This window comes from Arenibacter certesii DSM 19833 (genome assembly GCF_000429545.1).
Classification (GTDB): domain Bacteria; phylum Bacteroidota; class Bacteroidia; order Flavobacteriales; family Flavobacteriaceae; genus Arenibacter; species Arenibacter certesii.
Map to the genome: position 1 here is coordinate 115344 of NZ_AUCB01000005.1, position 101140 is coordinate 216483.

Sequence of the window (101140 nt, forward strand, 5' to 3'; positions counted from 1 at the left end):
AAAACTCCTTGACATCAATTTTGATATACTGGCTATCTGGACCTGTAAGGTTATCTACACTCCTAGAAACGATATCCCTTACTACTTCTCCACTAAGGCCATCTTTAACACCTGGTGTTGGCAATGCAATGGCTATAGCAGCATTAGAAGCAGTAGTCAATAATGCTTCATCGTCTAGGTATTCAGACACAAAGACCAAGGAAAGAAAGGTCTTAACGTTTTGTGCTGCTCTCAACACTTGTTGCTTTTCCGCAGTATTTTTGGCTTCAGGCATCAACTTTCTTATTAAAAGTAATTTTTGATCGGCCGGAACATTGGAACGCACTACTTTAGAAAGATAATTTGAAAAGGATTTCTTCCTAATTTCTCCATCCTGAGCATTCTTAGCAGATTCGAAAAGATATGGAATAGCATCATTGTTTTTCCAATTAGACAAGGCGTTTAACGCTATAATTCTTTCCTTCTCATTTCCTTTAGATAATTGATCAGAAACCAGTTTCAATGCTTTCTCACTACTCAATGAAGCCAATACCGGTAACAATTTGGATTTATCCGATGCTGTCTCATAGGCATCGTATAGTTCATTAGAAAACTTTCCGTTTCCGTTATTTACAATATGTAATAGTGCTCTTTGAGTGCTCTCAATATTATCGATATTTTCAGTTTTGTCCAACAGCCCCAATAATACAGATAGATTTTTTTCTGAAGCCACAGAAGATAGCGCATTGTATACGGCACTATTTACCTTTTCGCTCCCATTATCCAGCTGACCCAAAAGCGTATTAAACTGATCCTTGGCATCCCTGGCGGATAATACATTTACCAAAACCACTTTAGCATCTTCACTAACGTTTGCTAATTGATCTGCCAATAATTTATTATCCTCGGCACTTACCAACCTCAATAACGTTTCTTCAATTGCTTTAAACTCAGAAGAAGTAGTAGCGGTTTTTAAACTATTGAACAATAATGGCAAAGCTTTAGCTTTATCTTGATAGGACAATGCCTTAATTCCAGCTGTACGTACCTCACCATCTTTATCTTTAAGCGCTCTTAAAACAACGGATTGAAATACAGCTTCATCCTTGTTTTTCTCAAGCATTCTAATAATTAGTGGCTTCGTATCTACAGCGGCTCTTCTATACTGTTTTGCCCATTTAGCTACCTCTGCAGAAGAAAGGTCTCCACCAGCAGCATCCAATACAGCCCCTACATAAGCGTTGCTTTTATTTTTAGACTCCTTTATCAAGAGCTTAGTAACACCACTACCTTCATTTTTACCTAAAATATGTAGTCCTGCAGCTCTAAAATGCAATTGATCTTCCCCTTTACAATTTTTAAGCAAGGAATTGGCCACTAAATTACTTGACTTTTTATCGCCTTTTTTCTGTAAGCTGTTCCCATAATGGATAAAGGCCAATATACTTTTAGTATTATCTAGGTTGTAGTTGGACTTAGCAGCCCAGTTCTCCAACACCTGGTAAGAAGCGGGGCTGGCAATATTGGCCAAAGCCATTAGTGCACGTTCTTGCACTACTATCGAAGAAGAGGCTAATGAAGCATTTATAACTCCTTCTGCTGGTTCAAATTTTAAATCTCCCAAAGTGTAAATAAAATCTGCCAACTTATCTCCTTCAGCGGTCTTTGCAGCTTCTAAAATAGCATTAGCTGCGTTTGCAGTCCCTATAGAAGCTAAAGCTGCAAGGGCAGGCTTATACAAGTCATCATTTTGAAGGTAGGCACGTAAAGCCGATACAGATGCATCCGTACCCGAAAAGATGAGTCGGTCTATAAGAAAGGTTTTCACCTCATCGTCCGATGCTTTATCCAAAGCTTTTAATATGGCGTTTTCAACCACCCCATTTTGGATAGTAGGTTGTAATGATCCGCTATAGATTGCTAAACTATTTATGGCATATCTCGCTTTGGTGTCGTTCCCTGTACCTAAAGGAATCAACATATCTGTAAATTTCAATACACCTTCTTCCCCTAACTCAATTACCTCATGCATTAAGCGATCGGAATGCTCCAAATCCTCTGCTGGCAATTGTGCCAAAATATCAGCAACTTTAGTATCCAGGGTCCTGTTGTCCTGTGCAATTATAACTTGTGTGCTTACAAACAACAATAGCACACCTATAATCTTATATAAATTATTCATCGTATAAATTCTTAGTATTGATTAATATGCCCAAGAGGTTCTCATGGGTTGATCGATCAGCCTATTAGCTTCCTCGTCATTGATAAATTCCTGCTTAACAGGATCAAATTCCAAAGTTCGTCCCAAACGAAGTGCCACAAGCCCCATATTGACAACGGTACAAGACCTATGCCCGTTTTCCTCATTTAAAGCAAATTTCTTTCTGGTTTTTACCGATTCGGAAAAAACAGTAATCTGCTCCTCTGGATCGGGAATACTATTGATTAAGCCCTCAATATTAGGGATAGTAGATCTAAATCCGTTATATATCTTTCCATTTGGACCTTCGATATAAGCCGCATCCTTATCTTTATTTTCACCATCCAAAATAATCTGGCAACCATCTGCATAGGTGTAAACTACTTTTCTCCAGCTGCCAATAGCATCATAATGTTGCTCTGGGGCATCTACTTCAACTTTTACAGGGCTTGTATTATCTTTTCCAAGAAAGTATTGTACTGGATCTATATAGTGCTGACCCATATCTCCTAATCCTCCTCCATCATAATCCCAATACCCTCTAAAGGTACCATGTACCCTATGCGGATGGTAAGGCTTCTCTGGGGCTGGTCCTAACCACATATTATAATCTAGTTCTGACGGTACAGGTTGTGGCGTTAAATTTTCTTTTCCTACCCAGTAAAACTTCCAGTTAAAACCAGTTACACCACTGATCGTCACTTTTAAAGGCCATCCTAATGCCCCACTATCTACTACCTTCTTTAATTTTCTAACGGGAGTCCCCATTCCGTAAAAGTTATCTTTAAAACGGAACCAAGTGTTTAATCGGAACATTTTCCCATGCTGCTGCATTGCCTCTACCACTTTTTTTCCTTCACCAATGGTTCTGGTCATAGGTTTCTCACACCATACGTCCTTACCAGCTTCCGCGGCCATGATAGACATTAATCCGTGCCAATGTGGTGGTGTTGCGATATGGACAATATCTACGTCCGGTCTTTGTAACACCTCCCGGAAATCCCGATATCCCGTTACACCACTACCCACTTTTTTAAGGGTATTGGCCAAGTGATTCGCATCTGCATCACAAATTGCCAATAGTTTTGTACCCTCATAGGTTAAATGACCCTGTCCCATTCCACCAACACCAATAACTGCCTTGGTTAATTGGTCACTGGGAGCTATAAAACTAGGTCCTCCCATCACATGTCTTGGAATAATACTGATCCCTGCAGCTGCCACAATGGATTTTCTTACGAAATCCCTACGGCTTGTTGAATTTTTCTTCATCGATTCCTATACTATTTCTATTAATTATATGAATAAGTGCTATTTAATTGCTCAAAGAAACAGCACAATGCGTAAAAATAGGGGTAATAATTGGGGTAATATTCCTGAAAATTGTAAAATACTTGTTAAAATTATACTCTAGTTGAAGATAAATATTAAGAAGCACTTATTAATTCCTCAAATTTTATGGGGTACTTTTCTCCATAAAGTTTATTGTACAGCTTAGTAAACTTATCATAGATAGAATGCGCTGTACTTAAATTACCTTGCTTTATCAATATTTGTAATCTAAGTTGCAAGGCAGTTTCATTTAGATCATCATAAATGTGCATCACTGAAACAAGATCTTGAAGCAAAGAAATATGCTCTTCTAAATTTAGTAATAATGCAACTTCTTGGCACAAGTCCAGGATATCATTGCTTAATCTTTCCACAAATGGATCTAACCAATCATCTTCTATATTTGCCAAAAATCGCTCTTCTTTGAGTATTCCCAACAACTTTCGTAATCCTCCTTCCCTTTGCCCCACTCCAATATCCTCTTTCCCAAAAATGTTCAGGTAATGCAAAACTTCTTGATACTCCCAATAACAATCTTCGGCCACTTCTAAAAACCAGTTCTTTTCCCTGAAAACTAATTGAATTGTAGTAGAGTCCGCAAGAATAGCCCTTAGGTTTTGGATATTTGTTCCCCTCGTATTTTTTGCGCTACTTGGCGTCATCCCTGGCCATAGATATTCTGTAAGCTTTTTTGTGCTTATCCCTTTTTTACTCCCTACGCTGTGTAGCATCACTATAAGAAAAAGTTGTTTAAGTTTTGGGGAGAGCTTCTTAGCTATATCCGTCCCATCGGCAACAATAATTTTAAGCGGACCAAAACATAGTATTTTTTCCTGGCAGGCAGATATCTCCTGAACTACAGTTGTTTTTCTCACCTCCCCCACCTTTGTATACGCTGGGTGATTAAGAACTTTATTTTTACCCTTTCTTTTGTTCCAAAAATAGAGCGCTATCAAAGGCACTACCACCACCATTATTATTGAAATGATAAATTTGAATATTCCATAAGACTCTTCTGGAGAGGCATCTAAAAACTCATCTCGTATCTCATCTGGATTAAGCTCTCTATTCCATATCTTGATATAATCCATATAGCCTACGAAAAATTCCTGCCATAAGTTACTCCCTACAACCAAATTGTAATCAGACGTATCGTAATCCTCGATCAACTGAATTTTATCTGTTTGGACCCCATTTATAAAAAAGGAAAGGTCACTATTTAATTTAGAATGCACTAAGGCTACTTGAGTCCATTCATTTAAAGGCACAGGTGAAGTTCGGGATATATAATCCTTTATATCGGCCATGGTAAACGTAAGGAAACCATCATGTAATTTTAATACAAAATTCTCACCTTTTCCTAAGATGCTATTATTCTTTCCTAAGACTGTTGGCTTTATCCAAGCTGAAATAGTAAAACTGCTCTGTAAGGCCATTCTACTATCCAAACCTGCATCCATATAGGCTCCATTATTAAAATACCCTACCTTACCACGGCTCCTATCCTCAAATAAATCGACTTTATTGACAATTAGCTCCCTATTGTTTTTCCTGATGTTGTTTTTAATAGTAGGACTAAAGGAAAAATAATCTGTAAGTCCATATTCGGGATCTAAGGGAAAACCAACAAATTCCTTTAAATTTCCGCTATTATCGGAAGTAGTACGAATAATATCCGGAGAAAAATAAAATCCAGCCTTATGTGGAATAAATACAGGCAATTCTCCTTTTGAAAGGATTGGAAAACTAAAATTCCCATTTACTCTAAGATCACTATGGTTTTTAAACCCCACACCATCTAGCAATCGGCCTTTTGACGTAACCGTTCCAAAAACACGTTTTATCTGGTTAAGCCCCTGCACTATACTATCTATAAATATAAAATTCTCTGGATCTCCTTGAATTAAATTTGGCAATCTTCCCGTTGTCCTCCAAAATTTTACCAAAACACTATCACGCACAGCTTCCTTATCGTTAACTGTCACTAAATTCAGCTCCCCCTCCGCCGTAAAGTGCAATATATCTTTTGATGTTGTTTTGCTATCCCTTAAAATGGTATCTACCACATTAAAGGGCACGAGTTGGGCTTTATTTTCAGGAAAGATTACTCTGTTATGATTTGCACCACTTAGAATTAGCAAATCACTCTTTTTAGCCATCAACTCCTTTAATACAGGTAGATAATCCTCTTTAAATTCTAAGATATATACCGCTAAGGGAGATTCTCCCTGAGTTAAAAATGACAAATTGGAATCATCTATCCTATCGATATCTACCAATACATACGACTGCGATCTAATCTTCCATCTATCCTCCTCTGAAAGATTTGAAAAATCCTGGGAAACCCCCTCCCATATAAAGAAAAAGAATAACAGGGTATGCGCAAATAAAAGTACAGATTTTTTAGACAAAATATAGGTAGCACCCAGCATAAGGGCCATTAGATTATTCTCGCAATTTAATAAGAATAAATAGAAAACCCACAAAAGACCTATGCACAAAAGAAAGCCACTTTAATAGTAAAGCAACTTCAATAAAGCTAGAAAGAATTAAAACTCCACTGTCCTTACATTCTTTCAGGAACCTGAATTCCTAATAGCGAGAAGGAAGATTTAATGATTTCACCCACTTTCTTCGCCAATTGAATCCTGAATTTTCTTTTGATTTCATCCGTTTCTCCCAATATAGACACATTTTGATAGAAGGAATTAAATTCCTTCACTAGATCATAGGTATAATTAGCCAATAGAGCCGGACTAAAATTATCAGCGGCTAGCAGTATTGTTTCGGGAAACAACTGAATCTGCTTTAACAGTTCCTTTTCTTTTTCATGAAGTTCCAACAGGTCTGTAGTTTCTGAAATGTCATAATTAAGCTCCTCTCCTTTCCTAAGTATAGACTGGATCCTTGCATAAGTATATTGAATAAATGGACCTGTATTTCCTTGAAAATCCACAGATTCTTCTGGATTAAAGAGAATACGCTTCTTGGGATCCACTTTAAGAATATAATACTTAAGTGCGCCCATCCCTATTACTTTATAGAGTTCTTGCTTCTCCTCTTCCGAATAATCCTCCAACTTACCTAGTTCTTCAGAAATTTCGGCAGCGGTACGGGCCATATCATCCATGAGCTCATCTGCATCTACTACGGTCCCCTCTCTACTTTTCATCTTACCACTTGGCAAGTCTACCATCCCATAACTTAAATGGTATAGATTTTCCGCCCAATTGAATCCTAGCTTTTTAAGGATAAGAAACAGCACCTTAAAATGATAATCCTGTTCGTTACCCACGGTATATACCATTCCTGCAACGTCAGGATTATCCTTTACCCTTTGTATGGCTGTACCTATGTCTTGCGTCATATATACTGCGGTCCCATCGGATCTTAACACTATTTTTTCATCTAGACCTTCATCTGTCAGGTCAATCCACACACTCCCATCGTCCTTCTTATAAAAAACACCCCTTTTAAGGCCGTCTTCCACAAAATCCTTACCCAACAAATAGGTATTACTCTCATAATACAGTTGATCAAAATCTACCCCTAGATTCTTATAAGTAACATCAAACCCATCATAAACCCATGAATTCATCGTTTCCCAAAGCGCTACAACTTCAGGGTCGCCCGCCTCCCATTTGCGAAGCATTTCTTGCGCTTCTAAAATTATTGGCGCCTCCTTCTCAGCCGCATTCGTATCAACGCCTTCTGCTACAAGTGTCGCTATCTCTTCTTTATAAGCCTTGTCAAAAGCCACATAGTAATTCCCTACCAGCTTATCGCCTTTTAAGCCAGTGCTTTCAGGTGTCTCTCCATTTCCAAATCGCTTCCAAGCGAGCATACTTTTACAAATATGGATTCCCCTATCATTTATAATCTGAGTCTTATACACCTTTTTCCCTGCAGCTTTAACGATCTCCGCTACGGAATATCCCAATAAATTATTACGTACATGCCCCAAGTGCAAAGGCTTGTTGGTATTGGGTGAGGAATACTCCACCATAACAGCCTCATCCTGCTTTTGAGAAACGAGACCAAAATTTGGATCCATTAAAATTCCATTGAAAAACTGAAGGTAATAAGAATCACTAATAGTAATATTTAAAAAACCTTTAACTACATTAAAATCCTTCACCTCTTCTATCTCATCCTTTAAAAACTGACCTATTTGCTCGCCAATTTGTACAGGATTCCCTTTTACTACTCGTAACATTGGAAAGACTACTACGGTAATGTCTCCAGCAAAATCCTTTCTGGTAGGCTGAAACTCTACCGTAGGCAAATCTACTTCATATATTGCAGTTACCGCTTCCTTTACCTTCTGGGATAAAACTTCTTGAATGTTCATTAAAAATTGGTGTTTAAGGCTGCAAAATTAAGCATTTTTATTGTTACGACGAGATCTTTAGCCCTCACCACCATTGAAGTAAGAAGAATTCTTTAACTTTATATCAAATACCACTATTAAAATGCTTCTCAACGTATCATATAATAACAAAGAAATTTTCCGAAAAATAGAAAAGGAGGTAGGTAAACCATACTCATTTATAAAGCGATTTGCCCTAGATGGAATTGGGTCACCAAAATTGCATATTATAGATAGTAGCATCCATATTAAAAACCTTTTAATTTTAGATAATAACACGGATTCTTGCAATATAGAACTTCGTCCTAGGGGTATAATTATACGTTTTAGATCACTTTTGGAGACTTTTGGATTAATTATTCCTTATCACAAACTATCTCTTAACAAGACTGACTTAGGAATTTATACCATTTATAGGGACCAGTACTTCATCCAAATTAGAGCAGATACCAAGGCCAGTCAAAAATTTTTCGCTAAAATGTTAGGACATAGAGCAGACAACACTCCTATCAACATTGAAGATCTATAAGTGGATAGCAATAAACCCTCTTCCCTTGCTTAAGGTGGCAAAAGATGAAACGTGTTACCTGTCACTGATAGGGAGTGCAAAATATTATCAACCATTCAACTAAAGACCGACATAATTAAAGCGCTAGGCCCCATTTTTAAAAATCCATTACTTTCAATTTCCATTGGGATTTTATCCATCTTGACATTAGTGGTATTCATAGCTACCGAATATAGTTACAACGCCATAGAAACCATCTCAATATGGGTACGTAGTTATTTTGGGCAATTCTACCTTTACCTTGGGCTCGGTTGTGTTTTACTTTTGATAGGCATTGCCGTTTCGCCGTTGGGGAAAATTAAATTGGGAAAACCTTCAGAAGCACCAGAGCATAGCTTTTGGGCATGGTCAGCAATGCTATACAGTGCTGGGATGGGAGCAGGTATATTATTACGAGCGGTACAGGAACCAGTTTTTATGCAACAACATCCACCCTACCCCTCACAAGCCTCTCCAGATATCTTAGCCTTAGTATATACCTTTTACCAATGGGGCTTTACTGCTTGGGCTTTTTACGGACTTTTTGCCATGATAATTGGATACTTCCTCTTTGTGAAGAAACGAAAAGTCTTAGTGAGTGCAACAATAGCTGACGTAGTTTCGCATAGGCCCACCAAAACAGGCATAGATATCTTAACTGTAATCACTACCGTATTTGGCCTGGTTGCCGCAATAGGCTTGGGAACCACTCAAATTAATGGGGGAATAAATTTTATATTTTCCGCGCAAAATGGATTGCTAACTACTTTATTTTTAGCCACAATTATTTCCTCCCTCGCCTTTTACTCCGCCTGGAACGGGGTAAACAAGGGCATAAAGGTGATTTCAAAGATAAATATCCTTATCACCATTGCCTTGCTTACATTCACCTTTGTCAACAGCGATATGGGTGCTGTTCTCTTCAATTTTTACAAAGCAACGCTGCAATATATTAAAGACTTTATCCCGATGAGTCTAGCATTTGGTGATTATGATCCGGGCATTGCCTTTCTTACCGACTGGACCTATTATTATTGGGCATTCTGGATTGCTTGGGCACCATTCACCGGAATTTTTATTGCACGTATCTCCAAAGGACGCTCCTTAAGACAATTATTATTAGGAGTGTTGATCGTTCCTAGCTTAGGTACTTTTTTCTGGTTTTCCGTATTTGGAACTTCCGCCTTTCAGCTAATGGAGGTTTGGGGTAGTTACCAGGGAGAATTTAGTGGCGTATTCTCATCCCTATTTATTTTCTTCGCCAATTACCCTATGGCTACCATATTAAACCTGACCACTATTGTGCTTTTGATAGGATTTTTGGTCACCTCGGTAGATTCTGCAGTGTATGTATTAAGTATGTTTTCGGATAATGGCAAAAAGAACCCAAATAAATCACATCGATTGCTTTGGTCGGTTTTTATATTTCTCACTACTGTTGCACTACTTCTTTTGGGTAATGCAAAGCCTGAGATAAATGTATTGATTGCAGCTCAAAAGCTACTGATTATCACCTCACTACCTTTTGCTTTTTTTATGGTTATCATGACTGTAATTTTCCTAAAACAGCTCCTAAAACAAAAAAAACTTCCTTGATTAAGGCATAAGCATGACGCTTAATAAGGAAGATGATCTGTTTCTTAAAGATTAGATTATTCTTTTGGCAAAAACACTTCTGCCATCATACATCTTGCACTGCCTCCTCCACAGGTTTCAATGGTCTCCAAAGAACTGTGCACAATACCACAGTGCTTTTCTAGTGCAGCAATTTGGTCAGGCCTAAGACTCTTGTACGCAGCTGTACTCATCACTAGAAATCGCCTATTTCCCATACCTAGTACCTGAAGCATATTCCCAGCAAACTGGTGCATTTGGGCCTCTGAAATAACAATTAATTCTTTCCCGTCTTGTTTTAAATGAGAAACCACATTTTTCTTTTCCCTTTTATCATCTATAGCATCTAAGCAGATTACTGCAAATGTTTCAGCCAAGCACATCATAACATTGGTGTGATAAATTGGCTTTCTTTGCCCACTCACAGACTGGTAAGCAGTGAATATAACAGGAGTGTATTCAAAATCTTCGCAAAATTCTATTAAAAGGTCTTCATCGGCGCGTTGGGAAAGTGCACAATAGGCTTTTCGGTTTTCCCTATCCAATATTACGCTACCGGTAGCTTCAAGAAAATACCCTTCGTCCTCAGCAGAAGTATAATCAATGATATTACGGATAACAAATCCTTTCTCCTCCACTACATCCAACACATCTTCCCTGCGTTCCCTCCTTCTATTTTCGGCAAACAAAGGATAGAGCCCTACAGTCCCATCTTCATGAAAAGATATCCAGTTGTTGGGGAACACTGCATCAGGAGTATCTAGCTCCTTAGTATCCTTCATAACAATTACATTAACACCCTTTTCCCTAAGCACTAGAACAAAGGCATCAAATTCTGCCTGAGCTCTACTATTTATTTCCTTATTTTTTAAATCAATATCCTCCTGAAAGTAATTATTTACTGCAGTTTGTTCGTTCATCCGAAAGTTTTCGGGACGAATCATAAGAATGGTATTTGTGATCTGCATTATTTTTATTTTATAATATTTGAAATATTAATCCTCTACTAGATGAAATAGAACATAAGTCCAGATCAGCAAAGGGTTTAAAACCACTCTTGTATAAACTAATATAGGTTTGCCAAATTTATACTTTATTGCCCTAAAAAATCTACCATATGTTTTGCTTAAAGCAACTAAGACTTGCATCCCATATTCTAGGTTGCGCTTAATTATGGATCTTTCTAAAGGATTTTAAATACGAGAACATAAAGTTGTATTACTCTCTAACTAAAGGTAAGGTACTACACCTTAATAAACCTTCTTGTTTAGCTATCTCTGCATAGGGCACCTCCTCTACCACAAACCCTCGTTGCCGCAACCAGTTGTTCAATCGGGTAAAATTACGCTCGGATACCACCACAGTAGGCGAAATGGAGAAGACGTTACTCATCATACTATACATCTCCTCTTTAGTGATCTCAAAAACTTTATCTTTTCCAAAATAATCTATCAACCACTGGTATTCCTCCTCCATTAGGAATCCATTCTTATGCAAGATGGCCATATCCTTTCCTATAGGTTGAAAACAACAGTCTAAATGAAGTGCATTTTCCCTAGGATCGGTATTGGATTTCCGAAGCTCGAATGATTTTACAATTTTATTTGGAAATTTCTCTCTAATAAAATCGACAGCCGCACTATTTGTCCTAGCGGTAATGTAGTTTGAATATTCGGGTCCGGAATAGGTGCCTATAAAAATATATTCTTTCCAGGGCATAACATCACCACCTTCTATATGTACTTCTTTAGGAGGATAAATAATTTGATCTTCATCTATTTTTTCCAACACATATTTTATAGCGTGGAACTCTTCCTCCCTATCTGGAAGAATATTTGCTTTGATCAGCTTATCTTCAATGACGAATGCAATATCCCTGGTGAAAATTTGGTTACAATCTGTTATGACCCTTGGCCTAAACACTTGAACACCATACTTTTTTAAGACTGTGGCAAAGGCATCCATTTCCTGCACCATGTCCACCTCCTTAGGGTAGGTGCCGGCCAAAATGTGTTGCAATGACTTTGGATCGTATGCCTGCTCTGCTAAAGGAACGGGACCGCTACTTAACGCCGTCCCCAACACCACCGATTTTAAATTTGAAGTTTCGTCTTTAATATTCAACTTAAGCATAGCTGATTTTTTAAACAAATATAGAAAATACTTGTGCTTATAAAGTAAACAGCCCCAAGTATAAAGACTACTAGGGGCTGCTATAATAATATTATAATTTATTATCTTTTATCTACCGCAACAAATTCTCTTGAGGCATGTCCAATATATACCTGTCTTGGACGGCCAATTGGTTCATTCTTGAGCCTCATTTCCCTCCATTGAGCTATCCAACCCGGTAGACGACCCAACGCGAACATAACCGTGAACATCTCTGTTGGGATACCCAATGCTCTATATATGATGCCCGAATAAAAGTCAACATTTGGATATAATTTTCTATCTACGAAATATTTGTCACTCAAGGCTTCTTTCTCTAATCCTTTAGCTATATCCAAGATAGGATCTTCCACCCCTAGATCGCCCAGCACTTCATCTGCTGCTTTCTTAATTATTTTAGCCCTTGGATCAAAATTTTTATACACTCTATGCCCAAAGCCCATTAATCTAAAAGGATCATTCTTGTCCTTAGCTTTGCTCATATATTTTTTAGTATCTCCACCGTCAGCTTCAATAGCCTCCAACATTTCTAATACTGCCTGGTTGGCCCCGCCGTGCAAAGGACCCCATAATGCAGCGATCCCTGCCGATAACGATGCAAAAAGTCCAGCATGTGACGACCCCACCATACGAACGGTAGAAGTAGAGCAGTTTTGCTCGTGGTCTGCATGCAAGATCAATAATTTATCCAATGCATCTATGACCACTTTATTCTTCTCATATTTATGGTTTGGCCTTTTAAACATCATTTTATGAATGTTCTCTACATATCCTAGCGTATCGTCTCCATAATCTAACGGCAATCCTTTTTTCTTTCTTAAGGTCCATGATACCAGTACTGGGAATTTAGCCAATATTCTAACGATTGCCCAATACATCTCCTTTTCGGAGGTTACGTTTACGGAGCTAGGGTTAAAAGCAATCAATGCAGAAGTTAAACTTGTAAGCACTCCCATTGGGTGTGCCGACTTTGGAAAACCGTCTAGGATTTTCTTCATTTCCTCATCTACATGGGATTCTCCCTTAATATCGTTATGAAACTTATGTAATTCCTCTTGGTTAGGTAACTCACCAAAAATTAACAAATAGGCTACTTCTAAAAAATCTGCCTTTTCCGCCAATTCTTCGATTGAATATCCTCTGTACCTTAGAATACCTTTTTCTCCATCAAGAAACGTGATGGCACTTTCACAAGAGCCCGTATTCTTAAATCCAGGATCGATGGTTATCATTCCCGTTTCAGAGCGCATAGTTTTAATATCTATGGCTAATTCATTCTCAGTACCTTTAATTACCGGAAATTCGTAACTCTTTCCAGCATATTCCAATCTTGCGTTATTTGACATTTCTTAGCTTCCTATTTTTTTGATTAATGGTAAAATTACTAAAAACACCTAAGTTTAACAATGCAGGATTTCTTATTTTACAAATTATTATGAAATCTACCTTATCAACCTAAAGCTTTTATTTATCGATTAATGGAATACAAATATTTATAATAGTCATCTAGGGATTTTTCCCAAGTAAACCTCATTTTCTTAGCATTAGCGCCAATCTGATCCCATTTAGGTTTGTCATTGATATAAACATCCATAGCTTGATCCATTACCTCCAACATATTTTCTATTTTTTCATCATAGGTTTTACCATCAAAGGTAAATCCTGTTTTCATATGTTTAACCGTATCTTTTAGTCCACCTGTATTATGTACTAAACAAGGATTTCCATTTCGCATGGATAACATTTGACTAATTCCACATGGCTCAAATAAACTGGGCATAAAATATAGATCAGTTTCCAAATACATTGAGTCTATAAGGTCTTCGGATTGCCCATTGGTAAAGATAAAATTATCATGCTCGTAACTCAATCTTCGAAACAACTCCTCATAATCTGGAGCTCCCGTACCTAAAAGCATAAAAATTCCATCAACCTTTTTAAGTTTCTCTAAGATAGCAACAAAAGCCTCAGGTGATCGTTTAAAAAAATAAAACTTTTGCTCGGTCAATCTCGCCACGCTAGAGACAATAAATTTAGGTCTATTGGAAACATACTGCATTACTTTCTCACCGGTATGCGCTAAAAAGTCGGCTTTATATTTCTTATCCTCGTCCTGCAACCAACCAAAAAGAGCCTTTACAGTGTTCCGGTAAATAAATCCCTTTTCCGCTACTCTAATATTTTTATAGTTAGCTCCATTTAAGATACCAAATAGCCTCCCCTCGTTATTTGCTAGTTGTAGGTCGGACTCAAGGCCTTCTCCTCCTATAAATTCTGGCGGCGCACTAGGTTTAAGCACATCTTCCTTATAAGACGGTGATACTGTATGCACAGAATCTGCCAATCTAATCCCCACAGCCATGAGGTTTATGCAATCCTGATAACGATGGTCCCTCAACTTTTCCTCATCAATTGGGATATTTGGAAACCAGTTGGACAAAGATGAATAATTATCATAAAATGGTCTTATTCCCTGAATGGCCAAGTTATGTATTGTATACACAAATCGCATTTTTTTCAATACGGTATAGTCAGGATGATACGTTTTAATAAACAAAAGAAGACTGGAATGCCAGTCGTGCATATGTACAATATCTAGATTCCCAAAATAACCTAACTTTATAGCTTCTGCAACTGCGGTACAAAATATGGTATATTTTATGTTATCCGTAAAAAATGGTTCTTCAGGATCGTCATGATAGATATGCCCTATCTCCCCAGCTTTTATTTCGGGATGATGTATTACGTAATGATGTAGATTATCAAACTCTTTTTTAGGGTTAATTTTATAAAGCTCGGCGTCATAGACAATACCCCTTAAAGGGAAAGACATAGTACCGACCAGCGTTCCATTTTGGTGCAATCTGGAATAGGAAGGCACTACAATATGTGCAGAATCTCCCCGCTCAGAGATTTGCCTTGGCACATCCCGGACCACATCCCCCATTCCACCAGCCTTACATTGAGCGATCCCATCATTCTCAGCCGCTACAAATAGAAAATTGATCATAGGTTTGTTTTAAATGGTTAGTTAATTAGTGGATAATATAATTATTTATTTCTGATATATTGACAAACCCCAGCTATATTTAATAAAAAATGCCATTCAAAAATTGAATGGCATTTTTTATTAAAACCAATGTAAAAGAAAAGCTCTTAAACGTTGAACGCTTTTCTTTGCGGATAATAAGCGACAGTTCCCAATTCCTCTTCAATTCTTAGCAACTGATTATATTTCGCCATCCTATCTGATCTAGAAGCAGACCCTGTTTTTATTTGACCAGTATTTAATGCTACGGCAAGATCGGCTATAGTATTATCTTCGGTCTCCCCTGAACGGTGGGACATAACTGAAGTGTATCCCGCGTTCTTTGCCATATTAATCGCTGCAATGGTCTCGGTAAGCGTACCAATTTGATTTACCTTAATCAAGATAGAGTTTGCTATCCCCTCATTAATTCCTCTTGACAAACGCTCTACGTTAGTAACGAATAAATCATCACCTACCAACTGTACCTTATCGCCAATTTTGTCGGTTAAGGCTTTCCATCCATCCCAGTCATTCTCATCCATACCATCTTCAATAGAAAGTATAGGATATTTAGCACTTAAATCAGCCAAATATTGAGCTTGCTCCTCAGAAGTTCTTACCACTCCCTTATCTCCTTCAAATTTAGTATAGTCGTACTTCCCATCAACATAAAATTCTGCAGCGGCACAATCTAGGGCAATCATTATCTCATCCCCTAACTTATAACCAGCCTTTTCTACAGCTTTAGCTATAGTATCCAAGGCATCTTCAGTACCTCCTGGAAGATTAGGTGCAAAACCACCTTCATCCCCTACAGCTGTACTTAAACCTCTTTCGTGAAGAACAGACTTTAGGTTATGGAAAATTTCGGTCCCCATTTGCATGGCATGCGAAAAACTTCTCGCCTTAATTGGCATTACCATAAATTCTTGGAAGGCAATCGGGGCATCAGAATGCGAGCCACCATTAATTATATTCATCATAGGAACAGGTAAAGTGTTAGCACTTACCCCTCCCACATATCTAAATAGGGACATTCCCAATTCATTGGCTGCTGCTTTTGCTACCGCTAGAGAAACTCCGAGAATGGCATTCGCTCCTAATTTAGATTTATTTGGTGTACCGTCCAATTCAATCATAACTTGGTCTACCAAGTTTTGCTCAAATACAGACATACCAAGTATTTCTTCTGCAATCAATGTATTCACATTCTTTACTGCCTGTGATACACCTTTTCCCATAAAGGATTTACCTCCATCGCGCAATTCAACAGCCTCGTGCTCCCCAGTAGAAGCTCCAGAAGGAACTGCGGCTCTACCCATAACCCCATTTTCTGTGATTACATCTACCTCTACTGTAGGATTACCTCTAGAATCCAAAATTTGTCGTGCATGAACACTTAGAATGATACTCATATATTGTAATTTTTATTTTAGTTAATTTATTGTGCAAATATAGTAAAGGATGCCCGTTTTCCCCTTATAATTATCAGGATAATAGCGTTTTCCTGTTACAATCAAACTACATTGGTCTGGTTTGATGAGGATTCGATCATTTCAATAAATTGATCAAAAAGGTAATTAGCATCATTAGGTCCCGGACTGGCTTCTGGATGATACTGAACCGAAAACACATTCTTTCCTTTCATTCTCATTCCTGCCAAGGTATCATCATTTAAATGTAAATGGGTGATTTCTAGGTCAGGATTTGCTTCAGCCTCTTCTTTATTTACGGCAAAACCATGATTTTGGGATGTAATTTCTCCTTTCCCTGTGACCAAATTCATTACAGGGTGGTTAATTCCCCTATGTCCATTGTGCATTTTATAAGTAGAAACCTCATTGGCCAATGCCAATACTTGATGTCCAAGACAAATCCCGAACAAAGGTTTTCCTGAATCTATCATTTTCTTGGCAGCAGCAACAGCTTCCTGTAATGGAGCCGGATCTCCAGGCCCATTAGAAATAAAATAAGCATCGGGATTCCACTCGCTCATTTCCTCAAAGGTAGCATTATAAGGAAAGACTTTAATATAGGCATCCCTTTTCGCCAAGTTGCGAAGAATGTTCTTTTTGATTCCAATATCCAGTGCAGAAATCTTATACTTTGCAGATGCTTCACCATAGTAATACGGTTCTTTAGTAGAAACTTTTGAAGCAAGCTCCAAACCTTCCATACTAGGCACTGCAGCTAATTTCTTCTTTAATTCTTCTATGTTATGAATATCTGTAGATATAACAGCATTCATAGCTCCGTTGTCTCTTATATATCCTACCAAAGCTCTAGTATCTACATCAGATATGGCAAATAAATTACTCTTCTCCATAAATTCTAACAGACTAGCATCGGAATAGGGTCTGGAATAGGTATAACTAAAATTTTTACATACCAAACCTGATATTTGCACAGCGCTGGATTCTATTTCATCTTCTTGCGTACCATAATTTCCAATGTGGGCAGTACTTGTCACCATTATTTGACCAAAATAGGAAGGATCGGTAAATATTTCCTGATATCCGGTCATTCCGGTATTAAAGCAAGCTTCGCCAAAGACCGTACCTTCTTTGTCGCCTACAGACTTACCGTGAAAAATAGTTCCATCGGCCAATAACAATATTGCTTTTTTTCTTGTTTGATACTTCATTTTCTAGTGTTACCTTATTTTTAATTGACAAAATGATATAAACCAGGATGTCTCCATGGTGCAGCTATTTTGCTCGATGCGATAAAGTTACGAGGAAGCTAGCTTATTTGATATAAAAAAAGGATAAGCTTTTAGGCTTATCCTTTTTAAAAAATGATATTATGTAATAACAATGCTATTCTTTAGAATCATCGCCTTTAGATTCTGCCTTGCTATCAGTATCAGCTTTTGACTCAGTGTTTGCAGCTGGTGCAACCGGAGTTTCAGATTTCTTAGATCTTCTACCTCTCCTCGTAGTTTTCTGCTTCTTAGACTTGTCAGCATTGTAGAGTTCATTGAAATCTACTAATTCTATCATCGCCATATCAGCATTATCCCCTAGTCGGTTTCCCAATTTAATAATTCTAGTATATCCTCCTGGTCTATCGCCAATTTTCTCCGCTACATTACCAAATAATTCAGTAATTGCATTTTTATCGCGAAGATTTTTGAAAACGATACGACGGTTATGGGTTCCCTTCTCAAGAGTCTGGTTGTTCTCTGCCTTAGATTTAGTAATCAAAGGCTCTACAAACTGCTTTAGAGCTTTAGCTTTAGCTACAGTTGTATTTATTCTCTTGTGTTCTATTAAAGAACAGGCCATATTTGCCAACATCGCGCTTCTATGGGCTGTCTTTCTTCCTAAATGATTAACTTTTTTGCCGTGTCTCATTGTACTTTTCTATAAACTTTTTTCTAGATATGGTTATCCCAAATCTTTAAAAGCGCTATTAATCTTTATCCAATTTATATTTTGATAAGTCCATTCCGAAACTCAATCCTTTGTTCATCACCAATTCTTCCAATTCGGTCAAGGATTTTTTTCCAAAGTTTCTAAACTTCATTAAATCGTTCTTGTTATAGGCAACCAAGTCTCCTAAAGAATCCACTTCCGCTGCTTTTAAACAGTTTAGCGCCCTTACAGAAAGGTCTAAGTCTACCAATTTAGTCTTTAAAAGCTGACGCATGTGCAACGATTCCTCATCATAGGTCTCTGTTTGTGCAATCTCGTCTGCTTCCAAAGTAATACGTTCATCTGAAAACAACATAAAGTGGTGAATAAGAACTTTAGCCCCCTCGGTTAATGCGTCTTTCGGATGAATAGAGCCATCGGTCTGAATCTCGAAAACTAATTTTTCATAATCTGTTTTCTGTTCTACCCTAAAGTTCTCTATGCTATACTTAACGTTCTTTATAGGTGTAAAGATAGAATCTACAGCAATGGTACCTAACATAGCATTGGACTTTTTATTCTCCTCCGCTGGCACATAACCCCTACCTTTTTCGATAGTGATATGCATGTTAAGGTTCACTTTAGGCTCCATGTTACAGATAACTAAATCTGGGTTCAACACCTGATAGCCTGAGATGAATTTTTGAAAATCCCCTGCAGTTAGCTGTTCTTTTCCACTAACGGAAATAGATACCGTTTCACTGTCCACGTCATCGATCTGTCTTTTAAAACGAACTTGCTTAAGATTTAAAATGATTTCGGTAACGTCTTCCACAACACCTGAAATTACAGAAAACTCGTGTTCTACCTTATCAATTCTGACAGAAGTGATAGCAAAGCCTTCCAAGGAAGAAAGCAGAACCCTTCTTAATGCGTTCCCAATAGTAAGGCCATAACCTGGTTCCAACGGACGAAATTCAAATTTGCCTTCGAAATCGGAGGAATCAATCATTATAACTTTATCGGGCTTCTGAAAATTTAATAATGCCATAATTGGATCAGTGTTGTTTTATTTAGAGTATAACTCAACTATTAATTGTTCTTTTATGTTTTCCGGAATTTGCATTCTTTCTGGGATGGCAACAAAACTACCCTCCTTTTTTTCACTATTCCATGTGATCCACTCATATACGCTACTACTAGCGTCTAAAGAATCTACAATGGCCTTCAAGGATTTAGATTTCTCTCTTACACCTACTACATCTCCTGGCTTTAGCGTATAAGAAGGAATATTCACCAATTCTCCGTTAACAGTAATGTGTCTGTGAGAGACCAATTGTCTTGCCCCACTTCTAGTAGGAGCAATTCCCATTCTGTAAACAACATTATCTAAACGAGACTCACAAAGTTGAAGTAAAACCTCACCGGTTACCCCACCACTTCTATTGGCCTTTCCAAAAATGTTTCTAAATTGTTTTTCTAAAATACCGTAGGTGTATTTTGCTTTTTGCTTTTCCATTAACTGGATAGCATATTCAGACTTTTTACCACGACGTCTGTTATTTCCGTGTTGTCCTGGAGGATAATTTCTTTTCTCAAAAGATTTATCATCTCCGAAAATCGCTTCCCCGAATTTACGGGCGATCTTTGTTTTTGGTCCTGTATATCTTGCCATTTTCTTTTATTTTAGAAGTGTGATCATGAATTAAGGCTTATCCTTCGATAATCGTAACTACACCTCTTTGAAAACCCTTTTATTAGGATTATTAATTAATATAAATTATACTCTTCTTCTTTTTGGTGGTCTACAACCGTTGTGCGGCATTGGGGTAATATCGATAATTTCGGTAACCTCAATTCCAGAGTTGTGTAGGGAACGGATAGCAGATTCTCTACCATTTCCAGGCCCCTTTACATAAACCTTTACTTTTCTTAAACCAGCATCATGGGCAACTCTTGCACAATCTTCAGACGCTACTTGAGCTGCATAGGGAGTATTCTTTTTAGACCCTCTAAAACCCATTTTACCTGCTGAGGACCAAGAGATAACATCACCTTTTTTATTGGTTAAAGAAACAATAATATTATTAAAAGAAGCAGTTACATGGGCTTCGCCCACAGACTCTACCACTACCTTGCGCTTCTTTGTCGCTTTTGCACTTGCCTTTGCCATAATATCCTAATTATTATTTAGTTACCTTCTTTTTGTTAGCAACTGTTTTTCTCTTACCTTTTCTTGTCCTAGAGTTGTTCTTGGTTCTTTGACCTCTTAAAGGTAGACCAGATCTATGGCGTATACCTCTATAACAACCTATGTCCATTAAACGCTTAATGTTCATTTGGTTTTCGGAACGCAATTCTCCTTCTATAGTAATAGAAGATACTGCCTCTCGAATACGGCTAATCTCATCATCGTTCCACTCAGACACCTTAGTGTCTTCACTTACTTGAGCGGCGGCTAAAATTTCCTTTGCTCGACTATTTCCTATACCAAAGATATAGGTCAGGGCTATAACCCCTCTTTTTTGTTTTGGTATATCTACACCTGCGATTCTTGCCATAACTACCCTTGTCTTTGTTTAAATCTAGGATTCTTTTTATTGATTACGTACAATCTGCCTTTTCTGCGCACTATTTTGCACTCGGCACTTCTTTTCTTTACTGATGCTCTAACTTTCATCCTATTTACTTAATATCTATATGTAATTCTTGCTTTAGTTAAATCGTACGGACTCATTTCAAGTTTTACCTTATCTCCCGGAAGCAACTTAATGTAATGCATACGCATCTTTCCCGAAATATGTGCCGTTACCACATGACCGTTTTCCAACTCTACGCGGAACATAGCATTAGATAATGCCTCGATAATGCTTCCATCTTGCTCTATTGCTGATTGTTTAGCCATAAACTATGCTACCTTTCTATTTTTACCAGTTTTCATCAATCCATCATAATGCCTGTTCAGCAAATATGAATTCACCTGCTGCACGGTATCAATTGCTACCCCTACCATAATTAATAAGGAAGTACCTCCATAAAACAAGGCCCACCCCATTTGCACGCCCATTACTTTAGCGATCACTGCCGGAAGTACCGCCAATAAAGCCAAGAAAATAGAGCCTGGTAGTGTAATCAGAGACATTATCTTATCTAAATAATCCCCTGTTTCCTTTCCTGGTCTAATACCGGGAATAAAACCGCCGCTTCTTTTAAGATCATCGGCCATTTTATTGGTCGGTACAGTAATCGCTGTATAGAAATAAGTAAATACAATGATTAAAAACCCGAACAACAAATTATAGGCCAACCCAAATATATCTTCAAACTGAACTTCCATCCATTGCCCTACAGCGGTATTATTGAATGTTTTACCAAGCAAGCCTGGTGCGAACATAATTGCCTGCGCAAAGATAATAGGCATTACCCCAGAAGCGTTCAATTTTAACGGAATATATTGTCTAGATCCCATAATATTTTTTTCGTATCCACCAGATGCTGTACGTCTAGCATACTGTACTGGGATCTGGCGTGTAGCCATTACCAACAGAACACATAACAAGATAACAACAAACCAAATGATCACTTCGATCAGCATAAACATCAGACCACCAGTGTTATTGGTAGTTCTAGATACAAACTCTTGAACAAAACTCTGAGGCATAGTAGCTATAATACCTACCATGATCAGTAAGGATATCCCATTGCCGATTCCTTTATCGGTAATCTTTTCTCCTAACCACATTGCAAAAATGGTTCCAGATACCAAAATTATTACCGATGGGATAATAAAATCAAATCCTTTTCCAAATACAAACGCGCTGTCTGGAACACCTAGAGCTCCTAAACTGTACAAATAAGTGGGCGCCTGAACGATACAAATACCTATGGTTAACCATCTGGTAATTTGATTTATCGTCTTTCTACCGCTCTCCCCTTCTTTTTGCAACTTTTGAAGATAAGGAATAGCAATACCCATTAACTGCACCACAATAGAAGCAGAAATATATGGCATAATACCCAATGCAAAAACGGAGGCATTAGACAATGCTCCTCCGGTAAATGCATTTAAGATACCTAAAATACCGCTATCTGTACTGGAAGCCAAAGCACCCAATTGAGTAGAATCAATACCTGGAAGCACTACTTGTGCACCAAAACGATACACTAAAAGCAAGCCTAAGGTTACAATAATCCTACCCTTAAGCTCATCAATCTTCCAAATATTTGATAATGTATCGAAAAATTTCTTCATAGTATTCTTTGACTTATAAACTTATTGCTTCACCACCTGCAGCTTCTATCGCAGCTTTTGCAGTAGCAGTAAATTTATGTGCAGAAACTTTAAGAGACGCCTTTAGTTCTCCTCCACCTAATATTTTAACTAAATCGTTTTTTCCGACCAATCTATTTTCAATAAGAGTATCTATAGTGATTGCATCCTTTACAATACCTTTATCTACTAATTCTTGAATCTTATCTAAATTGATCCCTGCGTAGTCCTTACGGTTAATGTTAGTAAAACCAAATTTAGGAAGACGTCTTTGCAATGGCATCTGACCACCTTCAAAACCAAGTTTCTTAGAATAACCAGATCTGGATTTTGCTCCTTTATGTCCTTTAGTAGCAGTACCACCTTTACCAGAACCTTGTCCTCTACCTACAATTTTTCCGGCTCTTTGTTTCGCACCATCCGCAGGTTTTAAATTACTTAAATTCATAACACTAAAATTATTTAAGCTTCTACAATAGAAACTAAGTGTTTAACTTTATTTACCATACCTAGAATATTAGCGGTATCATCATGTTCTACCACATGTCCTATTCTTCGTAAGCCAAGAGCCTCTAAGGTTCTTTTTTGATTTTGAGCTCTATTGATAGCGCTCCTCACCTGTTTTACTTTAATCTTTGCCATGTTTATCAGTATTCAGCATTCAGTAATCAGTAATCAGTACCAGCAGTTTGTTTTGTTCTCACATCACAATTTAACTACTCAATACCTAGTACCTAATACTTAGTACTATAAATTTATCCTTTAAAAACTTTCTCCAAGGAAACACCTCTCTGAAGAGCTACCGTTTTGGCATCTCTCAATTGTAAAAGTGCATCAAAGGTAGCTTTCACCACGTTATGCGGGTTAGATGACCCTTGAGATTTAGACAAAACATCCTGAACCCCAACAGACTCCAATACAGCTCTTACAGCACCACCGGCAATAACCCCGGTACCTTCAGAAGCAGGCTGGATATAAACTCTTGCTCCACCGTATTTACCTTTTTGCTCATGTGGCAAAGTTCCTCTATTAAGAGGTATTCTAATAAGGTTCTTCTTGGCATCTTCAATTGCTTTTGCAATAGCAGTAGCGACTTCCTTGGATTTTCCAAGACCGTGACCTACAACACCATTCTCATCACCAACAATAACGATAGCGGAAAACCCGAACGCTCTACCACCTTTGGTAACTTTGGTAACACGTTGTATCCCTACCAATTTATCCTTTAATTCTAAACCTCCCGGCTTAACAGTCTCTACGTTTTTGTATTTCTGATACATAATATTCTTAGAATTTTAATCCTGCTTCCCTTGCGCCTTCGGCCAATGATTTCACTCGTCCGTGGTATAAGTTACCACCTCTGTCAAAAGCAACCGATTCTATACCGGCTTCCTTTGCCTTCTCGGCGATAGTTTTACCTACCAAGTTCGCAACTTCTGTTTTAGATCCTTTTGTTTTAGCCAACTCCTTATCCCTAGATGAAGCAGCAACTAAAGTAGTTCCAGCAACATCATCTATCAATTGAGCATATATTTCACTATTACTTCTAAAAACAGCTAGCCTTGGTTTTTGTGCAGTACCTGTGGATGTTTTTCTTATCCTCCTTCTGATACGTAGTTTTCTTTCAGTCTTCGATAATCCCATATTCCTAATTATTAGGCTGATTTACCAGCTTTTCTTCTTAATTCTTCTCCTACGAATTTAATCCCTTTTCCTTTGTAAGGCTCTGGCTTACGGAAGGACCTAATTTTAGCAGCCACCTGGCCAACTAATTGTTTATCATGGGAACTAAGCTTTACGATAGGATTCTTACCCTTATCCGAGACAGTCTCTATTTTCACCTCTGGGGCGATATCTAAAATGATATTATGCGAGAAACCTAAAGCAAGGTCCAATTTCTGACCTTGGTGACTTGCTCGATAACCTACACCGACCAATTCAAGCTCTTTTACCCAACCCTTGGAAACTCCTTGGGTCATATTATATATCAAAGATCTATAAAGACCATGTTTTGCCTTGTGTTCCTTGGAATCAGACGGTCTTGTAACGTAAATTTGACCATCCTCTACCTTTACAGCTGCTCCAGAAAATTCTTGGGAAAGTGTCCCCATCTTACCTTTTACGGTAATAACATCTTCCTTTACTTCTACGGTTACTCCCTCTGGAATTGCTATTGGATTATTACCTGTTCTAGACATTCTTCTAAATCTTTAGTGTATTAATAGACATAACATAAAACTTCCCCACCTGCATTCTCAAGCTTTGCTTGCTTACTCGTCATTACCCCATGAGAAGTTGAAACGATGGCAATACCAAGACCATTCAGAACCCTAGGCAACTCCTTGGAGTTAGCATATTTCCTAAGTCCAGGCTTACTCACACGCTTTAATTTTCTAATGACCGGTTCTTTTGTGAACTTATCATACTTTAAAGCGATCTTTATAACACCTTGTATAGAATCGTCTTCAAATTTGTAACTTAAAATATATCCTTGATCGAATAATATTTTAGTAATTTCTTTCTTTAAATTGGAAGCGGGTATTTCTACCACTCTGTGCCCAGCACTACTTGCGTTCCTAATTCTTGTTAAATAATCCGAAATTGGATCTGTGAACATAGTTATTGATTTACGGTAACGGTTTTTAACAATATTGTTAAACCTGCAACCTGTTTATATTTATATTACCAGCTAGCTTTTTTAACCCCTGGTATAAGACCATTGTTTGCAAGCTCTCTAAAAGTAACCCTAGATACACCAAAGGTTCTCATGTACCCTCTTGGTCTACCTGTAAGTTTACAACGATTGTGCAAACGCACCGGAGATGCATTCTTTGGCAACCTTTGCAATGCCTCGTAATCTCCAGCCTCTTTCAAAGCTTTTCTTTTCTCAGCATACTTAGCTACAGTCTTTTCTCTTTTGACCTCACGGGCCTTCATAGATTCTTTAGCCATACTAATTCTTTTTAAAAGGTAATCCTAATTCAGTTAACAATGATTTGGATTCTTTATCTGTCTCCGCAGAGGTTACAAAGGTAATATCCATTCCATTGATTTTATTAATTTTATCAATGTTTATTTCAGGAAATATGATTTGCTCCTCAATACCAAGGCTATAATTTCCTCTTCCATCAAAGCCAGTAGCTTTAATTCCTTGGAAATCCCTTACCCTTGGAAGGGCAGTTGTAACCAATCTATCCAAAAACTCGTACATTTTTTCTCCACGCAAAGTAACCTTTGCCCCAATGGGCATACCCTTACGCAATTTAAATGCCGCGACATCCTTTTTAGATATTGTTGTAATTGCTTTTTGGCCAGTGATCAAGGTAAGCTCATCTACTGCATAGTCAATAAGCTTCTTGTCCGCTACAGCGGCACCAACACCTCTACTCACAACAATTTTCTCTAATTTGGGAACTTGCATTACATTTTTGTAACCAAATTCCTCCTGAAGAGCTTTTACCACTCTTTCTTTATATTCCTGTTTTAATCTTGGAACGTAAGCCATAATTAAATTACTTCTTTAGATTTCTTAGAAAATCTCACTTTCTTACCATCTCTCACCTCAAATCCTACTCTTGTAGCCTCTCCCGACTTAGGGTCGATCAAGGATAGGTTGGAAATGTTTAAAGGAGCCTCTTTCTTTACGATACCTCCTTGTGGATTGTTCGCGCTTGGCTTCTCGTGCTTAGATACCATATTGGCACCTTCTACGATCGCCTTATTCTTCTCACGGTCTACCTTGACTACCTTGCCTTCAACCCCTTTGTGGTCTCCTGCCATAATCCTTACGGTATCCCCTGTTTTTATTTTCAATTTTCCCATTTTGCTATGTTTATTAAAGCACCTCTGGAGCCAATGATATAATTTTCATGAACTGCTTATCACGAAGTTCTCTGGCCACAGGACCAAATACTCGTGTTCCTCTCATTTCCCCAGTAGGGTTTAAAAGAACACATGCATTATCGTCAAAACGTATATAAGAGCCATCAGGTCGTCTGACCTCTTTCTTAGTTCTAACAACAACCGCCGTGGAAACTGCACCTTTTTTAATACCTCCGTTTGGAGTAGCTTCCTTCACGGTAACTACAATTTTATCACCAACAGAAGCATACCTTCTTTTTGTACCTCCAAGCACACGAATGGTCAAAACTTCTTTTGCCCCCGTATTGTCCGCTACTTTTAGTCTAGATTCTTGCTGTAACATAATTATTTAGCTCTTTCTATGATTTCAACTAATCTCCAACATTTGGTCTTACTCAATGGTCGTGTTTCCATTATTTTCACAGTATCGCCAATATTGCAATCGTTCTTTTCATCGTGCGCAACATATTTCTTTGTTCTCAACACGAACTTTCCGTACATAGGGTGCTTAACTCGCTTAACTTCTGAAACCACTACTGATTTCTCCATTTTGTTGCTAGTAACAACGCCTATTCTCTCTTTTCTTAAATTCCTTTTTTCCATAAAGCAGAACCAATTATTGTAATTCTCTTTTTGTTAATTCAGTTGCCAATCTTGCCACCGTTCTTCTCACACTTCTAATAAGCAAAGGATTCTCCAATGGTGTTACGGAATGAGCCATTTTAAGGTCCGAGTACTGCTTTTTAAATTCAGCTCTCTTTTCTTTCAGCTCCTCAACTGATAATTCTTTAATTTCTGATTGTTTCATGATTCCTTGCAATTATATTAAGCAGAATAGTCCCTAGCAATAATAAATTTTGTTCTAACCGGAAGTTTCTGAGCTGCAAGACGCAAAGCCTCTTTTGCAACTTCAATTGAAACACCAGCTACTTCGAACAATATTCTTCCTGGCAACACTCTAGCAACAAAATATTCTGGAGCACCTTTACCTTTACCCATACGTACTTCCAATGGCTTTCTAGTGATAGGCTTGTCTGGAAATATCTTGATCCACAACTGCCCTTCCCTTTTCATATATCTAGTGGCCGCAATACGAGCTGCCTCTATTTGTCGGGATGTGATGAAAGAGGTATCCATGGATTTGATCCCGAACATTCCGTTAGAAAGTTGATGTCCCCTTCCAGAGATCCCTTTCATACGCCCTTTCTGCATTTTGCGGAACTTAGTTCTTTTTGGCTGTAACATTTTTCTTTACTTCTTTAAAAAATTACTTTCTACGACGTTGTTTCTTCGGTCCTTCGTGCTTTCCACCTTTTCCACTGGTCTGACCTTTTGCCATTCCAACTAAAGGAGAAAGTTCTCTTTTCCCATAAACCTCACCTTTCATGATCCAGACTTTAATTCCCAATCTTCCGTAAGAAGTATGGGCCTCATGCAAAGCGTAGTCAATGTCTGCCCTAAAAGTAGACAAAGGTATTCTACCATCTTTGTAAGATTCTGATCTCGCCATTTCAGCTCCGTTCAAACGTCCAGAAATCTGAATTTTGATTCCTTCAGCATTCATTCTCATTGCCGCTGCGATCGCCATTTTAATAGCTCTTCTAAAAGAGATTCTACCTTCTATCTGACGAGCAACACTAGCAGCTACAAGATTTGCATCTAATTCCGGTCTTTTGATCTCAAAAATATTGATCTGGATCTCCTTGTCCGTAATCTTTTTAAGCTCCTCTTTCAATTTGTCAACCTCTTGCCCACCTTTACCGATAATAATACCAGGTCTTGCCGTAGTAATGGTAACGGTGATCAATTTAAGTGTACGCTCAATAATGATTCTAGACACACTCGCTTTCGCTAAACGTGCATGTATATATTTCCTAATCTTGTCGTCTTCGGCAAGCTTATCGCCATAATCGTTTCCACCGTACCAGTTAGATTCCCATCCCCTGATAATACCTAGGCGATTTCCGATTGGATTTGTTTTCTGTCCCATACTAAATGCTCTAGCTTTGTGTGTTATTATTAGATCCCAAAACCAAAGTAACATGGTTGGAACGTTTTCTTATTCTATGCGCTCTTCCCTGAGGCGCAGGACGTAGTCTTTTTAACATACTACCACTATCCACTCTGATCTCTTTTACAAAAAGCTCAGCTTCCTCTATACTTGCATCTTCGTTTTTGGCTTGCCAGTTTGCTATTGCGGACAATAACAACTTCTCCAACCTACGTGAAGCTTCTTTTGGGTTAAACTTCAAGATAGCAAGTGCTTTTTCAATCTGCACACCTCTAACCAAATCCGCAACCAAGCGCATTTTTCTAGGAGAGGTAGGGCAATTGTTAAGTTTTGCAAATGCTATTTGTTGCTTCTCCGTCTTTATCCTTTCGGCCATTTGTCTTTTTCGAACTCCCATAGCTTACTACTTTTTACCTTTATTTTTTGCTCCAGCATGACCTCTAAAAGATCTTGTAGGAGAAAATTCACCTAATTTGTGACCCACCATGTTCTCTGTTACAAAAACTGGAACAAATTGCTTTCCGTTGTGCACTGCTATTGTTTGCCCCACGAAATCTGGAGTAATCATAGATGCCCTAGACCATGTCTTAATGACTGCCTTTTTTCCGGATTCTACATTTTGCTGGACTTTCTTATCCAAACTATAGTGAACGTAAGGTCCTTTCTTTAATGAACGTGCCATTTCTTTCTGCTTTTTATTTCTTTCTACGTTCTAAAATATATTTGTTGGTACTCTTGGTCCTAGAACGGGTTCTATATCCTTTTGCAGGGATTCCGTTTCTAGACCTTGGATGCCCTCCAGAAGCTCTACCTTCACCACCACCCATTGGGTGATCAACAGGGTTCATTGCTACTGGTCTTGTCCTTGGTCTTCTACCCAACCATCTACTTCTACCGGCTTTACCGGACACCAACAATTGGTGATCATGGTTAGATACAGCACCTATAGTCGCCATACATTCAGATAAGATTAATCTTGTCTCCCCAGATGGTAACTTAATGGTTACGAATTTACCATCCTTAGCCATTAACTGAGCAAAAGTTCCAGCACTTCTTGCCATAACGGCTCCTTGACCTGGACGCAATTCGATAGCTGAAATGATAGTTCCCAAAGGAATAGCCTTCAAAGGAAGCGCATTTCCTATCTCTGGCGCAACGTTAGCTCCAGAAACAATTTCTTGCCCAACCTGCAAACCACTTGGTGCAATAATATATCTCTTTTCGCCATCTGCATAAGACAACAAGGCAATAAAGCCTGTTCTGTTAGGATCGTATTCAACTGACTCTACTTTAGCGACAACATCTTGTTTATCCCTTTTGAAATCAATTACACGATACCTTCTTTTATGACCTCCACCTTTTTGACGAATGGTCATCTTTCCTTGACTGTTTCTACCTCCCGACTTTTTGATCGGAGCAAGCAAGCTTTTCTCCGGCTTATCAGTAGTAATGGCGTCAAATCCATTAACTACTCTAAAACGCTGTCCTGGAGTGATTGGTTTTAATTTTCTAACTGACATTTTTTGTCTTTATAGATTACTGTAAAAATCAATAATATCCCCTTCTGCAAGATCTACAATTGCCTTCTTATAGGCATTGGTCTTCCCGTGTTGAACACCAGTCTTGGTGTAACGCGATTTGCGTGAGGGTCCATAATTCATTGTTCGAACTTTCTCAACTGTTACGCCATAAGTAGCCTCTACTGCTTCTTTGACCTGTATCTTGTTAACCCTAGGATCTACAAGAAAACCATAGCGATTGTTCACTTCGCTTTCAGCTGTCATTTTTTCCGTAATAATTGGCTTTATTAACACACTCATGGCCTACTTATTTGTTAAGTTAGTTTCGATTCCTTCCAAAGCACCTTCCAACAACACAACACTTCCTGCGTTTAATATTTTGTAAGTGCTTAGTTCTGAGCTAGTTATAACTTCAGAACCCTTTAAATTGCGTGAGGACAAATATACGTTATTATTCCTATCACCCAACACTATAAGCGACTTTTTCCCTTCCAAGCCCAAGGATTTCAACACATTAACGAATTCCTTAGTCTTTGGTGCTTCAAAATTAAAGTCCTCTACAACAACAATTGCGCTATCTTTAGCCTTAATACTGAAAGCAGATTTTCTCGCCAAACGCTTCAGGTTCTTGTTCAATTTCTGTTTGTAATCTTTAGGTCGTGGTCCAAAAATACGTCCACCCCCTCTAAAAACCGGAGACTTAATACTACCAGCACGAGCAGTACCAGTTCCTTTTTGTTTCTTTATCTTTCTCGTACTACCTGCAATCTCGGCACGCTCTTTAGATTTGTGCGTCCCTTGCCTTTGGTGTGCCAAATATTGTTTAACATCCAAATAAACAGCATGATTGTTCGGCTCTATTGCGAATACAGCATCGGAAAGTTCTACCTCCCTACCTGTTTCTTTTCCCTTAATATCTAAAACTGCTACTTTCATTACTTCTGAATAGTTACGTAAGCGTTCTTATGTCCAGGAACACAACCTTTTACTACTAAAAGGTTCTTTTCTGGGACAATTTTCAATACTCTCAGGTTCTGAACGGTTACTTGATCGTTACCCATTCTACCTGCCATCTTCATTCCCTTAAATACTTTAGAAGGATCAGATGCAGCACCAATGGATCCCGGAGCTCTTAACCTGTTATGCTGACCGTGCGTTTGCTGACCAACACCACCGAAGCCATGTCTTTTAACAACACCCTGAAAGCCTTTACCTTTAGATGTTCCTATAACATCCACAAATTCACCCTCTACAAATAGATCAACACCTAAAGTGTCCCCTAATTTAAATTCACCTTCCCAATCTCGGAATTCCATGACCTTTTTCTTAGGAGAAGCACCTGCTTTTTTAAAGTGACCTGTTGCCGCTTTGTTTGCACGTTTTTCTGCCTTGTCATCGAAACCAAGCTGAAGGGCACTGTACCCGTCGACCTCTTCGGTTCTGACTTGGGTAATTACGCATGGCCCAGCTTCGATTACCGTACATGGAATGTTCTTTCCATTTTCGTCGAAGATGCTGGTCATACCTATTTTTCTACCTATTAACCCAGACATATTTATAATTGATTATTAATTGATTACTACTCAAACTTTTTGACAAAAAAACAGGGTCAAAAATAAATCGACCCTGATTTTATTTTTTTCTCCATCTTTCCTTCGCGAAACGCTCGGGACATGTAATTTCACCACTCTGGTGAAAAAAAGTTTTGCAAAGCTACACTTTTATCTCGACTTCTACACCACTTGGAAGCTCTAATTTCATTAAAGCATCAATAGTTTTCGAAGAAGAGCTATAAATATCCAGTAAACGCTTATAAGAACTCAACTCAAATTGCTCTCTTGCTTTCTTATTAACGTGCGGTGAACGCAAAACTGTAAATATTTTTTTATGTGTTGGCAAAGGAATTGGACCAGTTACAACCGCTCCTGTAGTCTTTACCGTTTTTACGATCTTCTCGGCAGATTTATCTACCAAGTTGTGGTCGTACGATTTTAATTTGATTCTAATTTTCTGACTCATCTTAGTTAGATTTAAGCGGTTATACCCTTAGCTTTTTTAATCACTTCCTCTGCAATATTGGAAGGCGTTTCAGCATAGTGTGAAAACTCCATGGTAGAGGTTGCCCTACCAGAAGACAACGTTCTTAAAGAGGTTACATATCCAAACATCTCAGATAATGGCACCGTACCTTTAACAACTTTTGCACCGGCCCTATCATCCATATTGGTAATAGTTCCTCTCCTTCGGTTAAGGTCACCTACAATATCCCCCATGTTCTCTTCAGGTGTTAACACCTCAATTTTCATGATTGGCTCCATCAATACGGCACGCGCAGCTTTTGCAGCAGCTTTATACCCAATTTTGGCAGCTAATTCAAAGGATAACGAATCGGAATCCACAGCATGGAAAGAACCGTCACTTAACGTAACCTTCATACTATCCATTTCGAATCCAGCTAAAGGACCATTTTTCATAGCCTCTCTAAATCCTTTCTCTACAGATGGTATATATTCCTTAGGAATGTTACCTCCTTTAATATTGTTTTCAAACTCAAGACCATCTTTACCTTCTTCACCAGGTCCCATTGTAAATACAATATCAGCAAACTTACCACGACCACCAGATTGTTTCTTATAAACCTCTCTGTGATTTGCCGTAGCAGTAAGTGCTTCTTTGTACTCTACTTGAGGCTCTCCTTGGTTTACATCAACCTTAAACTCACGCCTAAGTCGATCCACAATAACATCCAAGTGAAGCTCACCCATTCCAGAAACAATTGTCTGTCCTGATGCCTCATCAGTCTTAACCTGGAAAGTTGGATCCTCTTCGGCCAACTTAGCCAATGCCATTCCTAATTTATCAACATCCGCCTTAGTTCTTGGTTCCACTGCGATACCGATAACGGGATCCGGGAAATCCATACTCTCTAAAACAATAGGATGCTTTTCAGCAGACATGGTATCACCAGTCTTAATATCTTTAAATCCAACCGCAGCACCAATATCACCAGCCTCGATAAAATCGATAGCATTTTGCTTATTGGAGTGCATTTGATAAATTCTTGATATACGTTCTTTTTTTCCAGAACGATTGTTCAAAATGTACGAACCAGCATCCAAACGACCAGAGTACACTCTGAAGAAAGCTAAACGACCAACAAACGGATCTGTCGCTATTTTAAACGCTAAAGCAGCAAATGGCTCCTTCACGTCTGGCTTACGCTTTTCTTCTACTCCAGTATCTGGATTAACACCAACTATACCTTCTTTGTCCATTGGCGAAGGCAAGTATCTACATACCGCATCCAACAAGAACTGAACACCTTTATTTTTAAATGAAGAACCACATACCATTGGGATAATGCTCATATCCATAACGGCAGCTCTCAAAGCAGTGTGCACCTCATCTTCTGAAATTGAATCCTCATCTTCGAAAAACTTCTCCATTAAGGTCTCGTCATATTCAGCAACCGCTTCAATAAGCTTTGCTCTATACTCCCTAACCTCATCTACCATATCAGCAGGAATTTCTACTACGTCGAATGTAGAACCAAAATTCTCATCATGCCATACAATAGCTCTATTCTTCACAAGATCAACGATACCTTTAAAATCGTTTTCGTCACCAATAGGCAAAACAATTGGCACCGCATTGGACCCCAACATCTCTTTAACCTGATTGTTAACGTTGATAAAGTTAGCCCCTTGACGGTCCATTTTATTCACAAAACCGATACGCGGTACTTTATAGTTATCGGCCAATCTCCAGTTAGTCTCAGATTGTGGCTCAACACCATCAACTGCGCTAAAAAGAAACACCAAGCCATCAAGAACCCTTAACGAACGGTTAACCTCAACAGTGAAATCTACGTGACCAGGAGTATCAATAATGTTAAAATGGTAGGACTGCGTATCCTCTAAAGGCTCACCATTTTCCATTGGAAAACGCCAATCACAAGTAGTTGCAGCAGAGGTTATCGTAATACCTCTTTCCTGCTCCTGCTCCATCCAGTCCATGGTTGCAGAACCCTCGTGAGTTTCTCCCAGTTTATGGTTAACTCCCGTATAAAAAAGAATTCTTTCGGTAGTTGTTGTTTTTCCAGCATCAATATGCGCTGCAATACCTATATTCCTTGTTAATTTTAAATCTCTTGCCATTTGCTCTTTTTAAAATCTGAAGTGGGAGAAAGCTTTATTTGCTTCGGCCATTTTATGAGTATCCATCCTCTTCTTAACCGCAGCACCCTCTTCCTTGGCAGCCGCTAAAATTTCGGAAGCCAACTTCAAAGACATTGCTTTTTCGTTTCTTTTTCTTGAATAACTAATAAGCCACTTCATAGCCGTTGAAATCTTACGATCCGGCCTAATTTGCATTGGGATCTGAAAGGTTGCCCCTCCAACTCTCCTACTCCTAACCTCTACGTGGGGCATTACATTAGATAATGCATCTTTCCACAACTCCAAGGCTGTTTTCTCCTCGTCGGTCTTTTTTTCCTCTACGATATCAATTGCGTCATAGAACACCTTAAAGGCTGTTGATTTTTTACCGTCCCACATCATCATGTTCACAAAACGTGTCACCAACTGGTCGTTAAACCTCGGATCCGGTAAAAGTGGCCTCTTTTTTGCCTGCTTTTTTCTCATTTCTTCTCATTTAATTGTTTGGATAGGAAATACCTATCTTACTTCTTAGGGCGTTTTGCACCGTACTTAGACCTACGTTGAGCTCTTCCAGCAACACCTGCTGTATCCAAAGCACCTCTAACGATGTGATATCTAACTCCTGGCAAATCTTTTACCCTTCCGCCCCTTACTAATACTATCGAGTGCTCTTGTAAATTGTGCCCTTCTCCAGGTATGTAAGCGTTTACTTCTTTTCCGTTAGTCAACCTAACCCTTGCAACTTTACGCATTGCGGAGTTTGGTTTTTTCGGAGTAGTAGTATAAACACGAGTACAAACACCTCTTCTCTGAGGGCACGAATCCAAAGCAACCGATTTACTCTTCTTAGTAATAGAGACTCTTCCTTTTCGTACTAATTGTGAAATTGTTGGCATACTGTATATGTATAATAAAACTTAACCCTCCTTTTTAAGGGCTGGCAAATGTAAGGATAATCCATAATAATTCAAATCATACGAGGATTTTTTTTCATTTTTTTTTGAATATCAAGCTTTTGCATATAAAATGACCCTTCAGAAGGGTCATAGCAGCTGATAAATATAAAATAACTTTAAGCCCTTTTCTCAGGTATACAATTGCATAATACAACAACTATACTTACCTTAAACTATCTTATAAACTCTAAAAATGTTACCCCATCGCCTAATTCAATCTTCACAACTTTACTTTATAAGGTATCTTCTAACATAAAAGATTTCTTATCCATATATAACGGTATAAGAAAATTTTTCCCCCTATAGCAGCACTTTTAATTTTGCAGATCCAAAAATAAAACCTCCCTAACCTTAAAATCATCAAAATCACCTATCAAGTCCATATAATTTAATAAACGCTTCAATTAGAACAACAAAACAGCAATAAACCTTGGACCATCTTGAAATCAAAACTACTGTACAGACCATAATCTCAATGACAGAGTTAGGTTTCACTTACCAAAACTGGATTTCATTGCACTTCCATCAAGACAACTGAATATTTATTGAATTTAATTTTTTTTATAAGTGTTTATTTTGGATTTTTACAATCAACTAATTCAAACAATAAAAAAAATGAAAACAAAACTAAAGGGAATTCTGACGCTATTTCTGGTGTTGGCGGTCCATTTTGCGTTTGCACAGGACAAAACGATTTCAGGAACAGTTACGGATCAAGATGGTTTTCCACTTCCTGGAGTAAACATCTTAGTGAAAGGAACCACTAATGGCACACAGACAGATTTTGATGGAAATTATACCATTGCGGGCCAAGTGGGCCAAAACTTAGTATTCACTTACATTGGACAAACAACTGTTACGAGACCAATTGGGTCTGGAAACAGGATTGATGTTGAAATGGCAGAGGATGCACAAGCATTGGAAGAGGTAGTTGTGACTGCGTTGGGGATATCTAGGGAGAAAAAATCCTTAGGATATTCTACGCAAGAAGTATCTGGAGATCAATTAGCGGAGACTAGAAACTCTAATGCTTTAAACTCTCTTAGCGGTAAAGTTGCTGGTGTTCAAGTTTCCAATTCTACTGGTTCCTTGGGAGGTTCCTCTAGGATCTTAATAAGGGGAGCTGGATCTATCACTCAGGAAAACAAGCCACTGATCGTGGTAGACGGAATTCCGTTGGACAACAGTAACTACAACACAACCGATACGCAAACAGGTGGTGGTGGTAGGGATTATGGCGACGCAGCAGCAGACATAAATCCAGACGATATTGCAAGTATGAACGTACTTAAAGGTGGGGCTGCGGCTGCACTATATGGGTCTAGGGCCAGTAATGGAGTAATCTTGATCACAACAAAATCTGGAAAAAAAGGTAGAGCTGAAGTAACTGTAAACTCAGGTGTTTCTTTCGAACGCGTAAATACTCTCCCAAAAATACAGAAGCTTTACGGTGGTGGTGCAGGAGACGCTGAAACTATTGAACAGTCCGGTTTTGGACAAGCTACGATTAACGGTACTACATATGATGTAGCAGATTATGGAACGGACGAATCTTGGGGTCCAAAATATGGTTCCGACAGACTTGTTTTGCATTGGGACGCATTTGACCCAGAGTTTTCATCAGACTATTTAAAGCCAAGACCATGGGTGTACCCAAACAATGACAAAGACGATTTCTTTAATACAGGTTTCTCTGTAAATAATGGAGTATCTTTTTCGCAAGGCACAGAAAAAGGAACCATTAGACTATCGCTTAATAACACTCAAACAAAAGGTATTGTACCTAACTCCAGTCTTGACAAAACTTCAGTTAGTTTTAATGGTACTTCTCAATTATCCGATAAGTTAAAAATAGATGCTTCTGTAAATTTCACTGTAACCGATGGATTCAATAGACCAGCTTCTGGTTATACTGGCGAAGGCGTTATTCAGCAAATGTATCAATTTGGACAAACTCAACTTGATTATGAAAGGCTAAAGAAATACAAATTAGCAGATGGAACACAGAGATCTTGGAACAGAGTTTCCGCATTGGATGGAAGTGTACGTTATTCCGATAACCCATACTGGACCTTATATGAAAATACGGCAGAAGACAAAAGAACAAGATGGTACGGAAGCCTTGGCGCCACTTACAACCTAACCGATGATCTTTATGTTGTAGGTAAAATATATGGAGATACGTATGATTTCAGAATCAACAGCCGCCGCGCTGTAGGCTCGCAAGATCAGCCGTTCTACACTGAAATAGATAGGGATTTTCAAGAATTGAACTATGAAGGACGTCTTCATTTCGACAAAAACCTTTTTGACAATAAACTAAGTGTAAATTCTTTTGTTGGGCTAAACAGAAGGGACAATGAATTCCACAGAATTACAGGAGAAACCTCAGGTGGACTTGTAGTTCCAGGTCTTTATAATTTAAGCAATTCCAAAGATCCGGCGCAAGTAACGGAATTTGATTCTAGAAAGCAGGTTAACAGCTTATACGGTTCCGTTTCCTTAGGATATGACAATTTTGCTTATCTGACAGTTACCGGTAGAAACGACTGGTCTTCTACTTTGCCTGCAAACAACAACTCTTATTTTTACCCATCGGTAAGTGGTAGCCTTGTGTTTTCACAATTAATTGATGCACCATGGATGTCTTTCGGAAAACTTAGAGGGGGTTACGCAGAAGTAGGTAGTGACACCGACCCCTATCAATTGGCAAACACGTACGGGGGAAGCATTCCCTTTTTAGGCGATGTTCCTTTTGATTTAGGCAACGTAAACAGAAACCCAAACTTATTACCAGAGCTTAAACAGACCTGGGAAGTAGGTCTTGAAATGGCGTTTTTTAGAAACCGACTTAGTTTCGATTTCACCTATTATAATGAAGAAACTAGTGACCTTATTACCCCTGTACAAATTGACCCTTCCTCTGGCTTCACCTCTAGGTTCACCAATGCTGGAAAATTACAAAATAAAGGTATAGAGGCATTAGTAAGCATAACTCCCATACAAACAGAAGACTATAGCTGGGACTTTAATTGGAACTTTGCCAAGAACGATAACAAGCTACTTGAAATTGTAGAAGGAGTAGAAACGTTGCAGATTGGAAGATTCCCATTTAACTCCGTAACCGTTAATGCAGTAGTAGGGCAACCTTATGGCATTATCCGAGGTACAAATTATGTGTTTGACGACCAAGGGAACAAAGTTGTAAACTCCAATGGTAGCTACGCAGAAACTCAGAACGTTGAAAATCTAGGATCTGTTCTGCCAGATTATAATATGGGCTTTAGAAACAGCCTTACATACAAAAACCTCAGTTTTGGGTTTTTGATCGATGTTCAGAAAGGCGGTAAATATAGATCATTGACTAATTTATGGGGCATGTATTCTGGTATATTGGAGGAAACTGCAGCTAATAATATTAGAGAAGAAGGAATTGTTCTTCCAGGAGTAACAGGAACCGTAACGTACAGCGAAGATGGTAGCAGCTATACTGTAACCAATACCGCACCAAATAACCAAGTAATCCCAGCACAACAGTATGGTTCGGATTTCTATTTTGGGAATGATGCACAGAACGTTTTTAATGCGGACTATGTTAAGCTAAGAGAAATCACAATGGGATACAAGCTTCCTAAAAAATGGCTTGGGGAAAAAGCCGATGTTACTATAACAGCATTTGGTAGAAACCTGTTCGTTTGGGGTCTGGACAATGATAACTTCGATCCGGAAGTTGCTACTTCAGGAAGTGGAAATATTCAGGGATCAGAAGGTGGATCTCTTCCTTCTACTCAGAGTTATGGTTTAAACGTACAATTAAAATTCTAAGAAAAAATGAAAAATAAATTAAAAATACTTATAGCGTTAACACTCTTCGCCAGCATATCCTCTTGTGATAAAGGTTTAGAAGAATTAAACGTTAACCCAAACGAACCAGAAATGGTGCCGACGAGCAATATATTTGCTTATTCAACAAAAAGGTTCACAGATTTTAGCAGAGATGCATTTAACTCAGGTAGACTTACTTTGCCCTGGTTACAATATTGGGGACAAACCGCTTATGCAGATGAGGACCGTTTCTTATATAGGGAAACAACAGCGCAAGGGATTTATGACAACACCTACCTTGTGGCCATCAATCTAAAGTCGATCATTGATCAAAACACCAATGAGGAAACTAAGAACAGCGCCGCAGCTTATGGCAATAATGACAATCAAATCGCAGCTTCTAGGATCATGCTATCCTACATGTTCTATGAGCTTACCAATTTCTTCGGAGATGTACCATACTACTCTTACGGCAGCGATAATGAAACCTTCCAGGCACTGGATGTAAATAACACGTCTACTCCGGTTTTTGCAGCCCAGGAAGATATTTACGATGACATCTTAAATGAGTTAAGGGAAGCGTCGGACATGATCAACACAAATGAACCCGTATTCACGAGTGGAGATAACATTTTTGGCGGAGATGCTGGTAAATGGAAAAAGTTTGCCAACTCATTAATTTTGAGAGTTGCCAATAATCTAAGGAATGTAAATCCTACTAAGGCAAATGACGCTATTGATGCTGCCCTACTAGCAGGAGTTATGACCTCTAATGATGATAATGCAGCACAGGCATATGATGCCGCAGACGATAATGCCTCCCCATTCTGGAGAGCATTTATTGCAAGAACCGATTTCGCCGTAGCTGCACCATTTGTAAAACTACTTAAAGGAGAATCAGGAAACTTTGGCCCAGACCCTAGACTTTTCCAAATGGCTGCACCAATTGATGCATCTATAGGGGATGTGAAATCGGATACGTATGAAAAAAGCAATAATTACGATGATTATTTAGGGATTCCTTACGCTTTTAGAAATACGAATTTTCTCGATAGAACAACCTATTCCTTTATGAGTAGTAATATTCTAAAACCAGATTTCAAAGAAGTTTTGATGGAATATGCAGAGGTACAATTTATTATCTCAGAACACAATGGATTTTCTCAAGAAAATTATGAAAATGGGGTGCGTGCCTCTATGGAAAAATGGGGTGTCCCTTCAGCAGAGATCACCGCCTTTGTAAATAATCTTCCACCAGCAAATCAAGCAAACGTTCTTAATCAAAAATATGTAGCGTTATATATGCAACCACACCAGGCGTATGCGGATTACCGAAGAACAGGTTTCCCAAACACCTTGGTAATGCCGGGAGAAGAAGTATTTCTTCCAGCAGAGCAAGTAGCAGGACTTCCTCCGGAGAGCAGGGTTCCTTCTTATACTTTTGAACCTGGACCAGTTGATCCATCAGTTACAGAAATCCCATTTAGATTAAGGTATCCACAAATATTACAAACCTTAAACGGCAATAATAGAAACGCAGCAGCTGCAAAATTATCCGAAGGTGATTTAATTACCAGCAAGCTTTTCTGGGACGTAAATTAGAAAATTAATCCTATACAATTTTAAAAAACCATTACACCTAAGTGTGATGGTTTTTTGTTTTACCTTTACCACCATGGAAAAATCAACCCAAATTTATGGCATTAGAGCCGTTATCGAAGCCATAAACGCCAACGAACCTATAGACAAGGTTTTTATTCAAAAAGGATTAAAAGGCGATCTCTCCCGTGAATTGGAGACACTGCTAAGAAAAAACGGCATCATCGCTTCCTATGTACCTATTGAAAAACTAAACAGGCTTACCAAGAACAATCATCAAGGTGTTGTAGCCAATATCTCCCCTATTCGCTTTCTTTCCATTGAGGAAATGGTAGCTAATGTAACAGAAAATGGCAAAGCACCTCTATTCCTTTTACTGGACCAACTTTCCGATGTACGTAATTTTGGAGCCATTATTCGTACCGCAGAATGCACTGGGGTAGACGGAATTATAATACAAAAAAGAGGCGCTGCACCTGTTACCGCTGATACTATTAAAACTTCGGCCGGAGCGGCCTTTCGGGTACCTATAGCCAAAGTAGACCATATTAAAGACGCCGTCTTCTTTTTACAGGCTTCAGGAATTCAGGTGGTTGCTGCAACAGAGAAAACAGACAATACTATATATGACGTTTCGTTTACCTCTCCCACTGCAATCATTATGGGCTCGGAGGATATGGGAATATCCCCTTCAATACTTAAAGCTTCAGACCATCTAGCCAAACTACCCATGTTAGGGAGCATAGGGTCTTTAAACGTATCGGTTGCTTGTGGGGTTTTCTTATATGAAGTGGTTAGGCAACGTCAGGATACACTTTCCAAATAACGATATTTAGATCATTCACAAAAATTATTGGTGATTAGTAGAGCAAATTAATTTTGGGCCTCTCCATCTTTGAGGTCCTCTTTTTCTATTTTCTTATAGTGATAAATTACACGTGGTTGATCTAAACCTTGATTTGGTTCCTCATTCCGAGATTCAATAAAATTACCATTCTCATCAAAATGCTTTAGGAAATCGTCATCCTCCTCATTATAATCCTCCCTTTCCCAATCATATTTCTTGGGTTTAGGCAATGAGGTCCGCAGTGTAAGGGCCAACAGTAATCCCGTTGAGAATCCGCCTAAATGGCCTTCCCAAGAAATCCCTTCTTTAACAGGAAAAATATACCATAACATACTTCCATAAATAAAGACAACAATAAGCGAAAGTGCTACCAGCCTATAATGTTTGGAAAGTACTCCTTTAAAAAAAATAAAAGTAGCCAAGACATATATCAATCCACTTATCCCTATATGGTAGCTAGGTCTCCCGATCAACCAGGTTATAAGTCCAGACAGTAGTACCCCAATTAGCAATACCTTGTACGCTATCCCTCTATAAAAATAGACAAGGGCGGCCGTAAGGATCGCAATAGGAATGGTATTATTGTACAAATGATCTACGGAGCCATGCAAGAAGGGACTCAATACAATACCCCTTAGCCCTGTGAAGCTCCTAGGGTAGATTCCGTAATGATTTAGATTGACTTGGAATTTTAATTCAATGAAGAAAACCGTCCAAATAGCCAGCACGGTAAAGAGCGGCACTACTATAACGGAATTTGAAAATTTAAAATATGTATTCTCTGTCATACCTGAAATATAATTATTAATTCAACATTCTCGCCAAGAATCCAATTTCGGAAAAATTGTCATCTATATAATTATCTTATTTTTGCCTTATGAACGAACCACTTGCAGAAAGGGTACGCCCCAAAACACTTGAAGACTATATTAGCCAACATCATTTGGTAGGTGAGAAAGGATCCTTAACCTATCAGATTAAGAAAGGAATTTTACCTTCTTTAATCTTATGGGGCCCTCCCGGTACAGGGAAGACCACCTTAGCCAATATAATTGCCGAAGAAAGTGGAAGGCCATTCTATACGCTTAGTGCCATTAGCAGTGGTGTAAAAGACATTAGGGAAGTTATAGATAAGGCCAAGCAAAGTGGCGGCTTGTTTACTACCAAAAACCCCATCCTCTTCATAGATGAGATCCATCGATTTAGCAAATCCCAGCAAGACTCTCTATTAGGGGCTGTTGAGAAAGGTTGGGTTACCCTTATTGGCGCTACTACGGAGAATCCCAGTTTTGAAGTAATACCCGCCCTCTTATCTCGTTGCCAAGTCTACATTCTAAATCCGTTTGGGAAAGCGGATTTGGAAGCCTTGCTCAAAAGGGCCATGAAATTGGATACTCATTTAAAAAAGAAAACCATAAACCTTAAAGAAACCGAAGCACTTATGCGGCTTTCTGGAGGGGATGGTAGAAAGTTGTTGAACATTTTTGAACTTATTATCAATTCTGAGGCAACAGATAACGTCACTATTACCGATGAGTTAGTTTTAAGCAAGGTTCAACAAAACACTGTTCTGTATGATAAAACCGGGGAACAGCATTACGATATAATATCTGCCTTTATAAAATCTATTAGAGGGAGCGATCCCAATGCCGCGGTTTATTGGCTGGCCAGAATGATTGAAGGCGGGGAAGATGTGAAATTTATTGCCAGAAGACTGATCATATCCGCCTCAGAAGATATAGGCAATGCCAACCCTACTGCTTTGGTGATTGCTAATACCACTTTTCAGGCAGTAACCACCATTGGTTATCCAGAAGCGAGGATAATTCTCAGTCAGTGTGTTATCTATCTCGCTACATCACCCAAGAGCAATGCCAGTTATATGGCTATTAATAAAGCCCAACAAACCGTAAAGCAAACTGGCGACCTTTCTGTACCCTTGCCATTGCGAAATGCACCAACGAAGCTTATGAAAGATCTGGGATATGGACAGGAGTATAAATACGCCCATGATTATGCCAATAATTTTATTGAGGAGGAGTTTATGCCCGATGAATTAAAAGGGACCAGTTTTTATAGTCCTGGCAATAACCAACGAGAAAAGGCCATAAAAGAGTTTTTAAAGAACCGGTGGAAAGACAAGTATACTATGTAGAGACTGCATCTCCTATTTCGTTGTATACATTTCATCACTTGTCACAGGAAACACAACCATATGGAAGAATAGTCCATTCTATATAATACATCCATTTAGCTACCATCCCAAGGTATAAAGCCAAGGGAGCATCTAGATATCTTCCATCACAGATAATGCCTAGAACTTAATATTCATCTTTTTGTTGACCAGTTCGTTGCCCTCATAGTATTCAAAAATCCAATTACCACCTTTTTTAAATAGTATTCCACTTTCATCTTGCCAATTAGGGTTGGCGAAATAAAAGTTACTAAAACTAGTCTGTTGCAAGGTCATAACTATTTTAGGGGTGCTATCTACTAATTGGTATCCATTGGGTATGGCTTGAGCATATAGGACATCACTTTCCACTATATCCTTAACCTGCTTCGCATTTGAAGCCAAAGGCATTTCTTCTTGAGTATACCCAGACGGCACAGGCATCTTATCCTTATACGATTGCTCATCCAACGTAGCCTTTTGCTGAACTACAGGTGCAGGATTATTACTTTTTGTATCCTGAGTAGCGTTTTGAGCAATTTTCTTCACATCATCCTTATAACTAACCACTATTGGACCTTTAGAACCAGCAGGCTCATAACGGTAGCCTTCACCTGACAGTGATCGAAGACTTTCTTTTATAGCACCAGAATAAGCCTCTTTATAATCCTTCTCCTTACTCTTACCTTCTTGGGTTTCGAAAATATCTTGGGACAGGCAATCCTTTAAAGTAAAGGTAAGCTTGGTGGTAAACATGGAAGAGTCGTCATTTAGGGCTAATAACAGCCCTAGACACCTATTATTTAATAAATCTTCTGGCAGCGCATTATCATATACCGCATTAAACCCATTTTCTACCAATATATATTTAATTAACGTACTAGTCTGATGCTGGTTCTGCTCCTTAAACGCATCAAACTTAACGGGAACGATAATGTATTTATATTTATTTAATTCTGCTTGCGACATTCCTAAAAAACAACTTAAAAGAATGAAGGATGCTAGTATTTTTTTCATGTGAGAACTTATCTTATTTCTTGCCCCAAGATATAATATTTAATCCGAACTGAAAAGAAGCATAGTGACTATCGGCTAGATTGTTATAAGCTAGTAAATTATCCGCCATTAGATATAAATTCACAGGACCGGCCTGCAAATTTAATCCCACTCCAATATTGGAATAAGAAAACTTATCTACCGTATAGGTTGTCTTTATAGCCATTGCATTCCCAAACCTATGCAGGTAAAAGGCGGTTAGTGCCGCTTGGGGTCCTTTGGGTCTATTAACAACATACAATTGTCCTCCCAAAGCATTATTATAACTATCATAACCTCTTCCCTCACGTACGTAATCCTTACAATCATAACCACGGCGAGAGGGAATCGGTTTCCCAAAATTATACCGAAGGGAACCGTATAACTTGGTAGGTCTAAAAGTTATATAGCTATCGTTATTGGTGCTATAAGGAACCATTTCATTTATATCGTCTACCAACACTTGCCAATAGTCTTTATCAGCATCGGATGGAGCTACTGGCAATATAGCTTCTATCCCTTCTATTGTGGCCGAGCCTTTTAGGGTATAGTTTTTTACATCTGTAGAGTTATATACAAACCCCAAATCCAAAATACTCCCTGTAATCACTGTTTTTTTATTAAGATGGTAGGTAAATCCAAAATCTGCTCCAAACCCTAAATCGCCACCAAAGAACATTCTACGGGCTACTATTCCGGGCAGCTGAGACCTATCATTTTCCCAAGCATCCACTATGTTATTAAGTCCGGAAGTTTTAACTTCCAGATCAGCGTCTAAAGTATTCGCTACTAAATTCCTTTCTCCTTCTGTTGTTATAAAATGACCTTTATTTTCTGTGGAAGTAAAATTAAGTACACTGGAATATATTTTAGCTCTAGCGCCAACCGTAAGTTTCTTATCTATCTTTCTGTTGATACCAAAATGAAAAACGTTTACCATTTCGGCCCTAGTGTTTAAATGATTTAAATTAAAACTTCTAGGTGATTGAATTGAATCGCCCTCAATAGCCAAGATTGCATAATCTTTAAAATAATATCCTATCCCATCGGTTTCGCTATAGATACCAAATGAATAAAAATCATTGAGGTTCCTACCTCTAAATCCTCCATTAAATAATGTAATTTGATTTGTGCTACTAAGGTGATCGTTTTCATCCAATTTGTAGATCATCCTATCCATTACCTTATCATTAAAATCCAGTCCATCAGCAGCAAAAAGATCATGAACGGTAATGGCATTTGAACCGGCTTGGACTGACACTCCCGAAATTATAGGTAGCCCAACGTACCATTCAAAATCCGTTAACATCCCAGGATTGACCATAAGGGCATCAGGAATATCAGTGAAATCGTATAGCAGTTGCTTATTCTGGGCCGAAAGTTGGGCACAGATTGAGAGATAAACCAATAAGAATACCAAAATTAATCTCATCGTATTCGCATCCTAAATTTACCACTGGACCTAAAGATGATCTTTGGGTCTGGAAGATTTGATATACTTGTATGGTCTCCCATATTTGTAATATTGAACCCAATACTGGACGTGTTCTTTATTATTTCCAAGCTTTTCCCTGAGCCACCACCATATTCAACATCTCTTTTAAGCGGTATTGTCGGAGCAGGATCCATGTGAAATTTTTCAACATCCAGAAGGCTCCCATTTTCATCCAAAAACCCTATGATAATCTCCAATTCTTTACTAGTTGTATTCTCCAACTCGTAAGAAATAACCCCCTCTAGCACCCGGTCTGCAAAAACATCTTCGCTAAAACCGTCAAAACTGAAATTCTGACTATAAAAAATGGAGTCGGTAGATTTGTTTAATAAATCTTCAGGAGATTCAACATATAAAATACTACTCTCAATGGTAGGTGTTACCCTTAAATCATCTAATTGATCAAAGTCGGGCCGCTCTACACAGGAAACAAAACCTAGTAGTATTATTAAGAAAAGTAACAATGTCTTATTTACCATATTGAGCAAATTAAAACAGGATGCAATAATTTAGTGCGACCTTACGTTAAAGATAACTCTATAAAAATAATTTTATTTCATCCAAATCATGAATGATGCAACAATAGTTGTGTTTGGGTTCATTATGCGCATTAAAATGCAACACATGGAGTCCTACGGCTTTAGCACCAAGGATGTCTGCCTCCAGACTATCCCCGATCATAATTGACTTTTGTGGCACCGCATTGGCCTTTTCCAATGCTAGTTGAAATATTAAAGGGTCTGGCTTCTTTGCCCCGGCCATTTCAGAATTTATTACCTGATCAAAATAGGTTGCAATATTCGCATTGCGCAACTTCCTATCCTGTACCTCCTGAAACCCATTGGTAATGATATGGAGTTTATACTTGGGCTTTAAATATTCTAAAATCCCTATTGTATTGGGAAATAAGTGATTATAAGAAGACAAATGAGCTATATACTGCTCAGATAGGGTATGTATAAGCTCATCCCCAACTCTAAATTTCAAAGAATCGAAGGTAGTCTTCAACCTTTGATACCTTAATTCACTCTGGTTGATTTTCCCTTCCCTATACCACTTCCAAAAATTAAGATTAATGGGAGTATATGCTTTTAAAAAATCATCCAAATCAATTCCCACTCCACATTCCGACAAGATTTTTTGAAAGGTTAAGGCAGAATTCCGTTCAAAATCCCAAAGTGTGTGATCTAAATCAAAAAACACATCGGTTACCGATCCTCTATACATAAACTTTTTTAATTATATTCCTATATAAATCTTTCCAATCCAATTTAGCTTCGCCTCCTAGCAGCTCATTGGAAAACACCGTAACAAAAGTGCCATTTACTCTTTTTACCTCTAAGGCAAGGGCTTCTACCTCACTTAGCGCCTCTTCTTTGGTTCTAAATCTTAACAAACTATAATCATGCACCGCAAAGGGATGTATTTTTATTGGTTGTTGCACCTCCAAAAGTATATCATAGAAATAAAATGGTGTACAACTACCCGCCCTAAATCCACTTTCGTGGGTATATCCCATGGTATAGTCATGGGTAAAGCCGGCCTCTACCAAATTCCTATACGTTTCAGGAATTTCCACCCTGTTAAATCGCATCCGAGAACTATTGATAGGCCTATGAATTACGTTGGAAAGATTTCTCTTTTCTTCCATCAATAAATTAATATCATTAAAAGAACTATACGAACAGCATAGGGAAACCACCTCATAATCGGCAACAGATTTTATAAGGTATTTAAATTTATTATTACTGGGAGACACATTCTTGTCATAGGTGGAATATCCGGCAAACTGAAAAAAGAACAATCCTTTAGCCTTATATTGATTATGCAGCTCTATTAGTTCAAAAAAGTTATCATACGGATCCTTTTTTACTTTCAACAATACCGAAATCCTATCTACTACACGTTTTAACTTTAATGATCCTAAGTCCAGAAGAAGACCTGAAATCCCTCTTACTAAGCCTCTATGCAAAAAACAATGTGATGTAGTAACATCAATTATTGGCATAAAACGATATTTTTTGGGCTTCCTTACCAAATCTGGAAACTTTTCCCTCAGCAGCTTCAATAACTTATTGGCCCATATATCCACTACAGGTATATGTAAAAAATCATTTTGAAATGCGATACTGTCCTTGGGAGGAAAACGACCATGTATGTCCTTAACGTGCGGTAAATACTCCTCGTACCTACTCAACAAATAGAAACTAGCTGCAAAGATATCAAAGGGTAGATTGCTGCGGTCTCCAGCAGTAAAAAAGCAAGGGGTTCCTTCCCAATCTGAAACATGAATCTGGAGATCGTTTATTCCCTGCTCGAATAATAGGTCATTACTTCTCACAAAAAATTCGTTTTGGAGAGGCTGTTTAGTATAGGTAATCTTGGGGCCAGAATGTTTTATAAAATCCTCTACTTTGGTAGTGTAAACCACTTCTATACCCAAAATAGCAGTAAATAAATGCTTCGTTATATATCTAAAACGAGATGTGATTTTATGGGTGTAAATAAGCAGCATAGTCAATATTTTTATCCTTCCGGATTTTTGGACCTATCTTTTAATTGAAGCCTGCAAAATACCTTGATAACATTCTAACACAGTATCTACAAAACTTTCTCTAACCGATAAATATAAAACCTATTGATCAGAGCAGGCCTTCATCGGCAAAACTAAAATAATCTTTTTGAGTTATGATGACATGGTCCAACACTTTTATATCCAAGGCCTAGGATGCCAACCTTAATTTTTGAGTAATATGTTTATCTGCCTCACTTGGTTTTAAAGTTCCAGAAGGGTGGTTATGCGCAAGGATAAGTCCTACAGCACCCAATTCCAAGGCTTTCTTTAATACCAAGCGAACATCTACCAAAGTACCGGTGATCCCCCCTTTACTCTGTTGACCGGCAAATAACACCTTATTGGAATTATTGAGGTACACGATCCAAAACTCTTCGTGGGGAAGCTCCCCCATTTTAGGCTGCAATAGATCAAACACACTGTTACTGGATGTAATTTTAGTGACTTTTAATCCGTCTCCTCCCCTACGTCTACGTCCAATTTCCAGGGCCGCAACAATTGTAACAGCCTTTGCCGCTCCAATACCCTTAAAATGCATCAGCTGTTTTACTGAAAGCTTACCCAACTCGCTAAGGTTATTGTCCACTGAAGCCAAAATACGCTTTGAGAGTTCTACCGCGCTTTCATTGCGACTTCCAGACCCAATTAAGATTGCAATCAATTCTGCATCCGAAAGCACCATTCTACCTTTATGCACCAATTTCTCTCGTGGTTTATCATCATCGGACCAATTTTTAATGGAGAAGGAGGTTAGATTTTCTTGCATAGGTTAAAGATAAGAAATATAGTCAATTGTAAATTTATCTTTTATAGATCCCATCATGGGGATCAATTCCCCATATGCAAGTTTTAGTGAAAATAGGATTCTATTTACTAAATTAAGTAGATATAAACAAAAGAAGCCATTCTGAAATTCAGAATGGCTTCTTTAATAAAATACTTTTACCTATTAAAGATCTAGTCCTTAGTAACCTGGATTTTGCGTTAAGGTTGGCTGCCCATCGGCACCTACGCTTAAATCTATCTGGGCCTGTGGGATAGGGTAGTATTCACTTTTCCCTGGAATAAACTTTCCTCCTCTAACATCAGTAGTTATAGCTCCCTGATAATCAAAATAAGCATTTAGGGTCTGCTCGGCTATGCCCCAACGTACCAAGTCAAAAAACCGGTGCCCTTCCATGGCAAGTTCCAATTTTCTTTCAAAGTAGATTCTGTCCAGTGCCATTTCTTTGGAACCAAAGTCGGCCATGGTATAGTCGGAAATAGTATAATTTGCAGCAGTGGAAGTTTCTTTAAAACCTGCCATCGGATCGTTATCGTCTATATACTCTTTTAAGAATCCATCTGGATTGGCTGCTCTTTGGCGCACTTTGTTTACGTAACCAAGAGCCACATCTAAACTACCTGCATGTGCTTCCGCTTCTGCTGCCATTAAAAGCACATCTGCAAAACGAATTACACGAACATTAAGTGCTGTACCAGGTGCCCAAGAACTTTGATCAGAATAGATATCCTGTGTTGCTTGCCAGTAGATATTCTTTTTAGGGGCATAGGGCCCACCATAGGTCTGTTCCCTTACCCAAGCTGCACCAGGGTGTTTGCCCCAATCATGATAAGGCACACCCCTTCTTCCTACTGTCCAATCTAATCTAGGATCTAATGTTCCAGTATAAGGCGTAAAAGGATCATCACTGGTAATCCCCATATCACTTTTTACAGCATTCTGGTTGTAGCTTGTAAGATCAGGAAGTCCTGTTACTGGATCCGTCTTATAAGAATTTACTAAGTCTTGTGAGGGTTGGTAAAATCCGCAGCATCTAAAGGGGCTGTTATATGGAAAGTTTAGCATCCCACCTTGATTGGAGTTGGCTATAGAACTGGTACCGTCATTGGCTACCATTTGGATATCAAATACTGTTTCAGAATTATTCTCCACGGCAGCATCAAAGTTATCACTAAACCTATCGATAAGTGCATATTTTACTCCCCCCGGATTCACCCCACTATTGATCACCTCGGTAAATATAGTTTTGGCTTCCATGAATTTCTTTTGGTACAAATACGATTTACCCAAATAAGCTGCGGCTGCCCACTTATTAGCTCTACCAAAATCGTCTTGTGTAGCTGGCAAATTATCAAACGCAAATTGAAAATCTGCCTCTATATTAGGCCAGATATCAACATTATTTGGTTGCTTTGGATCTTCGGTAGTTTCATCAATCCATGGCACCATATTGAACATCTTCTTCAGTTCAAAGTAATAGTGCCCCCTTAAGAAACGGGCTTGAGCTGCCAAATTCTTTCCATCTTCTTCAGAAATATCTGTCGCCAATGCTAAGAGTTTCAAGGTATTGTTAGTCCTTGAAATACCTTCATATGCCGCTCTCCATTTATTGTTATAGAATCCATTTGATGGATTGGAGATAAATTTCACAATTTGATCAATGGCGGGCTGATCCCCTCCAAAGCTTCCTTTACTGGCTTCACCACCCGCTACGGTTCCATAGATCCAGTTGTCTGGGGATGACTCCCATGCTCCTCCTCCAACACTCGCACCGTCCAGGGCCGCATAAGCCCCGATCAATAGTTTGTCTACGCCATCCTTATTCGCGATAACGTCTTCACTAAGTGCTCCCAAGGCAGGTTGCTCCAAATAATTATCGGTACAGCTACCTAACCATAGCGATGCAAGCACAGGAATAAATAGTCTATTTATTTGTTTTATGAATTTCATATACTTTAATTTATTGTTCATCATCATTAAAAAATAACATTTACCCCAAAAAGAAGTTGCCTTTGATTAGGATAGGCTCCTTCATCTATTCCAAAATTAACTGTTCCTCCAGATATTTCAGGATCCAAACCAGAATAAGAGGTAATGGTAAATGCATTCACCATTTGCGCGTACAACCTCAATTTAGAAATACTGTATTTATTCATAACATCAGAGGGGAAGGTATATCCTAATTGTATATGCTTTGCCCTGAGGTAAGAACCATCTTCCACAAAATAGGAGTTAGGAACATCCGCTAAACTGAAAGATCCCGTTGTTTCTTGAATTGGCGCCGTAGCATTCATATTTTGTGGGGTCCAAGAATCGTATAAAGCTGTGTGGCTTTTAGCTCCTGTAAATGAGCTGTAAAAATCTGTCCACCATTTTACGTTGTTCCAGATGTCATTTCCTTGGGTACCATATAAGAACATACTTAGATCCCAATTCTTATATATCAGTTCTAAATTTAATCCATAGGTAAAGTCAGGATTTGGATTTCCAATAAAAGTACGGTCATCGGCCGTTATTCTTCCATCACCATCTATATCCTCATAACGGAATCTACCCACCGCAACATCTGACTGATAAGTTGCGTTTGGATTACCAGTTACCGCAACTGCATCAGCATTGGCATTGGCAATCTCATCTGCCGAATTCCAGAATCCTGCAATCTTGTATCCGTAAAATTCACTTACAGAATGTCCGACTGCATTTCTAATAATAGTACTTCCATTAAATCGTCTTCCTTCCCTATCGAAATATGCATAACCATCGGCAATCTTTTTTATCTCGTTCTTATAAGTAGTTAGTGTAACAGTTGTGTTTAAACGTAGGTCGTCCGTTAAATTAAAGAACGTAGAAACATCCATATCCAAACCACTATTGGCCATTTCCGCAACGTTTACGAAAGGAACTGTAGCGTTCCCCACAGTAGCGGGTAAGTTAGGATTAAAAAGAAGGTCTTTTATCTCTTTATTATAGTAATCCACACTTAGCTGTACACTATTGTTGAATAAAGAAGCATCCAATCCAATATTGGAATTGGTATTCTTTTCCCATTTTGCGTCCGGATTCCCCAACCTAGTCTGCTGAAAACCTTCAGCTATACTTTGGTTGCCCCCGCTGATCCCGTAATAGGAAGACTGTTGATTACCCCCAAAGGTGGTAAACGAGTTTGCAGGATCTACGTTCAATTGGTTTCCCATAACTCCATAGCCACCACGAATTTTAAGATCGTTTAACCAATCTAGTTCTGGCATAAAGTTTTCATTACCAATATTCCAACCTGCACTCACTGCTGGGAACCATCCATATTGATTGTTTAGGAATCTAGATGATCCATCGCGACGTATGGTAGCGCTTAACAAATACTTGTCATCAAAATTATAGTCCAAGCGTCCGATAAGAGATGACAATGCATCTTGTCTTTTCCAACTGTAATTGGTCTGTGTGCCTGAACCTGTTTCCAAGGTTACATAATTCGGGTCAAATGAAAAATAGCTTTGCATGGTCCCTCCAACTTGACGCTCTCTATTCTGATAAGCCTCCGTACCGATTAACACGTTTACATTGTGTATATCATTAAAGGTATTGGTATACTGCAGCGTGTTGGTCCAAGTAAAATTGTATCGAGTATTTGCGCCTTCAGTGTATGAGTTTACCGAATTGTTTTCAGCGTTTTCATATTCTGGATAAGAAAAGGAATTAAAGCTATTAGAGAAATACTGTCCTCCATAACTAGTCCTAAGTGTAAAGTTTTCCAAGAAATCTAATTCCGCAAATATGTTACCGAATATACGGTTAGACACTCCTCTGTTATTTCTAATTCGGTCCAATTGGGCAACCGGGTTCCTTGCATTTCCTAAATCCGAACCAAACGAGCCTGCAAAATTCCCTTTAATATCCCGTACAGGAATAATAGGTTGTTGTCTAATAGCCATTCCAATGGCACTTCCTTCAGTCAATGCACTAATCTGTGGGTTCTCTCTAACACTAAAACTAAGATTCTGCCCTACCCTTAAATTATCCGATATATTAAATACCGTATTGGAACGCATTGTATAACGTTTTAAATACGTGTTTTTTAAAGTTCCTTCTTGATCAAAGTAATTTAATGAAAATAAATAACTTCCTTTTTCACTACCATTACTAACAGATAAGTTATGACTGGTAATACTAGCAGGACTAAAAATTTCTTGGAACCAGTTAGTTCCTTCCTTATTAGCCTCTACAATTCTATAAAAATTATTTAAATCTGAACTATTCGTATAGTAAGGATTTACATTATAAAGTGCTTCGTCTACCGTATCGGCACCTACTGGAGCAATATAATTAGGAAGTACAGGGCTAGCACCATTACCATATTGACTGTGATTAATAGGATCCCCAGGATTGGTATTTCTCAAAGCCATAAAAGTAAGATCGGCCATTTCTTGAGATGACAAGATATTCCATGGGTTACCACTTTTCACCATCTGAGTCCCGTAATAGGCATCATAGGTAACCTTCATTTTCCCCTTACCTCTTTTGGTGGTAATAACGATTACCCCATTCGCTGCTCTTGACCCATAGATGGAAGCAGAACCAGCATCTTTTAAAACCTGCATAGACGCTACATCATTGGGGTTTAGGTCATTAATATTATCGGTTGGAATACCATCCACTACATAAAGGGGACTGTTATTCCCAAAAGTATTGGATCCCCTAATTTTAATCTGAGGCGCCTCACCTGGCTGACCTCCTCCGGTGATAGTCACCCCAGAAGCTCTACCTTGCAACTGACTCGTAACCTGTCCTGAAGGTTGCTTAGCCAAATCTTCAGTTTTAACTACTGAAACAGCACCGGTTAAATCTTGTTTTCTTTGGGTTCCGTACCCTACAACAACAATCTCTTCTAACGCAGTACCCCGGTGGATAAGCTCACATCTATAGAATTCTGCCCATTAACAGGCACTTCTACACTCTTGAATCCGATATAAGAAATGACCAAAACAGCATCTGATGCTGCATTTATGCTATAATTCCCGTCAAAGTCGGTTACCGTTCCATTGGTAGTGCCTTTTTCTAACACATTAGCCCCTGGGATTGGCATACCTTCATCATCTAAAACTACACCCGTAATAGGATTTTGAATACTATTGCTGGATACCACATACTCGTTATTGGCCGCCAACAAAGAGCCCGGAAAAATAAGCCCAAGTACTAGCAGTAATAAGCCAGGGCCATACGAAAATATTTTTCGCCGTAATTTAAAGAATAACAATGTTCTTTTAATCATAATAAATTAGTTATTAGTTAGTTAATTTTTTTGGACTTAATAGAATAATAAAGGCAAATATTCATCATCCATAATTCCAAACACGAAATATACAAACTTATGTTAAAGCGAGGAAATTTAGCTTCTTAAAAATTAAAATAGTTAGCAAGCGTCATAACCAGTGTTAAATTATCCCCCCATTTAGCTTTAGGAGAGTGCAACCTATAAAATAGATTGAAAGAAGAAGCCATTCTGAATAACAGAATGGCTTCTATGAAAAAATACTTTGACTTATTTAAGACCTAACCCTTAATAACAAGGAATTCAATTAAGGCAGGTTTTTTATTACTAACCACACTTAAATCTATCTGGGCCTGAGCAACAGGGTACTATTCACATTTCCCAGGATAAACTTCCTTCCACTAAGATAGACGGTTATATCTCTTTGATATTTAAAATAAGAATTGAAAGTTTACTACGCATTGATCACCTTATTTCTCACCGCCTCCATGTCGAGTCCCCCGTAGGTACCAGAGCTCATTAAAAGGAGGACGCTATTTACATACTCTTGCCCCAGCACAAATTGACTAAATTCCTCTTTACTGGTAAAAACATGTAAATCTTCACGACCAAAGGCCTTTTTAATCTGTTCTGCAGACACTTCTTTAAGCCCCTTTATTTTAACCGATTCTGGCAGGTAGAAAACCGCTGCCACTTCTGCCGCTTCCAAGGTTCTTTTATACTCATTTAAGAATTCAGGATTAAAACTACTGTAAGTATGCAATTCTAGGAATGCTAAAAGTTTCCTATCTGGATACTGTTGTTTAACCGCTTCCGTGCTAGCCTTTACCTTGCTAGGCGCATGAGCAAAGTCTTTATAGGCCACACTTACTTTTCCTTCAGCTAATTTTTCTAGGCGCTTAGAAGCTCCTGTAAAAGTAGACATGGCTTCATAGAAATCTTCCTCATCCAAACCCATATTCTGACATATCCATTTTGCACCGGCCAAGTTGCTAAGGTTATGTTTCCCGAAAATAGGAATAGGCATTGGTCCGTCTGGAGTTACCAAAATGGTTTCGCCATTTTCTATTGAATATTCTGGAGTATGATAGGCTAGTTTTCTAATTGTATTTTCGGAAGCCTCTACGATCTTACTTACATTTTTATCTTCCTCATTGTAAGTTATACTACCCCCTCTTACTATACTATCCACAAAAATCTTGAACTGTTCCAAATAGTTGTCAAAAGTGGGAAATACATTAATATGATCCCATGCAATACCACTCAATAAAGCAATATTAGGTTGATATAAATGAAATTTTGGACGTTTATCAACAACTGAAGATAAATACTCATCCCCTTCCAGCACAATAAAATCGTTCTCTTCAGTAATATGAACCATTTTATTAAAACCATCCAGTTGAGCACCTATCACATAATCTATTGGGCGATCGTGATATTTCATTACATGAAGAATCATAGCCGTAATAGTAGTTTTACCATGGCTACCCCCTATCACCACCCTAGTTTTATATTTCGACTGTTCATAAAGAAATTCGGGATACGAATAGATTTTAAGTCCCAATTCCTGTGCCTTTAGGAGCTCCGGATTATCTACTTTTGCATGCATACCTAAAATAACTGCATCCAAATGAGACCCCACCTTCTCTGGGAACCAACCAAAAGTCTCGGGTAAAAGTCCACTCTCTTTCAATCTGCTCTGCGCAGGTTCGTAGATTACGTCATCACTACCAGAAACAGTATATCCTTTTTGTTGTAGCGCCAAGGCTAGGTTGTGCATAACGCTCCCGCCTATTGCAATAAAATGAATGTGCATTAAAATCTATTTTATAAAACGCAAAGATAACAATTGAAATAGCCTTACACCCGCTTCCATTTAAAATTTTGAATGGTAAAATATATTCCCTAGGAAGAATAAATAATCTGCGAAAACTGTATAATGAAATTCTTTAAGCTTATAAGATGTAATAGTAGTAAATTAGAGTTGCTTAAATTGTAGACCCATGGAAATATCATTAAAATACAAAAAGGCACTAATAGGAGGTAGTAGTAAGGGAATTGGAAAAGCCATTGCCCAGCAGTTAGCCAAAAGTGGAGCTAGTGTCACCATATTGGCTAGGAGCGAAGACAAACTAAAATCAATAATTTCACAACTACCTACGGACCAAGGTCAAAACCACCAGTATATAGTGGTGGATTACACGGATCTAGAGCGTTATAAAAAAAACATCCATGCCTATTTTAAGCATAATACAGTAGATATTTTGGTAAATAACACCCAAGGTCCTGCAGCAGGTAATGCCTTGGAAAAAGAGGCTACAGATTACCAAGAAGCTTACGACTTACTGTTCAAGACTACAATTATAACCACCCAATTAGCCCTTAAAGGAATGATAGAAAATAAATATGGGCGAATTATTAATATTGCTTCGGTATCGGTTAAAGAGCCTATTTCTAATTTGGTGCTTTCTAATGCCATAAGGGCGGCCGTAGTTTCGTGGGCCAAATCTTTAGCCATAGAAGTTGGGCAGTTTAACATTACTGTCAATAACACGTTAACAGGTTACTTTAATACAGAACGCCTAAAAAATCTTAATATGGGTAAAGCAAAAGAATTAGGAATCCCTATAGAGGAGCTAGAACAACAAATGAAAACCAATGTCCCTTTGGGTAGATTTGGCGACCCAAAAGAATATGGATATTTGGTAGCCTACTTGGCCTCTGAGCAGGCCTCTTTTATAACGGGTGCAAATATTCCCATAGACGGAGGAATGTTAAAATCTATTTAAGGTAGCATTTGCCACTGCCATCAAGAGACCAAAAGAGGGGCTTATTAATCAAAGAGATGCTTCCTCCTAAGGATTAAGAATTAATTTTTTGCACTTTCAAGCAACACTGGTATCTTTTTTGCATCTAGCCCTTATATATTACTTTATCAACTTAGATAGAATCTAGATTAATTTAAAAGGATAGCGTAACTAAAAACTTGCTCACTATTATCATCCTATGAAAAAACTAACAACAATATGCACCATATTACTTTTCGCCCATATGGCACAATCTCAAGAACCCACATCCAATTATGATGTTTTATGGCAACAAGTAGAAAAATTGGAAAAAGAAACCATGACCAAATCTGCTTTAGAAGTGGTGAATAAAATATCAGCAAAAGCAAAAAAAGAAAACCAAAAATCTCAAATTGTTAAATCCTTATTGTACTCTTCCAAATACAGCCTGACTTTGGAGGAAGAGGCACAACTAAATATAATTACGGATTTTAAAGTCCAAATAGCAGCAAGCAGTGAGCCAGTAAAAAATATACTTGAAGGATATTTAGCGAACCTTTATTGGCAGTATTTCCAACAAAATAGATATCGATTTTATGAACGCACCAAAACAGAAGCAAAAATAGATAGCACCGACTTTAGAACGTGGGACCTTACCACCCTATTTAACGAAATTGGAAATCATTTTGAGGCATCATTAGAAAATCCATCCTTATTACAAAAGCTACCTGTACAGCAATTCAATGAAATTCTGGAGAAACAAAAGGAATCTGAAAAATATAGACCTACTTTATTTGATCTATTGGCGCATAATGCTCTTGATTTCTTTAGCAGATCTGAAAATAGCATAAGCCAACCTGCTGATAAATTTCAATTGGACAATGCCGATGTTTTATGTGATGCTAAACAGTTTGTTCAACAGGAATTTAATCCAAAAGAAAAAATATCTCCACAGGCCAAAGCATTACAGATATATCAGCAACTAGTGGCATTCCATTCATCCGACACTTCCATAGAAGCTCTTATAGATGTAGATATAGCGCGATTAAAGTTCATTAGAGAGAATGCTGTATTTCCAAACATAGAGGACCAATACATAGAGGTACTTCAAAATTCTGCCGAGGCATATAAAGGAGATGAAAACGGAGCGCTTTATCGTTATGAAATTGCTCTCGCCCTTCACGAAAATGGAAATACCTATCACCCCACCACCAATGTAGCACCTCGTTGGAAACAAAAAGAGGCATTAGAGATAGGTGAATCGGTAATTGCCCAGTTCCCAAATAGTAAGGCTGCAGAAAAATGTAATGTCTTAAAGTCTCAGATCCTAGCTACAAGCTTACAGCTAACCGCAGAAATGCATATTCCTGTAAATAGCCCTTCGCGCTTGTTGGTAAATTATAAAAACATATCCCAATTACAATTATCTGCCCACAAGGTTACCATTAAAGAGTTAAAAGCTTTGAACGAACTTTATCCTCAGGAGAAGAAATTGGCTTTTATTAAAAAACTTGCAATCGAAAGGCAATGGGAATCATCTTTAACAAATGAAAAGGATTACCAAAATCACAGTACTGAAATAATTTTACCAGAACTTCCCAACGGGTATTTTGTTCTTCTGGCCATTCCAAAAGGAAGCAACGACAACAACTACTCGTTTAGTCCTATACAAGTTACCGATATCGCCCTGGTGGAGTCTACAACCAACGATTTTAACAACTACCAAGTTACAGATCGGAATAATGGATCTCCTATAGCACGGGCCAAAGTGAAATTCACCTATCAGTCAAACTACAATAAACCCTTTGTAACAAAAACTATGACCACAGATGATATGGGCATGGTAACTCTTCCGCGCAATTCATCTTATAAAAATAGTATCAGTGCAGAGGTGACCCACAATGGACAAGTGGCCTATTTTAATGAATTCTACGTTCCTAACAAGTACAATTCGGATCAAAAAGAAACCACTTACCCTTGCTTTCTTTTAACAGACCGGAGTATCTACAGACCTGGACAAACCTTGTATTTCAAAGGGATTGCTTTGAAAAGATCCGATGATAACTCTGAAATATTAACACAGGCCAATATTCGTGTATTACTAAAGGATGTTAACCAACAAGAGGTATCAGCACATGAATTTAAAACCAACGACTATGGATCATTTTCTGGGGAATTTATAATTCCTAGTAATGGTCTAACAGGTGAATTTTACTTGGAGGTCTCTTCCACAGAATTCAATATAAAAGGGCATCAAACTATTTCCGTAGAAGAATATAAACGCCCCAAATTTGAAACCACATTTGAGCCTATTACAGATACCTATCGACTAAACGACAGTATTAAAGTTACGGGTAAAGCTATGGGATATGCTGGGAGCAACATCACAAATGCCCAGGTAAAATATACAGTTAAACGGATTGTAAACTTCCCTATTTGGTATGGTCGTCACCTACCAATTTATAGAGGAACACCACAAGAAATAGCTCAGGGCAGCACTACAACCGATTATCAGGGGAAATACGTTATAAATTTCAAAGCTATACCCGACCTATCGGTCCCAAAACAAAACATGCCTATTTTTAATTATGAAGTTACTGCTGATATAACCGACCTTAATGGAGAAACACAAAGTACCACCACCACCGTTAGCGTAGGTTACCATGCTCTTACCGCAAAGGTAAAAATTGCAGATCTCATCAATAGAAACATTAAAAAACAAGAACTCAATATTACCACCCACAACCTTAATGGACAGTTTATCCCTACCAAGGGCACATTAAAAATGTATAAACTTAATGGCCCAGACCATGTGCTACGTGCACGATCTTGGACGGCACCAGACTATAGTGGCTTTAAAGAAGAAACGTTTAAGGAGCTCTTTCCTCACGAAGCTTTCGGCGATGAAGACGATAGTTCTCAATGGGAAAATGGAGAGTTGGTTTGGGAAGATCACTTTGATACAGAGAAATCGAAGAAAATTGATTTAGCCCTCAAGAAAAAATGGACCTCAGGAAAATATCGCATAGAACTTTCCACCAAAGATAGGTTTGGTGAAGAGGTAGAGGACATTGCTTATACCACCCTATACAGCAACTCCGACAAGACCCTTGCAGACAATCAACTTTTCCAGATAAAGACCGATAAAACATCGTATGCTGTTGGGGATCAGGTAATCCTCAGCATGGGATCAGCGGCCAAAGACCTAACTGTAAGTCTATTTGTAGAAAAAGACCGTAAGATTGTAGCTACCCACAAGATTAAACTCAACAACAATATTAAGACTATAAAACTTCCGGTTACCAAGGAAGATTTAGGAGGTTTTTCCATTACCTACAGCTTTTCTGCCTTTAATTCTTTTCAAAACGGCAATATCACCATCCCTGTACCCTTTCCTAATAAAGATCTACAGATTGAAACCGTTAGTTTCCGAGATAAAATTAAACCAGGGACCGATGAAACGTGGTCTTTTAAAGTAAAAGGATCAAAGGGGAATGGACTAACTGCTGAAATTATGGCTAGTATGTACGATGCTTCCTTAGATGCTTTTAAGCCGCACTCTTGGGATTTTAGCCCGTATCAGCAAAAAAACTACTACTCCAACTTTTACATGAACCCATCCAAAAGTTTCAGTGTAACCTCCTTTAGTAGTTATGCAGACTACAACCAAAACAATAACCATTCTTCACAGCTTTATGACTCCTTTAATTGGTTTGGACTACATTTTGGCTACGGCATAGTGATTAGGGATCGCATGATGATGAAGAGCAGCGCACCATTAGCCGTGATGGAAGATGCAACAGAAGCCGAATCATTAAATGAATCAGTGGTAGTAGGATTTGGAAAAGAAATAAGTCAGAATAAGGTTGGGAATATATCAGTACCGATTGAGGAGGATAAAAACAAATCTGAATTTGGCGATATCCAGATTCGGAAAAACCTTCAAGAGACCGCTTTCTTCTTTCCTCAACTTTTAACAGATAAGGAAGGTAATGTATCTTTTAATTTTACTACTCCAGAAGCGCTTACTCAATGGAAGCTACAATTATTGGCTCATACCAAATCTTTAGAAAGCGCCACCTCAACCTTTAGCAGCGTCACTCAAAAGGAGTTAATGATTATCCCAAATGCACCGCGATTCTTGCGAGAAGGTGACCAAATCACCTTTAGTAGTAAAATTAGCAACTTAACGGACAAAGAATTAGTAGGAAAAGCACATATAGAGTTGATTGATGCTGTAACTGGAAAAGCTATCAGCAAGGAGCTGCTTTTGTCTAGAACCGCTTCTCCTTCAGATTTAACCACTAAAGAGTTTAACGTAAACGGTAACGGAAATACAGAGGTTTCTTGGACCATAAAAATTCCTGAAGGAGTACAGGCAGTACAATATAAGGTTATGGCTGTTGCTGGAAACTATAGCGATGGAGAGCAAAACATTCTCCCCGTACTTAGCAATCGCACCTTAGTAACAGAAACACTACCTATGTATGTAAACGGTAATCAGACCAAAGATTTTACTTTGGATAAATTAAAGAACGTTAATTCTAGTACTTTAAAGCATCATCAATTGAGTTTAGAAATAACTTCCAATCCTGCTTGGTATGCTTTACAGGCCCTACCATATCTAATGGAGTACCCATACGATTGCAGCGAACAGATATTCTCTAGATATTATGCGAATAGCTTGGGTGCCCATATTGCCAATTCTAATCCAAGAATTCAAGAGGTGTTTAAGCAATGGACAAATTCTGATGCTTTATTAAGTAATTTAGAAAAGAATCAAGAATTAAAATCCATTCTAATTCAAGAAACACCCTGGCTTAGGGATGCTCAGTCTGAAACGGAACAAAAGAAACGTATAGCGCTGCTATTTGACCTCAACAAATTAAAAAACGACCAGCAAAATAGCTTAAGACAATTGCAACAAAACCAAATGGCCTCTGGGGGCTGGGCTTGGTTTAATGGGGGACGTGAGAATAGATTTATCACCCAACATATAATTATTGGTTTTGGGCATCTCAATAAACTTACATCAGCAAATGTTAGAGGGAATGCTTCAGCTTTTGATGGAAACGACAACCAAGAGACCCAAGAAATGATTTCTAAGGCTATTACTTATTTGGACGCAGAATTTCTTGCGGAATACGAGAGGATGAAGAAACATGCAACTGACCTTAGCAAGGATCACCTAAGTGCTACCCAATTGCATTATCTCTATATGCGTAGCTTCTTCCCAGATCATAAAATGAGCAGGAAAGCTTCAGAAATCAAGGAGTATTATTTGGATCAGGCACAACAGTACTGGACCAATAAAAGTCTTTATTCCAAGGGGCTGCTATCCCTTGTTTTATATCGTAATAACCATATACCAACCGCTAAAAAAATTATTTTGGCCTTGGAGGAAAACAGCATTACTAGTGAGGAAATGGGAATGTATTGGAAAGAAAATACCGCTTCATGGCATTGGCACCAAGCACCCATAGAAACACAGTCGCTCTTAATAGAAGCCTTTTCTGAAATACACAACGATACGAAAAAGATAGAACTGTTAAAATTATGGTTGTTAAAAGACAAACAGACCAATCACTGGAAAACAACCAAAGCTACTACCGAGGCTGTTTACGCGCTTCTACTGCAAGGTAGTGATTGGCTTTCCGTTTCTGAGGGTGTAGATATTCTTATTGGAGGGAAGAAAATAGATCCCGCAAAATTTGAAAATGTAACGGTAGAGGCCGGAACCGGATACTTTAAGACTAGCTGGAGCGGAGCAGAGATAACTCATGAAATGGCCAAGGTGCAACTCACCAAAAAATCGGAAGGCAGCGCGTGGGGTTCTTTAACCTGGCAGTATTTTGAGGATCTAGATAAAATAACATCCGCAGCAACCCCTTTAAAATTAAAGAAAAGGGTTTTCCGTAAAAACAATACTGCCACCGGAGAGGAACTTAGCGAGATTACCAATAAAACCGAATTAAATGTAGGGGACCTTGTAAGGGTACGGATTGAATTACGATCGGACAGAGGGATGGAGTTTGTACACATGAAAGATATGAGAGCATCTGGATTGGAACCCACAACCGTACTATCTAGCTACAAATGGCAAGATGGACTTGGGTATTATGAAAATGTTAAAGATGCGAGTGTAAATTTCTTTTTTGACTACCTCCCCAAAGGGGTTTTCATATTTGAATACGACCTAAGAGTAAACAATGCTGGTGATTTTAGCAATGGCATCACCACTATCCAAAGTATGTATGCTCCTGAATTCAGTAGCCACAGCGAAGGGGTTAGGATACAGGTTAATTAACAGAAACCCTTACAGTTTTACCTAATGCATTGATTTTTTCTTAACTTATAAGGTATGCAAATACTTAAACTAAGTAATATGAACGCAACATTTTTCATAGGACTAAGAATAGATTTCGGATTATTTCTCATTGGTTTTGGTGCAAACAAATTCCTGCATTTTATGCCAGCTTGGGAAATGTCTGAGGCCGCCATGAATTACTTTTCTGCGTTGGTGGGTACCAATACAAAAATATAGTTATCATTGCGGCAATTCTTGGTGGCACTTCTCTATTAATCAACAAATTAGCACCTTTAATGATGTTAATTTTAATGATCAGTAAACGCTATTTTATTCCATGCCTTTTTAGAGCCGGGAGCACTGGGAGGGGGCATTGGTTCTAATACTATTAAATATGGTTATGCTATATGCATATAAAGCAAGATATAAAGATATTTTGAGGCCTTAAGAAATAGAGTATTTGCTACAAACATAAAAAGCAGATAGCTAACGCTACCTGCTTTTTGTGTTTTAAATCTAATCCATTAGGGATAGATCTATTTATTTCTTTTGTTTAGGCGGATATTTTTCAAATGCTTTCGCTACCATAGCACTAAGTTTTTCTTCTCGTACTTGGGGAGTACTATTGGCATTAAAAGAGCTAACGGCAATGGCTTGCCAAAAAAGTTCATCTTTTTGGCTATCTACGAAATCGAACTGTATCTCCATTTCCATTTTGGCAGCACCAACAGGAATACCCACAGATAATCCACCCCCAACGCTTCTTCCACTTCCACCAACCCCTACGCCAACGGTGTTATTTCTAGCTCCTTGATAAGTACGCCCCATAATAGCTACATAAAAATCGGGCTCTTCGGAGAGCAGAAGGCCCTTTCCCCTCATAGTAGAATCTATGGCTCTCATCAGTCGGCGGGTATCCAGCTCGTTTAGACCTGTTTCCATATCGGGATAATAGTTATAAGTAGCGTATGCAGAAAATTCCGTTGTCTGATCGTAATCGTATTGCATCCGAACAACGCCACAAGAGGCTAATAAAACTAGAAACAAAATTGGAAGCACAATTTTCATAAAGGAGATTTTTATAAAAATAGTGAAATTATTCTTCCCCTTTTTCCTTATCTATAGAATTTGTTAAAGCGGAGGAGATGATTCCAGTAGGAATCGCTACAATTCCTAAACCGATCATCAATATAACAAAGGTGAACATCCTACCTCCCAATGTTATGGGATACACATCTCCATACCCTACGGTAGTCAAGGTAATTATAGCCCACCATAAACTATCAAAAATTGAGGCAAAATGCTCTGGCTGAACTTCATTCTCGAAGTAATAGATACCTACGGCGGATAAATAAATTAAGATTAGGGTTACAAAAAGAAACAAGGTAATTTCTTCTTTAGCCGTTTTAATTGCGATGGAAAATCGGTTTATAGCCTTATTGTACCGCATTAATTTTAAAATCCTAAACAACCTAAGAAAACGGAGTGCTCTTAGGGAACGTAGGTCCATTCCTAAGGCCAAATAAAATGGCAAAATAGCCAGTAGATCTATAATCCCAAAAAAACTAAATACGAATTTTAACTTTCGTTCGGAAACATATAATCGAAGTAAGTATTCAACGCTAAAAACCACCACGCAGAAAATTTCGATTCCTCTAAGGATAATTTTGGTGTCATCACTAATACTAGGGACCGTTTCCATTGTAAAAGCAACAATGGAAATCAATATAAGGGTTTGGATAATTAAGGCGAAATAACGGCTTTCCCGTGATTCATTTCCTTCCACCATATCCCTTAAATAATCCCTCATACGCAACTAATCATTTAGCATGGCCCAAAGCTTATCCTTAAGTTCCACTAGTCCCAATTGCGCCACAGAGGATATAAACATATAGGGCACATCTTTAAAATCCTTATGCAACTCCGTCTTCATTTCAGCGATAAGCTCTTCGTCTAACATATCGGATTTTGAAATAGCCAGGAGTCGTTTTTTATCTAAAAGGTCTGGGTTATACCTTCGTAATTCATCCAAAAGAATTTCGTATTCCTCATTAATATCCTTACTATCTGCTGGAATTAGGAATAGCAAAGTAGAATTTCGCTCAATATGCCTTAAGAAGTAATGACCAAGTCCTCTACCTTCTGCAGCACCTTCTATAATTCCTGGAATATCAGCAATAACAAAACTTTGAAAATCCCTGTACTCCACAATCCCTAAGTTTGGCTTAAGGGTGGTAAATTCATAATCCGCAATTTTAGGCTTTGCTGAAGTAAGAACAGACAACAGTGTAGACTTTCCTGCATTTGGGAAACCAACAAGACCCACGTCGGCCAAAACCTTTAATTCGAAGATAAGATCTAACTCCTCTCCTTCCATTCCTGGCTGAGCATACCTAGGAGTTTGATTCGTAGATGTTTTAAAATGCCAGTTACCACGACCACCCATGCCGCCTTTGGCCAATATTTTTTCATCTTGGTCTTCGGTTATCTCAAGAAGCACCTCATGTGTTTCTGCATCTTTTATAACCGTCCCCAAGGGCACTTCTATATACACATCTTCACCATCTGCACCAGTACTACGATTCTTACTTCCATGCTCTCCATGACCGGCCCTGAAAGTACGTGTGTACTTAAAGTTTAATAGAGTCCATAGGTTTTTATTGCCACGAACGATTATATGTCCACCTCTACCTCCATCGCCCCCATCGGGACCTCCTTTTGTAATAAACTTTTCCCTATGCAAGTGTACCGATCCTTTTCCTCCTTTTCCGGATTCCAAGTGTACTTTTACATAATCAACAAAATTTCCTTCAGTCATCTATTTAGTTTAATATTCTAATATCCATCGGCTAAAAGCGTGATACTAATTTTACAGACACCCTAGCTTAAGGTGGTCCAGCAAAATTGGTTAGCCTCCGTTAACTATATCCATCATGACTACCCCAAGTGAGACGTACCGATTTTATGCTTTAAGCCTCCTGTAATTCTTCGATCACCTTTGCCAAACGGCTAGTAATATCCTCAATGGACCCAATTCCGTTTACACTGTGAAACTTCCCTTGAAGATCATAATAATCCTTCAGAGGAGCCGTTTTCTCGTTATATTCCTCAAATCGGTTGCGAATTTTACTTTCATCTTGGTCATCAGACCTTCCGCTAACCTTACCACGCTCTAGCAATCTTTTTATCAAAACCTCATCATTAGCTTCCAAGGCTATGGTAGCATCAATTTTCATCTGCTTGGAAGTTAAAAAATCATCTAAAGCTTTTGCTTGTGCAGTAGTTCTAGGAAAACCGTCAAAAATAAAGCCACTAGCCTCTGCATTTTTTTCCACTTCATCCTGAAGCATATTTATGGTCACTTCATCAGGCACCAATTCCCCTTTATCTATATAAGACTTAGCCAGGTTTCCCAATTCGGTACCATTCTTTATATTGTATCTAAAAACATCTCCGGTAGAAATATGTTTAAGATTATATTTATCTTTTAAAAATGAAGCCTGCGTACCCTTTCCAGCACCAGGTTTTCCAAACAAAACGAGGTTAATCATGTGTTTTTGATTAAGTTGATATACTTCTTTTAAGTTTCTTCCCAATTCCTTATAATCCAATCCATAGCCTACAATAAACTTATCCTCGATCTTCATCCCGAAGTAGTCAATATCATATTCCCCACTATAGACTTCGAATTTGTAAAACATGGTAGCGATTTTAAACTCCTTTACATTGGTAGCCGAAAATAAGTCTACCAATTTCCTTACTGTTCTACCGGTATCAATAATATCCTCCAAGATAATAACGCTACGCCCTTCAATATTTTCAGGGACATCCAAAAGGGTTTCTACAATTCCTGTGGAAGTAAGTCCTTGATACGAGCTTAAGCGCACAAAGGAAACCTCGCATGGATGTTGATACGCCTTAAGAAAATCTGACACGAACATAAAAGACCCATTTAGCACCCCGACAAAAATGGGAACTTCCCCTTTATAGTCCTCGGCAATGGAATCTGCCATTTTTTTAATTGCGGCTTGTATTTCGCCTTCGCTTATAAATGGCTTAAAGTATTTATCGTGAAGCTTTATCAATGCTACTGTTTTTTATAACAAATTCAAGATGCCAAATATAGTACTTTGATTTCTCTTTTTTACCCGTTCGGGTCCAGTTTCTAAGATTTAGCCGTATTTTTGTCCTTAAAATACCATCTTTTATAACTATTTAATAGCAATCATTTCTAATGAACTATTTTTCTTCTGATTTTAAATTAGGATTTCTTGGTGGAGGTCAATTGGGTAAGATGATGTTATACGAGACCCGAAAATTTGACATTCACACCATCGTAATGGACTCATCTCCCGATGCACCATCTAAAATATCATGTAACGAATTCATTCAGGGCGACTTAATGGATTACGATGCTGTTTACAACCTTGGGAAAAAGGTGGATATCCTTACTATAGAGATTGAAAATGTAAACGTAAGTGCACTGACTAAATTAGAGGAAGAGGGAGTAAAAGTATACCCACCTACCCGTGCCCTTCGCATTATTCAAAATAAAGCAAAACAAAAGTTGTTCTATGTGGATAACAATATCCCCACAGCAGATTTTCAGCGTTTTGCCTATAAAAGCGAAATTGAGGACAGCATAGATAATGGGGGCGTAAAATTCCCTTTTATTTGGAAAGCAACTCAGTTTGGATATGACGGACAAGGTGTAAAGGTGGTTCGTAAACTGGAAGACTTGGAAGACTTGCCTTCTGGAGAATGTATCACGGAAGTACTAGTGCCTTTTAAAAACGAACTTGCCGTTATTGTTGCCCGTAGCGCTAATGGGGAAGTAAAGACCTATCCCGTTGTGGAAATGGAATTTCACCCAGAAGCCAACCAAGTAGAGTATGTTATTTGCCCGGCCCGTATTTCCGACTCTGTAGCTAAAAAAGCCAATGAAATAGCTTTAAAAGTCTCAGACAAATTAAAACATGTGGGCATCTTAGCTGTAGAAATGTTCCAAACCCAAGACGATGAAATCTTGGTGAACGAAGTTGCTCCCAGACCTCATAACAGTGGACATTACAGCATAGAGGCCAGCTACACCAACCAATTTGAACAACATATCCGCGCTATTCTAAACCTGCCCTTGGGCAGCACAGAAAGCAAGGTAGCGGGTATAATGGTGAATTTGGTAGGAGCGGAAGGACATACTGGGGACGTAGAATATCAGAACATGGAGGAAATATTAAAACAAGACGGAGTTACCCCCCATATCTACGGTAAAAAGCAAACTAGGCCTTTTCGGAAAATGGGACACGTTACCATTGTTAATCCAGACATCGTGAAAGCCAGAGAAATAGCAGAATTAGTAAAAAATACAATTAAAGTAATTAGCCAATAATATTGGCAATCAAGAAATCTTCAATAGTATGACTAAAGTAGCAGTAGTGATGGGGAGTACAAGTGACCTACCTGTAATGCAGGAAGCCATTGATATATTAAAGGGTTTTGATATTGAGGTAGATGTAGACATAGTATCTGCCCATCGCACCCCAGAAAAACTCTTCGATTTCAGCAAAAACGCCCATTTAAAAGGATATTCTGTAATCATTGCTGGTGCAGGTGGGGCCGCCCATTTACCCGGGATGGTTGCTTCTATGTCTCCTTTACCTGTAATTGGGGTGCCCGTTAAAAGCAGTAACTCTATAGACGGCTGGGATTCTGTACTCTCTATCCTTCAAATGCCAGGAGGTGTACCAGTTGCTACCGTAGCGCTTAACGGAGCCAAAAATGCGGGGATATTGGCAGCGCAGATTATTGGAGCTTCCGATAAATGCGTATTGGACAAAATCATCCTATACAAGGAAGGCCTAAAACAAAAGGTTATTGAGGGCGCAAAATCAGTCAACAGAAAACAGTAATAGCACCCTTTTGGCTTGCTATTCTTTGTGTTTCACTAAAAAACACAAATAGAACCATTGGACCATCAGCGATAATTAACTGAAAAATACATCCCTTACAAGCCATGAACCTGAATACTGCTTCTTGTTAAATTGAATCTATTGACCATTAACGACTTCTATTATTTACAACTTCAAAAAAAGAAATTTCATTTCACATGAACAATCCATTATTAGTTCCATTTGATACAGCACCATTTTCTAAAATTAAGAATGAGCATTTTAAACCTGCTATTTTACAGGCCATAGAGGACGCTAGAAAGGAAATTGATACCATTGCTCAATCTACAGATGAGCCTACCTTTGAAAATACCATTGCGGCTCTAGATTTTTCCGGACAACAATTGGACCGGGTAACTAGTGTTTTCTTCAACCTCAATTCGGCAGAAACCAACGCCGAAATCCAAAAAATAGCTCAGGAAGTCTCCCCTATATTATCTGAATTCAGCAATGATATCACCTTAAACGAAAGCTTGTTTAAGAGAGTTAAAGCGGTCTTTAACCAAAAAGACCAATTAACACTTACTCCAGAAGAGCAAACCTTATTAGATAAGAAATATAAAGCTTTTAGTAGAAACGGGGCCAATTTACCAGAAGATAGAAAGGAGCGATTACGAGAAATAGATGCTAAACTCTCCAAGCTAACCTTGCAATTTGGAGAAAATGTTTTGGCGGAGTCCAACAAATACGAAATGCACCTTACTGAGGAGTCTGACTTAGACGGACTCCCAGAAGGAGAAAAAGAAGCTGCGGCAGATTTAGCAAAAGCTAAGGGAAAGAGCGGCTGGCTAATTACTTTAGACTATCCAAGCTATATTCCTTTCATGAAATACGCTTCAAATAGGAATTTGCGAAAGCAACTCTCCATTGCGTTTGGAAGCAAAGGATTTCACAACGATGAACTAGACAATCAGGGGAATATCCTTAACATCACCAGATTAAGGTATGAAAGAGCTAAATTATTAGGGTATAATTCCCACGCTCATTACGTTTTGGAAGAACGAATGGCCGAAACTCCAGAAAAAGTAGCGGAATTCCTTAACAATTTATTGAACATGGCAAAGCCTGCCGCAAATAGGGAATTCATGCAACTGGAAGCATTTGCAAAAGAATTGGACAATATAGACCGATTAGAAAAATGGGATAGCGCCTACTATTCCGAAAAATTAAAGCAAAAGCTTTTTGATTTAGACGATGAAAAGCTAAAACCATATTTTAAACTAGAGAATGTAATTGCTGGCGTCTTTAAGGTAGCGGAAAAATTATTTGGATTGCGATTTGAAGAGGTATCCGATGTGGAAAAATACCATCCAGATGTAAAAACCTATCGTGTTTATGGTGAGGATAATAATATGATATCCTTATTTTATGCCGATTTTCACCCTAGACCAGGAAAAAGAGATGGTGCGTGGATGACCTCCTATAAATCTCAATATGTACATAATGGAGAAAATGTGCGTCCCCATATCTCCAATGTATGTAATTTCACCAAGCCAACAGCCTCCAAACCTTCATTACTAACTTTTAACGAAGTTACCACCTTGTTCCATGAGTTTGGACATGGCTTGCACGGAATGCTAGCAAACACCACGTATCCAGGGCTTTCCGGAACTTCCGTTTACTGGGATTTTGTAGAATTGCCGAGTCAGGTTATGGAAAACTGGTGTTATGAAAAAGAAGCCTTGGAACTTTTCGCCACCCATTATAAGACTGGGGAACCTATCCCTATGGACTATGTGACCAAAATAAAGGAATCTGCTACCTTCCAAGAAGGCATGGCTACTTTAAGGCAACTGAGTTTTGGTATTCTGGATATGTCATGGCACGCAACTGACCCTACCACAATTACTGATGTAAAAGCGCAAGAACAAAAGGCATTCAAAGAAACAGATCTTTTTCCGGAGGTAGAACAAACTTGCATGAGCACTTCTTTTTCCCATATTTTTCAGGGAGGATATTCCTCTGGCTATTACAGCTATAAATGGGCAGAAGTTTTAGATGCAGATGCTTTTGCTTATTTTAAGGAGAACGGCATTTTCAATAAGGATATAGCCGATAAATTTAAGGATCATATTCTTTCAAAAGGTGGCACTGAGAACCCTATGGAATTGTACAAAAAATTTAGAGGCAGAGAACCTAAATTAGAGCCACTACTAGAGCGCGCTGGACTTTTGGCAAAATAACAGTAGCTTTACAAATCGAATAACGACATCCCAGATTCGCAATAATATTTACCTTTATTTCGGATCTGGATTTTTTATTGCCTCCCTTTTATAAGCATCATAACCACCAGTAAGATTTACCACTTTCTTATACTCCATATCCTGCAACTTTTTCTGGGCTTGTCCGCTACGCCCTCCTACCTTACAGTATAGATATATGGTTTGATCTTTATCTACCTCCCGGAACTTATCAGCGAAATCTGCATCAAACCAATTTATGTTTTTAGCATTTTTAATATACCCATTCTTAAACTCTTCTGGAGTTCTTACATCGATCAAAATACCATTTTTAAGTAGTTTTTGGTCAAATTCCGAAATAGGCAAATCGCCACTTACCTCTTGTTGACAACTTGCAAGAAAAGGCAAAAACAGTAGTAAACAATAAAATGATATTTTCATAACAAATAGGTTGAAACCAAAATTAAGCAATCCCAGTCAAAAAAAATCAATTACTTTTGAACTTACAAAACCTATGACTAAGCAAATATTAAATCCGGACACTTGGGTAGATCGTTATTCAGACTATCTTTTCAACTATGCCGTAACCCGAGTAAACGATGCCGAGATTGCCAAGGACTTGGTGCAGGAAACGTTTTTTGCTGGGTTAAAATCGGCAAAAAATTTTAAAGGGGACGCTGCTGAGCGCACATGGCTCATCTCCATTCTTAAGCGGAAGGTAATTGACCACTATCGTAAGATAAATTCTCAAAAAGCTAAGTCCATGGTCCGTATTACCCCAAACCGGGATACGGAGAACGAGGGCAATTTTATAGAACAACAAGTTGCAGATCCAGATAGCCTTTTAGAAAATAGCGAAATAGAGAATAAAGAATTGGGCAATGCCATACATGAGTGTATTAATAAACTCCCAAAGAAACAGGCATTGGCTTTCACCTTAAAAACAATAAATGGATTAAGTACCGAAGAGGTATGTAAGGAGCTAAATATAAATCCGTCTAATCTTTGGGTAATCATTCACAGGGCAAGAACCGTTCTTATGGATTGCTTAAACACTAATTGGTTCAAAATATGAGGAATTGTAAAAAGGCTGAACTTATATGCACCAAGATTCAGTACAAAGAGGCCACAATTTTAGAAAAAATTCAGATTCGCATTCATTTAATATTATGCCGTACCTGTAGAATCTTCGTAAAGAAGAACAGCAAGCTCACTTCTTTATGTGACCAGGCCAACCTAAAGGCTCTTCCTGCAGAAGAGAAGGAAAAAATGAAGAAAATATTATCCGAAAGACAATAGAAATCGCTCTAACAGCAGCACTACTCCCCACCATAAGATGGGAATCCCCTCTACCCAAAATGACGAAAAATATTTAGACTGCATCTTCTTGGTCCTATAAAGTATTACCCATAAAACAAGGAGTACTATTCCTTTAGCAAGAAGCTCTAAGTGAGTAGTGTGCATCTTTATAAAAGTAAATAAGAAAAACAGCAAAGCACCAAAGCCCCCCATTAATTTGGAATTTAATAATCCATAGCGCTGCGGTAATGTATTAAGCGCCCGATCATCATACTTTAAGTCCCTTATTTCAAATGGAATCATTAAAACCAGGACTAGGACAAATCGTTGAATACCTTCAATAACTACATCCCAACCTAGGTGTAAATTTTCGGACATCACAGGCAATATAACTGTTGTTCCGGCCCATACTAATGCTACAACAAATATTTTGAGTCCGCCTAAACTTCTTAGGCTCTTCACTCGCGGAAGCAGAGGGATTGCATATAAAAAGGTTAACAACAACAAGAACCCAATACCCATCCAAACATTTAGAGTGATGTAAAATGCATGATACAAGGCCATAGCACCAGCCAAGAAACTTACAATTTGAATATATCCATGATAGGTATTGGAAACTAAGATATACTTCCTTGCCTCCACTCCATACTTAACAAAATTGTAACAGACTATGGTACCAAAAAACACCAAATAGGAAAAATTATGATCTCTTGTTATTCCAAAAAAGATACCAGTAACCTCTATTAACGCAAAAACCGCCAATGCCGTGTGAATACTGGAATCCAGATAAAAATCGAACAAGCGTTTTAGGTAATACATAGGTAAATGAACAGCAAACTGTTTACTAGTTGATTTATGGGTTAAGAACTTTAACAGTGAACCTTATTAAACCTACAAAATAATTATAAATAATGAGTACTTTTGCAAACCATTATTTCAGATAAAAAAATCAAATTATGAGGACAGATGTATTTGCCCTACGCCACATTGGTGTTGGAGAAAAAGATCTTCAACAAATGTTGGAAACCATTAAAGTTGCAACCTTAGACGAGTTGATTGCAGAGACTATCCCCGAGGATATTAGGTTAAAACAACCACTGGTTCTGGATCCGCCTATGAGCGAAAACGAATACCTGTCTCACATTCAGGATCTATCCGAAAAAAACAAGGTATTTAAAACTTATATAGGTCTTGGTTACCACGAGGCCTTCACTCCTTCGGTTATCAAGAGAAACATTCTTGAAAACCCAGGTTGGTACACCGCTTATACGCCTTATCAAGCAGAAATTGCTCAAGGTCGTTTAGAAGCTTTACTAAATTTCCAGACCATGTTGGTAGACCTAACAGGAATGGAGCTCGCCAATGCTTCACTGCTAGATGAGAGTACCGCAGCGGCAGAAGCTATGACCATGCTATATGAGGTTCGTTCGAGGGCAAAAAAGAAAAGTAAAGCGCAAAAATTTTTCGTTTCTGAAGAAGTTTTGCCACAGACCCTCTCCTTATTAAAAACAAGATCGGCACCATTAGATATTGAGTTAGTTGTAGGCAATCATGAGGATTTTGATTTCAGTGACGACTTCTACGGTGTTCTTTTACAGTACCCAGGCAAAAACGGACAGGTTCACGATTTTGCTCCCTTTGCTGCTAAAGCAACAGAAAAAGATATTAAAATTGCCGTAGCAGCAGATATTTTAAGCTTGGTTATGCTAACCCCTCCTGGTGAGTTTGGTGCCGACGTGGTGGTAGGTACTACCCAACGATTTGGTATCCCACTAGGGTATGGCGGACCTCATGCTGCCTATTTTGCCACCAAAGAAGAATATAAAAGAAGCATCCCCGGTAGAATTATTGGTGTCACTAAAGATAGGGACGGCAAGCCTGCACTTAGAATGGCACTACAGACAAGGGAACAACATATAAAAAGAGACAAGGCTACTTCCAACATATGTACCGCGCAGGTACTATTGGCCGTTATGGCGGGAATGTATGCCGTATATCATGGTCCAAAAGGATTAGAGTACATTGCTAATAAGGTACACACCTCAGCAACTACTTTAACTAAAAGCCTAGAGAAACTAGGAGTAAAACAAATAAACTCCTGTTACTTTGATACCATAACGATAAAGGCAGATGCAGTAAAAGTTAAAGCGGTAGCTGAAAAGCATGAAGTAAATTTCCTTTACATTGACGACAACACCATAGGGATTTCGTTAAATGAAGCGACTACTTTAAAAGACCTTCAGGGCATTATCACTATTTTCGCGGAAGCATTGAACATAGAGGCCAACACCATTCAAGAATTAGATGGCGGTTCTGCGATTAATCCTGCTGTAAGGAGAAACTCGCCGTTTTTAGAAAACGAGGTTTTTAACTCCTACCATTCCGAAACTGAGTTAATGCGGTACATAAAAAGACTGGAAAGAAAAGATCTGGCATTAAACCATGCTATGATTTCCTTAGGGTCTTGTACTATGAAGCTAAACGCAGCATCAGAAATGCTTCCTATTAGCATGGCTCGTTGGGGAAATATACATCCTTTTGCACCAATAGACCAGGCAAAGGGATATCAAACAATCCTAAAAGAATTAGAAAAAGACCTTAACATAATTACTGGGTTTGCTGGCACCTCCCTACAACCAAACTCTGGTGCACAAGGAGAATATGCTGGATTGATGGTTATAAGAGCCTATCACGAGTCCAGAGGAGAAGGACATAGGAACATATGCTTAATCCCTGCTTCTGCACACGGGACCAATCCAGCCTCAGCAGTAATGGCAGGAATGAAAGTTGTGGTTACCAAAACCGATGAAAACGGCAATATTGACGTGAATGATTTGGCAGAAAAAGCCATTTTACATAAAGACAATCTTGCCGCATTAATGGTTACCTATCCTTCTACCCACGGGGTTTTTGAATCGTCTATAAAAGAAATCACCAAATTGATCCATGATAATGGTGGACAGGTGTACATGGATGGCGCCAACATGAACGCCCAAGTAGGACTTACCAATCCAGCAACGATTGGCGCTGATGTTTGCCACTTAAACCTGCACAAAACTTTTGCTATCCCTCACGGGGGAGGTGGACCTGGAGTAGGGCCTATATGCGTAGCTGAGCAATTGGTTCCATTTTTACCAGGCAACCCCGTAATTAAAACTGGTGGAGAAAAGGCAATTACAGCGATATCAGCTGCTCCATGGGGCAGTTCTTTGGTATGCTTAATTTCTTATGGGTATATAAAAATGCTAGGGGAAAGCGGACTTACCCAATCTACGAAGACCGCTATCCTAAATGCCAATTACATTAAAAATAAATTAAGCGGTAAGTTCGAAGTACTCTATACGGGGGAAAAAGGAAGAGCAGCCCATGAAATGATTATAGACTGTCGCCCTTTTAAGGAAAATGGTATTGAAGTATCCGATATCGCCAAAAGGTTAATGGACTATGGCTTTCACGCCCCAACAGTTTCCTTCCCTGTAGCCGGAACCTTAATGATAGAGCCAACAGAGAGTGAAAGCTTGTCAGAACTAGATCGTTTTTGCAGTGCCATGCTATCCATAAGAGAGGAAATAGAAGAGGCATCGTCAGAAGACAGTAATAATCCGCTAAAAAACTCCCCACACACATTGGAAATGATTACTTCCGATAACTGGGAGTTCCCTTATAGCAGAGAAAAAGCAGCTTTCCCTTTACCTTATATCATGGAAAATAAGTTTTGGCCATCAGTAAGACGTGTAGATGAAGCCTATGGAGATCGTAATTTAATCTGTACCTGCGCTCCTATAGAATCCTATATGGAGGCATAGAATCGCCTATAAATCAATAAGTTAACAGCCCTTTAGATGTATCTGAAAGGCTGTTTTCTTTTTTCAGTTATAGGAACACCTCGATTGAACATCGTAGCAATTTTCTATACAGAAAAAATATATAATCCATTGTCCTATATTTATACTAAAATCAGTACCCTATTATGAAAATTGCTATTACAGGAACTGGCTCTTACATACCTACAGAAGTAACCAAAAACACGGATTTTCTTGACCACGAATTTCTAAATGATGATGGAACCCCATTTAATCATCCCAATGAGGTAATTATCCAAAAATTCGAGAGTATTACTGGTATCAAAGAGCGCCGTTATGCAACAAAGAATATAAACACTTCCAACATGGCTTATTTTGCTGCTGAAAAGGCTATCGCCGATGCAGGTATCGATAAGGAAGAGTTGGATTATATTATTTTCGCCCATAATTTTGGCGACGTCACAGAAGGTAAAGGTCAAGGTGATACTTTACCTAGCCTAGCAACTAGGGTAAAGCACCAATTAAAGATTAAGAATCCTAAGTGTGTGGCATACGACTTAATGTTTGGATGCCCGGGCTGGTTAGAGGGTATAATTCAGGCCAATGCATTTATAAAAAGTGGTATTGCCAAGAAATGCTTAGTTATTGGCGCGGAAACACTTTCTAGGGTTGTAGACAAGCATGATCGCGACTCCATGATCTACTCGGACGGCGCTGGTGCAACCATAGTGGAGGCTAAGGAGGATAGCGGTCAAATATTAGCTCATAATAGCGCTACTTATGCCAATGGGGAGGCCTATTTCTTATTCTTTGGCGAAACCTACTCTAAGGAGAACGAAGATGACCATAGATACATTAAAATGTATGGGAGAAAAATCTATGAGTTTGCTGTCATTCATGTCCCAAAGGCTATAAAAGAATGCTTGGATGAGAGCGGGGTAGACATATCTGAGGTGAAAAAGATTTTTATTCACCAAGCAAACGAAAAAATGGATGAAGCCATAATTAAACGGTTCTACAAGCAATTCAATCAAGAAATGCCTGTGGGTATAATGCCCATGAATATCGCGAAATTAGGGAACAGTTCTGTTGCCACCATTCCTACCTTATACGATATGGTAAGAAAAGGAAAAGTGGAAAATCAAACAATTTCCAAGGGAGATGTTGTTATCTTTGCGAGCGTTGGCGCTGGAATGAATATAAACGCCATGGTATACAAAGTATAACTATAAATAGCCCATGTACGAGAAAACATTTCCGAACAAACGTTTTAAAAAAACACTTTCCTTTCTACAAAAACACGTATCCCCCGATCAATCCATCTTGGATTTGGGCGTAGAAAACCCGTTTTCTAGAATCATGAAAGAAAACGGCTATAAGGTATCCAATACCAAGGGAGAAGATTTAGATTTAGATTTCACTTCTGTACAGAAAAGTAGTGCTGAAGTAGTTACTGCCTTCGAGATATTTGAACACCTAATTGCTCCCTTCAACATCCTTACCGAAATAAAATGCAACAAATTAGTAGCCAGTATTCCATTGAGATTATGGTTTTCTCCAGCCTATAGGAGCAAAACCGACCCTTGGGACAGACATTACCACGAGTTTGAGCCATGGCAATTTGACTGGCTATTGGAAAAAGCTGGATGGGAAGTAAAGGATAGCGCCAAATGGACCAATCCAGTAAATAAAATAGGACTAAGACCATTACTACGAAGCTTTACCCCCCGTTATTATATTGTTTACGCAGAGCGGAAAACCCATTCCGAAGGAAATCCCCAATAAAAGTACTTATTGGCTCTAAAAGCTTTAGACTCCCCATACTTGTATTTTGTATTTTAGAAGCTGTTTAACGAAATAGATGAAATATCAAATTATCATCCCAGCACACAATGAGGGCCAGTTCTTGTCGGTTAATTTACAATCCGTAGCAGACCAAACCCTAACACCTATAAAGGTGATAGTTGTAAATGACCACTCTACGGATAACACCGAAGATATTATAGATCAATTCACAGCCAAATATCCCTTTATCACCAAACTCAATACCACTTCCTCTACAGAACACATGCCGGGAAGCAAAGTAATCAACGCATTTAACAAAGGCTTGAAACAAATTGACCCCGATTACGATTTTCTTGTCAAATTAGATGCGGACACTGTACTACCTCCTGACTATTTTAAGACCATCTCAGCTATTTTTCATCACAATCCAAGGATAGGTATTGCTGGCGGATTTATCTACGAACAAGACAAGGACGGCAACTGGAATTTAAACCATCCTATGGACAAGGACCACGTTCGCGGCGCATTCAAGGCCTATTCCAGAAGCTGTTTTAGCGCTATTGACGGTCTTAGAAATGCAATGGGATGGGATACGGTAGATGAGTTGCTTGCTCAGTACCATTCCTTTGAAATACACACAGAGAAGAGCTTAGCGGTTAAGCACCTTCGCCCACTAGGAAAGGCGTATAACAAGAAAGCGAGACTGCTGCAAGGCAAAGCTATGTACACCATGCGATATGGATTATTAATAAGCCTTATAGCCTCCTTAAAAATGGCCATTAAGCATAAAAAACCGAAAGTCTTCTGCGATAACATGCAGGGCTACTTTAATGCAAAAAAAGAAAAGTCCAACTTTTTAGTAAATGCTGATGAAGGGAAGTTTATTAGGCAATTAAGATGGAAAAAAATAAAGGCCAAACTTTTCTAGGAAGAAAAATTTGACCCTTAATATATCTCATTTATACTAACAGACTATTCGAGCACCTCAACTAAAGGTTTTCCTGTAGTTCCCGAAGGAAATGCCATTCCCAATAGGGCTGAAATGGTTGGTGCAATATCAGGAATTTCAGACCTATTTGTTGTACTCCCTTTTTTAATCCCCTTTCCAAAAAACAATAAAGGCGAATGGGTATCGTATATCCATGGAGACCCATGAGTAGATCCTGTGCTACTATAACTAATACTTGCTGGATTATACACGATTATGATATCTCCAGAACGCTTCTGATTGTAACCGTTCTGGAGAATATTTGAAATTCCTTTGGTATAATTATTTTGCCACATCTGATTGGCGGTATATACCTTATAAACCCCTTCATATAACATAAGTTCTTGAGCGATTTCATTTTGAAGATCGGCAAGGTCCATTTCTAAATTCTTCACCACCTTATGATCCAAGAATATCTGATCGTTAGAAATATTTTTAATAATTTCTGTAGACCCAAAAGTAAATTTCAGATAATCATTTAATTTACTTTTAATATCAGCTTGATCTATATAATTAGCTGGTATTTTCTGATCTTTTAAATATGCAGGAACATGTACTGCTGCATGGTCTGCAGTTAGAAAAACAGTGTATTCCCCTGCTCCAACTTTCTTATCCAAACTTTTAAAAAGGCGCTCCAGATCTTGATCCAAGCGTATATATGTATCTTGTACTTCCTTGGAATTAACCCCCCATTTATGCCCCACATAATCAGGGCTAGAATAACTAATTGCTAAGAAATCCGTGACATTATCCTCACCCAAAGATTCATTCTCTAAAGCTGCCAGTGCAAAATCAGTAGTAAGATTGTTTCCAAATGGAGTGCTTGCAAGCATACTATATTGGTCATTATCATCCCACAAAGCTTCTAAGTCGTATGGAAAAGTTGCTGTAGTTTTCCCTTTCCACAGGCCTTCATAATTATTATTATCCGTTCCACTTTCTACATACGTATTTATGTCCTTTAAAGTACTCCAAGTCCTTTTGTACGTATCTACGCTTCTCTTATCGTTAAAATCCTTTACCCACTTGGGCAATTCATCCATGTAATAAGTACTGGTTATCCAATTACCCTCATTACCCCCTTTAAACCAGTAGGCTGCATTGGCAGAATGTCCACCTGGTAAAACGGCACCTCTATCTTTTATGGCAACTGCAATTACCTTCCCTTGCATTTGAGTATGCAACCTCAATTGATCTGTCATGGTAGTGGACAGCATTCTGTGAGGGGACATTTCTCCGGCGCTAGAAGCAGTCCCTACCGAACTATATGAGTCATCCGAGGCACAGTAAACACTTTTATCATCATACTTATCGTACCAATCATTTCCAATTACGCCGTGAATAGCTGGAGTAGTACCAGTATAAACAGATGCATGTCCTGGTCCGGTATAAGTGGGCGCGTAATTAAAATGATTGTTTTTAAAGTTAAAGCCGTCATTAACCATTCGTTTAAATCCACCTTCACCATAGTGACCCCAAAAACGTGTCAGATAATCATACCTCATCTGATCTACTACAATTCCAACCACTAATTTTGGGCTGACTGCAATTTCCTTAGCCTCTTTAACTTCAATAAGTTCTGTTTTTTTCCTAGCTTTTCGCTGAGCCTGCAATGGACTACCGCTATACCCTAGGAACACTAATAAAAACAACATTAAGGCACCTTTATTCCTCATTTTTATAAATTTTATTTTCATCAAAAATATAGAAATAAAACCTTTATCGCTCGATTGAAGGTTAAATGATTCTTAATATTGTTATTTTTACAGCTACAAGCTTATTTAAATTAAATGAACTATTTAGCATCTATAGGCAGTTACTTTATTATGATCAAGGAGGTTTTCAAAAAACCAACAAAATGGTCGGTAATGAAGCAACTGATTTTAAAGGAAATTGACGAACTTATTTACGGATCCCTCGGCATAATTATCTTTATATCATTTTTCATTGGAGGTGTTGTAGCGATACAGACGGCCTTAAATATCACAAGTCCGTTAATACCTAGGAACCTTATTGGATTTGCCACTAGGCAATCGGTAATATTAGAGTTTGCTCCTACCTTTACCTCTATCATAATGGCAGGGAAAGTAGGGTCTTACATCACATCTAGTATAGGGACAATGCGCGTAACGGAACAAATTGACGCCTTGGAAATTATGGGAGTAAATTCTCTGAATTACCTGGTATTTCCCAAGATTATTGCAATGTTGTTTTATCCTTTTGTTATTGCTATTGCCATGTACGTAGGTATATTTGGTGGCTGGGTAGCAGGTGTTTTTGGCGGATTTAGTTCTAGCGCCGATTTTGTAGAGGGGCTTCAATTGGATTTTATCCCTTTTCACATCACCTATTCTTTCATAAAATCGATTGTTTTTGCCCTGCTTATTGCTACCATTCCTTCTTTTCATGGATATTATATGAAAGGCGGAGCGCTGGAAGTAGGTAAAGCAAGTACTACCTCCTTTGTGTGGACCAGTGTAGTTATTATTATCGTAAACTATGTGCTAACACAATTATTATTAGGCTAATGATAGAAGTAAACAACATACACAAATCTTTTGGCGACACCCATGTTTTAAAAGGGGTCAGTTCTCATTTTGAAAAAGGCAAGACAAACTTGATCATTGGTCAGAGTGGGTCCGGAAAGACCGTATTTATTAAATGTCTATTGGGCCTCTTTAGTACGGATGAAGGTACCATTAGTTATGATGGAAAAATCTATTCTGAACTAACTGGAGACGAACAGCGGGATCTTAGACAAGAAATGGGAATGGTATTCCAAGGCAGCGCCTTGTTTGATTCCATGACCGTTGAAGGCAATGTGATGTTCCCACTGGGCATGTTTACCAAGCAGTCCAAGTCCGAGATGCAAGACAGGGCAAATATAGTTCTAAAACGGGTAAACCTTATAGATGCTCATAAGAAATTCCCTTCGGAAATATCAGGAGGTATGCAAAAAAGGGTAGCCATTGCTCGGGCCATAGTTATGAATCCCAAATATCTTTTTTGCGATGAGCCCAATTCAGGATTAGACCCAAAGACGGCAATATTAATAGACAATCTGATTCATGAAATTACCCAAGAATATGATATTACTACGGTAATTAATACTCATGACATGAATTCAGTTATGGAGATAGGCGAAAAAATAATCTTCTTAAAAAACGGCCTTAAAGAATGGGAAGGTAGTAATAAGGAAATTTTCAAAACAGATAATGAGGCGGTAACGGACTTTGTTTATTCCTCAGAGCTGTTTAAGAAAGTACGCCAAATGTACATCGAGGAAAGAAATTAGATTTCATCCTCCCGAACCTGAATTTTAGCATTCTTTAATCTTAATCGCAACCACTCCGTTAATTTTTGGGTGTCTTTTGATTTCTGCTGTTTGGACAGCCCTTTTTCCCATTGTACAGTAAAAACGGGAATGGTATCCAGTTTATTAAAATCTGTTGTAAAGGTATAGGCAAAACCCAAGTTGCTTAAATTCTCATAATTGGTCTTTGCTTCAGCACTAATATCCTGAAAAGGTATTTGCTGCGCGGCAAATGCACTCATCCTCTCTACTGCTTCTTTTAAAACCTGTATCTGCTCTTCCTTACTTAAAAGCTCTGCTTTTTTAGATTCATAAAGTTCGTTAACATACTTCATCTGATCTAATTCCGCACTCTTGGAACCCTGCACAATCTTTAACTCTACGTCCCTTAATTTAACATATTCGTTCTTCTGGGTATTCCAGGTAGAAATAATATTATCAGGGATAGTTTCACTACCCATAAATACCAATTCTATATAACCATTTTTCCCTTGACCATATGCTATTTCTGTTAGGTTATCTAAATACCTACCCTCTCCTGGCAGCTCATAAGGAGCTATATTATTGGAGATAAACTGTTTAGCCTCCTTTCTAAAAAGGGACTCTTGGAAGACATTATAGAAAGTAAATCCGGCCGGAATCATAACCAAGATTGCAACGATGGAAGCCATTCTTGCTATAAACCTTCTTCGCTGTGAATTGGCATACCTCACCATAGGAAAACGCAATATTTTTATCACCAAGAAAGTAGCCAACCCGATAAAAATAGTGTTTATTGTAAAGAGATACATAGCTCCGGTAGCATATCCAAAATTACCTATGGCCAATCCAAATCCAACAGTACACAGTGGTGGCATTAAAGCGGTGGCAATTGCCACACCAAAGATTACACTGGCAATGGTACCTTTTTTTGCCCTAGCGATTACAAGCGCCAAACCACCAAAAAAGGCTATTAGTACGTCCCTAATATCCGGGGCGGTACGCGCTAAAAGCTCAGAGGACTCATCCCGTAAAGGAAAAAGATAGAAAAACAAAAAAGCGGTGAATACACTCAGCACCACCATTACCGCAAAATTCTTTATAGATCGTCTTAGGGTATCAATATCATTGGTAGCTAGAGAAAGCCCCATCCCTAAAATAGGGCCCATTAAAGGAGAAATTAACATCGCGCCTATCACCACTGCCGTAGAGTTGGCATTAAGTCCAACAGATGCAATAAAGATAGAACAGATCAAAATCCAAGAGGTATGTCCCTTAAAGGGAATATCTGCAATAATGGACTCCTTGGTGGCTTCTTGATCAGTGTTATTGCGAATATCTAAGAGATCCTTCAGAAATATTCCTACTCCTCCTAAAAGCCCCTTAAAGTCTTTCTTTATATCCTCTGGGTTTCCATTAGGGGCTCCCTGCTCATTACCTTTAATTAAATTCTCCTCCATATTTAGACAAACTGATCGCCAAATTGATCTTTAACTTTTGAAACTACTTTTTTAATATCCTGCTCCTTAGATTTGGGATATATTAACAATACATCTTCCTTATCTATGATTATATAATCGGATAACCCATCAACAACGACAATTTTTCCTTTTGAGGAACGAATCATATTGCCTGTGGCATTCTCACTCATCACTTGGGCATTTACCAAAGCATTTCCATTATCATCTTTATCCAATTTGTCATAAAGAGATCCCCAAGTCCCCAAATCGTTCCAATCAAAAGAGGCTGGTAAGACATAAATATTGGTAGACTGCTCTAAAATAGCGTAGTCTATAGAGATATTTTCTGCCTTTGGATAATGCTCATTAATAAACGCGCTTTCTTCTTCTGTATTGTAATAAGCCAATCCCTTCCTGAACAAGCTGTATTGTTCTGGACAATATTTTTCAAATGATTTTATTATGGTTTCCACACTCCACATAAATATTCCTGCATTCCATAAAAAATTCCCTTGCTCTAAAAATCCCTTAGCCGTTACATAATCTGGTTTCTCCCTAAACTGCATTACCTTCTTTAAAGGAGACGACTCCTTTTTCTCATATTCTATATACCCAAAACCGGTATTTGCAAAAGTTGGATTAATACCTAAGGTACAAAGAACGTTTTCTTGTTTACATTTTTCAAAACAGGCAACCACATCCTTGGCAAATGCCTCTTCATCTTCGATCCAATGATCGCTAGGTGCAACAATCATTACAGCATTTGGGTCTTTCTTCTGTATTTTTAATGCGGCATATAAGATACATGGCGCAGTATTGCGCATGGCCGGCTCCAATACTATCTGGTCCTCATCTACCAAAGGCAGTTGCTCCAGTACCAAGTGATTATATCTCTCGTTGGTTAATATGAGTATATTTTCTGTAGGAATAAATTTATTCAACCGCTTAAACGTCTTTTGAATCAAAGTGTCACCGGTCCCCAACATATCGTGAAATTGTTTCGGATTGTCAGAGGTACTTACAGGCCAGAACCTAGATCCCACCCCGCCAGCCATCAAAACAGCATAAAAATTTATATTCATCCTTTTGTTACTTAAGTTTTTATCAACTCCACTTCGGCATTCGGCTGAAAAAGATACATTCTTCCCGTTGCCACTTCAACACATTCGTAACGCTTTACTCTTCTATTCTTCTTCTGAAACAATTTACCGTTATAAATTCGGAATATGCTTCCGTGAGGCAATTCAAAAACATAATTCTTTCCCTCCTCCCTGTTATCATATTCCTTAAGTGCAATAGATAATCTAGCATCCGTATCACTACTAGCTCTTGGATTCCTAAAGTGATTTGCCAATAACGGTAATAAATTTGAAGGAAACACCTCTGGCCTAAGAAACGGAAGCATCAGCATTTGAAATGTTCTTTTCCATTCCATACCATGTGGTTTAATAGCCCTCCCATACTTTTCAAAGGCTACCAGATGTGCTATTTCATGCACCAAGGTAATCAAAAATCGATATTTGTTCAAGCTCACATTAACGGTGACTATATGTGAACCATTTGGTAATTTACGATAATCCCCATGTCGCGTAACACGTTCTTTTACGATTTTTAAATTTACCTGATTCTCCTTTATTAGCTGCAGACATAACCCCACCGCTCTCTCCGGAACATACTTTTCCATTACTTCCCGCATAGTCACAAAATTAGAAATTTTAAAATGGTATTGAAGCTTTCCAATTTATTTTATAAAATTTTCGTGCTAAGGATATAAGAATAGCCATCAACAATATATCCCATCACTATTTTAACGCTATTTACAATAAGTTTTATCGCACTTAAACTAGTTCTAGGATCAATAAAAAATCAATAATAGTGGCAAGATCAATAGTCCTGTTTACTTTTTTAAAACCGTAAGTGAAGCAAACTAATACTATATATACGTTTTAAATTTAGCAACCATAGCATTACAACCAATTAGGAAAGATATTAGATGAGGTACAAAAATCCTATCTGAAACAATATAATTGTGGCAATTTTGCTCTATTTTGAAACATATTGTGCATTTTTACACTTTCCTTAACGCTTATTAGACCACTGTTTGCCCTAACTTAGCGGTTTGCAAGTCTAGGATTAGGGCATGCTAAACACAGCTTTAAAAACCTGTACATCTTTCACTTAACACTAAAAATAAAACTATACCGTTATCCACGATATGAACGATTTAAAAACAACCAATAGACTACTACTGATCATAGTGATCCCTCTTGTATTTTATTTACTAAAATTGTTGTCGTTTATTTTTATTCCTTTAATTTTCTCCATGTTCATCGCTCTGTTGTTTTTACCTCTGATGCGATGGCTAAATAAAAAAAAGGTATCCAAGCCGATCAGTATTTTTATAGTGGCCCTTATTATTTTGGTCGTTCTTAAAATAGGAGGCGGGTTAATACAACTTTCTAGTCAGGAATTATTATCTGCGGACAACCAATTTCTGCAAAACGCGGAATCTAAATTAGAGCAACTGCTTGTAAGTTTGGAAGAGGATTTTGGCCTCCCGTATTCCGAAGACAAGAACATCCTGAACAATATTTTCCCTCAAGAGAATATGATGAAAAATTTCGGGACCACTTTGGATTTTCTGGGCAATACCATTACCATGATCTTGATGACCGTCTTCTTTGCCGTACTGTGGCTAGCCGAATCCATTAATTTTCAAAAGTTAATGAACACCACCATTTTAAAACAAAAACACACCTCTGTAAAGACTTTCCTAAAAATTGAGAAGGATCTTATAAAATTTATTAAGGTGAAGTTTTTGGTAAGTCTATTTACAGGGGTTGGTATTGGATTGGCATGTGTATTCTTTGACGTTAGCTTCCCTATATTCTGGGGATTATTTGCTTTTGCCATTAATTTTGTTCAAATGGTAGGCTCTTTCGTATCGGTTATCCTCTTAAGCTTATTCGCCTTTGTTGAACTAGAAACTACTAGCACCCTACTTTTCTTTATCCTTTCTATTTCTGGCGTTCAGGTGCTTTTTGGATCTATACTAGAACCGGTGTTTATGGGGAAATCCTTCTCTATAAATATTATTACCGTACTAGTAATGTTAATGCTTTGGGGCTATATATGGGGAGTTCCTGGATTAATTATGGCCATCCCCCTTACGGTATTTTTCAAAATAATACTAGAGCAATTTCCACAAACCAAAGTAGTGGCCAATCTAATTTCGGGGAACGGAGCAACCGTACAGCTCCCTAAAAATAGATCTAAAAAATAGCATTACCTTAATTTTTCGCAAATAGCACTGCTTGGGATTAAGGAGTTGAATTGGAAACCTGGAGCAGTTTCCCGTTGTATAACTTATTTCCGTTAAGCGAAAAATCCTTAATATATGTCGCCATTTCGTAAGGGGTAGTATTTACCTCGTAGCCAGGGAAAGCCTCTTGTAGCATTTCTGTTTGTACAGCGCCTAAGGCCAGAACATTAAATGCGGGACCACTCTCTTTAAATTCTTCTGCCCAAAGCTCTGTCATGGTAATTACGGCCGCTTTACTGGAACTATAAGCAGACAGTCCAGGGAACTTTACACTACCCTGTACTCCTCCCATAGTACTTATAGAAACCACATGTCCGCTGGCAGGCATAAGGGGAATTATCCTTTGGGTAAGTTTTGCCACGCCAAAAACGTTCACCCTATAAACCTCTTCAAACTCCTCCATGGAAGTTTCCAAGAACGGCTTGTTCACTAATTTTCCAGCATTGTTAATTAGAATATCTACTTGCTTCCAGTTTTTATTGAGAAAGGAGTCCAGCTTTTCAAAGTCTTTTTCCTTAGCCAGATCAAACGAAAAACTAGTGATGTTTTTATTTTCCAATGCAGCTATAGGCGCATCGTTCCTAGAAAGGGCCAAAACTTGGTGGCCATCATTGGCAAACAATTGCGCCAATTGAAAGCCAATTCCCCTACTACTCCCTGTAATAATAATATTTGCCATTAGTAATATTTTACTTCTTTTATGGGGGCATTAACTATCCCCTCCAAAACAGGTATCATTTTATTTACAACGTTCGCCATATGCCTAAAATCCATTATAGCTGCTTCATCCCCCACTTGGTGATAATGGTCAAAATTGGTAAAGTCAAAAGTGGAAAAAGTTTGGGAAGGGATTCCTATCTCGGTATGGAATGGATAATTATCGGACCGCATAAACAAGTTATACTCTTGAGCGGTTGGAAGAAAACCTACCAAGTTTTCTTTAGCATATCTGTTGCTAATTTCCGCTAAATTTGATTTCTCATATCCGGTAAGGTACATCAAGTAATCCTTGTCTGGCATTGGTAAACCTATCATTTCAAAATTAAGCATCGTATAAAGGTCCAAATTCGCATTTTTTAATTTTTCAGCTAAATGCTTGGCCCCTAATAATCCTTTTTCTTCGGCGGAGAACAACGCGAAGATAATGCTTCGCTTATTGTTTCGTGCTTCACCAAAATAACGAGCAAATTCCAGTACTGCCGTAGTCCCAGAAGCATTATCATTGGCGCCATTTGCTATACTATCTCCTGCAACTGGAGGTACTATACCAATATGATCATAGTGTGCCCCAATTACCACAAATTCATTTTTCAGCTTTTTATCCGTACCTTCTAAATATCCCACAATATTATAAGTAGGCAGCTCAAAGTTTGATAAAGTGTCCTTATAGCTAGAAAAATATGGAGCAACACCATGGTTTTTAAGGTAATCCTCTATATACTGACCAGCAATATTTATTTCTTCAGTTCCGGACTCCCTTCCTTTTAACTCATCTGAGGCCAAAAAACTAATAATCTTCCCTACACCTTCGCTCTTTGAAAAAGACTTTGAGGAAATACTTTTATTACCAGACAAGGCTTCAGAACTTTGCGCTATCCCAGAATTCTCGGTAGCTCTGGCATCCTTGCCAAGAAGAACTGTTTGATCTATTTTGGATCCACCACATGACATGGCTAAACCTGCGAACACTAAAAGGATACTACTTCTCATTTACAATTAATTTATGTTGAAGTGATTGATCTAAATATAATCCATTTCCGAAAAGGAACTGTAATGTACTTAGCTATCAATCTTTAAATATAAAAAAAGCATCCTGAAAAACAGGATGCTTAATATCAATTCTTGTTTTGCCCTGCAAATATCACCAATATATAAATTGGAATTATACATCCCAAAAATATGATGGACACATTTGTATTTTTTAGGCGAGCATGGTCACAGGGTTTTCCAGATATGCTCTTAAGGTCTGTAAAAACTGGGCACCCGTAGCACCATCAACGGTCCTATGGTCACACGCCAATGTAACTTTCATTGTACTTCCAACAACAATTTCCCCGTTTTTCACCACTGGTTTTTCTTCTATTGCCCCAACCGACAAAATTGCGGAATTGGGCTGATTGATAATAGATGTAAACTCAGAAATCCCAAACATTCCAAGGTTAGATACGGTAAAGGTACTACCCTCCATTTCTGCTGGAGTTATTTTCTTATTTCGTGCCTTACCAGCAAGGTCTTTAACAGAGGCTCCAATCTGGGTAAGCGTCATTTGATCTGCAAACTTTAACACAGGAACCAAAAGTCCGTCTTCTACAGCTACCGCCACACCAATATGAACATGGTGATTAATCCGAGTAGTTTCATTATTCCAAGTAGTATTCACCTGCGGATGCTTTTTCAACGCCATTGCACAAGCCTTAACTACCATATCATTAAAGGAAACCTTGGTATCTGGAAGACTGTTTATTTGAACTCTAGAAGCCTTGGCAGAATCCATATCTACCTCAATAGTTAGATAATAGTGTGGTGCAGTAAATTTAGACTCTCCTAAGCGTTTGGCGATCACCTTACGCATTTGTGAGTTCTTAACTTCTTCTACCCTCTCTTCACCTACAGGTAAATTAATAGGGGCAGCAGGAGTAGTTGACTTAGCCGCACCAGCCTTCTCTTCTGAAGATACTGCTCTCTCTGCAGACTTTGGTGTAGGCTGATATTCTTCTATATCTCTTTTTATAATCCTACCTTGATCCCCGCTACCTTTTACATCTCTTAGATCAACACCTTTTTCTTCTGCAATCCTTTTGGCTAAGGGTGAAGCAAAGATTCGCTGCCCTTCATTAGCTGCAGGGGTATCCGATTCATCTGTAGATGCATCTGCAGTTGAATGTTTGGACGCTTCTTTAGGAGCCTCCTCTTTTTTAGAAGCAGCTTTACCACCACTTGCCAAAACAGCCTCTACATCTGTACCTTTTGGTCCAATGACAGCAAGAACTGCATCTACAGGAGCGGTTTCTCCCTCTTGGATCCCAATGTGCAATAGCACTCCAGAATAAAAGGATTCGAACTCCATAGTAGCCTTATCCGTTTCTATCTCCGCTAGTATATCTCCCTCTTCTACCTCATCGCCTACTTGTTTCAACCAAGTAGCTACAGTGCCTTCCTCCATCGTATCACTTAGACGCGGCATTTTTACCACCTCCACTCCTTCTGGAATGCCTGCAGTATCACCACTATCTTCTTTCTTTTCTTCCTCAGCGGTTTCAACTACTTCATCTTCCTTATCTTCCTTATCTTCTTTGGTTTCGGAAGAGGAATTAAGCAAAGAAGAAATATCTTCGCCTTCTTCTCCTATTATGGCAAGAAGAGAATCTACAGGAGCCGTATCACCTTCTTGGATACCAATATGCAATAGCACACCTTCATTAAAGGATTCAAACTCCATAGTGGCTTTATCAGTTTCAATTTCCGCCAATATATCTCCTTCTTCAATCTTGTCGCCTACCTGTTTTAGCCACTTAGCAACTGTACCCTCTTCCATGGTATCGCTAAGTCTTGGCATATTTATTACTTCTGCCATTTACTTATATTTTATGTTGTACAAATGGATAATCCTCTTGATCGTAAACCATATCATATAATTGGTTGATTGGTGGATATTCTGACTCGTCTGCGAATTTCTCACACTCTGTAACCAAATCTTTTACCCTTTTATCTATCGCCTTAATATCTTCTTCAGTAGCGTAGTCGTTTTCTTTGATAATTTCTAAAACTTGGGTAATTGGATCAATCTTCTTGTATTCCTCAACCTCTTCCTTAGTTCTATAACTTTGAGCATCGGACATTGAGTGACCTCTATAACGATAGGTTTTCATTTCCAAGAAGGTAGGACCTCCTCCTGTTCTTGCACGTTCTATGGCCTTGCTCATTTCTTTGGCAACTGTAACTGGATCCATTCCATCTACAGGACCACATGGCATTTCATAACCAAGTCCAAGCTTCCATATTTCGGTAGAATGTGATGTTCTAGCTACCGAAGTACCCATAGCATAACCATTATTCTCACATACAAAGACCACTGGTAATTTCCAAAGCATTGCCAAGTTGAAACTTTCGTGCAAAGAACCTTGTCTTACCGCACCGTCTCCCATATAACATATTGTTACCGAATCGCGCTTAAAGTACTTGTCTGCAAAGGCCAAGCCGGCTCCTAAAGGAATTTGTCCCCCTACAATACCGTGACCACCATAAAAACGATGCTCTTTAGAGAAAATATGCATGGATCCCCCCATACCTTTAGAGGTACCTGTAACTTTTCCATACAGCTCTGCCATTACTTTTTTAGGATCTTCTCCCATTCCTATAGGTTGCACATGATTCCTATAAGCGGTAATCATTCTATCCTTAGTCAAATCCATGGCATGAAGTGCACCGGCCAATACCGCTTCTTGTCCATTGTATAGATGTAAAAATCCACGAACTTTCTGTTGAATGTACGAGGCTGCTAGTTTATCCTCAAATTTCCGCCAGAACAACATGTCCTCATACCACTTAAGGTAGACCTCTTTGGTTATTTTTTCCATTAATCATCAATTTTTGAAGTATATCGTATTATTTAAAAGTCCTGCTTAAAATAAAAACGGAGAACAAAAATACATATATAAATCAATAGGAAAAAAATAATATTTAAAAGGTTTGGATAAACACGCCCCATCCCCTGCATCCTATGTCTTATACCATGCAATAAATCCGCTTAAAATCTATCTCTACTTCCTTTTAACCTACCCTAAGAACGTACTATTAAACGCTAGGGGAAGGATATCGGAAACAGAATGACACTTAAGCACCTCCCCGGTTTCCCCAGTCATGATAATCGCAATTGGAGCCTTTTGTTTGATTTCGTACTCTGAAATGGACTGACGACAATTTCCACAAGGCGCGGCAGGCTTATCCATTACATAATTCCTAGAAGTAGCACTGATGGCTATAGTGACGATTGGAACGTGTGGATATTTTGCTGCTGCGTAATAGATAGCCACCCTTTCTGCACATAATCCCGCAGGATAACAGGCATTTTCTTGATTATTGCCTTGGACAACCTCTCCATTACCCAATAGGATGGCGGCTCCTACCTCAAAATTAGAATAAGGGGAATAGGCTTTCTTACGAGCACTAATTGCTGCTTCCATCAATTTTGAATCCTTTTCTTCCAATTCCTCTCGGGAATTGTAAACCAACAATTCAAAAGATATATTTCTTTTTTCCATGGTATACTCCTTATTATATATCCTACAAAAATACAGAAAACCGGCTCAAGGCCAGGTTTTCTGTATTTTTAAAAAGAAGACCATTCTCCGTTAGTCATTATAAAAATAATCCCCTAGGTTAAAGGTTAAGGAGAACCTCAATGTATTTTCCAATGGATTTCTCACCTTAGAGGTAGAGAATAAATAAGAAAGATCTATTTGCGTAGAATTAAACAAAAATCCAGCACCTAGAGTAAAGTATTTTCTTGATCCTTTAAAATCGCTCTCATTAAAATAACCTGTTCGCAACATAAAGGATTCTTGATATGAATATTCTGCCCCCAAAGCCCAAGTAAGTTCTTTAAGCTCCTCGCTGAAACCGTCAGGAGCATCACCGAAGGATTTAAAAACTCCTTCAAAGAAGGAAATTTTCTGATACTCATCATTATCAGTAGCATCTATTCTTCCATCATTATTAAAGTCTTGTGGAGTTGGCACCAATAATTTATTGAATTCCGTGGTTAACCCCAATACATTATCCTGATCGAAAATAAAATCAAATCCTACTCCGGCCTTTAGATTAGTCGGCAGAAAATTCTCTTGCCCCCCATCATCGTATTTAATCTTACCACCCAGGTTCGAAATATTAAAACCTGCTCTCCAACGCCCATCAAATTCCCTATACGCCATTTCTCTAGATCTATAGTAACCAGAAACATCCACTGCAAACGCACTTGCAGCTTTGGAATCTTCGGCACCATCACCAGGCAGCTTTAGATTAGAACTTATATAACGTCCTGCAACGGACATGGAAAAGGTCTGACTTAATTTTAAGGAATAAGAACCGTCAAAAGCGACTTCATTAGGTTTTGCCAAGGTCCCTGGATCTCCGGCAAATTGCCGCAATTCTATTTCACCCAAAGTAAAATAGCGAATCCCCAGCGCAAAAGCACTTCTATCATTAATTTTATTATGAAAACTAGCACTGAGCAATGAAATATCGGTAATTATGCTTTCCAAATATGGTGTATAACTAATTCCAAATCCCATTTTTCGCTCAGCAAAAGCAAATTTTGCGGGATTCCATTGTTGCGAAAATGCATCCGTAGAGGTAGCAACCCCAACATCACCCATACCGGAAGCCCTTGCATCTGCGGCGATTGTTAAAAAAGGGACAGCAGTTGTTATCACCCTATCTTCCTGTGCAGAAACCTTAAATACCACACAGAACAGACATAGTATTATAAATTTTTTCATTTTAAACAGTCTAATTAATAGTTCGCGCAAATCTCTAAAATTATAATTAATTAAAAGATATTTTTAGTCCTAATACAATAATCAACGACTATTTTAATATTATCTTGTAAGAACAGAGGAATATTTACCAAAATATGTTCATTTCAGGAATAATCGCCATATTTGCGGTCCAATTGTCGTTGATAAAAATAATTTTTATATTTTTCGCAAAGAAGTAACCATAAGCCATACTAGATTAGATTATAAGCCGTTATTTATATGGAACAATGATTGATCGCATAAGCTGCATTAGGAAGAAAATATTTTCGACCCAGCAAAATATTATACCTCAATCGTCGTTTTATATGCCAAAAGCTACATAAATTTTATAATAATATTAAGAATTTCAAACTTCTACTTTGGAGGTTTAATTTGAACTCAAGTCCTAATTATGAAAAAAGAATTCATCAAAGTTGTACTCTCTTGTGCTATTGTAGCGGGAGGTTTTACAAGTTGTAAAAACTCATCGTCTAAAAATGTCTCAAGGGCCACAGGCTGGAAAATAAACGCCAAGGAGGGGGGATTTCAGTATAATTCAGACTTTAAGGAACAAGAAACTGCCCCAGGCCTAGTATTTATAGAAGGAGGAACCTTTACGAAAGGTCAGGTTCAAGACGACGTAATGAAGGATTGGAACAACACTCCTACCCAACAGCACGTTCAATCATTTTATATGGACGAGACTGAGGTGACCAATGTAATGTATCTAGAATATCTAGATTACCTTAAAAGTGTATACCCTCCAGAAGATCCTAGGTACGTTCATATATATGCTGGAGCATTACCAGACACCTTAGTCTGGCGAAATAGATTGGGCTTTAATGAGACCATGACCAACAATTACCTAAGGCACCCGGCGTACGCAGAATATCCGGTTGTTGGAGTAAACTGGATTCAAGCTACACAATTTGCTGCTTGGAGAACCGACCGTGTAAATGAGGTAATGTTAGAAAGGGAAGGCTATCTTTCTAAGGATGCAAAATATAAGGTGGTTTCTGGAGAAATCGAAGGCGGTTTTAGCACTGAAGCCTATCTTAACAGACCAGAATCTGTTTACAACGGACAAATTGACTCCCTACAAGGAAAGAGAAAAAAAGATTCTATTCCCGTATACGCCAAACGTAGCAGCGGCGTAATATTACCAGAATACAGATTGCCTACCGAAACCGAGTGGGAATATGCGGCACAGGCGCAAATAGGCAGTAGGGAATACAACAATTACAGGGGGCGAAAGAAATACCCTTGGGATGGTAATTACACAAGAAATGGACAGCGTGTTGGACGAGGCGACCAGCTAGCAAACTTTAAACAAGGAAAAGGAGACTATGGCGGAATTGCAGGATGGTCAGACGACGGTGCAGACATTACTGCCGAGGTAAAATCCTATAAACCAAATGATTTTGGCCTTTATGATATGGCTGGAAACGTAGCCGAATGGGTTGCTGACGTATACCGACCAATTGTAGATGACGAAGTAAGTGACTTTAACTACTATAGAGGAAATGTTTATATGAAAACTGCCATCGGAAAGGATGGAAAAGTTACCGTTATTAGAGATTCTATAGTATACGACACGCTACCGAACGGAAAAATCATGGCGATAAACCTACCAGGAGAAATTAAAATGGTACCCGTTGGACCAGAGGAGACCTTTTTAAGAACCAACTTCTCATCTAGTGACAACCGTAGTTATAGGGACGGAGAACCGGGTTCTTCCCGATTTTACGACAGATTTAACGCTGGAGACGAAGAAAGCTCCGATGCGAAAAAAATGTATAACGCCCCTGTTAATAAAGTAAAAGTTGATGACGAAGGAGAACTAGTAAGGGCTTATGACACTTCTAACAATAGAACTACTTTGATTAACGACGAAGTTAGGGTTTATAAAGGAGGATCTTGGAGAGATAGGGCTTACTGGCTAGACCCTGCCCAAAGAAGGTACATGCCCCAATATATGGCAACTGATTACATTGGTTTTAGATGCGCAATGTCTAGGGTGGGATCTAAATCCAAAACAAAGAACAAAACACCAAGAGGAAAGAGATCTAGATAATTTTCACTCTTAAAATTAATTATTAAAAAGCCCTTTTCTTAAAAGGGCTTTTTTTTATCTTCGATTCATGAAAATTGAACAACTACACACTCTTTTTTTAAGATTCCCCGTTATTTGCACGGACACAAGAACAATAACGGAAAACTGCCTATTTTTCGCTCTGAAGGGAGATAATTTTGATGGAAACAGTTATGCATACGAAGCCTTAGAAAAAGGAGCTTCACATGCTATTGTGGATGATAAGAATTTAGAAAACACGGAAACCGTCATCTTGGTGGATAATGTACTGGAAACCCTACAACAACTAGCAAAATACCACAGACAGCACTGTAACGCAAAAATTATTGGACTAACTGGCAGCAACGGCAAGACAACCACAAAAGAGCTTATCACTGAAGTTCTATCGCAGAAATACAATACCATTGCTACAAAAGGCAATTTTAACAACCATATTGGAGTGCCCTTAACGCTTCTCTCCATAAAACCAGACACGGAAGTTGCCATAGTAGAAATGGGAGCCAACCACCTTAGGGAAATCGACTTTTTATGCCAAATGGCAATGCCAGATTATGGCTATATCACTAATTTCGGAAAGGCACATTTAGAAGGGTTTGGAAGCGAGGAAGGAGTCATTAAAGCCAAAACTGAACTTTATGATTATCTTTTAGCGAACAAGAAGTTTGTCTTTTTTAATGCCGATGACCCAATACAAGTAAGTAAACTCACTACAACAACAAACAAATTAGGATTTAGCAACCAACATCACAACTATTTATTCATAAAGTTCTTGGGAGCAGACCCCTATGTTTCACTAAAGTTTAAAGAGGTTCAAATAAAAAGTCAGTTGGTTGGTAGCTATAATTTCACCAATTGCAGTGCAGCGGTATTAATGGGAGATTATTTTAATGTACCAATAACAGCCATTAAAAGTGCTCTGGAAAATTACACCCCAAGAAATAACCGTTCACAGATCTTAGAAAAAAATAATTTCAAGATTATCCTGGATGCATATAATGCAAACCCCTCTAGCATGAAGGCAGCATTAGAGAACTTCCATGAACTAAAAGCGGACCGGAAAATAGCCATCTTGGGAGATATGTTCGAGTTAGGAACCTCAGCGGAAAAAGAACATCAAGAGATTGCAGATCTAGCTAGAAAAATGAATTTCGAGGAGGTAATATTAATAGGAGAAAACTTCTATAAAACAAAAACCGAATTTCCCAAATATGCTTCTTTTAATGCGTTAGCAAAGAAAGCGGAAAAAATCGCTACAGCGGAAGCTACTATACTAATAAAGGGATCTAGGGGAATGGCCTTGGAGAGACTGGTAGACCTATTCTAAACGCAATTTTATTTTTTTTGTGGGACATACTGGATTCGAACCAGTGACCTCTGCCCTGTCAAGGCAGCGCTCTAAACCAACTGAGCTAATACCCCATTTTTCACCACATATGAAGTGAATAACTAGTAGGACAAACTTACATCAATTTAAAATAAGAGTGCAAAAAATTAATAAAGAAATTTAATTTTTGGCATGTATTTAAAGCAATCTAAAAATACATGCCAATCTCTTCCTAAGACTTCCCAAAAGTAAACACCTCCGATGGCGTTCTAGCCTCTTCAAGTATTTTCTCCAACTCCGCAACAATTTCGGGATAATCTTCCGCAACATTATGCAATTCCCCAATATCTTTAGACAAATCGTATAATTCTATTCTTGCATCTGGGTTCCTAAACACATTATATTTAACTCCTTTCCAATCTCCCATTCTAACTGCTTGTCTACCTCCTAGCTCATGAAATTCCCAATACAAATATTTATGCTCTTCCTGTTTTTCTTGTTCCCCTAAAAGAGTAGGCAAAAAGGAAACTCCGTCTACATCATCAATTTTTTCTCCACCTAAAAGATCTATTACTGTGGGAAAAACATCCCAGAATGCAGAGATATGAGCTGTTTTAGACCCCGCTTTAATAACATTAGGCCATTTTATTGCCATGGGCACACGAATACCGCCTTCATATAGATCTCGCTTATAGCCTTTAAAAGGACCATTACTATTAAAATAGTCAGGATCTGCACCACCTTCCTTATGCGGACCATTATCCGATGTAAAGATAATTATGGTGTTATCGGCGATCCCGAGCTCCTCTACCTTTTTAACAATATCACCAACGTGCTGATCCAATAGTCGCACCATGCCAACAAATGCAGCATGTGGTTCTGCTTGTGAGCCATAACCCCCAACTTTATAGTTAGGCCCACTATCTACCCCTATATAGGGCGTTTCAGGTTCAAATTTTCCACTGTATTGCTTATGAATCTCTTCAGGAACAACCAATTCGGCATGTGGAATAATTGTAGGGACATAAGCAAAGAAAGGCCTATCCTTATTATCTTCTATAAACTGTAACGTTTTATCATGTATAAGACTAGGAGCATAATCACCTCTGTTCTGTCCCGAATTACCAGGCAATACAATAGAATCTTGATTAGACCAAAGATGGTAAGGATAATAATTATGTCCTATCCTTTGACAGTTAAACCCATAAAAGGTATCGAACCCTTGAAAATTAGGATCTCCTTCAGATCCTGGGTACCCAAGCCCCCATTTTCCAAATGCTCCTGTAGCATAACCTGCTTTCTTAAGAAATTCGGCAATGGTATATGTTTCCTCAGGAATAGGATATTGACCCTCGGGTTGAACTTCATAATTTCCTCTCACCACAGTATGCCCAGTATGCATCCCAGTCATCAATGCAGAACGGGAAGGTGCACAAACTGTACTGCCAGAATAATGCTGTGTAAACAACATTCCTTCAGCTGCCAATTTATCTATATTGGGGGTAGTAAATTTCTTCTGCCCTGTAACACTAAGGTCCCCATACCCCAAATCATCTGCGAGGATATAAATAATATTAGGTTCCCCTTTGGATGCTAGCAATTCTTTACTGGTAGCTTCCACATTAGAGGAAGACGATTTTCCATCAGACTTACAAGAAGCAATACTGAAACAACTGAGCATTAAAATTCCTAAACGATAAATTACATGCATAATACAAACAAGTTTAAATAGATAAGGCTATTACAAATAACCCAAAAAAGGTTAATTTTCAAAAATATACAATCTTTAATATTATAGCTGTTTTACGGCGAAAATATCTACTGATTTTAATGTTATTCATCAAATCACTCCCTATAGAATAGATAGGACCATTAACCCTGTCCCAAAAAAACCAATCATAAATAAAAGCCTACCACCTATACATTATAATCTCTAATAATGGCATCTCCTTATTACCTTTATACTTGACACTAAAAGAGGTATAATTAACTCTTTTTAAATAGGAATGATTTTTTAGTTTCCTATAATTATATAACAAAACACAGTAATGGTATAACATTTGAGATTACCTTATTGTAGAAATTTGTTCACTCACTGAAAACAATAAACCATGTCCCAGATTACACATTTTATTTTGGTATTGAATCTTATTTTTGCTGGTGGAATTATATTATTTATTCTTCACGGAATGTTTTTCTCAAAAAGAAATCATTAATAACAGTAAGCCTTAACACTATCCTTTGGTTTTATAAAAACGATAATTCGTTCCATCTTGGATGTATTTTCTGTGAAGATCTTTTTTTTTATTTTGAGTACTATAAGCAGAATTTTTGCTAGTATGTAGGCTGCCAACCTCTATCTATTTTCTTCTATTCAGAAAAAATTGACCAAAATTTTACTTATAAAGTTGATTTTTAAAAAAAACCCTCTTAACTTGGATTAGCGTATAAAACTATCTAAAGATAGTACCATTACTGTTCTTAAGGAATGTACTGCCAAATAACTTTTTGGACACTTAAACGAAGCCGATCTCTTTGTATAGAAGGACAATATTTACGAAAGCGATTTTTTTTATAAGTGTACCTAACATGATCGCGTCAAGTGTAAAACTTGGGGAGAATCTTTATCTTTGACAACAAAGAGATTAGATCTTGGATATAGAATTAGTGCGGTATTTATTGCCAGAAGGCGTTTTGGATTACTTTGAAATTGTAGGCCATAAATCATCAGAAGGTAAGATTCATTTTTACTTAGAAGAAAAGAACGTGCTCCCCAAAGAGCACCAATCAGAAATAGCCCAGTCCAAAGGCTTCCTGCCAGAGATAACAGTTGAGGACTTCCCCTTAAGAGGTAAATCGGTACTGCTCCATATAAAGCGTAGGCGCTGGACTCTTATGGATACGGGAAAGATCATAAAAAGAGATTGGAATTTAATAGCTAAAGGCACTCGGATAACCAGCGAGTTTGCCTCTTTTTTAAAAGGTATCGCTTGACACCCATGCCGTAAGCGCTAAACGGTTTGGCGACTATTATAAAATTAATGGCAAAACCCTACAGTATC

At 38.4% G+C, this 101140-nt stretch carries 93 protein-coding genes, 1 tRNA gene and 1 pseudogene (1 of these 95 running past the window's edge); 24 read left to right on the forward strand and 71 right to left on the reverse strand.

The genetic code is table 11. From position 1 onward, the window contains the following. The 4 genes from G466_RS0102540 to argS all read right to left on the reverse strand — a co-directional run. Positions 1-2161 carry the 5' portion of a DUF1080 domain-containing protein gene (locus G466_RS0102540; RefSeq protein WP_026812238.1) on the reverse strand. It extends 1241 nt beyond the left edge of the window, so 2161 of the gene's 3402 nt are visible here — the first part of the coding sequence; its start codon is at positions 2159-2161; the stop codon falls past the left edge of the window. A 21-nt stretch (positions 2162-2182) separates the two neighbouring features. Further along, a complete protein-coding gene (locus G466_RS0102545) occupies positions 2183-3451 on the reverse strand; it encodes a Gfo/Idh/MocA family oxidoreductase (RefSeq protein ID WP_026812239.1) in 1269 nt (422 codons plus the stop codon). 155 nt (positions 3452-3606) lie between these two features. Next, positions 3607-5952: a LamG-like jellyroll fold domain-containing protein gene (locus G466_RS0102550; protein ID WP_026812240.1), complete on the reverse strand. Its 2346-nt coding sequence runs from the start codon at positions 5950-5952 to the stop codon at positions 3607-3609. A gap of 125 nt (positions 5953-6077) precedes the next feature. Beyond that, positions 6078-7862 carry an arginine--tRNA ligase gene (gene argS, locus G466_RS0102555; protein ID WP_026812241.1) on the reverse strand — a complete coding sequence of 595 codons (1785 nt, stop codon included), beginning with the start codon at positions 7860-7862 and terminating at the stop codon, positions 6078-6080. A gap of 121 nt (positions 7863-7983) precedes the next feature. On the opposite strand from argS, the gene G466_RS0102560 reads away from it, so the two are divergent. Then, positions 7984-8409, forward strand: coding sequence for a hypothetical protein (locus G466_RS0102560; protein ID WP_026812242.1), 426 nt, complete (start codon positions 7984-7986; stop codon positions 8407-8409). 51 nt (positions 8410-8460) lie between these two features. Next, positions 8461-10023, forward strand: a complete 1563-nt coding sequence (locus tag G466_RS0102565) for a BCCT family transporter (RefSeq protein WP_229797136.1) — start codon at positions 8461-8463, stop codon at positions 10021-10023. A 56-nt stretch (positions 10024-10079) separates the two neighbouring features. On the opposite strand, the gene ctlX is transcribed toward G466_RS0102565, so the two are convergent. The 38 genes from ctlX to rpsL all read right to left on the reverse strand — a co-directional run bounded on the left by ctlX (position 10080) and on the right by rpsL (position 35318). Continuing rightward, on the reverse strand, positions 10080-11009 hold the full coding sequence (ctlX, locus tag G466_RS0102570) for a citrulline utilization hydrolase CtlX (RefSeq protein ID WP_034234433.1): 930 nt from the start codon (positions 11007-11009) through the stop codon (positions 10080-10082). A 250-nt stretch (positions 11010-11259) separates the two neighbouring features. Beyond that, positions 11260-12174 (reverse strand): dimethylarginine dimethylaminohydrolase family protein, encoded by a 915-nt coding sequence (locus tag G466_RS0102575; RefSeq protein WP_026812245.1) that lies wholly within the window; start codon positions 12172-12174, stop codon positions 11260-11262. Positions 12175-12275: 101 nt separating this feature from the next. Then, positions 12276-13559 carry a citrate synthase gene (locus tag G466_RS0102580; RefSeq protein ID WP_026812246.1) on the reverse strand — a complete coding sequence of 428 codons (1284 nt, stop codon included), beginning with the start codon at positions 13557-13559 and terminating at the stop codon, positions 12276-12278. Between the two features lie 122 nt (positions 13560-13681). After that, on the reverse strand, positions 13682-15223 hold the full coding sequence (locus tag G466_RS0102585; RefSeq protein WP_026812247.1) for a glycogen synthase: 1542 nt from the start codon (positions 15221-15223) through the stop codon (positions 13682-13684). A gap of 146 nt (positions 15224-15369) precedes the next feature. Next, positions 15370-16659 carry a phosphopyruvate hydratase gene (eno, locus tag G466_RS0102590; RefSeq protein WP_026812248.1) on the reverse strand — a complete coding sequence of 430 codons (1290 nt, stop codon included), beginning with the start codon at positions 16657-16659 and terminating at the stop codon, positions 15370-15372. Between the two features lie 101 nt (positions 16660-16760). Continuing rightward, positions 16761-17888 carry a glutamine-hydrolyzing carbamoyl-phosphate synthase small subunit gene (gene carA, locus G466_RS0102595; RefSeq protein WP_026812249.1) on the reverse strand — a complete coding sequence of 376 codons (1128 nt, stop codon included), beginning with the start codon at positions 17886-17888 and terminating at the stop codon, positions 16761-16763. Between the two features lie 175 nt (positions 17889-18063). Continuing rightward, positions 18064-18600, reverse strand: a complete 537-nt coding sequence (rplQ, locus tag G466_RS0102600) for a 50S ribosomal protein L17 (RefSeq protein ID WP_026812250.1) — start codon at positions 18598-18600, stop codon at positions 18064-18066. A 58-nt stretch (positions 18601-18658) separates the two neighbouring features. Next, positions 18659-19651: a DNA-directed RNA polymerase subunit alpha gene (locus tag G466_RS0102605; protein WP_026812251.1), complete on the reverse strand. Its 993-nt coding sequence runs from the start codon at positions 19649-19651 to the stop codon at positions 18659-18661. 18 nt (positions 19652-19669) lie between these two features. Further along, positions 19670-20275 carry a 30S ribosomal protein S4 gene (gene rpsD / locus G466_RS0102610; RefSeq protein ID WP_026812252.1) on the reverse strand — a complete coding sequence of 202 codons (606 nt, stop codon included), beginning with the start codon at positions 20273-20275 and terminating at the stop codon, positions 19670-19672. A 105-nt stretch (positions 20276-20380) separates the two neighbouring features. Next, positions 20381-20773: a 30S ribosomal protein S11 gene (gene rpsK, locus G466_RS0102615; protein WP_026812253.1), complete on the reverse strand. Its 393-nt coding sequence runs from the start codon at positions 20771-20773 to the stop codon at positions 20381-20383. A 13-nt stretch (positions 20774-20786) separates the two neighbouring features. Then, a complete protein-coding gene (gene rpsM / locus G466_RS0102620; protein ID WP_026812254.1) occupies positions 20787-21161 on the reverse strand; it encodes a 30S ribosomal protein S13 in 375 nt (124 codons plus the stop codon). A 2-nt stretch (positions 21162-21163) separates the two neighbouring features. Beyond that, positions 21164-21280: a type B 50S ribosomal protein L36 gene (gene ykgO, locus G466_RS23435; RefSeq protein ID WP_073370549.1), complete on the reverse strand. Its 117-nt coding sequence runs from the start codon at positions 21278-21280 to the stop codon at positions 21164-21166. Between the two features lie 9 nt (positions 21281-21289). Beyond that, positions 21290-21505: a translation initiation factor IF-1 gene (gene infA, locus G466_RS0102625; RefSeq protein WP_015361146.1), complete on the reverse strand. Its 216-nt coding sequence runs from the start codon at positions 21503-21505 to the stop codon at positions 21290-21292. Positions 21506-21508: 3 nt separating this feature from the next. Continuing rightward, positions 21509-22852 (reverse strand): preprotein translocase subunit SecY, encoded by a 1344-nt coding sequence (gene secY, locus G466_RS0102630; RefSeq protein ID WP_026812255.1) that lies wholly within the window; start codon positions 22850-22852, stop codon positions 21509-21511. A 13-nt stretch (positions 22853-22865) separates the two neighbouring features. Further along, on the reverse strand, positions 22866-23318 hold the full coding sequence (rplO, locus tag G466_RS0102635; RefSeq protein WP_026812256.1) for a 50S ribosomal protein L15: 453 nt from the start codon (positions 23316-23318) through the stop codon (positions 22866-22868). Between the two features lie 14 nt (positions 23319-23332). Beyond that, positions 23333-23512, reverse strand: a complete 180-nt coding sequence (gene rpmD, locus G466_RS0102640) for a 50S ribosomal protein L30 (protein ID WP_026812257.1) — start codon at positions 23510-23512, stop codon at positions 23333-23335. Positions 23513-23625: 113 nt separating this feature from the next. After that, on the reverse strand, positions 23626-24150 hold the full coding sequence (gene rpsE, locus G466_RS0102645) for a 30S ribosomal protein S5 (RefSeq protein ID WP_026812258.1): 525 nt from the start codon (positions 24148-24150) through the stop codon (positions 23626-23628). Positions 24151-24157: 7 nt separating this feature from the next. Continuing rightward, entirely contained in the window at positions 24158-24514 is a 357-nt protein-coding gene (gene rplR / locus G466_RS0102650; RefSeq protein ID WP_026812259.1) for a 50S ribosomal protein L18, read from the reverse strand. A gap of 11 nt (positions 24515-24525) precedes the next feature. Further along, positions 24526-25068: a 50S ribosomal protein L6 gene (gene rplF / locus G466_RS0102655; protein WP_026812260.1), complete on the reverse strand. Its 543-nt coding sequence runs from the start codon at positions 25066-25068 to the stop codon at positions 24526-24528. 20 nt (positions 25069-25088) lie between these two features. Next, positions 25089-25487, reverse strand: coding sequence for a 30S ribosomal protein S8 (gene rpsH / locus G466_RS0102660; protein WP_026812261.1), 399 nt, complete (start codon positions 25485-25487; stop codon positions 25089-25091). A gap of 65 nt (positions 25488-25552) precedes the next feature. Continuing rightward, on the reverse strand, positions 25553-25822 hold the full coding sequence (gene rpsN / locus G466_RS0102665) for a 30S ribosomal protein S14 (protein ID WP_026812262.1): 270 nt from the start codon (positions 25820-25822) through the stop codon (positions 25553-25555). A 1-nt stretch (position 25823) separates the two neighbouring features. Beyond that, positions 25824-26375, reverse strand: a complete 552-nt coding sequence (gene rplE, locus G466_RS0102670; RefSeq protein WP_026812263.1) for a 50S ribosomal protein L5 — start codon at positions 26373-26375, stop codon at positions 25824-25826. A 2-nt stretch (positions 26376-26377) separates the two neighbouring features. Further along, positions 26378-26692 (reverse strand): 50S ribosomal protein L24, encoded by a 315-nt coding sequence (gene rplX, locus G466_RS0102675; RefSeq protein ID WP_026812264.1) that lies wholly within the window; start codon positions 26690-26692, stop codon positions 26378-26380. Positions 26693-26705: 13 nt separating this feature from the next. Next, positions 26706-27074, reverse strand: coding sequence for a 50S ribosomal protein L14 (rplN, locus tag G466_RS0102680; protein ID WP_026812265.1), 369 nt, complete (start codon positions 27072-27074; stop codon positions 26706-26708). A gap of 2 nt (positions 27075-27076) precedes the next feature. Next, the gene (gene rpsQ, locus G466_RS0102685; RefSeq protein ID WP_026810031.1) at positions 27077-27334 is read right to left on the reverse strand and encodes a 30S ribosomal protein S17; all 258 of its coding nucleotides are present in this window, start codon (positions 27332-27334) and stop codon (positions 27077-27079) included. A 13-nt stretch (positions 27335-27347) separates the two neighbouring features. After that, complete coding sequence (gene rpmC / locus G466_RS0102690; protein ID WP_026812266.1) at positions 27348-27539, reverse strand: 50S ribosomal protein L29; 192 nt, start codon at positions 27537-27539, stop codon at positions 27348-27350. A 17-nt stretch (positions 27540-27556) separates the two neighbouring features. Continuing rightward, positions 27557-27976, reverse strand: a complete 420-nt coding sequence (gene rplP, locus G466_RS0102695) for a 50S ribosomal protein L16 (protein WP_026812267.1) — start codon at positions 27974-27976, stop codon at positions 27557-27559. Between the two features lie 22 nt (positions 27977-27998). Then, a complete protein-coding gene (gene rpsC / locus G466_RS0102700; protein WP_026812268.1) occupies positions 27999-28721 on the reverse strand; it encodes a 30S ribosomal protein S3 in 723 nt (240 codons plus the stop codon). A gap of 10 nt (positions 28722-28731) precedes the next feature. Further along, complete coding sequence (gene rplV / locus G466_RS0102705; protein WP_026812269.1) at positions 28732-29139, reverse strand: 50S ribosomal protein L22; 408 nt, start codon at positions 29137-29139, stop codon at positions 28732-28734. Between the two features lie 6 nt (positions 29140-29145). Then, on the reverse strand, positions 29146-29424 hold the full coding sequence (gene rpsS / locus G466_RS0102710) for a 30S ribosomal protein S19 (RefSeq protein WP_026810026.1): 279 nt from the start codon (positions 29422-29424) through the stop codon (positions 29146-29148). Between the two features lie 13 nt (positions 29425-29437). Continuing rightward, on the reverse strand, positions 29438-30262 hold the full coding sequence (gene rplB / locus G466_RS0102715) for a 50S ribosomal protein L2 (protein ID WP_026812270.1): 825 nt from the start codon (positions 30260-30262) through the stop codon (positions 29438-29440). Between the two features lie 9 nt (positions 30263-30271). Then, on the reverse strand, positions 30272-30562 hold the full coding sequence (gene rplW / locus G466_RS0102720) for a 50S ribosomal protein L23 (RefSeq protein ID WP_026812271.1): 291 nt from the start codon (positions 30560-30562) through the stop codon (positions 30272-30274). Between the two features lie 3 nt (positions 30563-30565). Continuing rightward, positions 30566-31198 (reverse strand): 50S ribosomal protein L4, encoded by a 633-nt coding sequence (gene rplD, locus G466_RS0102725; protein ID WP_026812272.1) that lies wholly within the window; start codon positions 31196-31198, stop codon positions 30566-30568. After that, a complete protein-coding gene (rplC, locus tag G466_RS0102730) occupies positions 31198-31815 on the reverse strand; it encodes a 50S ribosomal protein L3 (protein WP_026812273.1) in 618 nt (205 codons plus the stop codon). Before rplC ends, rplD begins: the two co-directional genes overlap by 1 nt. 160 nt (positions 31816-31975) lie before the next feature. Beyond that, a complete protein-coding gene (rpsJ, locus tag G466_RS0102735; protein ID WP_026812274.1) occupies positions 31976-32281 on the reverse strand; it encodes a 30S ribosomal protein S10 in 306 nt (101 codons plus the stop codon). Positions 32282-32292: 11 nt separating this feature from the next. Continuing rightward, on the reverse strand, positions 32293-34419 hold the full coding sequence (fusA, locus tag G466_RS0102740; protein WP_026812275.1) for an elongation factor G: 2127 nt from the start codon (positions 34417-34419) through the stop codon (positions 32293-32295). A gap of 9 nt (positions 34420-34428) precedes the next feature. After that, positions 34429-34905, reverse strand: coding sequence for a 30S ribosomal protein S7 (gene rpsG, locus G466_RS0102745; RefSeq protein WP_026812276.1), 477 nt, complete (start codon positions 34903-34905; stop codon positions 34429-34431). Between the two features lie 38 nt (positions 34906-34943). Further along, complete coding sequence (rpsL, locus tag G466_RS0102750) at positions 34944-35318, reverse strand: 30S ribosomal protein S12 (protein ID WP_026812277.1); 375 nt, start codon at positions 35316-35318, stop codon at positions 34944-34946. A 675-nt stretch (positions 35319-35993) separates the two neighbouring features. Between rpsL and G466_RS0102755 the strand changes: the two genes are divergently transcribed. The 3 genes from G466_RS0102755 (at position 35994) to rlmB (ending at position 41628) form a co-directional block, all read left to right on the forward strand. Then, positions 35994-39203 carry a SusC/RagA family TonB-linked outer membrane protein gene (locus G466_RS0102755; protein WP_026812278.1) on the forward strand — a complete coding sequence of 1070 codons (3210 nt, stop codon included), beginning with the start codon at positions 35994-35996 and terminating at the stop codon, positions 39201-39203. Positions 39204-39209: 6 nt separating this feature from the next. Beyond that, on the forward strand, positions 39210-40805 hold the full coding sequence (locus tag G466_RS0102760) for a SusD/RagB family nutrient-binding outer membrane lipoprotein (RefSeq protein WP_026812279.1): 1596 nt from the start codon (positions 39210-39212) through the stop codon (positions 40803-40805). Between the two features lie 73 nt (positions 40806-40878). After that, the gene (rlmB, locus tag G466_RS0102765) at positions 40879-41628 is read left to right on the forward strand and encodes a 23S rRNA (guanosine(2251)-2'-O)-methyltransferase RlmB (RefSeq protein WP_034234473.1); all 750 of its coding nucleotides are present in this window, start codon (positions 40879-40881) and stop codon (positions 41626-41628) included. A gap of 47 nt (positions 41629-41675) precedes the next feature. Here rlmB and G466_RS0102770 read toward each other — a convergent pair whose 3' ends face one another. Continuing rightward, positions 41676-42437 (reverse strand): rhomboid family intramembrane serine protease, encoded by a 762-nt coding sequence (locus G466_RS0102770; protein ID WP_026812281.1) that lies wholly within the window; start codon positions 42435-42437, stop codon positions 41676-41678. A gap of 89 nt (positions 42438-42526) precedes the next feature. Between G466_RS0102770 and G466_RS0102775 the strand changes: the two genes are divergently transcribed. Continuing rightward, a complete protein-coding gene (locus G466_RS0102775) occupies positions 42527-43804 on the forward strand; it encodes a replication-associated recombination protein A (RefSeq protein WP_026812282.1) in 1278 nt (425 codons plus the stop codon). Positions 43805-43963: 159 nt separating this feature from the next. On the opposite strand, the gene G466_RS0102780 is transcribed toward G466_RS0102775, so the two are convergent. The 10 genes and pseudogenes from G466_RS0102780 to G466_RS0102820 all read right to left on the reverse strand — a co-directional run bounded on the left by G466_RS0102780 (position 43964) and on the right by G466_RS0102820 (position 56793). After that, positions 43964-44839, reverse strand: coding sequence for a hypothetical protein (locus G466_RS0102780; protein WP_157373793.1), 876 nt, complete (start codon positions 44837-44839; stop codon positions 43964-43966). Between the two features lie 13 nt (positions 44840-44852). Next, positions 44853-46289, reverse strand: a complete 1437-nt coding sequence (locus G466_RS0102785; RefSeq protein ID WP_026812284.1) for a DUF5723 family protein — start codon at positions 46287-46289, stop codon at positions 44853-44855. Further along, a complete protein-coding gene (locus G466_RS0102790) occupies positions 46286-46831 on the reverse strand; it encodes a hypothetical protein (protein WP_034234454.1) in 546 nt (181 codons plus the stop codon). Before G466_RS0102790 ends, G466_RS0102785 begins: the two co-directional genes overlap by 4 nt. A 58-nt stretch (positions 46832-46889) precedes the next feature. Then, entirely contained in the window at positions 46890-47579 is a 690-nt protein-coding gene (locus G466_RS0102795; RefSeq protein WP_026812286.1) for a YjjG family noncanonical pyrimidine nucleotidase, read from the reverse strand. Next, entirely contained in the window at positions 47572-48867 is a 1296-nt protein-coding gene (locus G466_RS0102800; protein ID WP_026812287.1) for a polysaccharide deacetylase family protein, read from the reverse strand. The genes G466_RS0102795 and G466_RS0102800 overlap by 8 nt, the downstream gene beginning before the upstream one ends. 127 nt (positions 48868-48994) lie before the next feature. Next, positions 48995-49693 (reverse strand): annotated as a pseudogene (gene radC / locus G466_RS21305) (RadC family protein). Between the two features lie 198 nt (positions 49694-49891). Next, complete coding sequence (locus G466_RS0102810; RefSeq protein WP_026812288.1) at positions 49892-51661, reverse strand: RagB/SusD family nutrient uptake outer membrane protein; 1770 nt, start codon at positions 51659-51661, stop codon at positions 49892-49894. A gap of 26 nt (positions 51662-51687) precedes the next feature. Beyond that, entirely contained in the window at positions 51688-54615 is a 2928-nt protein-coding gene (locus G466_RS21310; RefSeq protein WP_308427460.1) for a SusC/RagA family TonB-linked outer membrane protein, read from the reverse strand. Then, positions 54594-54977 (reverse strand): carboxypeptidase-like regulatory domain-containing protein, encoded by a 384-nt coding sequence (locus tag G466_RS24375; RefSeq protein ID WP_229797137.1) that lies wholly within the window; start codon positions 54975-54977, stop codon positions 54594-54596. Before G466_RS24375 ends, G466_RS21310 begins: the two co-directional genes overlap by 22 nt. A 454-nt stretch (positions 54978-55431) precedes the next feature. Further along, entirely contained in the window at positions 55432-56793 is a 1362-nt protein-coding gene (locus G466_RS0102820) for a UDP-N-acetylmuramate--L-alanine ligase (RefSeq protein WP_026812289.1), read from the reverse strand. A gap of 187 nt (positions 56794-56980) precedes the next feature. Here G466_RS0102820 and G466_RS0102825 point away from each other — a divergent pair, with 187 nt between their 5' ends. From G466_RS0102825 to G466_RS24380, 3 genes are all read left to right on the forward strand, one after another. Next, a complete protein-coding gene (locus G466_RS0102825; protein WP_026812290.1) occupies positions 56981-57766 on the forward strand; it encodes an SDR family oxidoreductase in 786 nt (261 codons plus the stop codon). Between the two features lie 217 nt (positions 57767-57983). Continuing rightward, entirely contained in the window at positions 57984-64070 is a 6087-nt protein-coding gene (locus G466_RS0102830; RefSeq protein ID WP_026812291.1) for an alpha-2-macroglobulin family protein, read from the forward strand. Between the two features lie 78 nt (positions 64071-64148). Then, positions 64149-64307 (forward strand): hypothetical protein, encoded by a 159-nt coding sequence (locus tag G466_RS24380; RefSeq protein ID WP_229797138.1) that lies wholly within the window; start codon positions 64149-64151, stop codon positions 64305-64307. A 303-nt stretch (positions 64308-64610) separates the two neighbouring features. Here G466_RS24380 and G466_RS0102840 read toward each other — a convergent pair whose 3' ends face one another. The 4 genes from G466_RS0102840 to G466_RS23445 form a co-directional block, all read right to left on the reverse strand. Beyond that, positions 64611-65138 (reverse strand): DUF4136 domain-containing protein, encoded by a 528-nt coding sequence (locus tag G466_RS0102840; RefSeq protein ID WP_026812293.1) that lies wholly within the window; start codon positions 65136-65138, stop codon positions 64611-64613. A gap of 28 nt (positions 65139-65166) precedes the next feature. Continuing rightward, positions 65167-65880 carry an ion transporter gene (locus tag G466_RS0102845; RefSeq protein ID WP_026812294.1) on the reverse strand — a complete coding sequence of 238 codons (714 nt, stop codon included), beginning with the start codon at positions 65878-65880 and terminating at the stop codon, positions 65167-65169. A 6-nt stretch (positions 65881-65886) separates the two neighbouring features. Further along, a complete protein-coding gene (obgE, locus tag G466_RS0102850; RefSeq protein ID WP_026812295.1) occupies positions 65887-66888 on the reverse strand; it encodes a GTPase ObgE in 1002 nt (333 codons plus the stop codon). Positions 66889-67039: 151 nt separating this feature from the next. Continuing rightward, a complete protein-coding gene (locus G466_RS23445) occupies positions 67040-68155 on the reverse strand; it encodes an adenylate kinase (RefSeq protein WP_084418683.1) in 1116 nt (371 codons plus the stop codon). A gap of 149 nt (positions 68156-68304) precedes the next feature. Here G466_RS23445 and G466_RS0102860 point away from each other — a divergent pair, with 149 nt between their 5' ends. From G466_RS0102860 to G466_RS0102875, 3 genes are all read left to right on the forward strand, one after another. Next, positions 68305-69459: a 5-(carboxyamino)imidazole ribonucleotide synthase gene (locus tag G466_RS0102860; protein WP_026812297.1), complete on the forward strand. Its 1155-nt coding sequence runs from the start codon at positions 68305-68307 to the stop codon at positions 69457-69459. Positions 69460-69487: 28 nt separating this feature from the next. After that, the gene (purE, locus tag G466_RS0102865; RefSeq protein ID WP_026812298.1) at positions 69488-69979 is read left to right on the forward strand and encodes a 5-(carboxyamino)imidazole ribonucleotide mutase; all 492 of its coding nucleotides are present in this window, start codon (positions 69488-69490) and stop codon (positions 69977-69979) included. A 197-nt stretch (positions 69980-70176) separates the two neighbouring features. Beyond that, entirely contained in the window at positions 70177-72201 is a 2025-nt protein-coding gene (locus G466_RS0102875; RefSeq protein ID WP_026812299.1) for a M3 family metallopeptidase, read from the forward strand. 54 nt (positions 72202-72255) lie between these two features. Here G466_RS0102875 and G466_RS21315 read toward each other — a convergent pair whose 3' ends face one another. Continuing rightward, entirely contained in the window at positions 72256-72639 is a 384-nt protein-coding gene (locus G466_RS21315; RefSeq protein ID WP_034234457.1) for a rhodanese-like domain-containing protein, read from the reverse strand. 73 nt (positions 72640-72712) lie between these two features. Here G466_RS21315 and G466_RS0102885 point away from each other — a divergent pair, with 73 nt between their 5' ends. Further along, the gene (locus G466_RS0102885) at positions 72713-73273 is read left to right on the forward strand and encodes an RNA polymerase sigma factor (protein WP_026812300.1); all 561 of its coding nucleotides are present in this window, start codon (positions 72713-72715) and stop codon (positions 73271-73273) included. Next, complete coding sequence (locus G466_RS0102890; protein ID WP_026812301.1) at positions 73270-73497, forward strand: hypothetical protein; 228 nt, start codon at positions 73270-73272, stop codon at positions 73495-73497. Before G466_RS0102885 ends, G466_RS0102890 begins: the two co-directional genes overlap by 4 nt. On the opposite strand, the gene G466_RS0102895 is transcribed toward G466_RS0102890, so the two are convergent. Then, on the reverse strand, positions 73480-74316 hold the full coding sequence (locus G466_RS0102895; RefSeq protein WP_026812302.1) for a UbiA prenyltransferase family protein: 837 nt from the start codon (positions 74314-74316) through the stop codon (positions 73480-73482). The two genes, G466_RS0102890 and G466_RS0102895, sit on opposite strands and share 18 nt — an antisense overlap. A gap of 137 nt (positions 74317-74453) precedes the next feature. On the opposite strand from G466_RS0102895, the gene gcvP reads away from it, so the two are divergent. From gcvP to G466_RS0102915, 4 genes are all read left to right on the forward strand, one after another. Further along, positions 74454-77303 carry an aminomethyl-transferring glycine dehydrogenase gene (gene gcvP, locus G466_RS0102900; protein WP_026812303.1) on the forward strand — a complete coding sequence of 950 codons (2850 nt, stop codon included), beginning with the start codon at positions 74454-74456 and terminating at the stop codon, positions 77301-77303. 164 nt (positions 77304-77467) lie between these two features. Then, a complete protein-coding gene (locus G466_RS0102905; RefSeq protein WP_026812304.1) occupies positions 77468-78526 on the forward strand; it encodes a 3-oxoacyl-ACP synthase III family protein in 1059 nt (352 codons plus the stop codon). 13 nt (positions 78527-78539) lie between these two features. Next, positions 78540-79085, forward strand: coding sequence for a class I SAM-dependent methyltransferase (locus G466_RS0102910; protein WP_026812305.1), 546 nt, complete (start codon positions 78540-78542; stop codon positions 79083-79085). Between the two features lie 76 nt (positions 79086-79161). Next, entirely contained in the window at positions 79162-80013 is an 852-nt protein-coding gene (locus G466_RS0102915) for a glycosyltransferase family 2 protein (RefSeq protein ID WP_026812306.1), read from the forward strand. Positions 80014-80057: 44 nt separating this feature from the next. Here the strand turns inward: G466_RS0102915 and pafA are convergent, their stop codons facing one another. Continuing rightward, a complete protein-coding gene (gene pafA / locus G466_RS0102920; protein ID WP_026812307.1) occupies positions 80058-81749 on the reverse strand; it encodes an alkaline phosphatase PafA in 1692 nt (563 codons plus the stop codon). A 114-nt stretch (positions 81750-81863) separates the two neighbouring features. Between pafA and G466_RS0102925 the strand changes: the two genes are divergently transcribed. Continuing rightward, a complete protein-coding gene (locus G466_RS0102925; protein ID WP_026812308.1) occupies positions 81864-82601 on the forward strand; it encodes an MlaE family ABC transporter permease in 738 nt (245 codons plus the stop codon). Next, a complete protein-coding gene (locus G466_RS0102930) occupies positions 82601-83368 on the forward strand; it encodes an ABC transporter ATP-binding protein (RefSeq protein ID WP_026812309.1) in 768 nt (255 codons plus the stop codon). The genes G466_RS0102925 and G466_RS0102930 overlap by 1 nt, the downstream gene beginning before the upstream one ends. Here G466_RS0102930 and G466_RS0102935 read toward each other — a convergent pair. From G466_RS0102935 to G466_RS0102945, 3 genes are read right to left on the reverse strand one after another with little or no spacing between them, the layout of a single operon-like run. Next, positions 83365-84825 (reverse strand): DUF389 domain-containing protein, encoded by a 1461-nt coding sequence (locus G466_RS0102935; protein ID WP_026812310.1) that lies wholly within the window; start codon positions 84823-84825, stop codon positions 83365-83367. The genes G466_RS0102930 and G466_RS0102935 overlap by 4 nt on opposite strands. 2 nt (positions 84826-84827) lie before the next feature. After that, positions 84828-85907, reverse strand: a complete 1080-nt coding sequence (locus G466_RS0102940) for a mannose-1-phosphate guanylyltransferase (protein WP_026812311.1) — start codon at positions 85905-85907, stop codon at positions 84828-84830. Between the two features lie 11 nt (positions 85908-85918). After that, complete coding sequence (locus tag G466_RS0102945; protein WP_026812312.1) at positions 85919-86521, reverse strand: SprT-like domain-containing protein; 603 nt, start codon at positions 86519-86521, stop codon at positions 85919-85921. A gap of 519 nt (positions 86522-87040) precedes the next feature. On the opposite strand from G466_RS0102945, the gene G466_RS21320 reads away from it, so the two are divergent. Then, the gene (locus G466_RS21320; protein WP_051315499.1) at positions 87041-88108 is read left to right on the forward strand and encodes an AI-2E family transporter; all 1068 of its coding nucleotides are present in this window, start codon (positions 87041-87043) and stop codon (positions 88106-88108) included. Positions 88109-88145: 37 nt separating this feature from the next. Here the strand turns inward: G466_RS21320 and G466_RS0102955 are convergent, their stop codons facing one another. From G466_RS0102955 to porV, 6 genes are all read right to left on the reverse strand, one after another. After that, positions 88146-88826, reverse strand: a complete 681-nt coding sequence (locus G466_RS0102955) for an SDR family NAD(P)-dependent oxidoreductase (RefSeq protein ID WP_026812313.1) — start codon at positions 88824-88826, stop codon at positions 88146-88148. After that, positions 88826-89857, reverse strand: a complete 1032-nt coding sequence (locus G466_RS21325) for a M28 family metallopeptidase (protein ID WP_034234460.1) — start codon at positions 89855-89857, stop codon at positions 88826-88828. The genes G466_RS0102955 and G466_RS21325 overlap by 1 nt, the downstream gene beginning before the upstream one ends. Before the next feature lie 211 nt (positions 89858-90068). Beyond that, positions 90069-91721, reverse strand: a complete 1653-nt coding sequence (locus G466_RS0102965; RefSeq protein ID WP_026812314.1) for a pyruvate dehydrogenase complex dihydrolipoamide acetyltransferase — start codon at positions 91719-91721, stop codon at positions 90069-90071. A 4-nt stretch (positions 91722-91725) separates the two neighbouring features. After that, positions 91726-92724: a pyruvate dehydrogenase (acetyl-transferring) E1 component subunit alpha gene (gene pdhA, locus G466_RS0102970; RefSeq protein WP_026812315.1), complete on the reverse strand. Its 999-nt coding sequence runs from the start codon at positions 92722-92724 to the stop codon at positions 91726-91728. Between the two features lie 198 nt (positions 92725-92922). After that, on the reverse strand, positions 92923-93408 hold the full coding sequence (cdd, locus tag G466_RS0102975; protein ID WP_026812316.1) for a cytidine deaminase: 486 nt from the start codon (positions 93406-93408) through the stop codon (positions 92923-92925). Between the two features lie 90 nt (positions 93409-93498). Beyond that, a complete protein-coding gene (gene porV, locus G466_RS0102980) occupies positions 93499-94644 on the reverse strand; it encodes a type IX secretion system outer membrane channel protein PorV (RefSeq protein WP_026812317.1) in 1146 nt (381 codons plus the stop codon). A gap of 430 nt (positions 94645-95074) precedes the next feature. Between porV and gldJ the strand changes: the two genes are divergently transcribed. Next, on the forward strand, positions 95075-96736 hold the full coding sequence (gldJ, locus tag G466_RS0102985) for a gliding motility lipoprotein GldJ (RefSeq protein ID WP_026812318.1): 1662 nt from the start codon (positions 95075-95077) through the stop codon (positions 96734-96736). A 67-nt stretch (positions 96737-96803) separates the two neighbouring features. Continuing rightward, on the forward strand, positions 96804-98078 hold the full coding sequence (locus tag G466_RS0102990) for a UDP-N-acetylmuramoyl-tripeptide--D-alanyl-D-alanine ligase (RefSeq protein WP_026812319.1): 1275 nt from the start codon (positions 96804-96806) through the stop codon (positions 98076-98078). A 20-nt stretch (positions 98079-98098) separates the two neighbouring features. Here the strand turns inward: G466_RS0102990 and G466_RS0102995 are convergent. Further along, positions 98099-98173: transfer RNA gene (locus tag G466_RS0102995), tRNA-Val, on the reverse strand. A gap of 137 nt (positions 98174-98310) precedes the next feature. Continuing rightward, positions 98311-99789 (reverse strand): arylsulfatase, encoded by a 1479-nt coding sequence (locus tag G466_RS21330; RefSeq protein ID WP_034234463.1) that lies wholly within the window; start codon positions 99787-99789, stop codon positions 98311-98313. 941 nt (positions 99790-100730) lie between these two features. On the opposite strand from G466_RS21330, the gene G466_RS0103005 reads away from it, so the two are divergent. Beyond that, positions 100731-101072, forward strand: a complete 342-nt coding sequence (locus G466_RS0103005) for an ISAon1 family transposase N-terminal region protein (protein WP_026812320.1) — start codon at positions 100731-100733, stop codon at positions 101070-101072. Positions 101073-101140 lie beyond the last annotated feature (68 nt).

Excerpts from the sequence above, each read along its gene's own strand:
- G466_RS0102840 (WP_026812293.1), bottom strand. The coding sequence starts at position 65,138 with ATGAAAATTGTGCTTCCAATTTTGTTTCTAGTTTTATTAGCCTCTTGT.
- obgE (WP_026812295.1), bottom strand. The coding sequence starts at position 66,888 with ATGACTGAAGGAAATTTTGTTGATTATGTAAAAGTACACTTGGAATCC.
- rplQ (WP_026812250.1), bottom strand. The coding sequence starts at position 18,600 with ATGAGACACGGCAAAAAAGTTAATCATTTAGGAAGAAAGACAGCCCAT.
- G466_RS0102955 (WP_026812313.1), bottom strand. The coding sequence starts at position 88,826 with ATGGCAAATATTATTATTACAGGGAGTAGTAGGGGAATTGGCTTTCAA.
- G466_RS0102910 (WP_026812305.1), top strand. The coding sequence starts at position 78,540 with ATGTACGAGAAAACATTTCCGAACAAACGTTTTAAAAAAACACTTTCC.
- G466_RS0102930 (WP_026812309.1), top strand. The coding sequence starts at position 82,601 with ATGATAGAAGTAAACAACATACACAAATCTTTTGGCGACACCCATGTT.
- pdhA (WP_026812315.1), bottom strand. The coding sequence starts at position 92,724 with ATGGAAAAAATAACCAAAGAGGTCTACCTTAAGTGGTATGAGGACATG.
- gcvP (WP_026812303.1), top strand. The coding sequence starts at position 74,454 with ATGAGGACAGATGTATTTGCCCTACGCCACATTGGTGTTGGAGAAAAA.
- carA (WP_026812249.1), bottom strand. The coding sequence starts at position 17,888 with ATGAAGTATCAAACAAGAAAAAAAGCAATATTGTTATTGGCCGATGGA.
- rplP (WP_026812267.1), bottom strand. The coding sequence starts at position 27,976 with ATGTTACAGCCAAAAAGAACTAAGTTCCGCAAAATGCAGAAAGGGCGT.
- rpmC (WP_026812266.1), bottom strand. The coding sequence starts at position 27,539 with ATGAAACAATCAGAAATTAAAGAATTATCAGTTGAGGAGCTGAAAGAA.
- G466_RS0102890 (WP_026812301.1), top strand. The coding sequence starts at position 73,270 with ATGAGGAATTGTAAAAAGGCTGAACTTATATGCACCAAGATTCAGTAC.
- G466_RS0102780 (WP_157373793.1), bottom strand. The coding sequence starts at position 44,839 with ATGAAAAAAATACTAGCATCCTTCATTCTTTTAAGTTGTTTTTTAGGA.
- G466_RS0102760 (WP_026812279.1), top strand. The coding sequence starts at position 39,210 with ATGAAAAATAAATTAAAAATACTTATAGCGTTAACACTCTTCGCCAGC.
- eno (WP_026812248.1), bottom strand. The coding sequence starts at position 16,659 with ATGAGTATCATTCTAAGTGTTCATGCACGACAAATTTTGGATTCTAGA.
- G466_RS0102830 (WP_026812291.1), top strand. The coding sequence starts at position 57,984 with ATGAAAAAACTAACAACAATATGCACCATATTACTTTTCGCCCATATG.
- G466_RS0102770 (WP_026812281.1), bottom strand. The coding sequence starts at position 42,437 with ATGACAGAGAATACATATTTTAAATTTTCAAATTCCGTTATAGTAGTG.
- G466_RS0102575 (WP_026812245.1), bottom strand. The coding sequence starts at position 12,174 with ATGCTTAAGTTGAATATTAAAGACGAAACTTCAAATTTAAAATCGGTG.
- rpsS (WP_026810026.1), bottom strand. The coding sequence starts at position 29,424 with ATGGCACGTTCATTAAAGAAAGGACCTTACGTTCACTATAGTTTGGAT.
- G466_RS0102820 (WP_026812289.1), bottom strand. The coding sequence starts at position 56,793 with ATGCACATTCATTTTATTGCAATAGGCGGGAGCGTTATGCACAACCTA.
- rplX (WP_026812264.1), bottom strand. The coding sequence starts at position 26,692 with ATGGGAAAATTGAAAATAAAAACAGGGGATACCGTAAGGATTATGGCA.
- G466_RS0102990 (WP_026812319.1), top strand. The coding sequence starts at position 96,804 with ATGAAAATTGAACAACTACACACTCTTTTTTTAAGATTCCCCGTTATT.
- G466_RS0102605 (WP_026812251.1), bottom strand. The coding sequence starts at position 19,651 with ATGGCATTATTAAATTTTCAGAAGCCCGATAAAGTTATAATGATTGAT.
- G466_RS21320 (WP_051315499.1), top strand. The coding sequence starts at position 87,041 with ATGAACGATTTAAAAACAACCAATAGACTACTACTGATCATAGTGATC.
- rpsL (WP_026812277.1), bottom strand. The coding sequence starts at position 35,318 with ATGCCAACAATTTCACAATTAGTACGAAAAGGAAGAGTCTCTATTACT.
- rplN (WP_026812265.1), bottom strand. The coding sequence starts at position 27,074 with ATGTTACAGCAAGAATCTAGACTAAAAGTAGCGGACAATACGGGGGCA.
- G466_RS0102875 (WP_026812299.1), top strand. The coding sequence starts at position 70,177 with ATGAACAATCCATTATTAGTTCCATTTGATACAGCACCATTTTCTAAA.
- G466_RS0102860 (WP_026812297.1), top strand. The coding sequence starts at position 68,305 with ATGAACTATTTTTCTTCTGATTTTAAATTAGGATTTCTTGGTGGAGGT.
- rplR (WP_026812259.1), bottom strand. The coding sequence starts at position 24,514 with ATGGGATTATCGAAGACTGAAAGAAAACTACGTATCAGAAGGAGGATA.
- G466_RS24380 (WP_229797138.1), top strand. The coding sequence starts at position 64,149 with ATGAACGCAACATTTTTCATAGGACTAAGAATAGATTTCGGATTATTT.
- G466_RS0102790 (WP_034234454.1), bottom strand. The coding sequence starts at position 46,831 with ATGGTAAATAAGACATTGTTACTTTTCTTAATAATACTACTAGGTTTT.
- ctlX (WP_034234433.1), bottom strand. The coding sequence starts at position 11,009 with ATGCAGATCACAAATACCATTCTTATGATTCGTCCCGAAAACTTTCGG.
- G466_RS0102945 (WP_026812312.1), bottom strand. The coding sequence starts at position 86,521 with ATGCGGGAAGTAATGGAAAAGTATGTTCCGGAGAGAGCGGTGGGGTTA.
- rplV (WP_026812269.1), bottom strand. The coding sequence starts at position 29,139 with ATGGGAGTTCGAAAAAGACAAATGGCCGAAAGGATAAAGACGGAGAAG.
- G466_RS0102810 (WP_026812288.1), bottom strand. The coding sequence starts at position 51,661 with ATGAAATTCATAAAACAAATAAATAGACTATTTATTCCTGTGCTTGCA.
- rpsK (WP_026812253.1), bottom strand. The coding sequence starts at position 20,773 with ATGGCAAAGGCAAGTGCAAAAGCGACAAAGAAGCGCAAGGTAGTGGTA.
- G466_RS0102775 (WP_026812282.1), top strand. The coding sequence starts at position 42,527 with ATGAACGAACCACTTGCAGAAAGGGTACGCCCCAAAACACTTGAAGAC.
- rpsJ (WP_026812274.1), bottom strand. The coding sequence starts at position 32,281 with ATGAGTCAGAAAATTAGAATCAAATTAAAATCGTACGACCACAACTTG.
- rpsN (WP_026812262.1), bottom strand. The coding sequence starts at position 25,822 with ATGGCTAAAGAATCTATGAAGGCCCGTGAGGTCAAAAGAGAAAAGACT.
- gldJ (WP_026812318.1), top strand. The coding sequence starts at position 95,075 with ATGAAAAAAGAATTCATCAAAGTTGTACTCTCTTGTGCTATTGTAGCG.
- G466_RS0102585 (WP_026812247.1), bottom strand. The coding sequence starts at position 15,223 with ATGATCAATTTTCTATTTGTAGCGGCTGAGAATGATGGGATCGCTCAA.
- rplC (WP_026812273.1), bottom strand. The coding sequence starts at position 31,815 with ATGTCTGGGTTAATAGGTAGAAAAATAGGTATGACCAGCATCTTCGAC.
- G466_RS0102925 (WP_026812308.1), top strand. The coding sequence starts at position 81,864 with ATGAACTATTTAGCATCTATAGGCAGTTACTTTATTATGATCAAGGAG.
- G466_RS0102550 (WP_026812240.1), bottom strand. The coding sequence starts at position 5,952 with ATGGCCCTTATGCTGGGTGCTACCTATATTTTGTCTAAAAAATCTGTA.
- rpsM (WP_026812254.1), bottom strand. The coding sequence starts at position 21,161 with ATGGCAAGAATCGCAGGTGTAGATATACCAAAACAAAAAAGAGGGGTT.
- rpsQ (WP_026810031.1), bottom strand. The coding sequence starts at position 27,334 with ATGGAAAAAAGGAATTTAAGAAAAGAGAGAATAGGCGTTGTTACTAGC.
- rpsG (WP_026812276.1), bottom strand. The coding sequence starts at position 34,905 with ATGAGAAAAAAGCAGGCAAAAAAGAGGCCACTTTTACCGGATCCGAGG.
- cdd (WP_026812316.1), bottom strand. The coding sequence starts at position 93,408 with ATGGAAAAAAGAAATATATCTTTTGAATTGTTGGTTTACAATTCCCGA.
- argS (WP_026812241.1), bottom strand. The coding sequence starts at position 7,862 with ATGAACATTCAAGAAGTTTTATCCCAGAAGGTAAAGGAAGCGGTAACT.
- rplW (WP_026812271.1), bottom strand. The coding sequence starts at position 30,562 with ATGAGTGTGTTAATAAAGCCAATTATTACGGAAAAAATGACAGCTGAA.
- G466_RS0102935 (WP_026812310.1), bottom strand. The coding sequence starts at position 84,825 with ATGGAGGAGAATTTAATTAAAGGTAATGAGCAGGGAGCCCCTAATGGA.
- G466_RS0102885 (WP_026812300.1), top strand. The coding sequence starts at position 72,713 with ATGACTAAGCAAATATTAAATCCGGACACTTGGGTAGATCGTTATTCA.
- rpsD (WP_026812252.1), bottom strand. The coding sequence starts at position 20,275 with ATGGCAAGATATACAGGACCAAAAACAAAGATCGCCCGTAAATTCGGG.
- G466_RS21325 (WP_034234460.1), bottom strand. The coding sequence starts at position 89,857 with ATGAGAAGTAGTATCCTTTTAGTGTTCGCAGGTTTAGCCATGTCATGT.
- G466_RS0102915 (WP_026812306.1), top strand. The coding sequence starts at position 79,162 with ATGAAATATCAAATTATCATCCCAGCACACAATGAGGGCCAGTTCTTG.
- rpmD (WP_026812257.1), bottom strand. The coding sequence starts at position 23,512 with ATGGCAAAGATTAAAGTAAAACAGGTGAGGAGCGCTATCAATAGAGCT.
- rlmB (WP_034234473.1), top strand. The coding sequence starts at position 40,879 with ATGGAAAAATCAACCCAAATTTATGGCATTAGAGCCGTTATCGAAGCC.
- rplF (WP_026812260.1), bottom strand. The coding sequence starts at position 25,068 with ATGTCTAGAACAGGTAATAATCCAATAGCAATTCCAGAGGGAGTAACC.
- pafA (WP_026812307.1), bottom strand. The coding sequence starts at position 81,749 with ATGAGGAATAAAGGTGCCTTAATGTTGTTTTTATTAGTGTTCCTAGGG.
- purE (WP_026812298.1), top strand. The coding sequence starts at position 69,488 with ATGACTAAAGTAGCAGTAGTGATGGGGAGTACAAGTGACCTACCTGTA.
- rpsE (WP_026812258.1), bottom strand. The coding sequence starts at position 24,150 with ATGTATCAGAAATACAAAAACGTAGAGACTGTTAAGCCGGGAGGTTTA.
- G466_RS0102845 (WP_026812294.1), bottom strand. The coding sequence starts at position 65,880 with ATGAGGGATTATTTAAGGGATATGGTGGAAGGAAATGAATCACGGGAA.
- secY (WP_026812255.1), bottom strand. The coding sequence starts at position 22,852 with ATGAAGAAATTTTTCGATACATTATCAAATATTTGGAAGATTGATGAG.
- rplB (WP_026812270.1), bottom strand. The coding sequence starts at position 30,262 with ATGTCAGTTAGAAAATTAAAACCAATCACTCCAGGACAGCGTTTTAGA.
- G466_RS21330 (WP_034234463.1), bottom strand. The coding sequence starts at position 99,789 with ATGCATGTAATTTATCGTTTAGGAATTTTAATGCTCAGTTGTTTCAGT.
- porV (WP_026812317.1), bottom strand. The coding sequence starts at position 94,644 with ATGAAAAAATTTATAATACTATGTCTGTTCTGTGTGGTATTTAAGGTT.
- G466_RS0102825 (WP_026812290.1), top strand. The coding sequence starts at position 56,981 with ATGGAAATATCATTAAAATACAAAAAGGCACTAATAGGAGGTAGTAGT.
- rplO (WP_026812256.1), bottom strand. The coding sequence starts at position 23,318 with ATGAATTTAAGTAATTTAAAACCTGCGGATGGTGCGAAACAAAGAGCC.
- fusA (WP_026812275.1), bottom strand. The coding sequence starts at position 34,419 with ATGGCAAGAGATTTAAAATTAACAAGGAATATAGGTATTGCAGCGCAT.
- G466_RS0102965 (WP_026812314.1), bottom strand. The coding sequence starts at position 91,721 with ATGGCAGAAGTAATAAATATGCCAAGACTTAGCGATACCATGGAAGAG.
- G466_RS0102795 (WP_026812286.1), bottom strand. The coding sequence starts at position 47,579 with ATGTATAGAGGATCGGTAACCGATGTGTTTTTTGATTTAGATCACACA.
- rpsH (WP_026812261.1), bottom strand. The coding sequence starts at position 25,487 with ATGTTCACAGATCCAATTTCGGATTATTTAACAAGAATTAGGAACGCA.
- G466_RS0102560 (WP_026812242.1), top strand. The coding sequence starts at position 7,984 with ATGCTTCTCAACGTATCATATAATAACAAAGAAATTTTCCGAAAAATA.
- G466_RS0102905 (WP_026812304.1), top strand. The coding sequence starts at position 77,468 with ATGAAAATTGCTATTACAGGAACTGGCTCTTACATACCTACAGAAGTA.
- G466_RS21315 (WP_034234457.1), bottom strand. The coding sequence starts at position 72,639 with ATGAAAATATCATTTTATTGTTTACTACTGTTTTTGCCTTTTCTTGCA.
- rpsC (WP_026812268.1), bottom strand. The coding sequence starts at position 28,721 with ATGGGACAGAAAACAAATCCAATCGGAAATCGCCTAGGTATTATCAGG.
- G466_RS0102755 (WP_026812278.1), top strand. The coding sequence starts at position 35,994 with ATGAAAACAAAACTAAAGGGAATTCTGACGCTATTTCTGGTGTTGGCG.
- G466_RS0102545 (WP_026812239.1), bottom strand. The coding sequence starts at position 3,451 with ATGAAGAAAAATTCAACAAGCCGTAGGGATTTCGTAAGAAAATCCATT.
- G466_RS0102785 (WP_026812284.1), bottom strand. The coding sequence starts at position 46,289 with ATGAGATTAATTTTGGTATTCTTATTGGTTTATCTCTCAATCTGTGCC.
- rplD (WP_026812272.1), bottom strand. The coding sequence starts at position 31,198 with ATGAAAGTAGCAGTTTTAGATATTAAGGGAAAAGAAACAGGTAGGGAG.
- G466_RS24375 (WP_229797137.1), bottom strand. The coding sequence starts at position 54,977 with ATGATTAAAAGAACATTGTTATTCTTTAAATTACGGCGAAAAATATTT.
- G466_RS0102800 (WP_026812287.1), bottom strand. The coding sequence starts at position 48,867 with ATGCTGCTTATTTACACCCATAAAATCACATCTCGTTTTAGATATATA.
- G466_RS0102940 (WP_026812311.1), bottom strand. The coding sequence starts at position 85,907 with ATGAATATAAATTTTTATGCTGTTTTGATGGCTGGCGGGGTGGGATCT.
- rplE (WP_026812263.1), bottom strand. The coding sequence starts at position 26,375 with ATGGCTTACGTTCCAAGATTAAAACAGGAATATAAAGAAAGAGTGGTA.
- G466_RS0102580 (WP_026812246.1), bottom strand. The coding sequence starts at position 13,559 with ATGTCAAATAACGCAAGATTGGAATATGCTGGAAAGAGTTACGAATTT.
- infA (WP_015361146.1), bottom strand. The coding sequence starts at position 21,505 with ATGGCTAAACAATCAGCAATAGAGCAAGATGGAAGCATTATCGAGGCA.
- ykgO (WP_073370549.1), bottom strand. The coding sequence starts at position 21,280 with ATGAAAGTTAGAGCATCAGTAAAGAAAAGAAGTGCCGAGTGCAAAATA.
- G466_RS0102895 (WP_026812302.1), bottom strand. The coding sequence starts at position 74,316 with ATGTATTACCTAAAACGCTTGTTCGATTTTTATCTGGATTCCAGTATT.